This is a genomic window from Paraburkholderia agricolaris, assembly GCF_009455635.1.
Taxonomy (GTDB): Bacteria; Pseudomonadota; Gammaproteobacteria; order Burkholderiales; family Burkholderiaceae; genus Paraburkholderia; species Paraburkholderia agricolaris.
Window position 1 is genome coordinate 630,158 of the sequence record NZ_QPER01000001.1, and the last position, 115,343, is coordinate 745,500.

The following is a 115,343-nucleotide window of genomic DNA, read 5'->3' on the forward strand; positions in this document are numbered from 1 at the left end:
GAGCAATGCCAAGGGCTTCAGCTGGTAAAGCGAACGCACGTCGCCGTGCTTCTTGATGAACATGGCGGCGAGCAGCAGAGGAGGACCCGATGGACACGATACTCAAGCTCGACAACATCACCAAAAGCTTTCCCGGTGTGAAAGCGCTGCGAGGCATTCATCTGGAAATCGCACGCGGCGAGATTCACGCGTTGCTCGGTGAAAACGGCGCGGGCAAATCGACGTTGATGAAGATCCTGTGCGGTATCTACCAGCCTGACGAAGGCTCGATCACGATCGCTGGCGAGACGCGCCATTTCACGAACTATCACGATGCGGTGGCTGCGGGCGTCGGTATCGTGTTTCAGGAGTTCAGCCTGATCCCGTATCTGAATGCGGTGGAGAACATGTTTCTCGGCCGTGAGTTGAAGAACGCTTTGGGTTTGCTCGAACGCGGCAAGATGCGGTGCGCGGCTGCTGCGATTTTTCAGCGTCTGGGCGTGGCAATCGACCTATCGGTGCCGATTCGCGAGTTGTCGGTCGCGCAGCAGCAGTTTGTCGAAATCGGCAAGGCCTTGTCGTTAGAAGCACGCATTCTGATCCTGGATGAGCCGACTGCCACACTGACGCCCGCCGAAGCCGGGCATCTGTTCGCGATCATGCGCGATCTGAAGCAGCAAGGCGTCGCGATGATCTTCATCTCGCATCACCTGGAAGAGATCTTTGAAGTGTGCGACCGCATTACCGTATTGCGCGACGGTCAATACGTCGGCATGACCGAAGTTGCGCAATCCGATGTGAACCACCTTGTGGAAATGATGGTGGGGCGCCGCATCGAAAACAGTTTTCCGCCGAAGCCGCCGCTGCGCGCCGACGCGAAGATCGTGCTCGAAGTGGACAAGCTACAGTTGCTCAAAGATAGTCCGATACTGCGCTTCACGTTGCGGGAGGGCGAAATTCTCGGTTTCGCGGGACTGGTCGGCTCGGGTCGCACGGAAACCGCGCTCGCCGTGATTGGGGCCGACCCGGCTTACGTGAAGGAAATCCGTATCAACGGCACGGCCGCGAAACTGTCCGATCCCGCCGATGCGTTGCGCGCCGGCGTCGGCATTCTGCCGGAGAGCCGCAAGACCGAAGGCCTGATCACCGACTTCTCGATCAAGCAGAACATCTCGATCAACAACCTCGGCAAATACCGCTCGCTGCGTTTCTTTATCGACCAGCGCAGCGAAGCGCGTGCCACCGCCGACATCATGAAACGCGTCGGCGTGAAAGCCCCGACGATGCACACCGAAGTCGCGACGCTCTCAGGTGGTAATCAGCAGAAAGTGGTGATCGCGCGCTGGCTGAATCACCACACCAACATTCTCATCTTCGACGAACCGACGCGCGGTATCGACGTCGGCGCCAAAGCCGAAATCTATCTGCTGATGCGCGAACTCACCGCGCGCGGCTACTCGATCATCATGATCTCGTCCGAACTGCCGGAGATCGTCGGCATGTGCGACCGCGTTGCCGTGTTCCGGCAGGGCCGCATCGAGGCGGTGCTGGAAGGCGACCAGATCGACTCGAACGCCGTGATGACCTATGCCACAGCCGGTACCCGTGGAGCAACTCATGAACATGCCTAATCGTTCTTCATCGCCGAAAACCTCGGCCGTCAGTAGCGACACACCGGGCGCACCCGTGCGTTTCACATGGGCGGCGTTGAAACGCTCGACCCTCTTCTATCCGTTTATCGGCTTGCTGGTGGTCTGCATCGTGATGGTATTCGCGAGCGACAGCTTCCTCTCCGCCGCCAATATCGAGAATGTGCTGCGCCAGGTGTCGATCAACGCGATCATCGCCGTGGGGATGACGTGCGTGATTCTGACCGGTGGCATCGACTTGTCGGTCGGCTCGGTGATGGCTTTGTCCGGCACGCTAGCCGCGGGCCTGATGGTCGCCGGGATGAACGCCGTGGCGGCGTTGGCGATCGGCATCGCGGTCGGCTTGGGCTTTGGCGCCGCGAACGGTTTCTTCGTCGCCTTCGCCGGCATGCCGCCGATCATCGTCACGCTTGCCACGATGGGTATCGCTCGCGGTCTCGCGCTGATCTACACGGGTGGATATCCGATCGACGGTCTGCCGGATTGGGTCAGTTTCTTCGGCAGCGGCAAGATTCTCGGCGTTCAGGCGCCTGTGGTGATCATGGTGGTGATCTATGCGATTGCCTGGGTGTTGCTCGAACGCATGCCGTTCGGCCGCTACGTGTATGCGATTGGTGGCAACGAACAGGCGACGCGTCTTTCGGGCGTGCGCGTGGCGCGCGTGAAACTGATCGTTTACACGCTCGCCGGGTTGACCTCCGCTTTTGCAGCGATCGTATTGACCGCGCGTTTGATGAGCGGCCAGCCGAACGCGGGCGTCGGTTTCGAACTCGATGCGATTGCCGCGGTGGTGATGGGCGGTACATCGATCTCCGGCGGACGCGGTTCGATCATCGGCACCCTGATCGGTGCATTGTTGCTCGGCGTCCTGAACAACGGACTGAATATGGTTGGCGTGAATCCGTATGTGCAGAACGTGATCAAGGGCGGAATTATTTTGCTGGCGATCTACATCAGCCGCGACCGTAGAAAGTAACTTTCCACTGACCCATTTTTTCCAGCAGGACCATGCAATGACTCAAACTACGCAATCCGATATGCACGACATGACGGCGATCGTCTGCCACGCACCGAAAGACTATCGCGTCGAACAGGTAGCCAAACCCAAGGCACGCGCGCATGAACTGGTGATCCGCATCGCCGCGTGTGGCATCTGCGCGAGCGACTGCAAATGCCATTCGGGCGCGAAGATGTTTTGGGGCGGCCCGAACCCGTGGGTCAAGGCGCCGGTGATTCCGGGGCATGAGTTCTTCGGTTTCGTCGAGGAAATTGGCGAGGGCGCAGCCGATCATTTTGGCGTGAAGCTGGGCGACCGCGTAATCGCCGAACAGATCGTACCGTGCGGCAAGTGCCGCTATTGCAAATCCGGCCAGTACTGGATGTGCGAAGTGCACAACATCTTCGGCTTCCAGCGCGAAGTCGCGGACGGCGGCATGGCCGAGTACATGCGTATTCCGCCGACCGCGATCGTCCACAAGATTCCCGACGGCATTTCGCTTGAAGACGCCGCGATCATCGAACCGCTCGCGTGCGCGATCCACACGGTGAACCGCGGCGACCTGCAACTCGACGATGTGGTGGTGATTGCGGGCGCGGGTCCGCTTGGTTTGATGATGACGCAAGTTGCGCATCTGAAGACACCGAAGAAGCTGGTCGTGATCGATCTGGTTGAGGAGCGCCTGGCACTCGCACGTGAATATGGCGCGGACGTAACCATCAATCCGAAACAGGACGATGCACTGGCGATCATTCATTCGTTGACCGACGGTTATGGTTGCGACGTGTACATCGAAACGACCGGCGCGCCGATCGGTGTCAATCAGGGCATGGAGATGATCCGCAAGCTGGGGCGTTTCGTCGAGTTTTCCGTGTTCGGCGCGGATACCACGCTGGACTGGTCGGTGATCGGCGACCGCAAGGAGCTCGATGTACGTGGCGCGCATCTCGGCCCATACTGTTATCCAATTGCGATCGATTTGCTGGCGCGTGGGCTCGTGACGTCGAAGGGCATTGTCACGCATGGCTTTTCGCTGGAAGAATGGGACGAAGCGATCAAGGTCGCCAACTCGCTCGATTCGATCAAGGTGTTGATGAAACCGCGCGCCTGAGGGGCGAGCGCAGCGCGGGCCATGGACGAACGGCACATAAACGGAGACTGTATGGATTACGTCATCGGCGTCGATATCGGCACGCAGAGCACCAAGGCGCTGCTGGTCGATCAGCACGGCGCGATCGTCGCGCAGCATGCGTCGAGCTATCAGCCGGATACGCCCAAGCCGCTATGGGCTGAACAATGGCCGGCAGTGTGGTTGAACGCGGTGATGGAGTGCGTTGCCGCGTGTGTCGGCAAGGCGAAAGCGGCGGGTGTCGCGGCGAAGTCGATTAAGGCCGTATGTGTGAGCAGCCTGTACGGCGGTTCGGGGATTCCTGTCGATAGCGAGATGCGGCCGCTTTATCCGTGTTTGATCTGGATGGATCGGCGCGCAACCGACCAGGTCGAGTGGGTGCGTGCGAACATCGACCTCGAACGCCTGTATGCGGTCACCGGCAATGGCGTGGACAGCTACTACGGTTACACGAAGATGCTGTGGCTGCGCGACCATGAGCCGGATGTGTGGGCGCATACGCGTTACTTCCTGCCGCCTAATGCTTATGTGATTTACATGCTGACCGGCGAGGTCGCCATCGACCATAGCTCGGCGGGCAATATCGGCGGTGTTTACGACATAGCGAAGCGTGACTGGTCGGATGAGGCGCTCGACATGCTCGGCATTCCCGCGACGATGATGCCGGAGCGGCTGGTGGAATCGTCGGACGTGGTGGGCGGATTGCTGTCGCAGTGGACCGGACAGCTTGGCCTGGAACCGGGCACCGCGATCGTTGCGGGCGGTGTAGATGCGGCGGTGGCGACATTTGCCGCCGGCGTCACGCGCGCCGGGCAGCACGTTGCGATGATTGGCACGAGCATGTGCTGGGGATATATCAATCAGAACGTCGATGCGCGGCATGGTTTGATCAGCATGCCGCATGTGTTCAACGGTCAGCGCGATATCTATGTGTTCGGCGGCGCGATTACGGCGGGCGCTTCGGTGACGTGGTATCGCGAGCAGTTCTGTCACGCGGAGACCGAGGCCGCGCGCGCGCTACCGAATGGGGACCCGCATCGCTTGCTGGAAGAGAACGCGTCACAGATCCCGGCGGGGTCGGACGGCGTGATGTTCCTGCCGTATCTGATGGGCGAACGAAGCCCTGTTTGGGATGCGAAGGCGAGTGGGGCGTTTGTCGGCTTGAGTCTGTTTCATACCCGGGCGCATCTTTATCGGGCGGTGTTGGAGGGCGTGTCGTTCGCGCTGAAGCACAACATCGAGGCAGGGCGTAAAGGCGCGCAGTCGTTGGATGACAAGTTGATTGTCGTGGGCGGCGCCGCGCACTCTGATCTATGGATGCAGATCATCGCGGATGTCACCGGCTATCCGGTCTACACGATCGAGCAGGACGTCGAGGCGGCGATGGGTGCAGCGTTGCTGGCCGGCGTCGGCGTAGGTCTGGTTTCGCGTGAGGAGGCGCAGAAAGGATGGGTCACGCTGGTTGAACGCGCGGAGCCGAACGCGCAACGGATGGCGCTGTACGAGCAGCGGTTTGGTGTTTATACGGATTTGTATCCGGCGTTGAAATCGGTCATGCATCGGTTGCAGACATCATGAATGCTACTTTCGATTTTTCTGGCCGCTCGATTCTGGTGACAGGCGCATCGAGCGGCATTGGGCGAGCGACGGTGGAAGCGTTGTGCGCTTCCGGCGCGAATGTGGTCGCTGCGGCGCGGAATGCGAATGAGCTTGCGCGTTTGGCTAAGGAGACGGGCTGCGAGCCGTTGATGCTTGATGTGAGCGATGAATCGGCCATAGACGAGGCATTGGGCTCGCTCGAAGCGTTCGATGGGTTGGTGAACTGTGCGGGGATTGCTTTGCTTGAGCGTGCCGTGGATACGACCGGTGCGAGTTTCGATCGTGTGATGGGAGTGAATGCGCGCGGGGCGGTGCTGGTGGCCAAGCACGTGGCTCGCGGAATGATCGAGGCGAAGCGTGCCGGCAGTATTGTGAATGTCTCCAGTCAGGCTGCGCTCGTGGCGCTTGACGATCACTTGAGTTATTCGGCTTCGAAGGCGGCGCTCGATGCGGTTACGCGGGCTTTGTGTGTCGAGTTGGGGCCTTTTGGTATTCGGGTGAATAGTGTCAATCCGACGGTGACGTTGACGCCGATGGCTGTGCAGGCGTGGAGCGATCCTGTGAAACGCGATCCTGCTTTGAAGGCGATTCCTTTGGGGCGGTTTGCCGAGTCCGCTGAAGTCGCTGCGCCGATTATGTTTTTGTTGAGCGACGCGGCTTCGATGATTAGTGGGGTTTGTCTGCCGATCGATGGGGGGTATACGGCGAGGTAAGGGTTATGTGCGAGAGGTTGACGATTTGCGTATCTAAATGAAACGCTCAACCGTTTCGCATGCTCAGGATGTTGCCGGACGGCTTGACTAGAGAATGAAAGGGACTTCCTCGTCCCGAGGCTGCGGCGGAAGCCGCGAGTCTGCATCGACGTGCCATGATGAAGTTTCGAACGTTCATCAACACCAGCGCGAGAGGAAGTCCCTTTCATTCTCTAATTATGCGAGCATGTCGCTCGACTCCACTCGCATAGCGCGTTGCGCACGTCTTCAATCACGGCGGTCCAGTCGCCCAACTCGCGCTGGCGGAACAAGCGCATCGATGGATACCAGGGACTATCAGTTCGGTCCGTGAGCCATCGCCATTCAGTGTAGGCGGGAACGAGTGTCCATACCGGTAGTCCAGCAGCCCCCGCAAGATGTGCAACGGAAGTATCTACCGTAATGAGAAGATCGAGCGAATGCAGGATTGCGAGCGTATCCGTGAAGTTTTCGATTTCCGGCCCTAGCGTATGAATATTGAAGTTATCGGAAAGACTTTCACTCTCCTGCTCGCTTTCGCCTTTCTGAACCGAAAACCAGCTTACGCCAGGGACCGAAAAAAGCGGCTCCATGCCGGCAAGTCCAACGCTGCGGAACCGGTCGTGAACATGATACGGTCCCCCGGACCATACTATGCCGACGCGTCGCTGATTACACCGCTCGCCGGATGAAATTACGTTGATGCGATCGCGCCAATGGCCTACTTTTTCCGGCAATGCAAAGATGTATGGAACAGGACCTGGAAGAGTGGAAAGATTCACTTTCAAATGCTCGGGGATCCGCATCATATGACACCAGTAGTCGTAAGGACCGGCGGGCACTTGGGTTAGAACCTTCCGCACACCCGTCATGCTCCGGGCGATTTCAACGATGGGTTTGCTGACCAGTACATCGACAATTCCACCTCGCTGCTTGAGCCATTCAGCGAAACGCATGAACTGAATTTCGTCGCCGCGTCCTTGCTCACCAACGAGCAGGAAGCTGCGCCCAGCCACCGGTTCGCCAAGCCACAGGCGAAAATTCGGGTGCACACGTGTGCGTCGCGCAAGCGGCGTCGAATAGTACGTATTGCGCCGTGCCCAGCCGTTCTCGAACTCACCAATGCTTAGTTCGAGGCATCCAAGCTGATATTGCATAATAGGATCGTCCGGCAAAAGCTGGACGGCCGCCCTGCTGTGTGCAATTGCTTCCCTATTGTCACCGCACATGCTCAATGCGTGTGCCGCATAGTGATGGAGTGCGCCACACTTTAGATGGCTACCGATTCCCTGCCGTGCAACGCTCAACATCTTGTCGAAGCAGTCGCTTTTGTGCAGTGCCAGGCACAGCGCGTCTAATGCGTCGACATCAGCTGCAAACCGCCTCCTGATCTGGAAGACGACCTCGTCGATCAGCGCCGCACGCCCAGCGTTTCCCAATGCGATGATCAGGTCAAGTCCGTCTTGCAGATCGGCTGGATCGATTTCCCAGGCACGAAGCCAATAGGTCGCGGCGTCTTCTATTTCACCGAGTTCACTAGAGATGCGCGCTAGTGCTCTAATCGCATGGTGAAGGTCTGGTTGTATCGCAACTGATTGCTTGTACTGCTCCTCGGCTTCGGCGGTACGCCCCGACTTTCGAAGAACGTCTGCGAGATTCCGATGGAGACTCGCTGTACCACTTCCAAAATCGAGCGCGCGACGATAGTACGCTTCGGCCTCGATATCATCATTTGTGAGTGCCGCTAGCAATCCGCACTGTTCGAGAATATCTGACCTCTCCGGCGCCACGAGGGCCGCGCGCGCCAGAATCCCACGGGCTCGTTCAATTTGGTTATCAAGTACGCAAGCTAAACCCATGCAATGAAGAGCGTGCAAGTTTTGCGGTTGACGGTCCAGTATCCGGCCGTATTCGACGATTGCCATCGTTAGTTTTCTTTCGGCAAAATATGCGTCCGCATACGAGGCGAAATCGATCACGTCTGAACACATAGGAGAAAGGTCAATCGAAGAAATGTTTGCATAAAGGACATCGATAAAGCCGGATTTTGCATTTCGATAGAAACAGAAATACATTCGCTTTGCCTACAGGTCATCCGAAAGAGGCGCTCCCATACGCCCCATGTTACTGAGCGTAAGTGCCACGAATGGTAGCCCCGCTCAGAGCGGTACTAGGGTTAACTGCGCCATAGTAAATCCCTGCTGCAGGGTCTTGTATGGTACATGTGGCGGGCTCCCCCCTTACGGCCGTAGACTCGCAAACAGCATTGCGTGTGGTAGGGGAGCCTGCCCTAAGAAAGAGCGTTCCGATGTCACTGTAATTTTTTTGCGACAGTGTGAAAGTCACGCTCTTTGCACCCGATGGAACATTCAACGCGAAATATCGCATGACGCGTATGTTCGCAGAAAAGGTTGCGGGAACGTTTGCCGTGAGATCGGTAGTTTCAGGGGCGGTGACAGTAAAGGGCCGCGTCAGTGTGCTAGAGGTGCCCATACTATCTGTGACCGTTAACGTAATGTTGTAGGTGCCAGGATATTCGTAGTCGTAGTATGGATTGACGGATTGGGTACGCATAATATTGTTCGGATCGCCAAAGCCTAAATTCCAGGCCCATGAACTGATCTGTGTGGTACCTCGTGCGGTGGAGCGATCGGAGCATGTCACTATCATGCCACCTGCACCTTGGGTGCACTTGAAGTCGGCCGCTGCCGGAATTTCGCCAGCCTTGGCAGCGGTAACCGCCGCCGCATCCAGAATACCCGAGCCCAGCGGATGGTCGAGTTTTTTCGGAAAAGACTGTGCGTGCTGCGTGATTAGGGTGCGTATCTCCGCGACGGTTAATGGCGTCGGCGCTACTGATTGTATAAGCGCGATCACACCGCTAACCATCGGTGCGGACATTGAAGTGCCGGACGCGTAAGCGTAACTCTCCATTCCCAATGACTTTGCGCCAGTGTTCGACGTGGAATAAATGTCGGTGCCTGGTGCGGCGATATCGACAATCGGTCCAAAGTTAGAGTCGCCGGCCCTGAGGCCGTCGCGCTGGGTATTGCCTACGGCGATCACGCCTCGACAATTAGCTGGCTGATAGTTTGCTGCATCAGCGTTATTGTTTGAGGCGCCAGCAACTACCACCGCTCCGCGGGTGGCAGCGTAATCAATGGCATCCTGGAAGGCTCGGGAACATTGCCCCGGACCGCTTAGACTTGCATTGATAACGCTTACCGGATGAAGGTTGGTCGGAATTCCCGACACTGAACCGCCAGCGGCCCACATGATGGCGTCAGAGGCAGCAGACGCCAAACCAGTGCCACACTCATTAAGTGCTCTGGCAGATACAATTTTCGCAGAAGGAGCGATTCCAGCGATCCCGATGCCGTTATTAGTTACAGCCGCCAAAACTCCGGCCACGAGAGTCCCGTGATACGAAACACCACAACTTCTTCCTATACCTGGATTCGATCCATCGAGGGGACCGTCTAGATAAGTAAAGTCTCGACCCTGTGGAAGGATGTTGGCGTTGAGGTCACTATGACTCGTCACACCATTATCAATCAGACCGATCGTAATACCCATGCCGGTGGTGATATCCCACGCGTTCTCCGCGCGAATTCCAGCGTCGGTCTGCCCTGGATCTTCGTTTGAAGAAAGACCCCATTGCAGGCTGTAGAAAGGATCGTTCGGCGCCGAGCTAGCTGAAAGCGGCGCATCGGGTTCTACATACTCGACGTCCGGATCCGATGCAATGGCACGCATAAACGCTTTTGCATCTCTGGTATTTAGTTTCCGGCTTGTCTGGACAACATCGGAGCCAATCCCCATACGGCGAACATGACGCGTCGTAGCGGGAAGTGCACTACCTAACTTGTCGAGCCGGGACTGTACCGCTGCGATCGACTTGCGTTCTGAAGTACCGTCCTTGTACTTGATGATAAATCGATCGACAGAACCATCCGCCGTGAGGCTACTCGCGTTTATCTTCAAAGAAAGCGCTAGCGGAACGGTCGGGTTTGCCGCTGCCATTGATGCTGTTTGTTCGAGCGTTTGCGGCTCTTTCGATTGCTGCGCGGGCGTATCGCCGCCGCCTCCACCGCACCCACCAAGTACGAGAGAAAGAAAAGCGCCGACGATGCACGTTACAACACCGCGTTGCTTTTTTATCGTGCTGGAACAATGAAATTGACAGGGTTCGGAGCGCCAGCCATGCAATCTTTTACGTGTCGTATTTCGCATGCTTTATTTTCCCGAAGTTCTTATTGTCGGACATCTTCTGCCGATGAGCGCGATGGATCCTTCAGCGTGTGCGCATTCTTCTCTGACCTGTGACGCGTTTCCGCGCAGGTTATGTAGTTGAAGCTATCGTGATCGTTTGTAATGTCTACGAGAGTAAACGGAGGAATCCAAATGAACAATCGGTCATATCCGGTTGAGGGCAGGACATTTCCGAATTGAGAGTAAGGTGTTACGAAATGGAAAAGAGCTGGTGCGATATTTCGCATCAGTTCTACTGGTTCTCTGGTTTCGCCCCTGTGGCGTGGCTAGTGTGTCAATGCTGTGGAGCGCTGTTCGCCTGGCGTGGCTGTGTTACGCATATTGTGAACGTAAGTTGCCTCTTTGTTCTGCAAACCGCTTTCGGCATTGCACGTCGTGAGTCGACGATTAGGAAAATCGCGCGCGTCGATTGCGATTACAAGGTAAAGATATTGAAAACATGTAAGCTCACGCTCGTACCCGTCAGGTCCGATCCAGGCTAATACAAAAGAAAAGGCGCGGCTTGTTCGCGCCTTTTCTTTTCGCAGCGTGGTAGCCGCCGCTTCATCTTAATGCTTTACTGTTGCGTGTTGTGCATCAGTTCGCGCACGGGCGGCAGTCTTGATGCGCTCCTGCTTGCATGTCGCAGCTTTGTCTGGTGTTGCTTCGGCTTCGGCCGCAACTTCCGCTGCTTCACGTCCCGCCTCCGCGGCATCCGAGAGGAGTTTCGCCGCATGTTTGGCGGTGATGCAACTGTGAGGAACGCCCTTCGCATCGAGCGCGATTACCTGGTAAAGCTCGCGGTCGCATTCAGCTTCCTGCTGGTATTGCTCGACGGTATCGAGCAGGTGTTCAAGCAGATTGCGCTCACGGCGTCTTTCGTCAACCGTCGTAGCCGGGCATCGTGTGATGCTGGCCGCGAGATTGATCAGTGTTTCAAGCTGCCGGATTTGCCGGTCGCATGCGCCGAATGCCGACAGTGCGAGCTTTTCGTATTGAAGCGCATCAACAGGCGGGCGTGACGCAGGTTTAGTTTTTTTGGTGTGTTTGCTCATGGCGCGGTTTCCGGTGTGTTCCTGAATTGCCCGACACTCGCTGAAATAACAGATGGGGTGAGCGGGCACGTAGCGAGTTTGAGAGACCGGGCGTAAAACCGAAACCGGCGAGCCTCGCGGCTCCCTCACCACAGCCCGCCCGTAGAAACAGACGTGCATGATGGGTTGCGCAATACCCACTTGCGCAGGTAGTGCGGGTTTACGCTGCGGGCTCTCATACCCGGCCGCTTTGTCTAACGGCGGGAACAATTTAAACCAGATATTTTTTAAGACGAGCAACCACGCAGGCTAAACGCGCGAATTATAACGAATCTTTACATTCGAGCCGGCACGCCCATGGATCTCCATGAGTCGCGCGGACGTTGCCGATTCATCGCGCATTGACGACGATGCCGATACCCTTAAAGCATCGTCCTCACATGCCAAAGCTCAGGAAACAGAACCACATCCAGCATCTTGCGCAGATAGGGCGCGCCGCTTGTACCGCCCGTACCTTGCTTGAATCCGATGATTCTCTCGACGGTCGTCACATGCCTGAAGCGCCACTGCCGAAATGCATCCTCGAGATCGACAAGCTCCTCCGCCATCTCGTACAGCTCCCAATGTTGCGAAGGATTCCGATAGACCTCCAGCCAGGCTGCCTCGACGGAAGCATCATGCGTAGTCGGCTGCGTCCAGTCTCTCTCCAACCTGGAAGGTGAAATTGCAAATCCACGCCGCGCCAGCAAGCGCACGACTTCATCGTAGAAAGAGGGTGATTCCAGCGAAGCCTTAACCTCTGCGAATACATCGGCCCGATGCGCATGCGGTTTCAGCATCTGTTCATTCTTATTGCCGAGCAAAAACTCGATCTGCCGATACTGATAAGACTGGAACCCGGAAGAGCTGCCCAGATAAGGCCGCATCGCGGTGTACTCGGACGGCGTCATCGTCGCGAGAACGCTCCATGCCTGCACCAACTGCTCCATGATCCGCGACACGCGTGCCAGCATCTTGAACGCCGGCGGCAACTCGTCGCGATGCACCGCCTTCAACGCCGCCCGCAGCTCGTACAGCGCGAGCTTCATCCACAACTCACTCGTCTGGTGCTGGATGATAAACAGCATCTCGTTGTGATCCGGCGACAGCGGATGCTGCGCCTCCAGCACCTTCCCCAGCGAAAGATAATCGCCGTAACTCATCGATTCCGAAAAATCGAGTTGCGCGTCATGCCAGCCATCGCCGGAATCTGCGGCAGCAGCGGCCGTAGCGGAGGCCGCCGCCGGGGCCGAATGGGCAGCCCCACTGCCGTGCCCAAACGGACAGCCTTGCGCCGGCTTCTCTTCCGGCAATCCCGGCGTTTGCATGTGATCGGTCATTACGTGTTCCTCAGGTCACTGCGCCGCGTGCGGCAAACTCGGGTGCTCGCCAGCTCTCTTGCGTGAGCACTTCACGCAGCGTCTCCACCGCATCCCATACATCGACAAAGCGCGTATACAGCGGTGTAAAACCAAACCGCAACACATGGGGCTCACGATAGTCGCCGATCACGCCACGCGCAATCAACGCCTGCATCACTTCATAGCCATGCGGATGCTCGAAGCTCGCATGCGAACCGCGTTGCGCATGCTCACGCGGCGTGACGAGCTTCAAAGGAAACTCGCCGCAACGCGCTTCGACCAGTTCGATAAACAGATCGGTCAACGCGAGCGACTTGGCGCGGATCGTTTGCATATCCGTTTGCAGGAACACATCGAGTCCACATTCGACGAGCGACATCGACACCATCGGCTGCGTGCCGCACAGGAAGCGGCCGATGCCGTCATCGGGCTGATAGGCCGGGTCCATCTTGAACGGCGCGCGATGACCCCACCAGCCGGACAGTGGTTGTGCAAAATCATTCTGATGGCGCTTCGGTACCCAGACGAACGCCGGTGAACCCGGGCCGCCATTCAGATATTTATACGTGCAGCCCACTGCGTAGTCGGCGCCGACGCCGTTCAGATCGACCGGCACCGCGCCCGCCGAATGCGCGAGATCCCACAGCGCGAGTGCGCCCTTGTCGTGGATGAGTCTGGTCAGCGCGGCCATGTCGTGCATGTAGCCGGTGCGGTAATTCACGTGCGTGATCATCGCGATTGCGGTGTCGTCGCCGATCGCGGCGGGCAACTCGGAGGGATCGTCGACAAGGCGCAATTCATAACCGCGGTCGAGCTGTTCGATCAGCCCTTGCGCGATGTACAGATCGGTCGGGAAATTCGAGCGCTCGGAAACAATCACGCGACGCTTCGGATCGCGCGCGTTTGCCAGCCGCACGGCCGCCGACAAAAGCTTGAACAGGTTGATCGAAATCGTGTCCGTGACGACCACTTCGTTGTCGGCCGCGCCGATCAGCGGCGCGAGCTTGTTGCCGAGACGGCGCGGCAATTCGAACCAGCCCGCAGTGTTCCAACTGCGGATCAGGCCTTCACCCCATTCGGCGCCGATCACGGTCTGCGCGCGTTGGGCGGCGGCGGCCGGCGGCACGCCGAGCGAATTGCCGTCGAGATAGATGGTGCTCGGCGAGAGTGCGAACTGGTCGCGCAGCGGCGCGAGCGGGTCGGCGTTATCGAGCGCCAGTGCTTCGTCACGAGTGTTCATGTTGGTCCAGTTAAAGGGATTGGGGAGTTCGGTGAATGTGATTCAGTTTCGCCAGGCACCTGCAACGTGTGTGGCGCCTGTATTCAGGGCGATTCGGGCAGCGCCCGCAATACGGCGCGCACAGGGCTCGCGTCGAGCGTGGTCAGCTTGAGCGGCAGCGCGATCAACTCGTAGTCCCCGGGCGCGACGGCATCCAGCACGATGCCTTCGAGGATCGCCATGCGGTGCGCGCGAATCCGGTGATGCGCGTCCATCGTCTTCGATTCCTGCGGATCGAGCGACGGCGTGTCGATGCCGATCAGCTTCGCCCCTCTCGCTGCCAGCAAGTCGATCGTTTCCGGCGCGACCGCGCAGAACGCGCTGTCCCAGACCGCGGTCGGCGCGTTTTTGTAAGTGCGTAGTAAGACTCGCGGCGGCAGGTCGTCGAGCGAGCCGCTCAGGTGTTGTGGCGTCACAACAGGCGAAGCGCCGATGCAATGAATCACGCGGCAGCGTCCAAGGTACGCATCGAGCGAGACCTGGCCGATTGCGGCGCCTTCAGCGTCGTAGTGAAGCGGGGCGTCGGTGTGGGCGCCGGTGTGCGGCGACAGTGTCAGGCGCGCGACGTTGACGGGCGAGCCCGCCTCCATGCGCCACACGCGTTCAATGCCGACCGGCGTATCGCCCGGCCAGACGGGTGTCGCCGTATCGACGGCGGGGGTGATGTCCCAGAGTGTGTCCATGTCTCCATCAACGGATTGTGTCTATCCACAAATGATAGGTGGCTTGGCGCGAAATGTGATTGCGAAAAAATCTCCTTCTGAGCCGTGTCTTGGAACATAATTTGAGTCAAATGGGAAAGGGAGACCGAATATGAACGCGATCTCGCTCGACGCCACCGATTGCCGTATCTTGACGGTGCTTCAGCAAGAAGGACGGATCAGCAATCTCGATTTAGCGGAGCGCATTTCGCTTTCGCCGTCGGCCTGTCTACGACGCCTGCGCCTGCTGGAAGAGCAGGGCGTCATTGAACATTATCGCGCGTGTCTGAACCGCGAAGTGCTGGGATTCGAACTGGAAGCGTTCGTGCAGGTGTCGATGCGCAACGACCAGGAGAACTGGCACGAGCGTTTTGCTGAAGCGGTGCGGGATTGGCCAGAGGTCGTCGGCGCATTTGTCGTGACCGGCGAAACCCATTATCTGCTGCGGGTACTCGCCCACAATCTCAAACACTATTCGGATTTCGTGCTGCAACGCCTCTATAAGGCGCCGGGCGTGATGGATATTCGTTCGAATATCGTGCTGCAGACGCTGAAGGAAGACTCCGGCGTGCCGGTGTCGCTAGTGACGAAAAGCAGCGGACACAGCGCGACGCATAGCTGAATGCCGGCGGCAGGGCCGCTTACGCCGGCCTGTATGGGCGCGCGGCAGCCGTCGATCCAAAGGCCGCCGCCCCGTCTGTTCAGAACGGCTTGAGTCCGTGAAACTGGCCGTTCTGGAACACCAGCGGCGCAATCTCCGCAGCATGCTCGTGAACGCCGCAGCGCTCCACTTCGCCGACGAAAATCACGTGGTCGCCTTCTTCGTAGCGGCTACGGTTATGGCATTCGAACCAGGCGAGCGCACCGTCGAGCACCGGCATGCCGGTGTCGCCCTCGGCATGTGACACCCCCTCGAAACGATCTCCCTTCACCGTCGCAAAGCGTTTGCACAGGTCGAGCTGCGACGCGGCCAGCACGTTGACCACGTAGTGACTGTTCGCCTGGAACACCGGCATCGAAGCCGAACGCGTGGCGAGGCTCCACAGCACCAGCGGCGGATTGAGCGAAACCGAATTGAACGAGCTGGCCGTGATACCGATCAATTGGCCGGACGCCGCGCGTGTCGTAATCACGGTGACGCCGGTGGCGAATTGACTGAGCGCCTGTTTAAAGGCGGGCTGGTCGAAGTTGGGCGGACTGGCGCGCTTCATTGGACGGAAGCCTTTGCGCCAAACCGGGTGAGCCTCGGGTTGGACCCATCGTGCATGCGCCCAGAAACAAATGATTCAAAAGTCATAGTGAAAATCGTCGATTTGTCCCAATTTTAACTGCAATCGCGGTGGACCGGCCGCGCCCCCTGCCAGTTAGTGGAAAAACCGCTAAGCTGGAAAGTCTGGGCGGTGGCACGAGCGTTGCGGTTAACTGGGACCGGCATCGGCCGGCTATGGGTATCAAGGAGCAAGCAGCATGAGTCAGACAGGCGAAGTCGCCACCCTCGGTGGCGGATGTTTCTGGTGTCTCGAAGCGGTGTATCTGGGCGTCGAAGGCGTGAACTCGGTGGAGTCCGGCTATGCGGGCGGCCAGACCCAGCGGCCGACCTATGAGCAGGTGTGCGACGGCGTGACCGGCCACGCGGAGGTCGTGAACGTCGACTTCGATCCGGCGAAGATCAGCTATCGTGAGATTCTCGATATTTTCTTTGCGATTCACGATCCGACCCAATTGAACCGGCAGGGCAACGACGTCGGCACGCAATACCGCTCGGTGATTTTTACCCACTCCGACGCGCAGCGCGAAACGGCCTTGCAGGCGATCCGCGAGATCGGCGAACAGGGCATCTACGACGGCCAGATCGTCACCCAGGTGCTGCCGCTCGACGGCAACTACTGGCCGGCCGAGGCGTATCACCAGAACTATTTCGCGCAGCATCCGAATCAGGGCTACTGCTCGTTCGTGGTGGCGCCAAAGGTCGCAAAATTCCGTCAGAAGTTCGCGCATCGGATCAAGGCGAGCTGAGCCTTTGGCGGCGGTCCGGTGGTCCGATGGCGGCTTGCTTTACCTGCGCCGGCAGATCAGTTCCGGCTGCCGGGGTCGCCGCCTTCGTGCCGCTCACTCTGATCCGGTTGCGGCTCCGCTTCAGGTGCCGCTTGCGTGTCGTCGTGCTCATGTTCATGAGCCAGCCGCGCATACGCTTCGACAATCTCCCGCGCCAGTTCCACGCAGCTTAACGGCGCCGACCCTTCCGCCTTGTTGTTGACGGCGATCACCACCGGCTGGCCGGCCAGCGCGTAGCGCGCGGCCAGTTCGGCGAGCGCGGCGCGGGTGCCCGGGTCCTGATCGACCAGCCGGTTGAACGGTTCGTACTTGGCTTTCGCCTGTTCGTATTTGAAGCCGCCGTGCAAACTCCAGCGCACGATCAGCGGGCCGGCCGGCTCGCCGTCCAGCAGCGCGAGCGCCGCCGCCTGACGTAACGGGTCCGGCATCCGCGCATGAATCCCCACGCAATAGCGCACCCCCGCCGCTTTCAGCGTGCGGATGAAGCGCGGCGTGAGCAGACTTGCATCGCGGATTTCGATCGCATAGCAGGTGCCGTCGGGCAGCTTCGGCAACGCTGCCAGGAATTCCGCGAGTCGCTCGATGAATACCGCCGGTTGCGCGAGCATCTGGTCGGGCAGCGGCGAGAGCTGGAACACCAGCGCACCGGCTTTGGCACCGAGGCCTTCAAGGCATGGCGTGACGAAGTCGTCGATCGCCATTTGCGCGTTCAGAAAGCACGGATTCAGCGAGACCGGCTCGCCGCGTTCGGCGCGCACGGTGGCGTCGGTGATCGTCATCGGGGCTTTGACGATGAAGCGGAAGTGCTCCGGCACCTGCTGCGCGTAGCGCAAGTATTCGGTGACCGTGAGCGCCTGGTAAAACGACCGGTCGATGCTGACGGTCTTTAGCAGCGGATGCGCGCCATAGGCCGTCAGGCCTTCGCGCGAGAGTTTGCTATTGCTGTACTCGTCGCCGTAGACGATGCCGTTCCAGCCCGGAAACGACCATGTCGACGTGCCGAGATGCACTTGCGGCGGCAGTTCGGCAGCGATCGCGAGGAGTTCGGGAGAGGGCGGTGCGGCGAGAACGTCGCGTGAGGAGCGGCGTTTCCTCGGCGTATCGGCCGTTGCCGGTGCGGCATTGGCTTGCGTAGTCGCACGCGGTGGTTTTGCTCCGGCGTCAGGCTTCGGTGCGGATGCTGGTGCCGATACCGGCGTCTGTTCCACCGGCATCCCGAACAGATCGAACTGCACGGCGTCGGCCTGTGCCTCATCTGCGCCGCTCACCGGCTGTTCAACTTCGCTTGTCCCGCTCTGATCCATCTATGTTCGACCTGCTGTTGTTTAAGGTTTGCGCCGCGTCGGCCTGCTCATGCAATGCCCGTAGCCCCGGCACGCGGCGACGGTAAATCGCCACGGCGCAACCGTATCACAACGTTTTGTCGTACATATAGCGACGCGACCACGGCAAGGTTTTCGCGCTGCGGCCGGCTTTGCGGCACACCACCTGGTAGATCGAGACGTCGTCGTTTTCGAATGCATACGCGCAACCGGCCAGATACACGCGCCAGATGCGGAATTTTTCGTCGTCGACGAGCTTGCGGGCTTCGTCCGCGTGCGTTTCGAAGTTATCCGCCCAGATGTCCAGCGTGTGCGCATAGTGACGGCGCAGGCTTTCGACGTCAACCGCTTCAAGCCCGCCGCGCTGCATCGATTCGAGCGCAAGGCTGATGTGCGGCAGTTCGCCGTCCGGGAACACATAACGGTCGATGAATTCGCCGCCGCCCAGCGCGGTTTCGCCACTATCCGAATCGCTCGACGTAATACCGTGATTCATGGCGACGCCGTCGTCGACGAGCAGATCGTGAATCTTCTGGAAGTAGCCCGGCAGATTCTTGCGGCCGACGTGCTCGAACATGCCGACGCTGGTGATGCGATCGAATTGCCCGTCGACGTCGCGATAATCCTGCAGACGAATCTCAATCTGGTTTTCCAGGCCCGCGGCTTTCACGCGTGCGGTCGCGAGATCGAACTGGTTCTGCGACAACGTCACGCCGACACACCTGGCGCCGAATTTCTGCGCGGCGCGCAGGACGAGCGCGCCCCAGCCGCAGCCGATATCGAGCAGGCGCTGCCCCGGTTGCAACTGGATCTTGGTGAGGATGTGATCGATTTTCTTGATCTGCGCGGTGGCGAGATCTTCATTGCCGTTTTCGAAGTACGCACACGAGTACACCATATTCTCGTCGAGCCACAACTTGTAGAACTCGTTCGAGACGTCGTAGTGATACTGAATGGCCTTCTTGTCCGACGACTTCGAGTGATTGAAATAGCGTCGCACGCGCGCCAGCTTGCTTGCGCTGGTGACAGTGTTGCGCGCCAGCTGATAGCCGACGTTGATGATGTCGGACAGCTTGCCTTCAATATCGATCTTGCCCTTCACATACGCCTCGCCCAGATTGTCGAGGCTCGGTTCGAGCAGATAAGGCAGCGCCGTGGCGCTTTTGACATGTAGCGTGACCTGAGGCGCGGCGAACTGCCCGAAGTCATGTTGCTGACCGTCCCACAGCACAAGGCGTGCTGGCAGGTTAGCCTTGGTTTTTACCTCTTCCACCCACTGCGCCAGCTTTTTCTCCCAGAACATGTGATCTCTCCGTGTCCGTTGAATTAAAGCAAAGCCTGTGTGGATTGCGGCTCCGTGCGGCGCAACTCCTATGCCGCGAGACGCAGTCCTTCCGGCGCGCGCTGCTGCGTTGGCAACGCGCGTATGGTGTCGTATTTCGATTCAAGGCGATAGGCGGGAGATTTGCCAGTCGCTGTTTTCGCTTGAACGTGTATAGAGCAAACGGTCGTGCAAACGCGACGGCCGGCCCTGCCAGAATTCGATTGCTTCGGGTACCAAACGATAGCCGCCCCAGTGCGGTGGGCGCGGCGGTTGGTCGCCGTATTGCAGGCTGATTTCGCGTTCGCGTGTTTCGAGCTGCGAACGGCTTTCAATTACCTGACTTTGATTGGATGCCCACGCACCGATACGTGAACCGAGTGGACGCGACGCAAAATACGTATCGCTTTCTTCCGCGCTGGTTTTGACAATGCGGCCTTCAATACGCACCTGGCGTTCGAGTTCGATCCAGTAAAACAGCAGGCTTGCGTACGGGTTGGCGGCCAGTTCGCGGCCCTTGCGGCTTTCGTAGTTGGTGAAGAACACAAAGCCGCGCTCGTCAACGCCCTTGATCAGCACGATGCGCGCCGACGGCCGGCCACGCGGGTCGACCGTGGCCAGCGTCATCGTATTCGGCTCGGGCAACTGGGCGTCTACCGCTTGCTGAAACCACGTGTCGAATTGACGAAACGGGTTGCGGTTGATATCGGCCACGTCCAAAGAACCCAGCGAATAGTTTTTTCGAAGTTCGGCGAGTGAGGTCATATTCTTATGCGAACGCTTCAGTCCAATCAGTATAGCCAGGGCTTGAAGTTTTTGCCCGCGACCAGATCAAGGCCCGCCGGGCTGTGTGGATATGCACGCTACAACGCTGGCCGCCATTCGTGCCTCCAGGTTGGCGTGGCCATGCGGATTGACGCGATCAGGCAAAATACGGGCTGGGAACGCTTGGGTGTGCCTGCGCGTTGTCATCACTTTGTGTTTTGCCTGCTTTGAACGAGCCTTCCACCATGTCCAGCACCACCGCGCCTTCTGATCTTACTACCAGCCTCGACGGGAGTGAAACCGCCGACCGCGCACGGCGCTTCGGCGGCGTTGCCCGGCTGTACGGCGCGCCGGCGCTCGCTGCGTTCGAAGGAGCACACGTCGCCGTGATCGGCATTGGCGGGGTGGGTTCGTGGGTGGCGGAGGCGTTGGCGCGCAGCGCGGTCGGCACGCTGACCCTGATCGATCTGGACAATGTCGCCGAGAGCAACACTAACCGCCAGATCCATGCGCTGGACGGTAACTACGGAAAACCGAAAGTCGAAGCGATGGCCGAACGCATTGCGGCAATCAATCCGTTCTGCGACGTGCGGCTGGTGGAAGACTTCGTCGAGCCGGACAATTTCGCGGCGACGCTCGGCGGCGGTTTCGACTACGTGATCGATGCGATCGACAGCGTGCGTACCAAAACCGCGTTGATCGCGTGGTGCGTCGAGAAGAAACAGCCATTGATTACGGTAGGCGGCGCGGGTGGCCAACTGGACCCAACGCGGATCCGGATCGACGATCTCGCGCTGACCATCCAGGACCCGCTGCTATCGAAAGTGCGTGGGCAACTGCGCAAACAGCATGGTTTCCCACGTGCTCCGAAGGCGAAGTTCAAGGTGAGCGCGGTGTACTCCGACGAACCGTTGATCTATCCGGAAGCCGCCGTGTGCGATATCGACGAGGAAGCGGAGCACGTCACCACGTCGCCGGGGCATACGGGGCCGGTGGGTCTGAACTGTGCGGGATTTGGATCGAGCGTGTGCGTGACCGCGAGTTTCGGCTTTGCCGCGGCAGCGCATGTGTTGCGGGCCTTGGCAAAGCAGGCAGCGGGTTGATGCGGTAGGGCGGTAGGGCGGTTTACGCCGTGTGTATGGCAGCGCGTTCAGACGCGGCTGCCGCACCGCACCTGAACGCAGTACGGACTGGAACTAGAACAGCAGCGCGCTCAGCTTGCGCCGCCATTGCGACACCAGCTCCGGCTGATGCGCGGCGAGATCGAACACCGAAAGCATCGTCTTACGGCCGATGTCTTCGCGGAACGTGCGGTCGCGTTGCACGATGGCTAGCAGATGCTCAAGTGCGCCTTCGTATTTGCGGCGGGCAATGAGCGCACTAGCCAGATCGAAGCGGGCTTCGAGATCGTCCGGATGCGCCGCGACTTTGGCTTCGAGCGCGTCCGTAGGCGGCAGATCTGCCGCTGCATCCACGGCGTCGAGCCGGGTCTTGATCGCGTTGAAGCGGGCGTCGATCCCTTGCGTGGTTTTCGGCGACAGCAGGTCGACTTCATTGCGCGCTTCGTCGATGCGGTGATCTTCGAGCAGCATCTCGATGCGGTCCATGCGCGCATCGTCGAAACCCGGGTCGTAGGCGAGCGCGGCTTGCAGCGCGTTGTAGGCATCTTCGCGGCGGCCTTCAGCCAGTGCGGCTTGCGCTTCAAGACGTGACGCGTCCGCACCTTGCGGTACGAGGCGCTCGATGAATTCGCGCAACTGGCCTTCCGGCAGCACGCCGACGAATTGATCGACCGGCTGGCCATCGGCAAACGCCATCACGTGCGGAATGCTGCGCACCTGGAAGTGCGCGGCCAGTTCCTGATTCTCGTCCACGTTCACCTTGACGAGCTTCCATTTGCCGGCGGCTTCGGCTTCGAGCTTCTCCAGCATTGGGCCGAGCGTCTTGCAGGGACCGCACCACGGTGCCCAGAAATCGACCAGCACAGGGGCCAGTGTCGACGCCGTGATGACGTCCCGTTCGAAAGTGGCCAGCGTGGTATCCATTACGTCCTCGTCGATAAAACAGTTGATGGTTAGGTGGGGGCGTGTGCAGCGAATTCAATGACTCGGCGCGGCGAATGCAGGCCGCCGCCACGCTGGCTTATTTTTTCAGCGGCAGCGGAATCCACTCGGTTTCACCCGGCACCTTGCCCATCTCCTGATTGGTCCACGCCAGCTTCGCGGCTTCGATCTTCTCGCGCGAACTGGCGACGAAATTCCATTCGATAAAGCGCTCGCCATCCAGTTTTTCACCACCGAGCAGCATGACACGCGCGCCGTGGGTGCTGGCAAGCGTGACGGTTTCGTCGAGCGCGAGCACGGCCATCTGACCTGCTTCGAGCGGTGTGCCGTCGATCTCCAGATCGCCTTCTGCCAGATAGACGCCGCGCTCCTCGTGTTCCGGTTCGAGCGCGAAGGCGCCACCCGGGGCGAACTCCGCAGCCACATACAGCGTGCCGGAAAAGGTCGCGACCGGCGAGGTCGCGCCGAACGCGGTGCCCGCGATCACGCGCAGTGTGACGCCGTTGCGTTCGACCACCGGCAGCGTGTCGGCCGTGTGATGAGAGAAGGACGGCTCGATATCTTCGTCTTCGAGCGGTAGCGCGACCCAGGTCTGGATGCCGTGCATGGTCTGGCCGCTCGCGCGCTCTTCGGCGGGCGTGCGTTCGGAATGGACGATGCCGCGGCCCGACGTCATCCAGTTGACGTCGCCCGGGACGATCTTCTGCTCGGAGCCGAGGCTGTCGCGATGCATGATCGAACCTTCGAACAGATACGTGACGGTTGCGAGGCCGATATGCGGGTGGGGACGTACGTCGAGTCCGACGCCGGGATCGAGCGTGGCAGGGCCCATGTGGTCGAAAAAGATGAACGGACCGATCAGGCGCGCCGCCATGGCCGGCAGCACGCGCCGCACGGTGAGGTTGCCGACGTCGCGTAAATGCGGTTTGAGAACGGCTTTGATCGAGGAAGACATGGGCGGGCTCGGCTGAAAGGGGGGAGTCGGTTTTTTTGCTCGATAGACGATTCTACTGCGGAGGGCGGAATGCCGACGGTTTGCGCCGCATGGCGACTTCGGGATTCCGTAATGCGCGCGGCTCCCCTGGCGCGGCGGGCTCCGCTAAACTGCCAGATCGAACAACCAAATGGAGACTGGGATGTCGCCCAGGGACTTACTGCTCGCGCTGGTCGTCGTGGTGGCGTGGGGCGTCAATTTCGTGGTGATCAAGGTGGGTCTGCACGGCGTGCCGCCCATGCTGCTCGGCGCGCTGCGCTTCACGCTCGCCGCGGTGCCCGCTGTGTTCTTCGTCAAACGGCCGCAGATGCCCTGGCGCTGGCTGTTTGCTTACGGCGCGACGATTTCATTCGGGCAATTCGCTTTCCTGTTCTCGGCCATGTACGTCGGCATGCCGGCGGGGCTCGCTTCGCTTGTCTTGCAGGCACAGGCGTTCTTCACGCTGATTTTCGCGGCCCTCTTTCTGCATGAGCGCTTTCGCGTGCCGAACGTGGTCGGGTTGTTGATCGCGGCGGGCGGTCTCGCGATCATCGGCATGCAAGGCGGCCATGCGATGACGCTCGCCGGTTTCGTCCTCACGTTGTGCGCTGCATGTTCGTGGGCGCTCGGCAACATCGTCACCAAGAAGGTCGGCAAGGTCGATCTGGTCGGGCTGGTGGTGTGGGGCAGCCTGATTCCGCCGTTGCCGTTCCTCGCGCTGTCGTACGCATTCGAAGGGCCGCAGCGGATCGTCGCGGCGTTGTCCGGGATCAGCGCGATGTCGATTTTCGCCATCGTGTACCTCGCGTTTATCGCGACGTTGATCGGCTATGGTCTGTGGAGCCGGCTTTTGTCGCGCTATCCGGCCAGCCAGGTGGCGCCGTTCTCGCTGCTGGTGCCGATTGTCGGACTGGCGTCGGCTTCCCTGTTTCTCGACGAGCACTTGTCCACGGTGCAGATCGTGGGCGCCTTGCTGGTGATGGCGGGTTTGGCGGTGAATGTGTTCGGCGGTTGGGTCGTGCAACGTTTTTCACCGGCGCGTTGAATAGCGCTCAAGCGTGACGCAGAAAAAAACGGCCGCATCGAGCGGCCGTTTTCTTGTTGGCTGCGTGCCACGCCGCATCAAGTCATGCGGTTCTTGGCCAAGGGCGGATTCGCCGCGAAATAGCGCTTGATGCCGGTCATGATCGCATCGGCCATCTTGTCGCGATATGCGTCGTCGTTCAGGCGGCGCTCCTCGTCCGGGTTGCTGATGAACGCGGTCTCCACCAGGATCGACGGAATGTCCGGCGCCTTCAGCACGGCGAATCCGGCCTGCTCGACCGAACCCTTGTGCAGCTTGTTGATACCGCCGATCTCCTTCAGCACGAAGTTGCCGTAGCGCATCGAATCGCGAATCTGCGCGGTGGTCGACATATCGAACAGCGCGCGGTTGACGGTGGCGTCGGCGGACTTGATGTTGATACCGCCGATCTGATCCGACGAGTTCTCCTTGTTTGCCATCCAGCGCGCCGCGGCGCTCGACGCGCCGTGCTCCGACAAGGCGAACACGGACGAGCCCTTCGCTTCGGGCGTGGTGAACGCGTCGGCGTGGATCGACACGAACAGGTCCGCGCCTACGCGACGCGCCTTCTGCACGCGCACGTTGAGCGGCACGAAGAAATCGGCGTCGCGCGTCATCATGGAACGCATGTTCGGTTGTGCGTCGATTTTCGCGCGCAGCTTCTTCGCGATGTCGAGGGCAACGTGCTTCTCGTAGGTCCCTCCGCCGCCAATCGCGCCCGGATCTTCGCCGCCGTGACCCGGATCGATTGCGACCGTGAGCAAACGCACGGTGTTGCTCTTGCCGGTCTTCGGGTTGGTGAAGGCGTAGTTATCGCTGCTGTCGCTGTCGTCGCCGCCCAGATTGCTGCCGCTCGTGCCGCCCTTGTTGCGGGCGATCGCGGTGGGCGGCGCGACGGGCGCCGTCGGTGTGGCAGGTTTGCCGAGGATGGGCGGAACGGGCGTCGGCGCGATATGTGCCGGCGGGCGTGGCACGCCCGAGCCGTTCCCGCTACTGCCGTTCTGCGCATAACGCTCGAAGAAGGCTTCGCTGTTGTCGGCGGTGGGCGGCGTGGTGCCCGGGCCGCTTAGCGTGGCGGGCGGCGCGTTGTTTTCTTCCAGCGTTTGCTGCTTGCGCTCGGTCTGTGCGAGCAGATCCATCAGCGGATCGGGTGCGACCGCGGGGTACAGGTCGAACACCAGCCGGTATTTGTACGCGCCGACGGGCGGCAGCGTGAACACCTGCGGCTTCACCGAGCCCTTCAGATCGAACACCATGCGCACGACGTGCGGCTGATATTGACCGACGCGCACCGACTGGATCTGCGGGTCGTTCGGCGTAATCTTCGATACCAGATCCTTCAGCGCCTGATCCAGGTCGAGGCCGCTCAGATCGACCACCAGCCGGTCCGGACCCTGCAGCAACTGCTGCGTGTTCTGCAAAGGCTGATCCGACTCGATCGTTACGCGTGTGTAATCGCGCGCCGGCCAGACCCGCACACCCAGCACCGAACTCGCCCACGCGAGGCGCGGAGCGACCAGGCCGAGTACCAGCGTGGAAGCGCCTGCGCGCAGAATCTGCCGGCGCCGCCAGTTATGCGTTGCGGTGGCCGCCGATTCGATCGAGCGGAACGGTTTGATTAACATCTTTCGAGACATGCCTTTCCTGATTCGCTGTATGCCCGTGCAACGAGTACCCGGCCCTCGCCCTCCTGGTCCAGGTCGAGCGCGAAGACGAGATCCGGTACGCCAAGCAGACGCCCGGCGCGCTGCGGCCATTCGACGAGGCAAATAGCGCCGCTGTCGAAGTACTCGCGAAAGCCGGCGTCGGCCCATTCGGCCGGGTCGGTGAATCTGTACAGATCGAAGTGATAGAGCGCGAGTTCCCCAACGGGCCGCTCGAGCACGTAGGGTTCGACAAGCGTGTAAGTGGGACTGCGCACGCGGCCTGTGTGGCCGAGGCCGCGCAAGGTCGCGCGCACGAGTGTGGTTTTGCCGGCGCCGAGGTCGCCGACGAGTTGTACTTGCAGGCCCTGGAATGCCTGATGAGTTTCCGTGCCCGGCGTGGCTTGCTGCGGGTTTTGCCGCGGGTTTTGCTGCAATTCGCGCACGCTTTCGATTGCCCGTGCAAAGCGCTCGCCGAATGCATTGCTGGCGGCCTCGTCCGCGAGCGCGAAGGAGCGTTCGAGCAGGATATCGGCGGGCGGTTGGATCGCGAGATCGGGATTGACGGGCATTCTCGTAAAATGGCGTGATGAACCGAAGTCCGGAGTCCCCTGTTTCCTGCACGTCCGCGTCTGACGACGATGCGCATGCTGAGCGTCATTTCGATGAAACGGCGCTGAATGCGCTCGCGCTCAACATCAAAACGTGGGGCCGTGAACTGGGTTTCGGGGCAATCGGTATCAGCGACACCGATCTCTCCGCTGCCGAAGCGCCGCTTGCAGCATGGCTGGACGCGGGTTGCCACGGCGAGATGGATTATATGGCGAAACACGGTATGAAACGCGCGCGGCCCGCCGAGCTTGTGGCCGGCACGCGACGTGTGATTACCGCGCGCATTGCCTATTTGCCCGCTCAGACATTGAGTGGAAAGGCGCGCGAAAGCGCTTTGCAGGACTCGCCGCGGATACCGCAAGACTGGCGCGCAGCCGAGCATGCGCGGCTTGCGGACCCATCGGCGGCGGTGGTCTCGATCTATGCGCGGGGTCGCGATTATCACAAGGTGATGCGTAACCGTCTGCAACAACTAGCCGAGAAAATCGAGGCGGCGATCGGTGCATTCGGCTACCGCGTATTTACCGATTCGGCGCCGGTGCTCGAAGTTGAACTTGCGCAGAAGGCTGGGATCGGCTGGCGCGGCAAGCACACGCTGCTGCTGCAGCGGGATGCGGGGTCGCTGTTTTTTCTCGGCGAGATCTACGTCGACGTGCCCTTGCCTACCGATGCCGAGACCTCGCCTGACGATGCGCCTGAAACGCCGGGCGCGCATTGCGGCAGTTGCACGCGCTGCATCGGCGCTTGCCCGACGGGTGCGATTGTTGCGCCGTACAAGGTCGATGCGCGCCTCTGTATTTCGTATCTGACGATCGAATTGAAGGGCAATATTCCCCTGGAAATGCGGCCGCTGATCGGTAATCGTGTGTATGGCTGCGACGATTGCCAGCTCGTCTGTCCGTGGAACAAGTTTGCGCAGGCCGCACCGGTCGCCGATTTCGATGTGCGGCACGGGCTCGATCGCGCGACGCTGGTTGAACTGTTTGCATGGAGCGCGGAAGACTTCGATACGCGCATGCAGGGGAGTGCGATTCGCCGTATCGGCTATGAGAGCTGGCTGCGCAATCTGGCGGTGGGGATGGGTAATGCGCTGCGGGCCTCTTCGGAGCATCTGGACGCGGATGCGCGCGCGGCGATTGTCCACGCGCTTGAATTGCGCGTCGGAGACCCTTCTGCCGTTGTGCGAGAGCATGTGGAATGGGCGTTGGAAGCGGCGTAAAGTAGCGGCAATCCGGCGGCGGGTGGCATGCCTGCAACCCATGCAGGTACGCTACCGTGAGGTTTAAAAGGCACCGGTTCAGTCATGAGGCAAGCACCATGTTCAACGCAGTGATCGATGCACCGTTCGGCAAGGTCGGCATTCGTCTCGAAGGCGAGGCCGTGCGCGAGATCGTCTACTTGCCGGAGTCGGTGCAGAGCGTTGCACCGGACACGCTATTGGCCAGACAGGCCGCCGGGCAGATCGAGCGTTATTTCGAGCGTGCGTCCGCGAAGTTCGAATTGCCACTGGCGGAGGTCGGCACCGCGTTCCAGCGCCGCGTGTGGCAAGCGATCAGCGACATTCCGCCTGGCGTCGTGCTGACCTATGGACAACTGGCACGGCAGGTCGGCAGCGTCCCGCGCGCGGTCGGCCAGGCGTGCGGCTCCAACTATTTCCCGATTGTGGTTCCATGTCATCGGGTGGTGAGTTCGAGCGGTATCGGCGGATTCGCGCATACGGGTGGAGACGGCTTCTTTCGCAACGTCAAGCGTTGGCTTCTGGCGCATGAAGGCATTCCCTACGCATGAGCGACACCGTGACTGAAGACGCGCTCGTCGCGTCGCCTTTGTTTGTGGCGAGCTCGGCCTCGATCGATGCATTCTGCGACGCGCTGTGGCTCGAACACGGCTTGTCGCGCAACACGCTCGACGCGTACCGGCGCGATCTGCGGCTGTTCTGCGAATGGCTCGCACAAACCCGCAACACGTCGCTCGACACCGCCAGCGAGGCCGATCTCAACGCCTACAGCGCGGCGCGCCAGAAAGACAAATCGACCTCGGCGAACCGGCGGCTCTCGGTGTTTCGCCGCTACTACGGCTGGGCGGTGCGCGAACATCGCGCAAAGGTCGATCCGACGGTACGCATCCGTTCGGCCAAGCAGCCGCCGCGTTTTCCGTCGACGCTCACTGAAGCACAGGTTGAGGCGCTGCTCGGTGCGCCGGATATCGATACGCCCTTGGGCCTGCGCGACCGCACCATGCTGGAGTTGATGTACGCGAGCGGTTTGCGTGTAACCGAACTCGTCACGTTGAAGACCGTGGAAGTGGGCCTGAACGAAGGCGTCGTGCGTGTGATGGGCAAGGGTTCGAAAGAGCGCCTGATTCCATTCGGCGAAGAGGCTCACGGCTGGATCGAACGCTATCTGCGCGAAGCGCGCCCCGCGTTGCTGGGGGCGCGCGCGACGGATGCGCTGTTCGTCACGAGCCGCGCGGAGGGCATGACCCGTCAGCAGTTCTGGAACATCATCAAGCGTCACGCGGCAGCGGCCGATGTGCACGCGCCGCTCTCGCCGCATACGCTGCGGCACGCGTTCGCGACGCACCTGCTGAACCATGGCGCCGACTTGCGCGTCGTGCAGCTGCTGCTCGGTCATACGGATATCTCGACCACGCAGATCTATACGCACGTGGCCCGCGAACGGCTGAAGTCGTTGCATGCGCAGCATCATCCGCGCGGATGATCCACACAAGGTGCGCTACTTGCGTTTAGCCGCGCCGTTAGATGAACTCGCGCAACCGGTGCTTGAGAATCTTGCCCGTCGACGCCGCCGGCAGCGCGGCGAGCACCTTCACTTCAGCAGGGCGCTTGTAGGGCGCGAGACGCTCGCCGCACCACGCGATCAGTTCCGCTGGCGACACCGTTGCTCCCGCGATCAATTCGACGAACGCGACCACTTCCTCGTTGCCCTCTACCGCGCGCCCGATCACGGCCGATTGCACCACCTGCGGATGCGCGTTCAACACATGCTCGACTTCCGACGGGTACACGTTGAAGCCCGAGCGGATGATCAACTCCTTGCTGCGCCCGACGATATGCAATGCACCGTCTGCGTCCTGGCGGGCGAGGTCGCCGGTTTTGAGCCAGCCCTCTTCGGTGACGGCAGTACGGGTTTGCTCAGGGTTCCGGTAATAGCCGAGCATCACATTCGGGCCGCGCACCCATAGTTCGCCGATTTCGCCCGCCGCGGCATCCACGCCATCGGGTCGGACGAATCGCACGTCGACGCCGGGAATGACTTCGCCGACCGAGCAATCGCTGCGCGGTGCGTCGAGCATGGTGTGCGCGACGGTCGGGCTGCTTTCGGTCATACCGTAGCCGTTGTGCAGCGTAAGGCCGTAGACGCTTTCGACGTGCGCCTTTAGTGCAGCATCGAGCGGCGAGCCGCCCGAATAGGCGAAGCGCAGATGTGGCGCGGACCAGGTGTGGCCATGCGTGTGCAAATGTTCGAGCAGTTTGGCGTGCATGGCCGGAACGCCCTGGAAGATCGATACGCGTTCTTCGGCGAGCGCGCGCCGCACCGCTTCCGGCGCGAAACGCGGCGCGAGACGCAAGGTTGCACCGGCGTGCAGGCTGCCGAGGCAAACCGAGGCGAAACCGTACACGTGCGAGATCGGCAGAACGGCGTACACCACATCGTCCGGCCCGACTTTGCGCAAGCGGCTCGACACGGCCGCGATGAAGAGCAGATTGCGATGCGACAGCATCACACCCTTAGGCGCACCGGTGGTTCCCGTGGTGTAGATCAGCGCGGCGCATTGGCGGTGATTGGCGGCTTCGACCGGCTCGGTTTTCGCGTTGGCGTCGATCGCGTACGACCAGCCGCCGATATCCGGCGTGATGGCAGGCGCCTTGACGGCTTGATGCCGCTCGGCATGCTGTTGGGCATCCACGGAGCTTTCGACCGCGTAGGCGACCACGCGAGGCTGCGCATGCGCACGGATTGCGTCGAGTTCCGCAGCCGACAGGCGTGCGTTCGACACCAGCGCCCACGCGTCGAGTTTCGCGGTCGCGAACAGCAGCACGATCTGCGCGATGCTGTTCTCGGCCACGATCATCACGCGATCGCCGCCACGCACCCCCCATGCGCGCAGCAGCGCGGTGGCGGCGTCGACGGCTTCCAGAAGCTGTGCATTGGTCAAGCGGCGCGCGTCCTCGATCAAGGCGACGTGCTGCGGATCGCGCGCGGCCGCAAGCACCGGGATTTCGGCGATGCGCGCGGGCAGGCCGGCCAGTAACGCGGGGATGTCGATAGTGGAACGGGTGGCGGAATCGAGGTTCAACGCTGTCTCCAGGAGGCAATCCGGTACCCGGCATGCGGTGCGCCGGAACATTTGCGAACGATCGTGCCACAATCGCCGGGCCCGCACAATTGGCCGTTCGGCAAATAGCCGTTGTGCAAACTCGCTATTACAATGCGCCGATGAGCAAATCCAGACACGTCTCCGAAACGCCCGCGACGCAGTTTCTGCGCCGCCATGGCGTCACTTTCGGCGAGCATCCTTACGATTATGTCGAGCATGGCGGCACTGAAGAGTCGGCGCGCCAGCTTGGCGTGGACGAACATCATGTCGTGAAGACTTTGGTGATGGAAGACGAGCACGCCAAGCCGCTGATCGTGCTGATGCACGGCGACCGCACCGTCAGCACCAAGAATCTGGCGCGGCAGATTGGCGCGAAACGCGTCGAGCCGTGCAAGCCCGAGGTAGCGAACCGGCATTCGGGTTATCTGATCGGCGGGACGTCGCCGTTCGGGACGCGCAAGCAGATGCCGGTGTATGTGGAGTCCAGCATTCTCGAGATGGACAAAATCTGGCTGAACGGCGGCCGGCGAGGTTTTCTGGTCAGCATCGAGCCCGGGATCTTGACCGGTTTGCTGGCGGCGCAGCCGGTTCAGTGCGCGAGCGTCGATTGACGTTTGCCTGAATGTTGGCCGGGCAGGCGGGTTCGGTAGAATGTGCGCCGCCTTGTTCCCTGTTGCGGTTGGAGTATCGAGTTTCAGACCGCCGATCCTTATAAGAGTCCCCAGATGCAAAACCTGATCGTTGCTGTCGTTGCCTACCTGATCGGCTCGGTGTCGTTTGCCGTGATCGTGAGCGCCGCGATGGGGCTAGACGACCCGCGCTCGTATGGTTCGGGCAATCCGGGCGCCACTAACGTGCTACGCAGCGGCAGCAAGAAGGCCGCGATTCTCACGCTGATCGGCGACGCCTTCAAAGGCTGGTTGCCGGTGTGGTGCGTGGTGCACTTCGGCGCGCGCTACGGCCTCGACGATACGTCGGTTGCGATTGCGTGCATCGCCGTGTTTCTCGGCCACCTGTATCCGGTCTTCTTCCGCTTCAAAGGCGGCAAGGGCGTGGCGACCGCCGCGGGTGTGCTGCTCGCGATCAATCCGATCCTCGGTATTGCTACTTTGCTGACGTGGCTGATCGTGGCGTTCTTCACGCGCTATTCCTCGCTGGCGGCTTTAGCCGCGGCCGTATTCGCACCGCTCTTCGACGGTTTTCTGTTCGGGCCGCATATCATCGCGCTGGCGATTGTCGTGATGAGTTCGCTGCTGGTATGGCGTCACCGCGGCAATATCGCCAAGCTGATGCGCGGCCAGGAAAGCCGCATCGGCGACAAGAAGAAAGCCGACGCGGCGGGGAGCGCGGCGGGCGGTAACGAGTCTTGAGTGTGGGCCCGCTGGCGGGCCTCAACGGGGCCTCAACGCACGCCCACTACCAGGCGTCAACGCGCGCCTGGTTTTAAGCGTCACGCGCGTTCAGTCACGGAAGTTGTTGAAGTCGAGCGGCGTGTCAGTCACGTCCTTGCGCAGCATCGCGATCACACTTTGCAGATCGTCGCGCTTGCCGCCGGTGATGCGCACCGCGTCGCCCTGAATGCTCGCCTGGACCTTGATCTTGCTGTCCTTCACGAGACGCACGATTTTCTTCGACAGATCGCCGGACACGCCTTTCTTGATCTTGATGACCTGCTTGACCTTGTCGCCGCCGATCTTCTCGATCTTGCCGTAGTCGAGAAAGCGCACGTCCACATTGCGCTTGGCCATTTTCGACAGCAGGACGTCTTTGACCTGGCCGAGCTTGAAATCGTCGTCGGCGTAGGCCGTGATTTCACTTTCCTTGTGCTCGACACGCGCGTCCGACCCTTTGAAGTCGAAGCGGGTTGAAATTTCCTTGTTGGACTGCTCGATCGCGTTCTTGACTTCGATCATGTCCGCTTCGCAGACGACGTCAAACGATGGCATTGTTTTCTCCCAATGGTGCTGCGGTGCGTGGCGCAACCGGTCGGCTGCTCACGGGGCACTCGCTATAATCACGAACCTGGTGTCATTTTACCGATGCCACTCCCTTTTGCCTAAGGCCGCCGCGCATTGTCGCGCGGCTGGGGCCAGATGCCGTTTCGTTCGCCGTCCCATTCTTCCTATTCCGATGTCTCTATTCGACTCCGCCGCGTTCGTTGCCGGCTATCCGCTGAAGGCGCATAACACCTTCGGTTTCGATGTTCGCGCGCACTTCGCGTGCCGGATCGAGCACGAAGCGCAACTGATGGCTGCCGTGCGCGATCCGCGCGGCGCCGGCTTGCCGCGGCTGGTGCTGGGCGGCGGCAGCAATGTCGTGCTGACGAACGACTTCGCCGGACTGGTGCTGCTGGTGGCGCTGCGAGGCCGCCGCGTCGTGCGTGAGGACGATGACGCCTGGTACGTCGAGGCGGCCGCCGGCGAGCCGTGGCACGAGTTTGTCGCATGGACTTTGTCGCAAGGGCTGCCTGGATTGGAGAACCTCGCGCTGATTCCCGGGACGGTGGGCGCGGCGCCGATTCAGAACATCGGCGCGTACGGGCTGGAAATGTGCGAGCGGTTTGCGTCGCTGCGAGCGGTTGAGCTGGAAACGGGCGCCGTGGTCGAACTCGATGCCGCCGCTTGCCGATTCGGCTACCGTGACAGTTTTTTCAAGCGGGAAGGGCGCGACCGTTTTGTGATTACTTCGGTCACGTTCCGTTTGCCGAAGGTTTGGCAGCCGCGCGCCGGCTATGCGGATATCGCGCGCGAACTGGCTGCGGGCGGCCATGCCGCGGCCGCGCCGAGTGCGCAGGCGATTTTCGACGCTGTAGTCGCAGTGCGGCGCGCCAAGCTGCCCGACCCGCTTCAGCTTGGTAACGCGGGGAGTTTCTTCAAGAATCCGGTCGTGGAGGCGGCGCAGTTCGAGGCGCTGAAGCTCAAGGAGCCGGAGGTCGTGTCTTACCTTCAACCGGACGGCCGGGTGAAGCTCGCCGCGGGCTGGTTGATCGATCGATGTGGCTGGAAAGGCCGTGCGATGGGCGCGGCGGCGGTGCATCAGCGGCAGGCGCTGGTGCTGGTGAATCTCGGCGGCGCGAGCGGGGCGGAGGTATTGGCGCTTGCAAAGGCGGTGCAGCGGGACGTGCTGGCACGGTTTGGGGTGGAGTTGGAGGCGGAACCGGTTTGTTTGTGATGGCGTAAGTGGCTTGCGGCAAGGAAAAAAGGCGCCGGGAGAAAACTCCCGGCGCCTTTTTTTGCGTCTGTGATTCAGTGCCGGCCGCGCCTCGCGGCGCTTAACTTCGCTTACGCGAAGTTAGCCTTCACCGAAACGCCCGTGCTCAGCCGCGCTGACGACGTGCGTTTTCAGCAATCCGCATACGCAGCGCGTTCAGCTTGATGAAGCCGCCAGCATCGGCCTGGTTGTAAGCGCCGCCGTCGTCGTCGAACGTGGCAATGGTCTTGTCGAACAGCGTTTCTTTCGAATCGCGCGCGACAACCGAGACGCTGCCCTTGTACAGCTTCACACGCACCCAGCCATTGACCTTCTCTTGCGTATGGTCGATCAGCACCTGGATTGCGCGGCGCTCCGGGCTCCACCAGTAGCCGTTATAAATCAGCGACGCGTAACGGGCCATCAGATCGTCTTTCAGATGAGCCACTTCACGGTCGAGCGTGATCGACTCGATACCGCGGTGCGCCTTCAGCATGATCGTGCCGCCCGGCGTTTCATAGCAGCCGCGCGACTTCATGCCGACGTAACGGTTTTCGACCAGATCCAGACGGCCGATGCCGTGCTTGCCGCCCAGGCGGTTCAGCTCGGTCAGCATCTCAGCCGGCGACAAACGCTTGCCGTTGATCGCGACCGGGTCGCCGTGCTCATACTCGATGTCGAGGTACTCAGCCTGATCCGGCGCCTGTTCCGGCGACACCGTCCAACGCCACATATCGGCTTCGGCCTCGGCCTTCGGGTCTTCCAGGTGACGGCCTTCGAACGAGATGTGCAGCAGGTTCGCGTCCATCGAATACGGCGCGCCGCCTTGCTTGTGCTTCATTTCGATCGGAATACCGGCCTTTTCGGCGTACGCGAGCAGCTTTTCGCGCGACAGCAGATCCCATTCACGCCACGGCGCGATCACCTTGATGCCCGGTTCCAGCGCGTAGTAACCGAGTTCGAAACGAACCTGGTCGTTGCCCTTGCCGGTTGCGCCGTGCGAGACCGCTTGCGCGCCGGTGGCACGAGCGATTTCGATCTGACGCTTGGCGATCAGCGGACGCGCGATCGACGTACCCAGCAGGTACTCGCCTTCGTAGATCGTGTTGGCGCGGAACATCGGGAACACGTAGTCGCGCACGAATTCTTCGCGCAGGTCTTCAATGAAGATGTTGTCCTGCTTGATGCCGAGTTGCAGGGCTTTTTTGCGCGCCGGTTCCAGCTCTTCGCCCTGGCCGATGTCGGCCGTAAACGTGACGACTTCGGCGTCGTAGTTGTCCTGCAACCACTTCAGGATGACGGAGGTGTCGAGGCCGCCCGAATAGGCGAGCACGACTTTCTTGATATCGCTCATGGTGAACTCGTAGCTGGAGAAAGCTGGAAAACAAGGCGCACCGGCGGTTCCGGAGCGCGGAAAACCACTATTTTGACACTAAACCGCCGCTTGCCCGCGTTTTTGGAGCAAGGCGGCGGATAAGCCGGGTCCGCTTACAACCGTGGACAACCCGTGGACGCCGGCCTGATGCGTGGCGCTAAACGTGGATGCCTTGCCTCGTATTCAAGGCCCCGTCGCGCTTCACGCAGGTGCTGCGTAGCGGCTCGCTCAATGATTGAGCTTGCCGAGCAGCAGATATTCCATCAACGCCTTTTGCACGTGCAGACGATTTTCCGCTTCGTCCCACACGACGCTTTGCGGGCCGTCGATCACTTCCGCGCTGACTTCCTCGCCGCGATGGGCGGGCAGGCAGTGCATGAACAATGCGTCGGAATTGGCGCGCGCCATCATGTCAGCGTCTACGCACCAGTCCGCGAAGGCTTTCTTGCGGGCTTCGTTTTCGGCCTCGAAGCCCATGCTGGTCCACACGTCGGTGGTGACCAGATCGGCACCCGTGCAAGCCTCGTTCGGATCGTCGAATTCCTGATAGAACGGGGCGCTTTCAGGCGCGACCATCGCGTGGTCGAGTTTGTAGCCCGGCGGCGTGGATAGGCGCAGCTTGAAGCCGAGAATCTGGGCGGCTTCGATCCACGTGTACAGCATGTTGTTGGCGTCGCCGACCCATGCGACCGTCTTGCCGCGAATCGGACCGCGATGCTCGAAATACGTGAAGATGTCCGCCAGCACCTGGCACGGGTGATATTCATTGGTCAGCCCATTGATCACCGGCACGCGCGAATTCTCGGCGAAGCGCTGAAGAATGTCCTGGCCGAACGTACGGATCATGATGATGTCGACCATGCGCGAGATCACCTGCGCCGCGTCTTCAATCGGTTCGCCGCGGCCGAGTTGCGTGTCGCGCGTGCTCATGAAGACGGCGTGGCCGCCTAGCTGGAAGATGCCGGCTTCGAACGACAGGCGCGTGCGCGTCGAATTTTTTTCGAAGATCATCGCCAGCGTGCGGTCGTGCAGCGGGTGGTAGGTCTCGTAGTTCTTGAACTTGCGTTTCAGAATGCGCGCGCGTTCCAGCACGTACTCGTAGTCGTCCAGCGAGAAATCCTTGAACTGCAGGTAGTGGCGAATTTTCTTGGCGGTCATGAAACAAATACGGCGGTCTCACCCGGCAGGATTGCCGGACGGCGCCGCCGTCGTTTGTGGTAACTCAATGCAGCATAAAGGATTTCGCCCCGTTTGACGAGTCGGCTAAAAGGTCGGGCAAGCCGGCTGAAAGCCTTTCGCAACCCTCAAACGGGGCTTGTGTGCGCTGCGGAAAAAGGTCCGCTGCGCTATAATCTACCGGTTATCCCTAAGCCCAGCAGGCCGGTATTGAGCTTGCGGGACACGGCTCGCGCGCTCCGGAAAGTTTCCTCGCGGTGCGCCGTCATGATGAGCGCCGCGGCGGCTTGTCCGGCCCTTCGCGGTATCTGGCGGCGCAGCTCGCCAATCAGGCGTGGTCACGTGTTCAGGCATCCCAAAGCCGCTTTGCAGTCAGCTTTGCCGTCATTCCGCTGGGCAGTCACACAGGTATTCCTACATGGCCGAAGCAGCTCCAACCGAATATTTCATTCAGGGCATCACGTCGACCGGGAAAAAGTTTCGGCCGAGCGACTGGTCGGAGCGGCTCGCAGGCGTCATGGCATGCTTTGGCCCCAGCCCGGGCGGCAAGGGGCCGAACGCTTATCTGCAATACTCGCTGTACGTGCGGCCCACCATGATCGGCGACCTCAAGTGCGTGATTCTCGATTCGCGCTTGCGCGATATCGAACCGATGGCGTTCGACTTCGTTCTGAACTTCGCGAAAGACAACGATCTTCTCGTGACGGAGGCTTGCGAGTTGCAACTCGAGCAGCATGCCGCGCCGAAAGAGAAGCGGCATGTGATTTAGCGGCAGCCTCTGCCGGATCGGCAAAAAAACAAAAACCCGCAGCTAGCGGGTTTTTTTGTGCCTGAAGCAGTGGCTTCGGGGCGGGCGGCTCCGGTGCGGTGGCTTCGATGGGCCGCCAACTGAGTCGCGAACAGGCGAGAGTCAGTATCCGGTTCCGTCAGTGCCAGGCAAAACCCAGGCAAACCCAAGCAAAAAAGCCCGCCGAAGCGAGCCTTTCCGTTGCAGCGGAAACAGGAGGTAGCCCACCGAAGCGGGCTGACCGAATTTACTGCGCTGCAGGCGCTTGCAGACCCTTGAGGGCTGCAGCCAGACGGCTCTTGTTACGAGCTGCCTTGTTCTTGTGAACGATTTTCTTGTCGGCGATGATGTCGATGGTCTTCGACGATGCCTGGAAGATCTCAACGGCCTTAGCCTTGTCGCCGGCTTCGATTGCCTTGCGAACAGCCTTGATAGCCGTGCGGAACTTCGAGCGCAGTGCCGAGTTGTGCGAGTTTGCCTTGGCGGCCTGGCGGGCGCGCTTACGTGCTTGTGCGGAGTTAGCCATGACGGTTCCTTATCCTGTTCCTGTTTCCAGTACCTGACCTTCAAGTGGGTGAGGTGCTGCTTTTAGATCGAACTCTTGGAAGCGATTGCCCAAGAGCGCAAAAAGTGTCGAAAAAAATCGATCGGACTACGCGAAGGCGCGCCCGTGTTCGGAGTATTTCGAGGATAAAGGTGACCGTTTGATGCCGACCTGAACCCCGTCCGAAAATTGAGCGAGCTTCGAAACCGGCGATTATAGCAACAAAATTAGGCACGTGGCAACGGGGAATCGTCAAACCCGGCGTGCCGGCTGCCGCGCGAGATCCGGGATTCTGCCAGCCCTGACTGGGGCGGGATCGCCTGCGGGCGTGCCGGCGACTGTGCGGCAACAGGTGAGCGGATGGCAGGCCCGGCACGCAAGTGGTACGGCGGGCAGCAAAAAAAACAAACAAAAAACGGCCCGATTCGCTCGTCTGAACGAACGTCTGCGGCGCAAATCGGTCCGATTCGCGTTCTGGCTCGTCGTTCGCCCCTGTGGCACCCGTATAATAAGCGCCCCATGAATCTATTCCGAGCCCTGCTGACGGTCAGCGGCTTCACGCTGCTGTCGCGCGTGACCGGACTGGCCCGCGAAACGCTGATCGCCCGCGCGTTTGGTGCCAGTCAATACACTGACGCGTTTTACGTCGCCTTCCGCATCCCGAACCTGTTGCGTCGCATTTCCGCCGAGGGTGCGTTCTCACAGGCCTTCGTGCCGATTCTCGCCGAGTTCAAGAACCAGCAAGGACACGACGCCACCAAGGCGCTGGTCGACGCTACCTCGACGGTGCTGGCCTGGGCGCTCGCGATTCTCTCGGTGATCGGCGTGGTGGGAGCCTCGGGCGTGGTGTTCATCGTCGCGTCGGGGCTCGCGCATGAAGGCCAGGCCTATGCGCTCGCGGTCACGATGACGCGCATCATGTTCCCGTACATCATTTTCATCTCGCTGACGTCGCTGGCGTCGGGCGTGCTGAATACGTACAAGAATTTTTCGCTGCCCGCGTTCGCCCCGGTCCTGCTGAACGTGGCGTTCATCTTCGCGGCGGTGTTCGTCGCGCCGCGCCTGCAAACGCCGGTGTATGCGCTTGCGTGGGCGGTGATCGCCGGCGGTGTGCTGCAGTTCATCGTGCAGCTGCCAGGTCTGAAGAAGATCGACATGCTGCCGCGCATCGGCCTGAATCCGCTGAAAGCGCTCGCGCATCGCGGTGTGAAGCGGGTCCTGTCGAAGATGGTGCCGGCAATGTTCGCCGTATCGGTCGCGCAGATTAGTCTGATCATCAACACCAACATTGCGTCGCGGATCGGCCCGGGTGCTGTTTCCTGGATCAATTACGCCGACCGGCTGATGGAGTTTCCGACCGCGCTGCTCGGTGTCGCACTTGGCACGATCCTGCTGCCGAGCCTGTCGAAGGCGCACGTGGATGCCGATTCGCACGAGTATTCGTCGCTGCTCGACTGGGGGCTGCGCGTCACCTTCCTGCTGGCCGCGCCGAGCGCCATCGCGCTGTTTTTCTTCGCTCAGCCGCTCACCGCGACGCTGTTCCACTACGGTAAGTTCGACGGCAACTCCGTGGTGATGGTCGGTCGCGCGCTGTCTGCCTATGGCATCGGCCTGATCGGCCTGATTCTCATCAAGATCCTTGCGCCCGGCTTTTACGCCAAGCAGGACATCAAGACGCCGGTGAAGATCGGCGTCGGCGTGCTGATTGCCACACAAGTGAGCAACTATCTGTTCGTGCCGATTTTCGCGCATGCGGGCCTCACGCTGAGCGTCGGGCTCGGTGCTTGCGTCAACGCGCTGTTCCTGTTCCTCGGTTTGCGCAAGCGCGGCATCTATACACCGTCGAAAGGCTGGTTGAAGTTCTTCGTGCAATTGTTCGGCGCCTGCCTGGTGCTGGCCGGCGTGATGCATTGGTTCGCGATCAGCTTCGACTGGATCGGCATGCACAGCCGGCCGGTCGATCGCATCGTGTTGCTGGGGGCGTGCCTCGTTCTGTTCGCCGCGCTATATTTCGGTATGCTTTGGCTGATGGGCTTCAAGTACGCGTATTTCAAAAGGCGAGTGAAGTGATCACGATGACGCGAGTTCTCGACTATTTCAGTACGCTGGTTGCCGAAGATGACAGCCTGCCGCTGACCGAGGCGGCGCTCTCGCTCGCGCAGGACGCTTATCCCGATCTCGATTTGCAAGGCACGCTGGCCGAGATCGACGAGCTGGTTTTGCGTTTGCAGCGCCGCATGCCGGACGACGCCGACATCAGGCAGAAGGTCGGCATTCTGAACCGGTTCTTCTTTCGCGAGCTGGGTTTCGCCAGCAACCTCAACGATTATTACGACCCCGACAACAGTCATCTGAACGCAGTGCTGAAGCGCCGCCGCGGCATTCCGATTTCGCTGGCGGTGCTGTATCTGGAGATGGCCGAGCAGATCGGCATTCCGGCACGCGGCGTGTCGTTTCCGGGTCACTTCCTGTTGCGCGTGACAACGCCGGATGGCGACGTGATGCTCGATCCGACTACCGGGCATTCGCTGTCCGAGTCGCAGATGGTGGATATGCTGGAGCCCTATGTGGCGTCGGCGGGCGACTCGGTGAGCCGGGCATTGCGCATGTTGCTGCAGCCGGCTACGCGCCGCGAAATCATCGCTCGTATGCTGCGGAATCTGAAGTCGACTTATCTTCAGACAGAACGCTGGCAGCGTCTGTTGGCGGTGCAGCAGCGTCTTGTGATCCTGCTGCCGGACAGCATCGAGGAAGTGCGCGACCGCGGGTTCGCCTATGCGCGGCTCGATTACCTGCGCCCGGCGCTCGAAGATCTCGAGCGCTATCTCGGCGACCGGCCGGACGCGGAAGACGCGACGGTGGTGGAATCGCAGTTGCATGAACTGCGCCAACGCACCCAATACGACGACCGCGACTGAGAGCGGTTCAACGGCGCAAAACAGAACGCCTGCCAGCGAGTCATGCTGATTCACTGGCAGGCGTTTTTCATTGGCACAGCCGCGCAATACTGCACGCCGGATGCATTGTTACTTCGGCTGCATCCGGATCGCGCCGTCCAGACGAATCACTTCGCCGTTGAGCATCGGATTGTCGAAGATCTGCTTGGCCAGCATTGCGTACTCCGCCGGTTTGCCCAGGCGCGGCGGGAACGGCACCATTGCGCCGAGCGCGTCCTGCACTTCCTGCGGCATGCCGAGCAGCATGGGCGTTTCGAAGATGCCCGGCGCAATCGTCATCACACGAATCGCGTTGCGCGACAGATCACGGGCGATCGGCAGCGTCATGCCGACCACGCCGCTCTTGGACGCCGCATACGCGGCCTGGCCGATCTGGCCGTCAAATGCCGCCACCGAGGCCGTGTTGATGATCACGCCACGCTCGCCATTCGCATTCGGTTCGTTCTTCGACATGGCCGCGGCGGCGAGCCGGATCATGTTAAAGGTGCCGATCAGATTGATGGAGATGGTGCGGGAAAACGATTCGAGCGGATGCGGGCCGTCTTTGCCGACCGTCTTGATGGCGGGCGCAACACCCGCGCAATTGACGAGGCCGCGCAGCGTGCCGAGTTTTGTGGCGGCTTCGACGGCTTGCGTGGCGTCGTCTTCCCGGCTCACGTCGCATTTGACGAATACGCCGCCGAGTTCTTTCGCGAGCGCGTCACCCGCGTCCTGATTCAGATCGGCCAGCACTACCTTGCCGCCGTTCTCGACGAGAAGGCGCGCTGTGGCCGCGCCGAGTCCCGATGCACCGCCGGTGATCAGGAATACGTTGTCACGAATCTCCATGTCTTCTCCTTTGCTTCGGTTCAGTAATGTCTTGATCGAATATTTTTTCGATGATCGATTGTAACGGCTATGCTGCAATGCGGAAAGTGAGGCTGGCTCCGACCGCCGTGCGCCTTCGCGGGCAGCCTGCAGCACCGCCAGGCTGATACGGATGGCTAATTAATATCGGGCAGGGTGGGCGCCGCCGGCGCATGGCGATGCATGCCGTGCGATATAGCACGCAATAAAAAAACCCGCCGGCATGGGCGGGTTTTTCATACGGCAGGCAAGCACAGACGCGAGCTTATTTCAACGCGTCGAACGCGCGGCCGCGAATTTCTTCGACCGTGCCGAGGCCCGAAATGCGGCGATATTGCGGTGCCTTCAACGAGGTCGCCGGGTCGCCGTTCTGCGCCCAGTTGTTGTAGTACTCGATCAGCGGCTTGGTTTGCGCAACGTACACGTCGAGGCGCTTCTTGACCGTTTCTTCCTTGTCGTCGTCGCGCTGGATCAGCGGTTCGCCGGTCACGTCGTCCACACCTTCGACCTTCGGCGGGTTGAACTTGACGTGGTACGTACGGCCCGACGCGGCGTGCGAGCGGCGGCCGCTCATCCGCACGATGATCTCGTCGAACGGCACGTCGATTTCCAGCACGTAGTCGATCGCGACGCCCGCCTGCTTCATCGCTTCGGCTTGCGGAATAGTGCGCGGAAAACCGTCGAACAGATAGCCGTTCACGCAATCCGGCTGTTGCAGACGTTCCTTCACCAGGTTGATGATCAACTCGTCTGTTACCAGCTCGCCGGCGTCCATGAAGCGCTTTGCCTCAATGCCGAGCGGCGTGCCTGCCTTAACGGCGGCACGCAGCATGTCACCGGTGGAAATTTGCGGAATGCCGAACTTTTCCTTGATGAAGTTTGCCTGAGTGCCCTTGCCCGCGCCGGGCGCACCCAAAAGGATCAAACGCATGTGATATCTCCAGATCTATGTGAATTCTTTGGTAGCGCTGCAGTCATCCCACGATTCGTCGAGGGACCCGCGTCGGCAGCCGTTTCGAGTCTCGCGCTGCACGTCGATAACGACGGCGCTGCAAGGCGGTAACGGCGCGACCGGGGCAAACCCTGACTCTCGCATTTAACGGGAGGCGCGCACAACCGTCCGATTATGCCATGGGTTTTTACGCTCACGCCCCGAATAAAGCCTGCACGCGCGCGAGATCGGCGGGCGTGTCGACGCCGGGCAGCGGCGCATTCTCCGTGACCAGCACCGCGATTCGCTCGCCGTGCCACATCGCGCGCAGTTGTTCGAGCGCTTCGACCTGCTCGATCGGCGAAATCGCGAGGCTCGGATAGGTGCGCAGGAACTGGGCGCGATACGCGTACAGGCCGATATGGCGATAGACGACCGCGGGTGCCGGCGGCGTAGGCATCGACGCCACATCGGGCCAATGCGGTTGATACGCGTCGCGTGCCCACGGAATCGGTGCGCGCGAGAAATACAGCGCGACGGCGCGCGCGTCGAGCACGACCTTGACGACGTTCGGATTGAAAATTTCCGCGGCATCGGTGATCGGATGCGCGGCGGTGGCGATCGCGCATCCGTGGCTCGACGCCAGGTGCGACGCGACGCCGCACACGAGCGCCGGATCGATCAACGGCTCGTCGCCTTGCACGTTCACCACGATCGTGTCGTCGCTCCAGCCGAACTGTGCCGCCACTTCCGCGAGACGGTCGGTGCCCGACGGATGATCGGCGCGCGTCAGCACGGCGTCGAAGCCGTGCTCGCGGGCCACATCCAGCACCGCTTGCGCGTCGGAGGCGATCAGCACCTGTTGCGCGCCCGATTCGCGTGCACGTTCGGCGACCCGCACCACCATCGGCTTGCCGCCAATGTCGGCGAGCGGTTTGTTGGGCAGGCGCGACGAGGCGAGCCGGGCCGGTACGACGGCGACAAACGGAGGAGTGGTGACGTTAGCGTTGGTCATCGGAAGGACGGGCGGCGATTAAGCCGGAAGAAAGCGCTCGCAAGTCGTGCACTGCGCGCGCCAATGAGAAAGAGGGCAAATACGACGGTGAATTGCGGCGGATCGGAGAGCCAGGGCGCGCCGAATCTCGCCACCCCGCATCTTGCCCGCACCGGGCACAACCCCGATTCAGGCGACCGAGCCCGGATTCAGGTCGACCGGTGTGCCTTCGACGGTCTGGCGCGCTTCGTCGACCAGCATCACGGGAATACCGTCGCGGATGGGATAGGCAAGCTTGTCCGCGTTGCAGATCAGTTCCTGCGCAGAACGGTCGTAGCTGAGCGGGCCCTTGCAGATCGGGCAGACGAGAATTTCAAGCAGGCGAGCGTCCACGGACTTTCTCCACAACTAATGCAATGAGGCGATGATCGAGCGCGGCTTCGACAGGAACAACCCAGATGCGCGCGTCGCGCCAGGACCCTAATTTTACCGCATCCTTTTCGGTTATCAGGATGGTGTCCGCGTCGACGTCCGTAAAAGGATTGCGCTCGAACGCGTAGTGATCCGGCAAAGCGCGGGTGGTCGGCGTGAGACCGGCCGCGCGCAGCGTCGCGAAAAAGCGTTCGGGTGAGCCGATGCCGGCCGCCGCCAGCACGCGCTCGCCGCTGAATTGCACGAGCGGGCGGCGCAGACCGGGGTTGTCGAGATGCCAGGCGTCGCCGGGCGCAAGTTGCAGCGCGAACGTATTCGGCCAGGGGGGCAGCGTGCGGGCGTATGGATCGTTGACCAGCGTCGCGTCGCGGCGGCGCGACAGCGGCTCGCGCAGCGGACCGGCCGGCAGCAGAAAACCGTTGCCGCCGAGCCGGTGATCGAAGACCACCAGTTCGGCGTCGCGCTCGAGGCGGTAGTGCTGCAAGCCGTCGTCGCTGACAATCACGTCGACTTCGCGATGCGCGGCGCACAATGCCTGCGCGGCCGCGACGCGATCCGGGCAGACCCACACCGGTGCGCCGGTGCGGCGCGCGATCAGCAACGGTTCGTCGCCGCCGACGTTTGCCGCCGAGGCCGCGAGAACCGGCGTCGGTTCTTTGACGCGCGCGCCATAGCCGCGCGACACCACGCCGGGCTTGAAGCCGGCGGCGCGCAAGGCTTCGACCAGCGCGATGACGGTCGGTGTCTTGCCGGTGCCGCCGACGGTCACGTTGCCGACCACCACCACCGGCACGCCAATGCGCACGGATTTCAGCCAGCCGAACGAGAAGGCGGCGCGGCGCGCGGCGGCAATCGCGCCGAATACACACGCGAAGGGTGTCAGCGCCCACGCAAGCGGGCCACGCTGCTGCCATTCGCGCGCAAGGCGTGCTTCGAGACGGTTGTTCAGGCCGCTCATTGGCGAGCCGCAAGGACGGGCGATGCACCGCGCGCCCGAAGGAGGCGGGGCGGCATGGAAGTGCCAGGTGCGATACGCGGGGCAAGCATCAACGCGGTTCTCCGGACAATCGAAAAGGGCAGCAAAAAGGTGCAGCGGGATGAAGCAGCGGCCGCAGCCGATGCGCTCGCGCAGCGTGGCGTCAGTGTGCCGTAATGGCGAGCGCCGCGGGGCTTTCGGCATGCTGTCGAACCCGCCACTCTAGCGCGCGGGCGTCCCGCCCGGCAAGTCGCGCGTCCCGCATCGCGTGGCAGGCAGCGGCGCCGGACGATGCCCACAGCCTGTGGATAACTTTGTGGAGAACCTGCCTGTCAATCGGCTGGGAGGGCCGCGCCGAGCGCTCCGTATCGGCAATCGTTCTCTTTAATGAGATGCAAATGCCATATAAATCAACGACATGCTTCCAATTCACACGGTCTGGCGGGCGATCTGGACGGTATTTGTCTAATGGGTCCCGGCATGTGGACACTTTTAACAATTTGGCCGCCGCGCTGGACGCCGCTGGCCACTCGGTCTATCGTCTGTCCGGCCAGTCACAGATATTCCTCGCATGAATTCCGAAAGCCCTTTTGCTTCGTCGGCTACGCCCGGCGGTGAAGTCGTCGTCCCCGTTTCCGCGCTCAACCGGGCGATCGGCACGATGCTCGAACGCTCGTTTCCGCTCGTCTGGGTGGCGGGAGAAGTGTCGAACTTCACCCGTGCCGCGAGCGGCCACTGGTATTTCTCGATCAAGGACGCCCAGGCGCAGATGCGCTGCGTGATGTTCCGCGGCCGCGCGCAATACGCCGAGTTCACGCCGCGCGAAGGCGACCGCATCGAAGTACGCGCGTTGGTGACCATGTATGAGCCGCGCGGCGAGTTGCAACTCAATGTGGAAGCGGTGCGCCGCACCGGGCAAGGGCGTCTTTACGAAGCCTTTCTCAAGCTGAAGGCGCAGCTCGAAGCCGAGGGTCTCTTTGCCGCCGAGCGCAAACGCCCGTTGCCGGCCCATCCACGTGCGATCGGCATCGTGACATCGCTCCAGGCGGCGGCATTGCGCGACGTCCTGACCACCTTGTCGCGCCGCGCGCCGCATATTCCGGTGATCGTCTATCCGGCGCCGGTGCAGGGTGTGGGCGTGAGCGCCAAGCTGGCCGACATGGTCGACGCGGCCAACGCGCGGCGCGAAGTCGAGGTGCTGATCGTGTGCCGCGGCGGCGGTTCGATTGAAGACCTGTGGGCGTTCAACGAAGAAGTGCTGGCGCGTGCAATCGCCGAAAGCGCCATTCCGGTGGTGAGTGGCGTGGGGCACGAAACCGATTTCACGATCGCCGACTTTGCCGCCGATGTGCGCGCGCCGACGCCCACCGGCGCCGCCGAACTCGTCAGCCCGCAGCGTGTGCTGTTGCTGCGCGAACTCGATCATCGGCATGCGACGCTCGCCCGCGGTTTTGGCCGCATGATGGAGCGGCGCGCCCAGCAACTCGACTGGCTCGCGCGGCGGCTCGTGTCGCCGGCCGAGCGGCTCACGCGGCAGCGCACCCATTTGCAGCAATTGAGCGTGCGGCTGGCATCGGCGGGGGCGCGCCCGGTGCGTGACGCCCGAGCGCGGTTTTCTCTGCTGCAGATGCGCTGGCAGCGCTGGCGTCCCGATCTCGCCGCGCATCAGGCGAAACTCGGCAACCTCTCGCAACGTCTGGACGCGGCATTGTTACGCCAGCATGAACGTCAGTCCGCGCGGATCGACACGCTGGCCGCGCGGCTCGAAGTGTTGAGTCCGAAGCGCACGCTGGAGCGCGGCTATGCCGCCGTGCTCGACGCGCAGAGCGGCCGCGCGGTGCGCGCGCCGTCGTCGCTGAAACCGGGGCGGCGCCTGACGGTGCATCTCGCCGAAGGGGCCGCGGACATTGCGCTCGCCGATGTGCAGCCGCGTCTGACCGACGCTTTCTGACAGTTCGCCGGCAGCCGCCCGAGGCGTCTTTTCGACATCCGCATGGGGCAGGCACAACTCATGCGAAAGCACTAATTACGCTATGTGTGCGGCAAGTTCGCCGATGCCGGACATAAAGTCCGTTGGTTTGCGGGGTTATTCCAACTCGCCTACAATCGAGTGCTCAATAGCGTTATCCCGCAGACTCCCCCACAACAGATACAGACTGAAGGAAAGCACCATGGAACATACGCTCCCGCCGCTGCCGTTCGCCAGAAACGCACTCGTTCCGAACATGTCGGAAGAGACGCTCGATTATCACTACGGCAAGCACCATCAGGCCTATGTGACTAACCTGAACAATCTGATCAAGGGCACGGAGTTCGAGAACCTCTCGCTCGAAGAGATCGTCAAGAAGGCATCGGGCGGCATCTTCAACAACGCTGCTCAAGTGTGGAACCACACGTTCTTCTGGAACAGCCTGTCGCCGCAAGGTGGCGGCGCCCCGACCGGCGCACTGGCTGACGCGATCAACGCCAAGTGGGGTTCGTTCGACAAGTTCAAGGAAGAATTCGCCAAGACCGCAGTCGGCACGTTCGGCTCGGGTTGGGCATGGCTGGTGAAGAAGGCTGACGGTTCGCTCGACCTGGTGTCGACGAGCAACGCCGCAACGCCGCTGACCACGGACGCGAAGGCGCTCCTGACGATCGACGTGTGGGAACACGCGTACTACATCGACTACCGCAATCTGCGTCCGAAGTTCGTTGAAGCGTACTGGAACATCGTCAACTGGGAATTCGCGTCGAAGAACTTCGCGTGAGATTGCCGGTTGCAGCGTGACGAGATAGTTCGGATTTCCAGGTAAATTGAAAATCCGAATCGATCGCTGCGATTAAGTCTGAAAAAGGTAGTAAAACAGAAAGCCCTCCTTCGCGAGGGCTTTTTGCTTTTTGGGCGCTTCGCAAGTGGGCGCAGCCAGTCGCCGGTTGAATCATCGGCCACGCAAATACATTAAATCTGAATTCACGATTTCTTTTATCGATCAGATATCCCTAGACTTGGCAAACGTCAATACGGTTGCTGCCATGCCGATTGAATCACTCATGCACGCGCATTTTCGCGGCATCGGCCGTTCGAACAACAACAAGGAGAGACAGGCATGACTAACCCGACTACGCGCCGCAACGCGTTAAAGACGTTTGGCTTCGCCGCCGGTACGGCGCTGCTGGGCGCCACCGGGCAATCGCAGGCAATGGCCGCTGAGACGGCCTCGCTGCTGCCTGGCGGGGCAAACAATCTGACCGGATTGGCTCAGCGGCTGGCTGCGGCGCCAAGGCGGCGTGACTTCAAAACAGTGCCCATGATTCTCGATCATCCTGAGCAATGGGATCATGAGGCGCTGTCTACTGTCATCGGGTATCGGGGTGGTCCAAAACAGGTTTGGGACAATACCGAGCTTGGCGGACCGTGGCTGAACCTGATGCGCAATTCCCTCAATGCGCAGATCTGGTCGTACAGGCATCCGGATTTCCTCGTGGTATCGGCGACGCATGGGTCGGCCCATCTGGCCTTGTTCGACCAGGCAGCGTGGGACAAGTACGGTCTGGCGAAAATAAGCGGCAACAAACTCGCGGCCAACACGCTGCTCGACAGCAAGCCGGCCGAGGCGATAGGTAACGGCGACCATGAAAGCGCCGAAGGTGCCTTTTCTTCGCACGACAACAGCATTCCGGCATTGCTGAAACGAGGGGCGGTCTTTCTGTCATGTCACAACGCGATCTGGGAGCTGGCGGAGCGATTGCTCGTTGCCAACGTGAACCCGGACAAGTTGCAGCTGGACGCGCTTGCAGCCGATCTGACCAACCATGTCATCCCGAGTGCGATCGTGACACCGGGCGCGGTGGCGACTCTCGTCGAACTCCAGCAGGTCGGTTTTCACTACGCAAGTTAAGGATCCCCATGGCATTCACGCGCGCTCATCATCCGTTGCACGGGGCCCGACGGTTCTTGCGGTTAACGCTTGCGGCCTCGCTGTGTTCGCTCTGCTGCACAGCCGGAATTGCGTCTGCGTCGCCGGCTTCGCCGGAGACCGACGTTTTCCCGCCGTGGCAGCATGGCGAAAATAACGACTCGCTTGATCGGGGACTCGAGTTCACTGTCCCGCAGGTCGACGTACTGGCCGATTTCCACGGCAACCTCTCTTCGCCGAAGCTTGTGCTGTTCGTGGGCGGCAACTATTTCTTCGCGATGGCGCCACTTGTCGCGCAGTTCGAGAAAGACAACCCTGAATATCGCGGGCGGATTTTCTGGGAAACGATTCCGCCTGGTTTACTGGTCAAGCAGATGAAAGCCGGCGGTACGATCACGGTCGGCAATATGACGTGGACGGTCAAACCCGATGCCTATTTCGCCGGTCTGGCGAAGGTGAAAGAGCTCATTGCGGACGGTACGCTAACGGCTCCAGCCGTTCCCTACGTGACGAATCAATTGACGATCATGGTTCGTCGCGACAACCCTCAGCACGTCACGTCGCTCAAGGATCTGGCGAGACCCGGGTTGCGACTTGCCATGCCCAATCCGGAATTTGAAGGCGTGTCGCGACAGATCAAGGCATCGCTGGTGAAAGCGGGCGGCGACGCACTCGAGAAGGTCGTCTACGAGGATAAGGTGCGCGACGGATCGACCGTACTGACGCAGATACATCATCGGCAAACCGCGCTGTTTCTGATGCAGGATCGCGCCGACGCCGGTGTGCTCTGGAAGTCCGAAGCCTTGTTCCAGGAGCAGATCGGACATCCTCTTGCCCACGTCGATATTCCGGCCGATGAAAACACGACCGCGATCTATGCCGGCGCGCTGGTCAACGGCGCACCGCACCGGCAAGCGGCTCGCCAATGGCTCAGCTTCATTCAGTCTCCTGCCGCGTTTCAGATCTTCCAGCGATACGGCTTCGGCAAGTACGAACCGGCGTCGGGTCCGAGCATGCAATGATGCGTCGTGTCGATTCGACGAGAACAGTCGAACGCTGGTTGGCTGAAGACCAATACAAGAGCCAGAGCGGGTTACAACTCGCGACAATTTGAAGGAGACGAAGTGGACTATTCGGTCATGGGAGCGCGGCGCAGATACCTGAGCGTGCATCTGGCGTTGGCGAGCACGGTATTAGCAATGTCCGGTGCTCACGCTGAGGAGGTGGGCGCGGGACAAACCATCGCGATGCACGGCACAGCAAAGGGTGTCGCCGCCTGCATCAGTTGTCATGGGGCGAAGGGCGAGGGCAACGCCGCGGCGGGCTTTCCGCGTCTTGCGGGCATTAGTGCGGCCTATCTCGCGGCCCAGTTGACGGCGTTCGCCGACGGGAGCCGCCAGAACCCGATCATGCAGCCAATGGCGAAATTGCTGTCGGCGCGCGAGCGTGATGCGGTTGCGCAGTACTTCGCCGGACTGGCGCCACCTACTGGTATAAAAGCGGGCGACAGCGAGTCAGCCAGGCCTTCGGACGTGGGCGCATGGATCGCCACGCGCGGACGCTGGGATGTGGGTTTGCCGGCCTGTGTGCAATGCCATGGACCGGGTGGAATCGGTGTGGGCGCCACGTTTCCGCCATTAGCCGGCCAGCCGGCGTCTTACATAGCGAGTCAGCTGAACGGCTGGAAGAGCGGCACCCGGCCGCCTGGGCCCATGGCGTTGATGCCGGCCGTCGCGAGCAAGCTCTCCAGTACGGATATCACCGCCGTCGCCGCCTACTACGGCGCAGCTGATGCGCCGGCCGAAGGAATCTCTGCGAACGGGAGCAAGCAATGATCGATCGAACCTGGTTGGTTTGCTGTGTGCTTACCGGCATGTTGAGCGTGGTTGCCGGTTCGTGCCTCGCTGCCGGCGGTGAGATGCCGGCGTTGCCCGCTTCTTCTGCGCAAGCCCCGGCGTCGTCACCGATGACATCGTTCACGCCGCCGGCAGAATCGAGCATGCCGACGGACGGCTTCGGCAAGTCGGTCAGGCTGGGCGAGCAAATCTTTACGCAGACCAAAACGTTCGCCGGGAAGTACGTCGGTAATACCCTGAACTGCGCCAGTTGCCACCTCGATGCCGGCCGCAAGGCCAATTCGAGTCCGCTATGGGGCGCCTATCCGTTGTATCCGGCCTATCGGGCCAAGAACGGCCACGTGAACTCGTTCGCCGAGCGTCTCCAGGGATGTTTCATGTACAGCATGAACGGCAAGGCGCCACCGCTTGGCGATCCCGTGCTGGTGGCTTTGGAATCGTACGCGTACTGGCTCGCGAAAGGCGCGCCTATCGGTGAAAAGCTGCCCGGACAAGGCTATCCAAAACTTCCCGCACCCGCGCAAAAGGCGGACTACGCGAGAGGGAGTGCTGTCTATGCGCAGCACTGTGCGCTATGTCACGGCGCCGATGGGCGAGGTCAGTCGAGCGGCGGTCAAACCGTCTTCCCGCCATTATGGGGGGCTCATTCGTTCAATTGGGGTGCCGGCATGGGCGACATTCAGAACGCAGCCGGTTTCATCAAGGCGAATATGCCCCTGGGTCTGGCCGGTACGCTGACGGACCAGCAGGCGTGGGACGTGGCAACGTTTATGGACAGCCAGGAGCGCCCGCAAGATCCGCGCTTCAAGGACTCAGTTGCCGCGACGCGCGCCAGGTTCCATGACTCGCCGTACTCGATGTACGGTCAAAGCGTGAATGGCCAGGTGCTAGGCGCGTCCGGACCGCGATAACGGAATGCGTTGCCGCCGCGGCACAAGCTTGTGCGCGGCGGCTGATAGACCGCGCTTGCACATCCCCATGCTGTCGTATTCGCGCATCACATCTTTGCCGATTTATATCCATTGTTACTGACGGATTACTGAATATTTCTTTCGGCTGGCAAGCTTCGTCGGCATTCCGAATTGGGCATACGGTCTTGCCGAAAGCTCCCGGTCTCAGCATCGAAAGATTCGTCTTCTCCGTCCCCATCCTTTGAGCATAGTGCGCGCCGTACTGGGTATGCCCAGTACGGCCGCCATGCATGCTTACAGCCTCGCACCGCCAAGGTTTCCACGATGTTCCGCCACCCGGTCGGGGGCGGCGTCAATGCATTGCAACATGTTTCAGACGGTGGGCACCGGTAAACATCGGTAAGAACTGGCTCGTTATCGTTCGCTGGCGTTTATCCCCTTCGCGTAGCCAGCAGCCTGTCTCGCGCGATGGCATCACATCGACGTGATGCGGACCAGCGGTCCGGGTCGACGTGAGATCGACGACGAAATAGCAGTTCACCCGCGGGGCATGATGGAAACCACTCAGATTCTGGAACGCGCGACGGCACATCATCTCGCGGGTGAGTTCGGTCATGCGCGCGCGCTGTACGAAGCTGCGCTCGCGATTGCGCCCGACGACGCGAACGTGATGTTCCGTCTCGGTGTGCTCGACATGCAAGGCGGCGCGTACGACGCCGCGCTCGCCTGGCTCGATAGGGCGCTGACGCGCGCGCCTGACAACGCGCGATATCACTTCGTTCGCGGACAAGTCTTTGCCGCGGCCCAGCGGTTCGCTGAGGCGATCGACGCCTATCTGCAAGCGTTGTCATTCGACGCCAATTCCACCGACATACTGTTCGCGCTCGCCGCGGCGTTGCAATCGGCCGGTGAAGATGCGGCTGCGATCGAGACCTACGGATCGTTGCTGGCGCTCGAGCCGAACCACATCGACGCGCTTAACAACCTAGGCAACTGCTACCGGCAGCAGGGCGACGCGAAGGCGGCCGAAGCTGCATACCGCCGCGCGATCGCGGCGCAACCCGGCGATGCCAACGCCCTGACGAATCTCGGCACGCTGCTCGAGGCGGCCGGTCGTCTGGACGAAGCCGTGACTTTGCTCGAAGCGGCGGTGCGCGTGGCGCCCGATTCGCCGTGCGGCCTCGTGAACCTTGGTGTCGCGCTGCACCAGCGCGGCGAATTCGAGTCGAGTGCCATGTTGCTGGCGCGCGCGTTCGCGTTGGACCCCGCGTTCCCCGAAGCCGCCTACAACCTGGCCAACGCGCTGCATGCGCTAGGCCGGCGGCGCGAAGCGGTGGTTGCCTATCGGCGCGCCATTGAGCAGGCGCCCGCCCACGCGGATGCGTACAACAATCTGGGTATCGTCTATCAGGAGTCGGGCGAGCGCGAAGAGGCGGCGCAGGCGTTCGACGCGGCGATTCGCCTGCGCCCCGGCTTTGTGGCCGCGCTCAACAACGCCGCTACGCTGATGCGCACGCTTGGCCGCTTTGCCGAAGCGGAATCTCATTTGCACGAGGCGCTTGCCGTCGACCCGCACTACGCCGTCACGCAAAACAACCTGGGCAACGTGCTCAAGGACCAAGGGCGCCTCGACGACGGCATCGACTGCTATCGCCGCGCGCTCGCGTGCGATCCGTCGAACGTCGTTGCGCACAGCAACCTCGCTTATGCATTGACTTTTCAGGCAGAGCAATCCCAGCCGCTGCTGAACGAATGCCGCCGATGGTCCGCACAGCACGAGGCGCCTTATCGCGACACGCATGAACCGCATTCGAACGATGCGACACCGTCGCGCCGCTTGCATATCGGCTACGTGTCGCCGGACTTTCGTGAACACTGTCAGTCGCTGTTCACGCTGCCGCTTCTGTCGCATCACGACCACGCGCAGTTCGAGGTGTTCTGTTATGCGAGCGTCACGCGGCCGGACGATCAGACGCAGCGCGTGGCCCGTCATGCCGACGTATGGCGCGACGTACGCGACCTCGACGACGAGCGGCTTGCACAGGTGATTCGTGACGACCGCATCGACATTCTGGTCGACCTGACCATGCACATGGCGGACGGCCGCCCGCTGCTGTTCGCGCGCAAACCAGCGCCAGTGCAGATTGCGTGGCTGGCTTATCCGGGGACCACCGGCATCGAGGCGATCGACTACCGGCTGACCGATCCATGGCTCGACCCAGCCGGCACGGATGCACAGTACAGCGAACAGTCGATCCGTCTGCCGGATTCGTTCTGGTGCTACGACCCCTTGACCGATACGCCGGAGGTCAACGCGTTGCCCGCGTTATCGAAGGGCTATCCGACCTTCGGTTGCCTGAATAACCCGTGCAAGCTGAGCGACGCGACGTTCAGACTGTGGGGCGGCGTGATGCGCGAGGTGACGGAGGCCCGGCTCCTGCTGATGGCCCCGGATGGCGCGGCCCGTGCGAGTCTGCTCGACCGGCTCGGGTGCCATGGGATAAGCGCGGAGCGGGTTTCTTTTACGCCGTTCCGGCCGCGCGCGGACTATCTGCGCACGTATCACCAGATCGATGTCGGGCTCGATACGTTTCCGTACAACGGCCATACGACGAGCCTTGACTCGTACTGGATGGGCGTTCCTGTCGTTACGCGGGTCGGCGGCACGTCGGTGGGCCGCGCGGGGCTGAGCCAGCTGGAGAATCTGGGTCTGCGCGAACTCGCGGCGGACAGCGACGCACGGTTTGTCGAGGCCGCGGTTCAGTTGGTGCGCGATCTGCCGCGGCTGCGCGAGATGCGGGAAAACCTGCGGGCACGGCTCGCTGCTTCGCCGTTGATGGACGGCGCGCGTTTTGCGCACCACGTCGAGGCCGTTTATCGCGGCGTCTGGCTGGCGTGGTGCGAGCAGGTTCATCGTAGAGCGTCCGTTGGAGGCGAGCGCGCTACCGCTGTGCACTGATGCGCGAACGTCCGCCCGCCGCGCCCAATCTCAGGCGCAAACGGTCCACGTAAAGATAGATCACCGGTGTCGTGTAAAGCGTCAGTAACTGACTCACGATCAATCCCCCCACGATCGAAATTCCCAGCGGCCGGCGCAGATCCGCGCCTTCGCCGCTGCCGAGCGCCAGCGGCAGCGCGCCGAGCAACGCCGCGCAGGTCGTCATCATGATCGGCCGGAAGCGCATCAGGCTCGCCGTGTAAATGGCGTCGCGCGAGGACATGCCTTCACGCGATGCCACGATGGCAAAGTCCACCATCATGATTGCGTTTTTCTTCACGATACCGATCAGCAGGATCACGCCGATCAGAGCCATCACGGTGAATTCGACGTGAAATAGCATCAGCGCGAGCAGTGCACCGACGCCGGCCGAGGGCAGCGTCGACAGAATCGTCAACGGATGCGCGTAACTCTCGTAAAGCACTCCGAGCACGATATATACCGCGATCAGGGCGGCGAGGATCAGCAACGGTTCGTCTCGCAGCGATTGCTGATAAGTCCGTGCCGTGCCCTCGAAACTGCCGTGAATCGAGGGCGGCATACCGAGTTCGGCCATGGTCCGGTCGATAGCCGCCACGGCGGTCGAGAGCGGCTCGCCTGGCGGCAGATTGAACGAGATCGTGGTGGCGACGAAGTTGCCCTGGTGATTGACGCCGAGCGGGGTATGCCCCGGGTCGAAGCGTGCGAACGCGCTGAACGGGATCATCGTTTCGATCGAGGTACTGACCGACGCGCCAGCGGAAGCACTCGAATGACCGCTCGCTGCGATCGAGTTGATCGCGAGATTGCGGGCGGAATCGGCAGCAACCGATGCCGCGGTTGTAGCCGTCGTGCTTGAGGCGGTCCCCGCGCTGCCGCCGGACGATCCTATCGTCGCAAACGGCATTGCGCCGATGGCGGCTGTTGATGTCGTTGCCGTAGCGGTTGCGGTAGCGCTCGTGCTGCTTGCCGCCGACGCATCCAGCACGCTCGCTGTGCTACTGGTCGATGTGACGGTGGACACCGGCGGTTGCGTGGGGATCGCCGTTCCGCCTGCGCTCACCACCGCGCCCGCGCCGGTCGGCGGCATGGCGGGGTTCGACGGACCGCCTGTGCCCGCGTTCAGGTTCGCCGCACTCGCCACGATCACGGTGCCTGCCACTGCGTTGGTGGATTGCGTGCCGCTCGGATTGCCGGCGGACGTGCTCACGTACAGATCGTTGAGGGTTTGCGGTTGCTGCCAGTAACGCGGCGCGACCTCCATCACGACGTAGTACTGATTGAGCGGGTTGTAGATGGTCGAGACCAGCCGCTGTCCGTAGGCGTCGTAGAGCGTGTTGTCGAGCTGGGCCGGGGTGACGCCGAGCCTCGCGGCCGTCGCCCGGTCGATATCGATGTCTGCTTCCAGTCCACCCTGCTGCTGGTCGGAGTTGACGTCTTCCAGTTCCGGCAGCCCTTGCAGCGCCCGTGTCAGCCGCGGCGCCCACGCATACAGCTCTTTGCTCGAATCGCCGAGCAAGGTGAACTGGTATTGCGCGTTGCTTTGCCGTCCGCCGACGCGAATATCCTGCACCGATTGAAGATAGAGCCGTCCTCCCGGCACTGCGTTGAGTTGCGGACGCAAACGCGCAATCACCTGGTCCGCCGTTTCGTGACGCTCGGACAGCGGCTTGAGCGCGACGTACACCGAACCGGTATTGGTCTGCCGTCCGCCGGTGAAGCCGACTACGCTATCCACCGCCGGGTCGCCGCCGATGATCTTCATGATCTGTCTGAGCTTCGGCTCCATTGCCTGGAAGGAGATGCTTTGATCGGCCTGAATGCCGCCGATCAGGCGTCCCGTGTCTTCCTGCGGAAAGAAACCTTTCGGGATCACGATGTACAGATAGATGTTCAGACCAATCGTGGCGACGAGAATGGCGAGCAACAGTAATGGATGACGCAAAGACCATTCAAGCGAGCGCGCGTAGCCATCGTGCAGCGCTTGCAGCGGGCGGCCCAGGAAGCGCTGCCAGCCCTTGAGTCTGTTGCTGTTGCTTTGATCGCCGTGACCGTCTGCTGCATCCGCGCGCGTGCGCAGCAGACGCGAGCACATGACGGGCGTGGTGGTGAGCGAGACCACCAGCGATACGAGAATCGCCAGCGACAACGTGATCGCGAACTCGCGAAACAGCCGTCCGACAATGCCGCTCATCAGCAGAATCGGCGTGAACACGGCGATCAGCGAGATCGAGATCGACAGCACGGTAAAGCCGACTTCACGTGCGCCGACCAGCGCGGCCTGCATCCGCGTCATGCCGTTTTCCATATGCCGCGAGATGTTTTCCAGCACGACGATCGCATCGTCGACCACGAAACCGGTCGCGATGGTGAGTGCCATCAGCGAGAGGTTGTCGATCGAATAACCGAGCAGGTACATGAAGCCGAATGTGCCGATGATCGAAACCGGCACGGCCGCGGTCGGGATCAACGCCGCGCGGCCGCTGCCGAGAAACGCGAACACCACCAGGATCACCAGGACGACCGCGATCAGCAGCGTGGCCTCGGTATCGTGCAGCGAGGCCCGGATGGTGGTCGAGCGGTCGGAGGCTTCGAGCACGTCGACATCGGCGGGTAACGCCGGCTTCAGTTGCCTGATCAGCGCGCGCACGCTGTCCACGGTGCGAAGAATATTGGCGCCCGGTTGCCGGTACAGCATGACCAGCACGGACGGCTGATTGTCGCGCGAGAGGCCGAGATTGCGCAGGTCTTCGACGGAGTCGTCGATCTCCGCGACGTCGGAGAGTTTGACGCCGGCGCCGTTACGGTACGCGATGATCAGATCCTTGTACTGGTCGGCAGCGCGCGCCTGATCGTTGGCATAAAGCTGGTAGCGCGCGCCTTCGCTTTCGATGACGCCTTTCGGGCTGTTGGCGTTGGCGGACGCCAGCGCGGCACGCACGTCTTCAAGGCCGATGCCGTAGTGATAGAGCGCGGTGGGATTGAGCTCGACCCGCACGGCCGGGTTCGCCGACCCATTCACGTCGACTTCGCCGATTCCGGGCAACTGCGAGAGCGCCTGCGAGAGGATGGTCGAGGCGAGATCGTAGAGTTTGGCGCGCGGCAAGGTGTGCGAGGTCAGCGCCAGAATCAGGATCGGGGCGTCGGCGGGATTGACCTTGTGATAGGTCGGATTGCTTTTCAGACTGGCCGGCAAGTCGGCGCGCGCCGCGTTGATGGCCGCCTGGACGTCGCGCGCCGCCCCGTTGATGTCCCGATCGAGGCCGAACTGCAAGGTCACACGGGCCGAGCCGACGGAGCTTTGCGAGGTCATTTCGGTCACGTCGGCAATCGTCCCCAGGTGCCGTTCCAACGGACTCGCCACGCTGTTGGCGACGGTCTCCGGACTGGCACCGGGCAGGCTCGCCTGCACGGAGATGGTGGGAAAGTCCACCTGAGGCAGCGGCGCGACCGGCAAGCGGACGAAAGCGAACATGCCGGCGAGCGCAAGACCGAGCGACAGCAGGGTGGTGGCGACGGGGCGGTCGATAAAGGGACGCGAAGGGTTCATCAGCGATCGTCAGCGCGACAACAGGCGGGGGTGTGACGATGCTAGGGAAGGGCTTCGGTTGACGGGTTACGGATGTTTTTCCGGCGGTTACCCGGTAATGGGGTGGGAAACAATTGTCAGGTCGGAGCCTGCCGGGCTGGCGCCGAGTGCAAGCTTTGTCACAGTTGGTAACTGCGGCGAGCCCGGAGGACCCATGTCCGGCGCAGATTCAGACCGTGCGGACATCCAATCAAGGTTGCGTGGAAGCGGCCCCGGTCGAATCGGAATCCGTCGACATCTGCCGATGCCGGTGACCGCGGCCGCCGCCGGTGGATGCAACCGTGCTTGCCGGCGCGGGCGGTGGCGGTGGGTGATTCATGTACTGAAAATTCTGCGCGATCGAGGCACTGGGAAATGTCGTTGTCGGCGCGACGAGCACGCTGCTCGTCAGCGGCGCGTCCGACTGCGCGAAGGCGGGCGATATGCTGCCGGCGCAAGCCGCGGCCACTACGAAAACAAGCCGGTTCATCGAGTGATCCTCTTTCTCTCATGCATGGATTGACGCGGCACGAGCCATGGGTGAGCGCATGTTTGGCGGCGTTGCCGTGCGGTTCGCGATTGCATGCTTCGCCGGTCCGATAGCGCGACGCAGGTGCCATGCTGGTGTCGGCCAGTTTAGGCCGGATGGTGTGAAATCAGATTGCCGTCACGCTTACAAGCGTTACCTCATATGACGTCGCCGGACCGGCGAGCGAGGCATCATTCCCGCACGGTGAGGACAGTGCGCAGGCCACGCCGCGGGTCGCAGTCCGGGTCGAAGTCCGGGTCGAAGTCCGAATGTAAGCGAAAAACTTTCTGTAACGATCTGGTAACCAAGGACGGTAGCGATTGGCCTAACGTTTAAATTCCAATGTCCTTGAAGCGTACCAACATGATCTCCAGCACCAAGTCGATAAGCATCGCCATACCTGCTGCGGCCGTCGCGCTCGCGCTCGGTGGTTGCGCGGTGATGCCGCCGAGCGGTCCGAGCGTGGTTGCCCTGCCGCGCAGTGGCGAGCCGCTCGGCCAGTTCCAGCAGGACGACTATGCATGCCGCGACTACGCGAATCGCTCGACGGATCCGAACGGCACCGCGTCGCAGGCAGCAACCACGAACAGCGTGAACAGCGCGGCGATCGGCACGCTCGGCGGCGCGGCGGTTGGCGCACTGATCGGCGCGGCGGCGGGCAATGCCGGCGCGGGCGCGGCGATCGGCGCGGGCAGCGGGCTGTTGCTCGGCGGCGCGAACGGCGCGAATGGCGCCCAGTATTCGGCCGCGGGTTTGCAGGCCCGCTACGACGCCTCCTACGCGCAGTGCATGACCTCGAAGGGCAACACGATCTCGCAGCCGCCACAGCCGGCCTATTACGCGCCGCAGCCAGCCTACTACGCACCGCAGCCGTACTACTACGCGCCGCCGCCGAGGTATGTCGCGCCGCCCCCGGTGATGTACGCGCCTTATCCTTACTACTGAGGTCGGCTGCCTCGCTTAACTGGGGCGAAGCGTTTGCGCCGGGTACCAGGCAAGCTTGTTGCTGTAAAGCTTTTGTCATGTCTGGCGGAAAGACACGAAACCATGGCGGCTAAGCGCCCGGCAAACGGCGTACGTTTGGATCGAGGGCTGGGGCCGCCGCCTGTCTGGCGGTGCCGCGCAGCCCGCGAACGCCACTCCGCCCCTGCCGACACACGCCGTTTCTGACTTCGCCGCGCGACGTAGCCCGAACGTAGGGAGTCGGCCGGGCATCGTGCAAGCGAGGCGACCATGCAGCGACGGCGAACCGGCACGTTCAGTCCGAGTGTAGTGTCCCGGGTGTGTGAGTGGCTGGCGGTTGCATTCGTTGCCGTCTTCTTCCTTTCTTGCGGTGGTGGTTCGGGAAGCGGGTCGGGTCCGCTCTCGGGTTCGGCCGCCGGTGGCACCAACAGCGGCGGCGGCTCGACAACGGGTGGCAGCACGAGCGGGACCGGCTCAACCGGTTCAGGCGGCATGGCCACAGCCACGACGGCCTACGCGACCGACGTGCTGATGCATCACAACGATCTCGCTCGCACTGGCCAGATGCTTGCCGAGACGACCCTCACGCTCGCGAACGTCAATTCGGCGAGCTTCGGCAAAGTCGCGTCTCTTCCCGCGGACGGCAAGGTTGACGCACAGCCGCTGTTCGTCACCAGTCTGTCGCTCGGCGGAACGCCCCACGACGTGGTCTACGTGGCGACCGAACACGACAGCGTGTACGCCTACGACGCTACGACCTTCGCGCAATTGTGGAAAGTTTCGTTGATCGGCAACGGCGAAACACCCAGCGATGACTTTAGTTGTCCCGACTTCACACCGGAAATCGGCATTACGTCGACACCGGTGATCGACCGCAATCGCGGCCCGAACGGCGTCCTTTATGCCATAGCGATGACCAAAGACAGCAGCGGTGCGTACCATCACCGTCTGCATGCGCTCGATCTGACGACCGGTGCCGACACACTGGGCGGCCCGACCGAGATCGCGGCGACCTACCCGGGCAACGGCGCGGGCAGCGTCAACGGTGTGATTACTTTCAATCCAGCGCTGCATACCGAGCGCGCGGCGCTCACGCTGGTTGGCGGCAACCTCTATATGGGCTGGACCGCGCATTGCATGGCGGGTGCGTATACCGGCTGGCTGATGGCCTACAGCGCCGACACGCTGCAACAGACCAGCGCCCTTAACATCACGCCGAACGGCAGCCAGGGATCGATCTGGATGGCCGGCTCGGGGATGGCGTCGGACGGCACCTCGATTTACGTCGTGGACGGCAACGGCACGTTCGGCACCACGCTCAACGCGCAGGGTTTCCCGGTCGACGGCGATTTCGGCAACTCGCTGATGAAGCTGTCGCTGGGAAACCTGCAGGTCACCGATTACTTCGCGATGGATAACGTCGTGGCCGAGGCAAACGCCGACAACGATTTCGGTTCGGGCGGCGTGATGCTACTACCGGATCAGACGACCGCAAGCGGCGTCGTCAAGCATCTGGCGGTGGCGGCGGGCAAGGACAATCTGATCTATGTCGTCGATCGCGACTCGATGGGTAAATTCAGTCCGACGGCGAACAATATCTGGCAGGTGTTGACCGGCACGCTCGCCGGCGGCATCTGGGGATCGCCGGCTTACTACGCGGGTGTGGTGTACTACGGCGGCTTGAACGACAACCTGAAGGCGTTGCCGGTATCGGGTGCGTATCTCGCGACCACCGCCGCATCGAAGAGTCCCACAACGTTTGCCTATCCCGGCGCGACACCGGCCGTGTCGGCCAACGGCAGCAGCAACGGCATCGTCTGGGCGGCGGAAAACGGCACGACGGGTGCCTTGCACGCGTACGATGCCAGCAACCTCGCGAGCGAGCTATACAACAGCAATCAGGCCGGCACGCGCGATCAATGGGGGGCTGGCAACAAGTTCATCACACCGATGATCGCGCGCGGCAAGGTGTATGTCGGCGCGACCAATGGGGTGGCGGTGTTTGGTTTGCTGTAGGCGGAGCTGCCGCACTCACATTGCGTTAGTGTCAGTACATGTCACGCAATGTGGGGGGCTTATTCCGCGTCGCTCGTTGCCGCTGTCTTGCGTGGACGGCGACTGCGTGGAGCCGCTTTGCGCGCTGCCTTTTTAGCGGCCACAGGCGGTTTTTCTTCGGCGACAGACGCGGCCGGCGCTTCAGCAGGCGCCGCGATTTCCGGCACCTCGTCGATCTTTCGCGGGCTTGCCTTCTTCGTTTTTTTCGCGGCTGTCTTGCGCGGTGCGCGTTCCTTGCGGCGCTTCGGTTGAGTGCCGTTCGCTTCCTGCGCTTCTTCGACGGCCGGCGCGGCGGGTTCCGCTGCAAAGGCCTCCGGTTCTGCCCAAGCCGCTTCTGGCCGTTCGAAAACGGACTCACCGGCCGACGGCGTAGGCGCGTGCACGGCTTCCGCTTCTGCGGGACCCCGCGCGTGGCTGCCGCGCTCGAGCGCCGCGCGTTCTTCGTGCGCCGTTTCCTGCTGGCCACGACCCGGCTTGCGATTGCCACGGCTTCTGCGGCGCGACTCGTGCTTGTTGCCCGATTCGGCCACTACGGTGTCGGCAAATTGCGCCTCAACGACCTGTTCCACCGATTCGCCCGATTCACCCGCTCCGGACGGCTCGGTCACGTTCTCGGCGACCACATTCGCAGCCGTGCCCCGGTAAACATACGCACCCGACTTCTCGTCGCGGCCGAACTCGAGCAGTCCGCGCGCCTGCGCCTCTTCCAGCAGATTGCCGAAAGCGCGAAAACCGTAGTACGTCTCGTTGAAATCCGGCTTGCGGCGCTTGATCGCGTTCTTTAGCACCGAGGCCCAGATCTTGCCGCCGTCGCCACGTTCGGACGCGAGCGCGTCGAACGTTTGCACCGCGATCTCGACCGCTTTGGTGCGGCGCTTCTCGAGGTCTTCCTTGTTGCGCGACTTTTCTTCGTCGGGCGCGCGTTTGGCTGTCTGCTGCGCGGCCTGTTGCGGGCGTGACGATTCCCGTTTGGCGACCGTGCGCTGACTTTCGCGCACGAGGTCGTCGTAAAAGAAGAACTCGTCGCAGTTGGCGATCAGCAGATCGGAGGTGGATTGCTGCACGCCGACGCCGATCACCTGTTTGTTGTTTTCGCGCAGCTTCGACACCAGCGGCGAAAAGTCCGAGTCGCCGCTGATGATGACGAAGGTGTTGACATGCGATTTCGTATAGCAGAGGTCGAGCGCGTCGACCACGAGCCGGATGTCGGCCGAATTCTTGCCTGACTGGCGCACGTGCGGAATCTCGATCAACTCGAAATTAGCCTCGTGCATCGCGCCTTTGAAACTCTTGTAGCGGTCCCAGTCGCAATACGCTTTCTTCACGACAATGCTGCCTTTGAGCAGCAGACGTTCGAGCACCAGCTTGATGTCGAACTTGTCGTACTTCGCGTCGCGCACACCGAGCGCCACGTTTTCGAAGTCGCAAAATAGCGCCATGCTGACGGTTTCGTTGGATGACGCCATGAATATCTCCATTGAAGCGATCGTCAAATTCGACGAATCGCGACCATGATAGCGATTCCGGCGCCGGCGATCAGCTTTTGTGTTGCGCGCGTGTTTCCAGCACCTCGTCGACGAGGCCATACGCCTTGGCGTCGTGGGCCGACATGAAGTTGTCGCGATCGGTGTCGCGGACGATATCTTCGATGCTGCGCCCAGTGCACTCGGCCATCATCGCGTTGAGGCGTTGGCGTTGGTAGAGCACTTCTCTTGCCTGGATTTCGACGTCCGCAGCCGTGCCCTGGCTGCCGCCGGACGGCTGGTGAATCATGATGCGCGCGTTCGGCAGCGCGAAGCGTTTGCCGTGTTGTCCGGCGGTCAGCAAAAACGTTCCCATGCTGGCGGCAAAGCCGGTGCACAAGGTGGACACCTCGGGCTTGATGAATTGCATCGTGTCGTAGATGGCAAGGCCGTCGTACACTGAGCCGCCCGGCGAATTGATGTAAAAAGAAATATCCTTGTCGGGATTCTCGGATTCCAGAAACAGCAATTGGGCGACGATCAGACTCGCCGACTGTTCATTCACCGGGCCGACCAGAAAAACGATCCGCTCGCGTAGCAGGCGCGAATAAATGTCATAGGCGCGCTCGCCGCGGCCGGACTGTTCGATCACGGTGGGCACAAGGCCGAGGCCGGTGATGGCAGGATAGCTGGAATGCATGTTTACCTCGTTTGGGACGGTAAGTAAGTTGCCGGCAGCAGCGAGCGGCACGGTGCGGTGACCGATTCGAACCGCCGCGCGCCGTTTGCGCGGGTTGTTGTCCGTATGACGAGGGGGAAGGCGGCCGTGTGACGGGAATATTTTTTCGCCGGCCTGTCACATCGGCGAGGGCTCGGGCGTCAAGCTGGAAAGGATGCAGATCTGGAGGTGTACGCATGACAGAACAGGCAATCGACAAGGCATCCCGCTTCGAGGCCGTGCGCGCCCGCCTGGTCGCGCTGGCGTACCGGATGCTCGGCAGCCGCGCCGAGGCGGAAGACGTGGTGCAGGACGTCTGGCTCAAATGGCATCTCGCCGATACGCGCGAGGTGCGGGCACCGGCTGCCTGGCTCACCACGATCACCACGCGCGCGGCCATCGACCGGTTGCGCCACGTGCAGCGCGAACGCGCGTCACAGGCCGCCGGCTGGTTGCCGGAGCCCTGGCTCGACGAGGTGGCGCCCTCGGCGGAGGACCTCGCGTTGCGCGCGGCGGAGATGTCGTACGGCGTGATGCTGCTGCTCGAGCGGCTGAAGCCCGACGAGCGGGCAGCATTCGTGCTGCACGAGGCTTTCGATTGCGACTACGCGGAGATTGCAAAAATCCTCGACCGCACGCCGGCCGGTTGCCGTCAGATGGTCCACCGGGCCAAAGCGCGTTTGCAGCGTGAGGGCGCGCCGCTCGAACGGCCCGATCCCGCCGCGCATGCACGGGTCGTCGAGCGCTTGCGCGCCGCGCTGGAGGCGCAGGATCGGGTGAGTTTGCTGCGTCTCTTTAGCGACGCACCGGAAGTCGTCAGCGACGCGCCGGTGTGCACGCAGGAACGGGCACCTGTGGCCTGGGGGGATACGGTGACAGCGCTCGCGCAGCAGGCGAGCCATGCAGAGACGGTGTCAGTGGAAGGCGCAATGGGTATTGCGCTGCTCTTCGAAGGCGAGGTCGTCGGGGTCATCGACGTGTCCACGCAGATTCTTGCGGACGGCTCGGTCAAAATCGTCGCGTTGCGCGCTGTCACCCGCGCGGCGCGGTTGCAGGCAGTCAATCGCGTGCTGGGGCGCGCGGCCATCGTGAAGCTGCTCGCGCGAATCCAGCACCACGCTGCCGTGTCAATTACGATGCGCAGCGACTTCCCAGTTAATGTCGACGCATAGCACCTGGGTGCCGTGCGGCGTATGCGCGGCGATCGAAGCTGTCACGCACAGGTGCGCTTCGTTGATCGACAGGTAAGGCGGCGTGAGGTGCACCTGATCGGGCACGCGCATGGCCTGAATGAAATACGGCCGGCGTTCCCAACTCGCGCCTTCCGAATGCAGCAAGGGCCGGAAGCGCTTCGCACGTTGCGAAGTGCGGCCCGGCGGCAGTACGTTGTCGCCGATTTGCCGCCCCGAACCGTCGAGCACGAAGCAGCGTGCCGTTTCACCGAGCGCAAGCAATGGCGCGCTCGCCTCGGTAACCGATTCGCCGGCCACGAGTTGGGCGGCCGCCGTTTCCAGCGCCGTGACGTAGGGTGCAAGCCGCGTGGACTGTGCGCGTTCGCGCGCGGCAACCCGTTCGCGCAGCGCCGCGGATAGGGAGTCCATCAGGCCGGCCGCCGCTTGCGGTTTCACCGGCTCGACGCTCGGGCCCGCGAAGAACGCGCCCTGTACGAAATCGACGTTGCATTCGAGCGCAATCAGCGCATCGCGCTCGGTGCTCAGCCCGCCCATCAGCACAAGTTGACCGGATTCGTGCAGCAGCGAGACGAGGCCCGGCAGCACGCGCTCGATATGCGAGTGTTCGCTTGCCTGCGCCAGGATGCAGCGGTCGAGCGTGACGATGTCCGGACGCAGATTCCACACGCGATCGATGTTCGAATGCTTCGCGCCGAAGCCGTCCAGCGCGATCAGGAAGCCGGATTTGCGCAACGCGTCGATGATCTCGGCGAAGCGCGTGGTTTCGCCACCTGCCTGCTCGGACACTTCCAGCACCACCCGTTGCGGCGGCAAGCCCAGCGCCTTGAGGCCGGCGAGCAGCGCGTCGCCGTAACTGGTGTCCATCAGCGCCGCCGGGTGCAGGCTGAGGAAAAGCCATTCGTCGTGACTGTCGAATGCGTTGAAATTGCCCAGATGCAGCGATTCGGCGAGCCGTCCGAGTTCCAGCAGGTCGCCGCGCCGTGCCGCCTGCGTGAAAACCTCGTGCGAAGGCACTTGCAGCGCATGTTCGTCGTGGGCGCGCAATGAAGCGTGATAACCGATCGCGCGCCGGTGCGACACCGAGAAAACCGGCTGGAACACGCTGAAGACGGTGTAGCCGCCGTACAGAACGGTGCGCCGGGAGCCTTCGTCGCCGGCCATCGGGCGCGGTGGCTGGAAACCGGGAGGATCGAGTTCGATCATGCTCATCATGTCAGTCGTGTCTGGAGGTGGCGGCGCGCCTGCATGCTCGGCACGAGTCCGCACGCGCAAATTGTGAGTTTACAGGATAGGCGAGCAAGAACTATGCGCGAGCGGAAACACGCTGCGCGCGCCCGGTTACCACGGTCAGTACGCCGATTGTGCGCCAGCGCGGCCGCGAAAGCGACGGTTCGCACATTGGTGGTGCGGTCCGCGCCCCGTTGCGGGTCGGTGGCGGCTAACGGTGAATCGCGGTAGCGCTATCGCGGCAACGCTGCCGCCCGTCGCAAAATTTAGGTCCGCTCTGAAGGATCGGTCTTTTTCGCGGGTGTGCGGATGTCCGGCGACAGTTGCGCGAAGATCCACGACGAGCCCGCGGTGATGATGCCGACACACAGGAACGTCGCATGGAACGCCGGCAGCGAGTTGGCGGCCGTCACGCGCGGCAGGAGGCCGGTGAAGGTCGCGAGCAAGGCGCCGGCGACCGTTACGCCGAGACTCATCGACAGCATTTGCACCAGCGAGAACAGGCTGTTGCCGCTGCTCGCGCCGCCGGTGCCGAGATCCTTGAGCGTTAGCGTGTTCATTGCGGTGAACTGCATCGAATTGACGCCGCCGAAGAACGCCAGTTGCACGAGCCGCAGCCACAGCGGCTGGCCGGCGCTGGTCAGCGCGAAGCTCGCCATGGTCAGGCCCACTAGCACCGTGTTGACGATCAGCACGCGCCGGTAGCTGTATCTGACGATCAGCGTCGTGACGAGGCGCTTGGCCGCCATGCCCGCGGCCGCCACCGGCAGCATCATCATGCCGGCTTCGAAAGCGCTATAACCGAGACTCACCTGCAATAGCAGCGGGATCAGATACGGCATCGCGCCGCTGCCGATCCGCGCGAACAGATTGCCGAGCAGCCCGACGCTGAAGGTGTGGATCCGGAACAGGTCGAGCGGGAAGATCGGCGCGGGTTCGCGCACCGCGTGCAAACCATAGGCGACGAAGCAGGCGAGGCTCAGGATCAGCAGCACCAGCACGGTGGCGTGCTGGATGCCGAACTCCGTGCGGCCGTCGAGCGCGAACGAAATCGCCACCATGCCGAAGATCAGCAGCAGATAGCCTTTCAGATCGAACTTGCCGGTGTGCTCGTTGCGGCTATCCGGCATGAAGATGAACGTGGCGATGCAACCCACGATCCCCACCGGCACGTTGATCAGAAAAATCCAGTGCCACGAAGCGATCTTCACGAGCCAGCCGCCGAGCGTCGGCCCGATCAGCGGCCCGATCAACCCCGGGATCGCCACGAACGACAACGCCGGCAAATAGCGTTCCGCCGGGAAGGTGCGCAGCACCGCGAGCCGGCCAACCGGCAGCAGCATCGCCCCACCCACGCCTTGCACAATGCGGTAGATCACCAGTTGATTCAGGGTATGCGCGTTCGCGCACAGCAGCGAGCCGACCGCGAAGACGAGGATCGCGCTGAAGAACACGCGCCGCGTGCCGAGTTTGTCGGCGAGCCAGCCGGACACCGGGATCATCACCGCCATGGTCAACGAATACGCGATCACCACCGATTGCATGCGCAGCGGCAACTCGCCCAAGCTCGTCGCCATCGCGGGGAGCGCGGTGTTGACGATGGTCGAATCGAGCGTCTGCATGAAGAAGCCGGTGGCGACCAGCCACAGCATCACCGTGAGCGAGCGGGCCGAAGGTGCCGGCGTGGCCGGGGCGGGAGAGGAGGCGGGCAGGGTCGGCGGCGTGGACATGGAGGGCGGCAGGGCGCGCAGGGACGGACTGGGGACTCGCTATTCTAGGGAAAAGCGGGACCCGGCGCAGCGAACAAGCGCCGGCCGCGATAACGACTCAAGCCGCTCGTGCCGCAGCCGGCAACGCCACGGCAGCATGGAAAAATGCCTGCGCGCGCGGCTCATTGCCGAACGCCGCGTGAATTCTGATCCACGGGCTGACTGCGGTGTTCGGCCGGAAATAGCTGCCGGGAATCACTGTCACGCCGAGCGGCGCGGCACATGCCACGAACCGTTCGGAGTTGTCGACGTGCGGTACACGCGCCCATACAAATTTGCCGCCGACGGGTTTGTCGAACAGCTCCCAGCCGGCATCTTCGAGTGTCTGGATGGTCGATCCGAGTGCGTCGCGCATGCGGCGGCGCAGACGCTCCAGATACTTGCGGTACGCGCCGCGCTCCAGCAGCGACACCGCGACCGCCTCGGCAAAACGCGACCCGCCAATGCTCGTCAGCATCTTGATGTCGACCAGATCCTTGATGATCGTGTGGCTTGCCACCACACAGCCGATGCGCAGCGAAGACGACAGCGTCTTCGACAGGCCGCCCACGTAGATCACGTGCTCGAGCTGGTCGAGGGTTGCGAGGCGGTCGGTGACGTCGCTCTGGAAGTCGGCGTAGATGTCGTCTTCGATGATCTTGAAGCCGTGTTCGCGCGCCAGTTGCAGCAGCCGGAACGCGACCGGCGGCGCGACCGTGGTGCCGGTCGGATTGTGGAACACCGTGTTGATGAACATCAGCTTGGGCCGGTGCAGTTGCAACTGTGCCTGCAATACGTCGAGATCGGGGCCGTTGCGGGTGCGTGGAATGCCGATCAGCTTCACGCCGTGCAGCTTCAGCAGACCGTACAGATTGTAGTAACCGGGGTCCTCGACGAACATCGTGTCACCGGCTTTGAGCATGTAGCGCATCAGCAGATCGAGCGCCTGGCTCGCGCCGTTCGTGATCAGAATCTGCGAGGCGTCTGCCTGAATCCCCAACTGACCGATGCGGCTTTGCAGATGCTCGCGCAAGGTCAGATTGCCGAGCGGGGTCGCGTAGTCGACCATGCTTGCGGCGTCGGTGCGCGATACGTGGCGGATCGCCTGCGCGAGGCTATCCATGTCGCGCCACGCGTCCGGAATGAAGCCGCTGCAGAGCTTGAGCGTTTCACCCGGGTGGTTGAACTGCTGGAGAAGGTGCCCCGATTCGTCCTCGGCGCGGCGCGGGTCCGAGGTGCCCTGGCACTGCGTGCTGGCCGGCTGGCGCTCGGAGACATAGAAGCCCGAGCCGTGGCGCGAGTCGACGTAACCGAGCGACACCAGCCGGTCGTAAGCCTCGATCACGGGGAAACGGCTCACCTCGTAGTCGGCGGCAAACTGGCGGATCGACGGCAGCTTGGCGCCCGGGTGAACCGTACGCGACCGAATCCAGGTGGTGACGCTAGCGACGATCTGTTCGGTGAGCGGCACACCGCTATCCCGATCGAGTTGGATTTCGAGTTTCATGGTTCTTTCCTTCAACGGATAGCGGGTCCGCCGCACGCTCTTCTGAAGCGTGTTTACCCCAACTGTCCGTTTTTTCGACTGAACAGTTCCGATGAAAGTGTTCGGAACTGTGCATGGGTATCTGATGATCGCACGTCAATAATCCATACAACAGGAAAGTTCTTCGAAGGAGAAAAGCGATGCGTGAAGTCCGTATTTTCGAAATGGAACATGACGAGCCCGCGGCGGCCTGGCGTGTCGCGCGTCCGTCCACCTTCAAGGCGATCTCGGGCGAGATCTGGCTGACTGTTGAGGGTGAGCATGACGATCACTGGCTGGCAACGGGGCAATCGATCGAGTTGCCGCGCGGCGCGGTGGCGTGGGTCAGCGCCGGGCGGGCCGGTGCGCGGTTCGCGCTGGCTAGCGGGTCGGAACACCTGGCCATGCGGTCACTGCGCGGGTTGCCGGGCTTGAACTGGCTGCCGCGTTGGCTGGGTGTGGCGTAAGGTGGAGCCACGGCTGCGTGTACTGCCGCGGCTGAGGTAAGCACGGATTACGTGCGGCATCCGCTCAAGGCCGCGCCTCAGCCGGCCGCATCAACCTCCCCGATATAGCGCGCGCGTGGCCGGATCAACCGGCCGTCGCGCGTCTGTTCGATTGCATGGGCAATCCAGCCGACCACGCGGCCGAGCGCAAACAGCGTGAATGCGGCGCCGGTCGGCAGACCGAGTACCCGTTCGATCGCGGCCAGGGCAAAGTCGACGTTCGGCCCCACGCCGGTCGTGTCGCGCACCGCGCGCGCGAGCTTTTCCACTTCGGCTAGCGGCGAGCGGGCCGGCGCGCAGTCGGCAAGCATCCCGAGCAGCAGACGTGCGCGCGGATCGCCTTGCGGATACAGCAGATGACCGAAGCCCGACAGCACGGGCCGATGCATGCTCTGTTCGTGGTGCGCAAGCCGGTTCGCCAGATAGCGATCCAGATCGGGCGCGCGCGACGCTTCGTCGAAAAGCGCGGCAATCCTCACTGTCTCGCCACCATGCCGCGGGCCGGCCAACGCGGCCAGACCGCCGGCCACCGCGCCGAACAGGTGCGTTCCCGTCGACGTGATGCAGCGAACCGTGAAGGTCGACGCGTTCAGTTCATGATCGGCGCATGCCACCAGCGCAGCGCGTAGCAGCCCGGCCTGCTGACGGTTGCGCACGTTCCACGCCGAAGCCAATTGCCGGTGCAGCGGTTCGTTCGACGGCGCCGCCGAGACCATCGCCGCCGCCAGCAAACGCATGACCGAGCACGCGGTATCGAGTTGCGCATCGCGGCCGAGCGCCCATACCCGCGGCATTTGCGCCGCGGCGGCCGGCAGCAGCACGAGCGCGCGGTCGAGCGGCGTGCTGTCGCTCCAGAGCTTGAGCCACGCCGCCCACTGAGCGGTGGCGAACGGTACGGCCGGCGCCTCGGCGATACGTCTCGCACTGCATTCCCACAACAGCGCCGCGACCTCTTCCAGTGACGCCGTGCGCGCCAGTTCCATCGCGTCATGTCCGCGATAGAGCAGGCGCCCCTCGGCCACCAGCGTGATAGACGATTCGAGCACCGGCACGCCCCAGTCCAGCACCTTTTGCGCGACCTTGCCGGCACGCTTGCCGTCTTCCTTGCGCCGCGCGAGCCGCCGCACTTCGCCGGCATCGTAGAGCCGGCGCTTGCCTTGCGCATCGGGCGACGAACTTAGCATGCCGCGGCTGACATACGCGTACAGGGTAGGCAGGCTGATGCCGAGTTCGGCGGCGGCTTCGGCAGCGGTCAGAGTAGGGGCGAGTGGCATGGAAACGCGTGGAAACCGAAGAAATCAATATATATTGATTATCATAATCAAGATTGATTGCGGCAAGGCGGAATTCTAGACTCGGTTCACTTTCTTTCTGTTCCAACCTGAACGAGATGAACGCCATGACGCCTGAACTCGCGCTCAAACATATCTGGACGACGGCGGGATGCGACCCGACTGCGTTGAAGTCCGTGTCGCTTGCCGGTGCTGATCCGGGGCTGCCGTCGGTCTATCGGGTCGGCACGCTGGCCTCGGCGACCATCGCCGCCGCGGGTCTTGCCGCGGCCGAATACCAGCGCTTGCGCACGGGGCATCGGCAACACGTTACGGTTGAGATGCGGCGCGCGCTGGCCTCGTTTCGCAGCGAGCGCTATCTGCGCATCGACGAGGGGCCGCCGCCTGCCTTGCGCGATCCGGTGATGGGTTTCTATGCGACGCGTGACGGCCGCTGGATTCAACTGCATACCAACTTTCCGCATCATCTTGCCGGGGTATTGCAGGTGCTCGGCTGCGCGAACGATCGCGCGGCAGTGGCCGAGGCCATTCGCGGCTGGGATGGCGCGACGCTCGACCAAACGCTCGCCGACGCCGGCTTGTGCGCCGCCTTGATTCGCTCACCCGACGAATGGGCCGCGCTCGATCAGGCAAAAGCGATTGCGAGGCTGCCGCTGTTCGAGATCGAGCGCATTGGCGACGCACCGGTCGAACCGCCGCGCCGGGACGGTGCGCAGCGGCCGCTGGCGGACGTGCGGGTGCTGGATCTGTCGCGGATCATTGCCGGGCCGGTGGCGGGGCGCGCGCTCGCGCAACATGGCGCGGACGTGTTGATGATCAACGGTCCGCACTTGCCGAACATTGCGCCGCTGGTGATCGACAACGGACGCGGCAAGCGTTCGGCTGTCGTCGATCTGCGCGATGACGCCGGGCGGGAAACGTTGCGTGGCCTCGCCGGCGGCGCCGACGTGTTTTTGCAGGCGTATCGGCCAGGCGCCCTGACGGCGCACGGGTTTGGTCCCGAGGAACTGGCGCGGGTGCGGCCGGGGATCGTCTATGTTTCGGTTTGCGCTTATGGGCACACGGGACCGTGGGCCGGGCGGCGCGGCTTCGATAGCCTGGTGCAGTCGGCAAGTGGGATTGCCGTGACTGAGCGCGACGCGGCGGGATGGACTGAGCCGAAGCATTTGCCTTGTCAGGCACTGGATCACGCGACGGGCTATCTGGCCGCTTTCGGCGCGATGGCCGCATTGGCGCGGCGCGCCACCGAAGGCGGGAGCTGGCACGTGCGGGTGTCGCTCGCGCAGACCGGACGATGGCTGCAGTCGTTTGGATTGTTGCCGGACGGCTGGAAGACGCCCGATGTTTCGATCGACGACGTGCGGGATTGCCTTGCGGCTGTTGAGTCCGAGTTTGGGCGTGTGCTCGGCGTGCTGCCGGCCGAGCGGCTGGATGAGACGCCCGCCGGTTTCGCGTTGCCGCCGGCCAGGATCGGGGCGCACGAGGCGAAGTGGGCGTGAAGACGGTTTGCCGGCCACGCGCCGGCTTTTACCCGCATGGCGCCTGGCCGCAGGCGCCGCGAAAAATCGCCGCCTGAGCGGAAAACTACTTCCTCAACTCCGCCACGAAATCATAGTAATCGTTGCGGCAGTAGGTATCGGTCAGCTCGATCGCGCGCTGATCCGCCGTGTACCCGACGCGAGTAATCAGCAACAGCGCTTCGTTATTCGCAATGCTCATTTGCTGCGCGATCTCTTCATTCGCGTTCACCGCGCGAAAATGCTGCAGCGCGCGCACGATCGTCAGTCCGCGACTTTCCAGGTACGAGTACAACGACTCGCCAATTGCCTGAGGATCGGGAATCACCGCAGCCGGGAACGTGGAGTTTTCCACGGCCATCACGATGCCGTCGGCGAGGCGCAAGCGGCGCAGGCGCGTCACGGCTGCTGCCGGGGACAAGCCCAGTTGAATCACTTCATCGCGGTTGGCCGGCGAAATTTCCCGCGACAGCCACTTCGAACTCGGTGTAAAACCGCGCCGCCGCAGCATTTCGCTGAAACTCGACAGACGCGACAGTGGATCTTCGTAGCGTGGCGTGATGAAGCTGCCGGCGCCCTGGGTGCGCCGGATCAATCCCTGTTCGACCAGCAGGGCAATGGCTTTGCGCGACGTGATCCGCGACACACCGAGCGCTTCGGACAGCACGCGCTCGGAGGGCAGCGCCTCGCCCGCGTTCCAACGGTTTTCGTGAATCGCAGTGCCGAGCTTGCGCGCGAGTTGCAGATACAGCGGCGTGTCGTTTTCCGGGTCCGGGCGCAGATCGCGCCAGCGGTCTTCCGAGGCAGAGGTCATGGGGCTCACGCAAGAAGGGCAAGCGGCAATTCTATGACATCGGCGCGCTCCGTTATAGCGGGCTTTTGCCGGAAGCCCGATCCGCTGCCCGGGCAACCGCTAAACTCGTCCCTATGATTTCCGTAGCGTCCGCCTGCGTCACCGCGGCGGCGGCCACGCGTTACTCCCCATCCGCTTGACCATTTTCTGCCACTTTAGCCACATCGAGGAGAAAGCATGACGACCGATATCGCAAGCGTAAGCCTGCCCGACGGCGAGCGTATTCCGAAACTGGGGCAGGGCACCTGGGAGATGGGCGAACAGCCGGCACGCCGCGCTGCGGAAATCGCCGCGCTGCGCTGCGGCATCGAATTGGGCATGACGCTGATCGATACGGCGGAGATGTATGGCGACGGCGCGACCGAATCGCTCCTGAGTGAGGCGCTGGCGGGGCTGCGCGACCGGGTATTTCTCGTCAGCAAGGTGTATCCGCATAACGCCAGCCGGCGCGGTGTGATCGCGGCCTGCGAGCAGAGCCTGAAGCGGTTGAAGACGGATCGGCTCGATCTGTATCTGTTGCACTGGCGCGGCTCGGTGCCGCTCGCGGAAACCGTCGAAGCATTCGAAGCGTTGCGCCGCGCGGGCAAGATTCGCCACTGGGGCGTCAGCAATTTCGACACCGACGACATGGAAGAACTCGTCGCCACGCCTGGCGGCGACGCATGCGCGACCAATCAGATTCTCTACAACGTCGCGCGCCGCGGAGCCGAATTCGACCTGTTGCCGTGGCTCGCCGCGCGTAGCATGCCGGCGATGGCATACAGCCCGGTCGATCACGCGCGTCTGCCGAAGCGCTCGCCGCTCGACGACATTGCCGACACACGCGGTGTTTCGATATTTCAGGTGGCGCTAGCGTGGGCATTGCAAAACCCCGGCGTGTTCGCCATTCCTAAAGCAGGCCGCGTCGAGCATGTGCGCGACAACCATCGGGCTTCGCAACTGCAACTCCACGCTGACGAACTCGCCGCCATCGACACGTACTTCAAACCGCCACGCAGCAAGCGACCGCTCGAAATGCTGTAAGGGCCGCTGCGGACCGTGGTAGCCCGCGCGCGGCCAGCGGTGAAGTTGCTGCGCGCGGCGCCTCGCAGTGGCTCGCTGCGCCGGCCTTACGCCGGCTAATTGCAGCTGTGATGCAGGTGCACGGAACCCAGAACAGCGACTTCAGCGGGCGTGTGCCTGAGCGAATCTTCGTTGACCTGGGCGGCGTCGGCGATGAATTCGTCGACGATCGACGACACCGGCGTATTGTTCAAACACAGCGATACCCGCTGCGTTTCGTTGGGGGGCAGCGACGCGCGCTGGCCGAGGAACAGCACCCCGTATTGATAGCCGTGGATGATGCCGCGGATCGCGCCGACGCATTGGCCTTGCGCGACGTTGTCGTTTTTTCCGTTTGCAGGTTTGTGCGAGTGAATAGGCGGAGAAGCTTGGGTCGACCGGCGGGGCGGCTTGCGACAGGGTTTGTGGTTGCGGCCCGGCCGACGTGGCGGCGGCTTGCGCCGGGGTTTGAGCCGGGGTTTGAGCATAAGCGAGCGATGCGAGGCCGAGAGCGGTGATCATCAGCAGGCCGGCGGCCGTGCGCGCCATCGCGTGGGGGACGTTTCGTTGCATGTTGTGGTGCCCTCATATCGAACGTTGAATCTGATATGAGGCAATCGCTTCGGTTTGGTTCCGGTCATGCGCGACGCGATCGATTGGCTGGGCTTTCAACGCGTGCAGGAGCACGCTGGTCAGCTTGCCGGAGGTGCGCCACGGTTCGTGCCGTGGCCCCGCTTGCCCACGAACGTTGTCGATTCAAACCGGCCTCGGGCGGTGACGCTCGACCGGGGGATCGAGACATCACCGCCGTTGCCGGGGGACTGCGGGCGGGATACGGAGGGTTGTCGTTAGCGACGGGTAGGGCGCGGGGGCCCCCTACCCGGGAATCAGGCGACTGCTAATGCCCGTTTCCTCCGCCATTGCCACCGCCGTTGCCACCGTTACCGCCACTACCCTTGCCTCCGTGGCCGCCGCCGAAGCCTCCGCCAAAGCCGCCGCCGAAACCGCCACCGAAGCCACCACCGGGGCCGCCACCGCAACCGCAGCCGCCGCTCCCGCTGCTGCCGCCACTGCTACCACCGCCACTGCTGCCACCGCCACTGCTGCCACCGCCACTGCTGCCACCGCCGCTGCTGCCACCGCCGCTGCTTCCGCCGCCGCTGCTGCCACCGCCGCTGCTGCCACCGCCGCTGCTGCCGCCGCCACTGCTGCCACCGCCACTGCTGCCACCGCCGCTGCTTCCGCCGCCACTGCTGCCACCGCCACTGCTGCCACCGCCGCTGCTTCCGCCGCCGCTGCTTCCGCCGCCGCTGCTGCCACCACCGCTGCTTCCGCCACCACTGCTACCACCGCCGTTACCTCTACCTCCGCCGCCGGCCGCTCCCGAGCCTGCTGCGCCACCGGCGCCACCGGCACCATTGCCGCTCGCACCACTGCTACTGCTGCCGGCACTCGCAGCACCACTGCTGCTACCGTTGCCGGCATAACGCAAGCACCCTCCAACACTGGTGCTTATGCAATTGCGCGGACTGAACACCACGGCCGCATCATCGGCAGCCGTTGGTTCGTCGGGCGGCGTACCGGTGGTTGCTGCACCCGCCGCGCCCGCTGCCGCGCCGTCGTCCTGCGCGAGTTGTGTCGCGCTGTGCACGCTGCTGGCAGGCAGTGGCGCGTTGGCGGACGCCGTCCACTTGGGGACCGGATCCGTCGACGCTGAATACGCGACCTGGGTGACGAGCAAAGCTACACCTGCCACGATCGCCGCACTTCGCAGAACCCCGCAGTAGTACTGATTGAATTTTCTGGTTTTCATCACGTCTCTCCCGAGGGAATGCCGACACCTCGCTGCCGCCAATTCCCACGCTGACTCCTCGACGACTGGCCTGTCTGAACGCGGGCCGCATCGTCCCCCCGGACTCTGGCTTGCGGATGCAAGTCAAGCACCATCACTGCCTTCCCGGCTGCGTAGCCGGTGCGGCTGACAAGCGCCTTTACGCGCTTCAGCCGATACCGTCCGGGCACGCTTTTCGTCACGTATCGCTTCTTGCCATGGCGATTCGCAAAAGCGGCGCTTCAGACGTTTTCTCGATCTCTTTGGTCCTGAGTGTCTGGACAGTACTTAGCGATATCCATGCCATTGCCCGCAAAGCCTTGCGGTGACGGGTGTCGAATAGGGGGCTGTGATGCCGGCGAGGAAAAAATGCATGAAAACGTTTCGGCGATGAAACGCACCCCCGGAAAGCCGCGTTATTGCGCGTTATTCGTTGCGCGCGGCGTCTTCCGGGGTGTTTTCCGAACCATTGCCGGTGGCCTTGCCGGTACCGTCGCGCGAGGCGGTCTGGAGCGCGCGCAGTTCGTCGACGGGGATATGGCAGCGGATGCGATGCGCGGACGCTTGGGCAGACTCGCCGCTGCCGGCTTCAAGGAAGGGCGGATCTTGCTGCTCGCAGATCGCACCGAGCTTGCGCGGGCAGCGCGTATGGAACACGCACCCGGAAGGCGGCGTGGCGGCGCTCGGCAGATCGCCCGACAGGCGGATGCGGGCGTGGCTGTCGTGGGCGTCGAGTGTCGGCACTGAGGACAGAAGCGCTTCCGTATAAGGATGATGCGGCCCACCGAAGACCGCGGCCGCCGGTCCGATCTCCAGTAGCCGGCCGAGGTACAGCACCGCGATGCGATCCGACAGATAGCGCACTACGTGCAGATCGTGTGAAATGAACACGTAGCTCACGCCGCGCTCGCGTTGCAGATCGGCGAGTAGATTGAGAATCGCGGCCTGCACGGAGACGTCGAGCGCGGAGGTGGGTTCGTCGCAGACCACCACGCGCGGCTCACCGGCAAACGCGCGCGCGATCGCCACGCGCTGCTTGAGTCCACCGGACAACTGGCGCGTGCGCGAGCCGAGATAGCGCTCGGGCAAGCGCACAGCGGCCGTCAAGGTGGCGAGCCGTTCGTCGATCGCGGCGCCGCGCAAGGCGGTGAGGCGCGACAACGCGCGGCCGATCAGGCGCTTCACCGAATGCGCGCGATTGAGTGCCGAGTCCGGATTCTGAAACACGATCTGCAAGGACTTGACCTGCTCGTCGTTGCGTCGCGTGACGCGCGCGGCGAGTGGCGTGCCGTCGAGTTCGAGCACGCTGCCCGGGTCCGGTGTCAGCAGGCCCAGCATCAGTTTCGCGAGCGTCGTCTTGCCGCTGCCGGATTCGCCGACAAGACCGAGCGTTTCGCCACTGGCGAGGTCGATCGAGACATCGTCGACGGCGCGCAGCGGGGCGCCGGACACGTGGAACGTCTTCGAGAGTTTTTCCGCGCGCAGCACGAGAGAAGGGCGTTCGCCGTCGCGCGACGCGCCAACATGCAGCGGCAATCCCTCCACGGCCGCACGCGGCAATTCGGTTGCGCGCTCGTGATAATGGCAGCGCGACATCTGATCGCCGTGCGCGGCGCTCACCCGGTATGGCGGTGGTGCTTCACGACGGCAGCGGTCGTCTGCGAGGCGGCAACGGTCCGCGTAAATGCAGCCTTGTGTGACCGAACCCGGCGAGGGCAGATGGCCCGCGATGGTGTCGAGCCGCTCGGTATCCTTGCTGCGCCCCGCGCCGGGCAAACAGCGCAGCAGTCCAACCGTATAGGGATGACGTGGCCGGGCGAACACGTCCTGGGTCGCGCCTTCCTCGACCAGCTTGCCCGCATACAGCACGCCGACACGCTCGCACATGCGCCCGATCACCGCGAGATTGTGGCTGATGAACAGCACGGCGGTGCCGAGTTCCGCGCGCAGTTGCGCCACGAGGTCGAGCACTTCCGCTTCGACGGTGGCGTCGAGCCCGGTGGTCGGTTCGTCGAGAATCAGCAGCGCCGGGTCCGAGGCGAGCGCCATCGCGATCACCACGCGCTGCTGCATGCCGCCCGACAACTGATGCGGGTAGCTGTCCATCACGCGCTCGGGTGAGGCGATGCGCACACGCTGCAGAATCTCGACCGTGCGCTGCACCGCTTCTTCACGTGAGACTCCGGCCGCTTCGAAGGCTTCCGTGACTTGCCGCGCAATCGTCAGTGACGGATTCAATGCGCGCCCAGGGTCCTGATAGACCATCGAAATCGCGTTCGCGCGCATCGTGCGCAAGGCGTCGGCGTCGAGCTTCTGTACGTCCTGACCGGCGATGACGATCTTGCCCGCCTTCACCTTGCCGTTGCGCGGCAAATAGCGCAGCGCTGCCATTGCGACCGTCGATTTACCGCAACCCGATTCGCCGACGAGACCATACGCTTCACCGCGCCGCACGCGAAACGAGATGTCCTGCAACACTTCGCGATCGCGTCCGCGCATCCGGTACGTGACCGTCAGGCCCACCACGGTCAGCGCATCTGTACGATCGCTCTTCGACACGTCGAAAGCCGGGAACGAGGCGGGCGGCGGGCCGTTCATCGGTCGAGCACTCCTTGCACGCTATCGGCGATCAGATTCACGCCGACCACCAGCGAGGCGATGGCGCCGGCCGCGAACACGACGGTCCACCACGCACCGCCCGCCATCAGCGTGTACGACTCGGACAGCGCGAGCCCCCAGTCGGCGGAAGGCGGTTGAATGCCGAAGCCGAGAAACGACAGCGTCGCGACCGCAAAAATGGCATAGCCGAGCCGCACGGTCGCCTCGACGATGATCGGCGGCAACACGTTCGGCAGAATCTCCGCGAACATGATGTACGGCGCGCGCTCGCCGCGTAGTTGCGCGGCGGCGACGTAGTCCAGATGCCGTTCGGCAAACACGGCGGCGCGTACCGTGCGCGCGGTGATCGGCGTGAAGGTGATGCCGATCACGAGAATCACGGTGAAGTTCGATGCGCCGACCGCGGCGAGCGCGAGCAACGCGACGATCACGAGCGGCAGCGCGAGCACGGCGTCGATCGCGCGGCCCACGATATTGTCGACCCAGCCCTCGAAGTAGCCGACGATCAAACCGAGGGCGGTTCCGGCAACCGTGCCAAGCAGGGTCGCCAAGGGCGCGATGGTCAGAATGTCGCGCGCGCCGACGATCACGCGCGAGAACACGTCGCGGCCGAGCTGATCGGTGCCGAACCAATGCGTGCTGTCAGGCGGCATCAGCGAGTTGAGCGGATCGGAGGCGTAGGGATCGATCCGTACGATCCATTGCCCGGCGATCGCGCATACGATCCACCATCCGACGATCAACACGCCGATCACGAACGTAGGTGAGCGCAGCAGCACGCGCAACTGGTCGAAGCGCGGTTCGCCGGCCGGACGTGGCGTGGGTGGCGCGGCCGGTGGAACGATGGTGCTCATTCGGCGCTCCTCACTCGCAACCGCGGATTGAGCAGCACATGCAGCGCATCGGCGACGAGATTGGCGACGGTGTAGACCACACCGATCGTCAGCACGCCTGCTTCGAGCATGGGGAAGTCTTTGGCCTTGGCGGCGTTGTAGATCAACGAGCCGATGCCTTGGTAGTGGAACAGCGTCTCGACCACCACGAGACCACCGATCATGTAGCCGAGCTGCGTTGCGGCCACGGTGATGGTCGGCAGCAATGCATTGCGCAATACATGCCGCCAGATCACGGTGCGGCGCGGCAGGCCTTTGAGGATCGCGGTGCGGGTGTAGTCCGCATCGAGTGCTTCGACGGTGCCCGCACGCGCCATCCGCGCGATGTAGCCGAAAAACACCAGCACCAGCGGCAGCACCGGCAAAATCAGATGCCGCAGTTGTTCGAGCGCGCCCGCTTCCGGCGGATACGACGCTTCGATCGGCAGCCAGCGCAGCCACACGCCGAACACCAGAATCAGCACGATCGACGAGACGAACTCCGGCACCACGGTGGCCGACAAACCGGCGATGCTGATGGTGCGATCGAGCCAGCGGCCGGCATGCATGGCCGACCACACACCGCCCGCAATGCCGAGCGGAACGACGACGATAAACGCGAGCAGGCCAAGCTTGGCCGAATGCGCCAGCGCGTCGGCGATAAACGGCCCAACCGGCTCGCGGTACGCATAGGAGAGCCCCATGTCGCCGCGCACGAAATGCGAGATCCACTCCACGTATTGCGTCATGAGCGGACGGTCCGCGCCGAGCTGGTGATTGAGCGCGGCGACCGCGCGCGCATCGGCGAGTGGCCCGAGCACCGCACGGCCGATATCGCCCGGCAGCAGCTGGCCGCCCGCGAACACGATCACCGACAGCAGCCACAACGTGATCAACGACAAACCAAGCCGCGTTGCCAGAAATCGCACGACGCGGCCGGCGTTGCCGCTCGACACCGGGGAGGCGGAAGGGGTCACCGTGGTCGACATCGTGCGCTCCCGTCAAAGAAGTGCCGTGCGCTCAACATTACGCGCTCAACACCGCGCGATCGAAATAGAGTTGCGCGAGCGCGGTGAAGCGTACGCCGTTCACGCCCTTGCGCATGGCGATCAGTTGATCGTAAAAGAACGGGATGATCACGGGCGTTTCGTCGAGCAACAAGGTCTGGATCTGTCCGGAAATCTTCCGCTGCGAGCTCAGATCGATCGCCGCGACGAATTGCGCAACCAGTTGATCGTACTGCGGGTTCCGGAAGTGCGCGGCGTTCCATGTGCCGGTGCTGGTGAGCGGCGCGTTCAGGAACACATTCGGCACGCCGCGATGGCCGTAATCGGTGATGCCGAGCGGCGAGTCGAGCCAATCCGATTTGCCCGGCGTGCCCGCGCCGTAGTACAGCGACTGGCTTTCCACTTTCAGATTGATGCGCACGCCGATCGCCTTCGCCGCGTTCTGCACGACCACCGCGAGATCGGGAATCTCCATGTACTTTTCGGTGGTCAGCGTGACGTCGAAACCGTTCGGCACACCCGCTTGCGCGAGCAGTTGCTTTGCTTTCGCGATGTCGATCCTGCGTTGTGCGACGCCGGCGTCGGAAGACGGAAACACCGGTGCGAACGGGCTGTCGTTGCCGAGTTGCGCGCGGCCCTTGAACAGACCCCGCACGAGCACGTCGCGATCGAGCGACAACGCCATTGCCTGGCGCACACGCTTGTCCTTGAACAACGGGCTGTCGTTGCGCATGTGAATCTGGCGATGCGCGCTCGACTTCACACCGACTGCCTTGTAGTCCGGATTGTTCAGAATGCCGGCGCCACCCTGCACGGTGAAGGTGCCCATCACGTCGGCCTGATGACCTTGCAGTGCAAGCAATTGAGCCTGTTCGTCGGCATAGAAGGAGAACTGTACGCGTTGCGGTAACGCTTTGTCGCCCCAGTAATCCGGATTGCGCACGAACGATGCACCGACCTTCGCCTGATACTTTTCGAGCTTGAACGGGCCGGTGCCGATGAAGCTCTTTTCATAACCACCCGCATAGTTCGCGGGCAGGATCACTGCGTTGTAATTGTCGGAGGAAACGTAGTACGGGAAGTTGCCGTTCGGAGCATCGAGGTGGAAGGCGACCGTGTGCTCGTCGACCACTTTCGCGCCGCCTTTCGACAACACGCCCTTGAGCACCGACAGCGCCGCCGAACCGCTGGCCGGATCGGCGAGACGATCGAAAGTGGCGACGACATCTTTGGCGGTGAATGCCTGGCCGTCGTGGAATTTGACGTTCGGCCGCAGCTTGAAAGTCCACACGTCGCCTTTGTCGTTCGGCTTCCACGACAAGGCGAGCGCGGGCTTCAGCACGAGCTTTTCGCCGTCGTCGTCGATCAGGAATTCGCCGGTCTGGTTCAGCAGCGCGAGACTCGCGGCATCGGTCACGGTGAGCGGATCGACCGCACCGGCCGGCGTCAGGTGGGCCACGCGGATCGTCTGGTTAGACGGGCCCGGCGCGCCTTGTGCGCGTGCCAGCGGCGCATTCAGCACGCCGCCGCCGGCCAGCGATAAACCGATCACGCCGGCATAGCGCAGCAGATCGCGGCGCGTGATGCGGCCGGCGATGAATTCGTCGATAGCGTGGTTGCCGTAGGCGTCGGCGGTGTGGCGGGCCAGGTCGAGTCCGGAAAGTCGATCCGCGGGAGTCTTCATCGATGGAGTATCCAGTCCGTTCTGTTGTCGGTTCTGAAGGGCCGCGCCGGATGCGCGCGGCAGGGTAGCGGGTTTGCGATGACGCAACGCGGTTTCAGTGTAAGCGATTGCCTGCGGATTCGGCGCGCCTGCAAGGGCGCGGGGGGCCGGTTTCGCGGATAAAAGAGCCCCCGTGTATCGTCGGGACAACGCTCGATGCATGCTGCGCAGCGCCCGGCCACGGATCGTATGGCGCGCTTCCTGCGCGAGGCCGATGCCGTAGCGCAGGAAGCGCTGCTGCGATGGCATCCTTACCGATCAGGCCGGTACCGGCGAGTTGGATTTACCGCGCGCCGGGGGCGGGCCACTGGCACGACACGCGAGACGGCGCGGACAAGAGATTCAATGTTCGTGCGGATGTTTGTGAATCGGATCGACCCAGAAGACCGTTTCCGGTGCTTCCACCGCGTCGATGTTCAGATTTACCACCACGGCCTCATTGTCGCTGCGTACCAGCACGCATTCGAGCGGCTCGTCGGTACTCGCGTTGATTTCCTGATGCGGCACATAGGGCGGCACGAAGATGAAATCGCCCGGGCCGGCCTCGGCTGTGAACTCCAGATGTTCGCCCCAGCGCATGCGGGCCTGGCCTCGCACGACGTAAATCACGCTTTCGAGCGCGCCGTGATGGTGCGCGCCGGTCTTTGCATTCGGATGGATCGTCACGGTGCCGGCCCAGATTTTCTGCGCCCCGACCCGTGCCGCATTGATCGCCGCCGCCCGATTCATACCGGGCGTTTGCGCGGTATTGCTGTCGAGCTGGTCGGCCTTGATGACCTTCACGCCGTGCTCGCGCCAGTCGACCGGTGCCGACGGGTGCTCGTCCTTGTAATGCGGGTGTTCGTGATCCTGGCTCATGGTGTGTCTCCTCGTGGGCGGCCGTCCGGGTGCTGGGCACGTCGCCTTGCGGCATTTTTGCACGTTCAGAAACAGGCGTGTGGCTCGCCGATGCGTGCGTTCGCATTTTCCGAACCCGCCCGGAACCCTTGTCGTTTGTCTCGTGCGGGCTGCTTTTACGAGTAGTCCGATAGCGCCGCCGCATGCGCTAACGCAGGCTGGCGCTCTGTCAATTTTCAAGGGTTTAACCACCATGAAGCAGATTAAACGATTGTCCGGTGGCGTGTTGCTATGCATGGCCTTTGCCGCGTCCAGCGCCTGGGCCGAACCCGGCCACGAATGGGGCTACAGTGGCGACCACGGCCCTGCTCACTGGGGGGCAATCAGCAAAGACTTTCATGCTTGCGAAAGCGGCCGCGCTGAATCGCCGATCAATATCGAAAGTGCGAAGAAGGCGCCCGCCGATATGCCCAGGCTGAAAATCAACTACCAGCCGCTGCCCATCGACATTTCCAACACCGGGCACTCCGTACAGTTCAACGCGGCACCGGGCACGGATAGCATTTCGCTTGGTGGCCGTGCCTACCAACTGGTCCAGTTCCACTTTCACGCACCGGGTGAAGAGCGCTTCGCCGGCAACGCAAGCGTGATGGATGCTCACTTCGTTCACCGTGCCGACGATGGCAAACTGCTCGTACTCGCGGTTCAGTTCAAACTCGGGGCGCAAGCCAATCCGGTTATTCAGGCCTTGCTGGATCGTATCCCTCATGAGAAGGGCGCTGAGCTGGTGGCGAGTGGCGTCGCGATCAACCCGCTCGACCTGCTGCCGGGGAATCCCGGTTACTACACCTATAGCGGCTCGCTGACCACGCCGCCTTGCTCGGAAGGGGTGACCTGGATCGAGTTCAAGGAACCCGTCACGATCACGCCGCAGCAACTGCACGCGATGGAGGCGTTCTATCACGGCAATCAACGCCCTGTGCAAGCGCTTAACGGTCGCGATATCTGGGACGTCGAGTGATTCGCCGGCACGTGAAGCGTGCCGGTATTCACGATCCCCGCGCCACGGTGAAAAAAAAGCCCGTCCAAAAAAAGACGGGCTTTTTTGCTTCAGTCTGGGTGGCCGCACATTGCGTGCAGCTACCTCGTGCTTACTTCTGCTTCGAGCTGATCACGGCTTCCGCGACGTTGTTCGGCGTTTCCGCGTAGTGCTTGAACTCCATCGTGTAGGTCGCGCGGCCTTGCGTGGCTGAACGCAGCGACGTCGAATAGCCGAACATCTCCGCGAGCGGCACTTCGGCGCGCACCAGCTTGCCGCCACCGCCGGCGATGTCTTCCATGCCCTGCACCATGCCGCGACGGCTCGACAGATCGCCCATCACGTTGCCCATGAAGTCTTCCGGCGTTTCCACTTCGACGGCCATCATCGGTTCGAGCAACACGGGCCTTGCCTTGCGCATCGCATCCTTGAAGGCCATCGAACCGGCCATGCGGAAGGCGTTTTCGTTCGAGTCGACGTCGTGGTACGAACCGAAGGTCAGTGTCACTTTCACGTCGACCACCGGATAGCCCGCCAGCACGCCGGCCTTCAGCGTTTCCTGAATGCCCTTGTCGACCGCCGGAATGTATTCACGTGGAATCACGCCACCCTTGATCGCGTCGACGAACTCGTAGCCTTTGCCTTGCGCCGACGGCTCGAGCGTAATCACCGCGTGGCCGTACTGGCCACGGCCGCCCGACTGCTTGACGAACTTGCCTTCGACATCTTCGACCTTGTTGCGCACCGTTTCGCGGTAAGCCACCTGCGGCTTGCCGACGGTCGCCTCGACGCCGAACTCGCGCTTCATCCGGTCGACCAGAATTTCCAGGTGCAACTCGCCCATCCCGGAGATGATCGTCTGGCCGGATTCTTCATCCGTCTGCACGCGGAACGACGGGTCTTCCTGCGCGAGACGATTGAGCGCGATGCCCATCTTCTCCTGATCGACCTTGGTCTTCGGCTCGACGGCCTGCGAAATCACCGGTTCCGGGAAGATCATCCGTTCGAGAATGATCACGTGCTGCGGATCGCACAGCGTGTCGCCGGTGGTCGCTTCCTTCAGGCCGACTGCCGCGGCGATGTCGCCTGCGTAGACTTCCTTGATTTCCTTGCGCTCGTTCGCATGCATCTGCAGGATCCGGCCAAGGCGCTCCTTCTTCTCCTTGACCGCGTTGTAGACGGTGTCGCCCGAATTCACCACGCCCGAATACACGCGGAAGAAGATCAGCTGGCCGACGAACGGGTCGGTCATGATCTTGAAGGCGAGCGCCGAGAACGGATCGTCGTCGCGCGGATGACGCTCGATTTCCCTGTCGTGTTCGTCGTGGCCTGTGATGGCGGGCACATCGACCGGCGACGGCAGATAGTCGATCACCGCGTCGAGCATGGCCTGCACGCCCTTGTTCTTGAACGCGCTGCCACACAGCATCGGCACGATCTCGTTGGCGATGGTGCGCACACGGATGCCGTGCTTGATTTCCTCTTCGGTCAGCGTTCCGCCGTGCAGGTATTTGTCGAGCAGTTCCTCGTTCGCTTCAGCGGCGGCCTCGACCATCTTGTCGTGCCATTCCTTCGCGGTATCCGCGAGTTCCGCCGGGATGTCGCGATACTCGAACTTGATCCCCTGGTTCTCTTCGTCCCAGTAGATCGCCTTCATCTTGACGAGGTCGACCACACCCTGGAAATGGTCTTCCGCGCCGACCGGAATCTGGATCGGCACCGCGACGCCCTTCAGGCGATCGCCGATCTGCCGCTGCACGCGAAAGAAGTCCGCGCCAACCCGGTCCATCTTGTTGACGAACGCGATGCGCGGCACCTTGTACTTGTTCGCCTGGCGCCACACGGTTTCGGATTGCGGCTGCACGCCGCCGACCGAGTCGTACACCATGCACGCGCCGTCGAGCACGCGCATCGAGCGTTCCACTTCAATCGTGAAGTCGACGTGGCCCGGGGTGTCGATGATGTTGATCCGGTGTTCGGGATAGTTGCCGGCCATGCCCTTCCAGAAGGCGGTGGTAGCCGCCGACGTGATGGTGATGCCGCGCTCCTGCTCCTGTTCCATCCAGTCCATCGTCGCAGCACCGTCGTGAACCTCGCCGATCTTGTGGGTCACGCCTGTGTAGAACAGGATGCGTTCGGTGGTGGTGGTTTTGCCGGCGTCGATGTGAGCGCTAATGCCGATATTCCGGTAGCGCTCGATGGGAGTCTTGCGGGGCACGTGAACCTCCTTGAAATGGCGCGCCTGAAACGCTTGCCGGGCGACACGCTGTGCCGCCCGGGGAGCCTGTGTGCTGCTTTACTGAGAATACTAGGATAGCGCGTCGGCCCGTCTTTTGCAGGAATCTTGCCAGCCGCGTGTGATGGCCTGCTGGCATGGCTCTCCGCCCGGCGCCAGGCATGGCCTGCTCCGCGTGGAACGCAAAAAAAGCCGGCACCTCGTGAAAGGCACCGGCTTTTCCGGACAGCGGCCGCTCGAGGAACGGCGGGGTGACGCCGTGGCGGCGCGCGTTTAGTGCGTTTATTGCGCGGCCGGCAACCCCTGGATTTTCATCCCCGGTTTGATGCCCTTCGACGAGAACCAGCCCTTGCTCATTTCCAGCGCATACACGCCGTTGTTCTTCGGGCAGTGATTGTTGGTCGTCTCGGCCTGCATTTCGTCGATATCGGTGACCGTGCCGTCGGCGCGCATGAAGGCGATCGACAACGGGATCAACGTGTTCTTCATCCAGAAGCAATGCACGGCGTTTTCATTGAAAACGAACAACATGCCTTCATTCGGCGCGAGGGTCGTGCGATACATCAGGCCTTGTTCGCGGTCGGCGTCATTCGCGGCGACGGCTGCGTCGATCACGAACATGCCCGCGGTCAGCTTTGCGCGCGGAAAGTCGCCGGGCTGCTTCGCGCCGGCCGGCATCTGTTGCGCGTGAGCGGGGGCAGCGGTGGTCGCGGCGAACGAGATCGCGGCGAGCGGCAGTGCAACGGCAACAGCGAAACGCGCAATCAACGAGCGCATGGGAAATCGCACGGCATGACTCCTTGCTGGAAATTAACCCGCGAATGTTACGCGAGCGCGTCAAAAACAAAAAGGCAGATCGCCTTGCGGTGATCTGCCTTTCAACGCCGTAAGAACGGCAATGAAGCGAGTTCTTGACTGCGTTTTTACAACAAACTTACTCCGATGCGCCCGAAGCTGCAGCTGCTGCTGCTGCCTTCTTGTGCGACTTCTTGTGCGACTTCTTGTGTTCAGCCTTCTTTGCCGACGAAGCTGCTGCTGCCGGAGCTGCCGAAGCTGCTGCCGGTGCCGAAGCTTGTGCGAATGCTGCCGTTGCGAAGAGGCCAGCGACCAGAGCGGCGATCAGTTTGTTCATTTTGTAAATCCTCAGCTTGAGTTAATTAACCAAATGACCCGGTTATATGTAGAGTCATGTCGGTAAACGTGCCATCCACCTTTCGGTTGACAGCCGCATCGACATTTTTTTCGACGCGTCTGTTTAGCGTTCAGACTCCCTGTACTCGCCGCGTGAGCGGCTTGTGCAAAGGCCCTTAAGGCTGAATGCCGGATAGCTTCGGGCGGCATCTGCGTCGAATAACGCGTGAGCTCGCGCACCGGTTGACGTGTTTTTTGTGGAAAATTTATATGCTGATGTGCTGATGCAAATGAATAGCCGCGCAGTGGTCACGGACGCAATTGTTTCACGCGTTTTCAGCTTGGTTTCACGCGCTATTTTTGTTTGCGGATACAACGAGTTAGCTTTTTTCTCGCCGGTCAGAATACAAACTTGATGCCGGTTCGGCGCAGACATGGCGTGCAGGTGAACCGTTTCAAACCCTGCCTTCCCATGGCGCCTTCAGCGGCAATTCGACACTCTCTCCGGGCTGCAGTCCGAGCGAAAAAATATCGAGTGCGCCGATGCCCGCGCGTACGAGACGCAACGTCGGAAACCCGACCGCGGCAGTCATGCGACGTACCTGGCGGTTCTTGCCTTCGGTGATCGACAACTCGATCCATGTGGTGGGAATCGCGGCGCGGTAGCGGATCGGCGGTGTGCGTGCCCAGAGCGACCCGCCTGGCTCGACATAGTCGGCGCGACAGGGCTGCGTGACGTAATCGCCGAGATCGACGCCGCGCGCGAGTTTCTTCAACGCGGCATCGTCGACTGCGCCTTCCACTTGTGCCCAATAGCGTTTGACCAGTTTGTGGCGCGGTTCGGCGATGCGCGCTTGCAGCGCACCGTCGTCGGTGAGGAGCAGCAGCCCTTCGCTATCGGAGTCGAGCCGGCCCGCGGGATAAACGCCGGGCACTTTTACCCAGTCGGCTAGCGACGCCCGCGTTTCGTGCGGCGAAAACTGGCAAATGGTGCCGAACGGTTTGTTCAGGGCGATAAGTCGCATAAGGGAATCGATGAAGGTCGGCTGGCGCCGGCTGCGGCGGTGGCGTGCCACTCAAGCCGGGAGAGGTGCTGGCCCAATAGTAAATCGCGGAATAGTAATGCATAATCGCTTGCTGTAAGTCTTGTATCTTATATAAGACATAAGAATAAACCGCCTTGCGGATCTGATTTTCGACAATGTTGGAAAACCCCGAGCCGCTACGGCCTCGTTGCTGCGTCGGCGTGGGCTAGAATAGGCGACCAGGCCGCTCGCGGGCGTCCGGCATTGCGCGCAGCGAGGAGCACCCAGTTTCCGCAGTCTCCCCATCAGCTTTCAGCACAGCCTTCACTGGAGTCGATCATGCCGTATCAGCACATCAAGGTTCCGACCGGTGGTGACAAGATCACTGTCAACGCAGATTTCTCGCTCAACGTTTCCGACCAGCCGATCATTCCGTATATCGAAGGCGATGGAACAGGCCTCGACATCACGCCGGTGATGTTGAAAGTGGTGGATGCCGCAGTAGAAAAAGCCTATGCGGGCAAGAAGAAAATCCACTGGATGGAAATCTATGCCGGCGAGAAATCGACCAAGGTGTACGGCCCGGATGTGTGGCTGCCGGAAGAAACGCTGCAGGTGCTGAAGGAATACGTTGTCTCGATCAAGGGTCCGCTTACCACGCCGGTTGGCGGCGGCATCCGTTCGCTGAACGTTGCGCTACGTCAGGAACTCGATCTGTATGTTTGCCTGCGCCCGGTACAGTACTTCAAGGGTGTGCCTTCGCCGGTGCGTGAGCCTGAGAAGATCGACATGGTGATCTTCCGCGAGAACTCGGAAGACATTTACGCCGGCATCGAATGGCCTGCCGGGTCGGAAGACGCGAAGAAGGTCATCAAGTTCCTGCGCGAGGAAATGGGCGTGAAGAAGATCCGCTTCCCGGAAACCTCGGGGATCGGTGTCAAGCCCGTGTCGCGCGAAGGCACGGAGCGTCTGGTGCGCAAGGCGATCCAGTACGCGATCGACAACGAGCGCCGCTCGGTCACGCTTGTGCACAAGGGCAACATCATGAAGTTCACGGAAGGCGCATTCCGCGACTACGGCTATGCGCTGGCGCAGAAGGAATTCGCGGCGGAGCTGATCGACGGCGGTCCGTGGATGAAGATCAAGAACCCGAAAACGGGTGGCGACATCGTGGTGAAAGATGTGATTGCCGACGCGTTCCTCCAGCAGATCCTGCTGCGCCCGGCCGAATACGACGTGATCGCCACGCTGAATCTGAACGGCGACTATGTTTCGGACGCGCTGGCTGCGCAAGTCGGCGGTATCGGGATTGCGCCGGGTGCAAATATGTCGGATTCGGTCGCCATGTTCGAAGCCACGCACGGCACGGCGCCGAAATATGCCGGCAAAGACTATGTGAATCCGGGTTCGGAAATTCTCTCGGCCGAGATGATGCTGCGTCACCTGGGCTGGACTGAAGCGGCGGATCTGATCATCAAATCGATGGAAAAGTCGATTCTGCAAAAACGGGTCACATATGACTTCGCGCGCCTGATGGAAGGTGCGACGCAAGTGTCCTGTTCAGGCTTCGGTCAGGTGTTGATCGAAAACATGTAAGCGATTCGCGCCGGTTTGTCCGGCTGAATTCAAAACCCCGGCGCCGTGAGGTGGCCGGGGTTTTTTTGTATGTTCGTTATCAGGTGGGTATCGAAAGCGTTCGGAAAGGAAGTTCGGTGTCCAGTATTTGAGATATTCGATCAACCCACATCCCGAGCCGCAATACCGACTCGCTTCAAGATGCGCCTCAAACTGGAAGGCGCCGCCCAAAAAAGAAACCCGGCACGAAGCCGGGTTTCAAAGGACGGGTAACGAACAGTTTCAGGCAGGTGCCTGGATGTTCGATGCCTGTTTGCCTTTCGGGCCTTGCACGACCTCGAAGGTTACTTTTTGACCTTCCTTGAGGGTCTTGAACCCATTCATCTGGATGGCCGAGAAGTGTGCAAACAGATCCTCACCACCTTCGTCAGGCGTGATGAATCCGAAACCTTTTGCGTCATTGAACCATTTGACCGTACCAGTTGCCATTCCAACTTCCCCTGTAACTCATGTCACTACCACGAGCCCTCGAAAAGCTCGACGACCGCATGATGCAGCCGCTCCCTCCTCACAAGCTCACCAACGGCATTTTTTCGAAATTATGGCGCAGTGAAAAAAGTGCCAGCTTGATTGTTGAGGCTCTTTATTCGAGTGTCAAGAAAATTTTGAGACGCCGTTGTCGTGTTGCAAACAGGCGTTTCCAGGGTTTTTCCCGCTTTTGTTTTCTTATGTGCGGTTGCCCGAGCGTGGTGTCTTGAAAAGTCGCATAATCGACTCACATGCTGTTCTGCGGGTGGCAGAACCTACCGATGCGGCGGCGCGAGCGCCTTCAGCCAGTACCGGCAGGTTGTGCGATACTCGATCCGACTGCGGCGCAGCACGACTGCGACGCTTCACAGGATAGGGGCCGGCTCCGCAATCGGCTCGTCGAATGACGCAACGCCGTGGGGGTAATTACCCATAGGCGGTAGCGAACGGGCTCACCGGCCGGTTGGCCGGGTTTTGACAGGATTGCGGGCCTGTCCTAGTTGTTTAGAATGGGTGTATGGCGATTATCCCGGACAAGCAGGACAGCACCGTACTGGAGCGGCAGGAGAAAAAGCTCAAGCCGCCATCCATGTACAAGGTGGTGCTGCTGAATGACGACTTCACGCCAATGGAATTTGTCGTGATGATCGTGCAGGAGTATTTCAATAAAGATCGTGAAACCGCAACGCAGGTGATGTTGAAGGTGCATCGCGAGGGCAGGGGAGTTTGTGGGGTCTATACGCGGGACATCGCGTCGACCAAAGTCGAGCAAGTCGTTACCCACGCACGGCAGGCCGGGCATCCGCTGCAGTGTGTGATGGAGGAAGCATGATTGCCCAGGAACTGGAAGTCAGCCTGCACATGGCGTTCATGGAAGCACGCCAGGCGCGGCACGAGTTCATAACGGTCGAACATCTTTTGCTGGCACTGTTGGACAATCCAACGGCCGCGGAGGTGTTGCGTGCATGCGCGGCCAATATCGAGGATCTGCGCCAGAACCTGCGCAATTTCATTCATGACAACACGCCAACCGTGCCCGGCACGGACGACGTCGACACGCAGCCCACACTGGGTTTCCAGCGTGTGATTCAGCGCGCGATCATGCATGTGCAGTCCACCTCGAATGGCAAGAAGGAAGTGACCGGCGCGAACGTGCTGGTGGCGATCTTCGGCGAGAAGGACTCGCATGCGGTGTACTACCTGCAGCAGCAGGGCGTGACGCGTCTGGATGTGGTGAATTTCATTTCGCATGGCATCGCGAAGACCAGCAGCACGGACGCCGCGAAAGCGAGCGACGCGAATGCCGAGTCCGACGAAGCCGCCGCGCAGAAAGAAACGCCGCTCGCCCAGTTCACGCAGAACCTGAACCAGATGGCGAAAGACGGCCGCATCGATCCGCTGATCGGGCGTGAGTCGGAAGTCGAGCGCGTGGTGCAGGTGTTGTGCCGCAGGCGCAAAAACAATCCGCTACTGGTCGGTGAGGCCGGTGTGGGTAAGACCGCGATTGCCGAAGGGCTCGCGTGGCGCATTACGCGCGGCGAAGTGCCGGACATTCTGGCGGATGCGCAGGTGTATTCGCTCGATATGGGCGCGCTGCTCGCCGGCACCAAGTATCGCGGCGACTTTGAGCAACGCCTGAAGACCGTCCTCAAGGAATTGAAGGAACGTCCGCACGCCATTCTGTTCATCGACGAAATTCATACGCTGATCGGCGCGGGTGCTGCGTCGGGCGGCACGCTGGATGCATCGAATCTGCTGAAGCCGGCGTTGTCGTCGGGTACGCTCAAGTGCATCGGTGCGACCACGTTCACCGAATATCGCGGCATCTTCGAAAAAGACGCGGCTTTGTCGCGCCGTTTCCAGAAGGTCGACGTGACCGAGCCGACCGTCGAACAGACGGTGGCGATCCTGCGCGGGCTGAAGTCGCGCTTCGAAGAGCATCACGGCGTGAAGTACTCGTCGGGTGCGCTGTCGGCGGCGGCTGAGTTGTCGGCACGCTTCATTACGGATCGTCATTTGCCGGACAAGGCGATCGACGTGATCGACGAAGCCGGCGCAGCGCAACGCATCCTGCCGAAGTCGAAGCAGAAGAAGACCATCGGCAAGAACGAGATCGAAGAAATCATCTCGAAGATTGCCCGCGTCCCGCCGCAAAGCGTGTCGCAAGACGATCGCAGCAAGCTGCAAACGCTCGATCGCGATCTGAAGAGCGTGGTGTTCGGGCAAGACCCGGCCATCGACGCGCTGTCGGCCGCGATCAAGATGGCGCGTGCGGGTCTCGGCAAGCTGGACAAGCCGATCGGCGCGTTCCTGTTTTCCGGCCCCACGGGCGTCGGCAAGACGGAAGTGGCGAAGCAACTGGCGTTCACGCTGGGGATCGAGTTGATCCGCTTCGACATGTCGGAGTATATGGAGCGTCATGCGGTGAGCCGGTTGATCGGCGCGCCGCCGGGCTATGTCGGTTTCGATCAGGGCGGTCTGCTGACCGAAGCGGTTACGAAGAAGCCGCATTGCGTGCTGCTGCTCGACGAAATCGAGAAGGCGCATCCGGACATCTACAACGTGCTGCTGCAGGTGATGGACCACGGCACGCTGACGGACAACAACGGCCGAAAGGCGGATTTCCGCAACGTCATCATCATCATGACGACGAATGCGGGCGCCGAGGCCATGGGCAAGTCGGTGATCGGCTTCACGAATCGTCGGGAAACCGGCGACGAAATGGTCGACATCAAGCGCATGTTCACGCCGGAGTTCCGTAACCGTCTGGACGCAACGATCAGCTTCCGCTCGCTCGATGAAGAAATCATCATGCGTGTGGTCGACAAGTTCCTGATGCAGCTGGAAGATCAGCTGCACGAGAAGAAGGTCGACGCGCTCTTTACCGACGCGCTGCGCAAGCATCTCGCCAAGCACGGTTTCGATCCGTTGATGGGCGCGCGGCCGATGCAGCGTCTGATTCAGGACACGATCCGTCGTGCGCTGGCCGACGAACTGCTGTTCGGCAAGCTGATGAACGGCGGCCGCGTGACGGTCGACGTGGATGCGGAAGACAAGGTGCAGCTGACCTTCGACGAACATCCGGCGCCGCGCAATCCGAATCCGGAAGCGGTCGAAGTCGAGTAAGTTTCAGGCGTTACGCCAGACAAAAAAACGGCGCGGGTTTAAACCCGCGCCGTTTTTTATGGGTATTTCGCTTGACTTCGATCAGTGCTTGCCCGTGCTGCCGAATCCACCCGCACCACGCTCGCTGCTTTCGAAATCGTCGACGATATTGAACTCGGCCTGGACCACCGGCACGATCACGAGTTGCGCGAGGCGCTCCATCGGATTCAGCACGAACGTGGTCTCGCCGCGGTTCCACGTCGAGATCATCAGTTGACCCTGGTAATCCGAATCGATCAGGCCGACCAGATTTCCCAGTACGATCCCATGCTTATGACCCAGGCCCGAACGCGGCAGAATCAACGCTGCGTAACCCGGATCGCCGACGTGAATCGCCAGACCTGTCGGCACCAGCGCGGTTTCGCCCGGCTTCAGCGTCAACGGTTCGTCGAGGCAGGCACGCAGGTCGAGGCCCGCGCTGCCGGTGGTTGCGTAGGCCGGGAGTTGGTCGCGCATGCGCGCATCGAGAATCTTCAGGTCGAGTTTCATGCAGGTTCGAAGGTTAGGGAGTGGAGGCCGGGCGTCCGAGCTGGAACGCGTCGGCGAGAAGTTCATAGGAGCGCAGCCGGGCGCGATAGCTGCCGGCTACGGTGAGCACAATCAGTTCGTCGGCCTGGAACTGCTCCTGCAAGTCATGCAGCCGCTCAGTGACGGTTTCCGGCGTGCCGATGATACTGCGTGGTTTCTCGCGGTCGATCACGAGACGCTCGCGTTCGCCGTATTCCTGAGCGATGCCTTGTTCGACGGTGGGAATCGGTGCGTTCAGACCATAGGCCATTTGCACGCGGCGCAGGTCGACGGCTTTTTCCAGATCGGCTGCTTCCTGCTCGGTGTCCGCGCAGATCACGAATACGGCGGCGGCCAGATACGGCTGCTGCGTCTCCAGGCTGGGTTTGAAACGATCGCGATAGGCATGCGCCACCTGGTGCCCGAAATGCGCGTTGATGAAATGCGCGAACGCAAAGCGGATCCCGAGTTGTGCCGCCAGCAAGCCGCCGAATTCACTCGAACCGAGCATCCACAGTTGCGGGCGCGTGGCGATCTGCGGTTGCAGCAGCACGCCGTGCGCGAGATGATCTTCGGGCAACGTGCCGTGCATCAGGCCGACCAGATCGGCAACTTGCTGCGTGAAAATGTCGCCGCGATTGTAGGCGTCGGCCGCGACTGCCTGAGCGGTGCGCATGTCGCCACCGGGCGCGCGCCCTACGCCGAGATCGATGCGGTTGGGAAACAGCGCCTCGAGCATCATGAATTGCTCGGCGACCTTGAACGGACTGTAGTACGGCAGCATCACGCCGCCGGAGCCCACGCGTATGCGTTTGGTGACGCTGCCGAGGCGCGCCAGCATCACCTCCGGGCATGGGTTCGACACGCCGCGCAAGCCGTGATGCTCGGCGCACCAGTAGCGCGTGTAGCCGAGATCGTCAGCCAGTTGCGCGAGTTCGACGGTGGCGGCGATGGCGTCCGCCACTGAGTGCCCGTCGATCACGGGCGTTTGATCGAGCACGGAAAGTAGCGTCATGTCAGTACTGCTCCAGATACAGATAACTTGGTGCGCGGGAGGCGCTCGCGGTGAAGCCGGCGTGCGCCACCCGCGAGCGGCCTTAGCGGATCAGACTTGTGTCGGGCAGACGTCTGGCAATTTCCACGATCAAGGCGCGCGCGAGCGTCTGCTTGTCGGCGCGCGGCAGCTTCGTTGCACCCCCTGCTTCGAACAGGATGACCTCGTTGTCGTCGAGACCGAACGTCAGCGGGCCGAGATTGCCGATCAGCAGCGGTACGTTCTTGCGTACGCGCTTTTCTTCGCCATGCACTTCGAGATCGCCGCTTTCCGCTGCAAAGCCGACGGCGAAAGGCGGATGCGGCAGTTTGGCCACCGACGCCAGAATGTCCGGATTCTCGACGAACGTGAACGTGGGCAGTGCGCGATCGGCGGTTTTCTTGATCTTCTGTTCGCTGGCGTGATCGACGCGCCAGTCGGCCACCGCGGCCACGCCGATAAAGATGTCGGCGTCCGCGACCGCGCGCATCACCGCGTCGTGCATTTGCTGCGCGGTTTGCACGTCTTCGCGGAACACGCCCCACGGCGTTTCCAGCGCGACGGGGCCGGCGATCAGATGCACCTCGGCGCCCGCTTGCTGTGCGGCGCGCGCCAGTGCAAAGCCCATTTTGCCGCTCGAACGATTGGTGATGCCGCGCACCGGATCGAGTGGCTCGAAGGTCGGGCCGGCGGTCAGCAATACGCGACGGCCGGACAGGATCTTGGGCGAGAAGAACGACGCGATCGCTTCAAACGTGGCCGCTGCTTCCAGCATGCGCCCGTCGCCGATTTCGCCGCACGCTTGCGGACCCGAATCGGGGCCGAGCACTTCGATGCCGTCCGCGCGCAGTTGCGCAACGTTGCGCTGGGTCGCCGGGTTTTGCCACATCTGCCGGTTCATCGCCGGCACGACGAGCAGCGGACAATCTCGCGCGACACAGAGTGTCGAGAGCAGATCGTCGGCCATGCCGTGCGCGAGTTTGGCGAGGAAGTCAGTCGAGGCGGGCGCAATGACGATGGCGTCGGCTTCACGCGACAGATCGATGTGCGCCATGTTGTTCGGCACGCGCCCGTCCCACTGGCTCGAGTAGACCGGCCGGCCGGACAGCGCCTGCATCGTGACGGGGGTAATGAATTGCGTGGCCGCTTCGGTCATGACGACCTGGACGGTCGCGCCGGCCTTGGTCAGCAGACGCGTGAGTTCGGCGATCTTGTAGCAGGCAATGCCGCCCGTCATGCCGAGGACGAGGTGTTTTCCTGCGAGTTCTGCGGTTGCCAACGAAAGCCTCCGACAAAGCGTGGTGGCGGGCAGCGGTGCGGGTGCCGCGCCGTTGGCCGCCTACGAATCGGCGCGTAAGCGCTCATCTGAGCACAAACCCAAGCCTCGGACGCAAGCGCCACATGAGCGTGGCTCAGGCCCCCAAGGCGGCGCTGATACGCGCCGTTTAGCGCGAGCCGCGTACGCGCCGCAACTCGTCGAGCACGAGCAGGATCGCGCCGATCGTGATCGCGCTGTCGGCGAGATTGAACGCCGGCCAATGCCATGCCCGTACGTGGAAATCGAGAAAGTCGATCACGTGGCCGTACGCGAGCCGGTCGATCACGTTGCCGAGCGCACCGCCGAGAATCAGCGAGAGCGCCGTGCAGAACATCTTCTGTCCGCCATGACGCTTGAGCAGATAGCAGATCACGAGCGCCGCAACCACGCCGAGCGCGGTGAACGCCCAGCGCTGCCAGCCGCCCGCCATCGCGAGGAAGCTGAAGGCGGCGCCACGGTTGTACACGAGGATCAGGTTGAAAAACGGCGTGACCTCGTGCGGAACACCGTAGGCGAACACCTTCTGGATCGCGATCTTGGTGAGCTGATCGAACAGAATCACGATCAGCGCCACGCCAAGCCAGGGCGCCAGCGAGCTGTTTCCGGACGACGCTTTCGACACGGTTCTTGCCATTATGCCGCGCTCCTCGTTTCGCCGTTGCCGAACAGATTGCTGAAGCAGCGGCCGCACAGGGTGGGGTGCTCGGCGTTGGCGCCGACGTCCGCGCGATAGTGCCAGCAGCGCTCGCACTTCAGATACTTCGAGGCGATCACTTCGACGCTTTCGTCCGCTTCGCTGTCGACTTTCACGACGCTTGCCGCCGACGTGATCAGCACAAACTTGAGGTCGTCGCCGAGGCTCGTGAGCGCGTCATAACGCGCGCCGCTCGCCCGGATTTCGACTTCCGCCTGCAGCGACGAGCCGATCAGGTTGGCGACGCGTGCTTCTTCCAACGCCTTGGTCACGTCGCTGCGCGCGGCGCGCAGCAGCGTCCACTTGTCGAGCAGCTCACCGGCTTGCGGCACTGCCGGGAACGCGTGATACGTCTCGGTGAAGATCGTTTCGCTGTTCGGCTGGAACACCTTCCACGCTTCTTCCGCGGTGAACGACATGAACGGCGCCATCAGACGCAGCAGGCCGTGCGCGATGTGATACAGCGCGGTCTGCGCCGAGCGGCGTGCGACGGAGTCGGCCGCCGTGGTGTACAGGCGGTCTTTCAGCACGTCGAGATAGAAACCGCCCAGGTCTTCCGAGCAGAACGTCTGCAGCTTGGCGACCACCGGGTGGAACTCGTACTTGTCGTAGTGCGAGAGGATGTCGTTCTGCAGATTCGCCGACAGCGCCACTGCGTAACGATCGATCTCGAGCCAGTCTTCGACCGGACGCGCGTGTTGCGCGAAGTCGAAGTCCGACAGGTTCGCGAGCAGGAAGCGCAGCGTGTTGCGGATGCGGCGATAACTTTCCGTCACCCGCTTCAGGATTTCCTCGGAGATCGCCAGTTCGCCCGAGTAATCGGTCGAGGCGATCCACAGACGAATGATTTCCGCGCCGAGGCGGTTCGCCACCTCATGCGGGTCGATCCCGTTGCCGAGCGACTTGCTCATCTTGCGGCCTTCGCCGTCGACGGTGAAGCCGTGCGTGAGCAGCGCGTTATACGGCGGACGGCCGTCGAGCATCGACGCGGTCAGCAGCGACGAGTGGAACCAGCCGCGATGCTGGTCCGAGCCTTCCAGATACAGGTCGGCCGGGAATTGCAGTTCGTCTTTATGCGAGCCGCGCAGCACGTGCCAATGCGTGGTGCCCGAATCGAACCAGACGTCGAGCGTGTCGCGGTTCTTTTCGTACATGTTGGCGTCGTCGCCGAGCAGTTCGCGCGGGTCGAGCGTTTGCCATGCTTCAATGCCGGCCTTCTCGACGCGTTGCGCGACTTCTTCGAGCAGCTCCAGCGTACGCGGATGCAGTTCGCCGGTTTCCTTGTGCACGAAGAACGCCATCGGCACGCCCCATTGGCGCTGGCGTGACAGTGTCCAGTCCGGGCGATTTGCGATCATGCTGAACAGGCGCTGTTTGCCCCACGACGGATAGAAGGCGGTGTTCTCGATGCCTTCGAGCGCGGTTTCGCGCAGCGTCTTGTCGGAGTCGTTCGGCTTCACATCCATGCCGGCAAACCATTGCGAGGTCGCGCGGTAGATGATCGGCGTCTTGTGGCGCCAGCAATGCATGTAGCTGTGCCGGTAGTTCTCGGTGCGCAGCAGCGAGCCTGCGGCCCGCAGGGCTTCGACGATCTGCGGGTTGGCCGCCCAGATCGACAGGCCGCCGAACAGCGCGAGCGATTCGATGTAACGGCCGTCGCCCATCACGGGGTTGATGATGTCGGAATCGGCCATGCCGTGCGCCTTGCACGACACAAAGTCTTCCACGCCGTAGGCCGGCGACGAGTGGACGACACCCGTACCCGATTCAGTCGTCACGTAGTCGCCGAGATAAACCGGCGCCGTGCGCTTGTAGGCCGGATGCGCGGCTGCGAGCGGATGATTGAAGCGCAGGTTGACGAGTTTCGCGCCCGGCGCGGTCGCGATGACCGTGCCTTCCAGTTCGTACTGTTTCAGGCACGCTTCAACACGCTCTTCGGCGAGGATCAGCAAGCCGCGCGGCGTATCGACCAGCGCGTAAACGATTTCCGGATGCAGGTTCAGCGCCTGGTTGGCGGGGATGGTCCACGGCGTGGTGGTCCAGATCACGATGCCGCCTTCGTTGCGCGGCAGTGCTTTCAGGCCGAAGGCCTGCGCGGTCTTTTCCGGTTCGGCGAAGCTGAACAGCACGTCGATGGTCGGGTCGGTCTTGTCCGCGTATTCGACTTCCGCTTCGGCCAGCGCCGAGCCGCAGTCGAAACACCAGTTGACCGGCTTCAGGCCGCGATACACATAGCCCTTTTCCATGATCTTCGCGAGCGCGCGGATTTCGCCGGCTTCGTTCGTGAAGTTCATCGTCTTATACGGGTTGTCCCAGTCACCGAGCACGCCGAGACGGCGGAAACCAACCTTCTGCTTCTCGATCTGCTCGGTCGCGTAGGCGCGCGCTTTCTGCATCACCTCAGCGGCCGGCAGCGATTTGCCGAATTGTTTTTCGATCTGGATTTCGATCGGCATGCCGTGGCAATCCCAGCCCGGCACGTAGACCGCGTCGAAGCCCGCCAGATTGCGTGCCTTGACGATCATGTCCTTGAGAATCTTGTTCACCGCGTGGCCGAGGTGGATGTCGCCGTTCGCATACGGCGGCCCGTCGTGCAGGATGAACTTCTTGCGGCCCTTGGAAGCGGCGCGGATCTTCTCGTAGATCTTGCGTTCCTGCCATTCCTTGACCCATTGCGGTTCGCGCTTGGGCAGGTCGCCACGCATCGGAAACGGCGTGTCGAGCAGGTTGACCGGGTAGCGTGACTGCGGTTTCGAATCGGCTTTCTTGTTGCTCATGATGAGGTCGCGGTGAATTCTTTCTAAGCGCAGCGAAGCTGCGGTATGCGCACGAAGCGCAGGGCGTGGGGCGCGCCCGGCAGGCATGTCGCGTAATCCACGGACGCCCTTCGATGCGCGCAGCAGTGGGTACATGCAGCGCTTAAACGCGCTCGCATGTACCGCGGCGGCTATCTAATTCGGTCGGTGGCCGAGGTGGCGAATCCGGTGGAACGGCTGCCCGGCGTGCCGGCACCGACAGCCGCGAACCACGCGCGCGCATTGGCGACGTCGCGCGCGATGGCGGCGGTCAGGGTTTCGAGGTCGACGTACTTCTCCTCGTCACGCAGCTTTTTCAGGAATTCGACGCGCACGAGTTTGCCATACGCGTCGCCGTGCCAGTCGAGCAGGTGTACTTCGAGCAGCACACGGCCGGAATCGTCGACGGTGGGGCGCAGGCCGAGGCTGGCGACGCCGGGCAACGGTTGATCAGCCACGCCATGCACGCGCACCACGAAAATACCGGCGAGCGCCGGACGCTTGTGCGCGATCGGCAGATTGAGCGTGGGGAAACCGAGGTCGCGGCCGAGCTTCATGCCGTGCACGACGTGGCCGCTGATCAGGTAATCACGGCCCAGCGCGGCGCGCGCGGAGTCGAGATCACCCGCCACCAGTGCCGCGCGCACGCCCGAGCTGGAAATGCGCGCGCCGGACGGATCGGCCACGGTGGCCATCTGCTCGACTTCGAAGCCGTGCTGTTGGCCCGCGGCCTTGAGCGACGAAAAATCGCCCGCGCGTTTGGCGCCGTAGCGGAAGTCGTCGCCGATCATGACCCAGCGGGCATGCAGCCCGTTGACGATGATCCGCTCGACAAACGCATCCGGCGACTGGCTCGCGAAGGTGTGATTGAAATGTTCGACCACCACCCGGTCGACGCCGTTGGTGCGCAGCGCCTCGAGCTTGTCGCGCAGCATGGCGATCCGGGGCGGCGCGCCGGCCGGGTTGAAGAACTCGCGCGGGTGCGGCTCGAAGGTCATCACGCAGACGGGCAGGCCGCGTGCATCGGCTGCGGCCCGGACGTGGGCGAGCAAAGCCTGATGGCCGCGGTGGACACCGTCGAAGTTGCCGATGGTCAGTGCGCAGGGCGCACGGCTTTCAGCATTGGGAAGACCGCGGAAGACTCTCACGATAGCGGGTTTGAGGTAGGGCGGCCGAGGTGCCGCAAAACAAACGATTATAAACGCTCAGCGCACGAGACGGCGGCGCGTCGCCGTTTCAGTGTCCCCCGAATGATAAAATCCGCGGATGAAAAAACTCGTCATCCTGATTTCCGGACGGGGCAGCAACATGGAAGCGATCGTTCGCGCTTGCGCGGACGAGGGCTGGCCGGCGCAAGTCGCCGCCGTGATTGCCAACCGTCCTGACGCCGCGGGCCTTGCGTTCGCGGCGTCGCACGGCATTGCCACGGCGGTGGTCGACCACCGCCAGTTTCACGATCGCGAGAGCTTCGACGCCGCGCTGGCGCGCGAAATCGACAGCTTTGCGCCCGACCTGGTGGTGCTCGCCGGCTTTATGCGAGTGCTCACAGCCGGTTTTGTCGACCGCTACGCCGGACGCATGCTGAACGTGCATCCGTCGCTGCTGCCGAGCTTTCCCGGCCTGAAAACCCATCAACAGGCGCTGGACGCCGGCGTGCGGCTGCACGGCGCGTCGGTGCATTTTGTCACGTCGCAGCTGGATCACGGGCCGATCGTCGCGCAGGCGGCAGTCCCCGTTGAGGCTGGCGACACTCCCGCCATGCTCGCAGAACGCGTGCTGGCAACCGAACACATTATCTATCCACGCGCGGTGCGCTGGTTCGTCGAAGGGCGCCTTGCCCTTGACGGCTTGCGCGTCACGCTTACGCCGCCGGAGCCGCAATGGCTCTTTGCCGGTCACACCGCCGGAGAGGGCGCATGAGATTACATGGTTTTTTGATTGGACAAACTGAGACTTTGCTGGCTGAAGTCCTGAAACTGAACGGCCCGGCCGACGCCACGACGAGCCGCTTTTTCCGCGCGCATCCGAAGCTCGGGCACGGCGAGCGCGGCGTGATTGCCGAGGCGGTTTTCGCCGTGCTGCGTCGCCGGATGGAGTTCGCTCACCTGGCCGAAGGCGGCGCGGGCAACCCGGCGCGCCGCATGGCCTTGCTGGGATTGATGCAGACGGCCGGCCGCACGGCCCTCAAGCCGTTCTTGTCGGACACCGAATCGCATTGGCTCGAACACGTCGCGAAGATCGACCCGGAAAGCCTGCCGCTGCGGATTCGCCTGAATCTGCCCGACTGGATCTACCAGGCGCTCTCCAAGCGTTTCGAACCCGCGGAACTGGCGCAACTTGCCGCCGCGCTGAATTACCCGGCGCCGCTGGACCTGCGCGCGAACCCGATCAAGGCAAGCCGCGACGACGTGCTGAACGCGCTGTCGAAGGCCGGCATCGAGGGTGGCGCGACGCCTTTCGCGCCGTTTGGCGTGCGGGTGGTCGGCAAGCCGCCGCTCACCAAGCTCGACGCGTTCCAGCACGGCTGGGTTGAGGTTCAGGACGAAGGCAGCCAGTTGCTGTGCTCGCTGGTTGCGCCCAAGCGTGGCGAGATGATCGTCGACTTCTGTGCGGGCGCGGGCGGCAAGACGCTGGCGCTGGGCGCGGCGATGCGCTCTACCGGGCGTCTGTACGCCTTCGACATTTCCGAGCGGCGTTTGGCCAAACTCAAGCCGCGCCTTGCGCGCAGCGGGTTGTCGAACGTGAATCCGGTGCTGATCGACAGTGAGCACGACAGCAAGATCAAGCGTCTGGCCGGCAAGATCGACCGCGTGCTGGTCGATGCGCCTTGCAGCGGCCTCGGTACGTTGCGTCGCAACCCTGACCTGAAGTGGCGCCAGTCGCCGGAATCGGTCGCTGAACTGGCGCCGAAGCAACTGTCGATCCTGACCAGTGCCTCGCGTCTGGTGAAGAAGGGCGGCCGTCTCGTCTACGCGACCTGCTCGATTCTGGAAGCGGAAAACGAAGCCATCGTGCAGCAGTTCCTCGCTGACCACCCCGACTTCGCGCTGGTGCCGGCGCGCGATGTGCTCGCTGAGCAGCGTATCGAGCTGGAAATGGGCGATTACCTGTCGCTGTGGCCGCACCGTCACGCAACCGACGGCTTCTTCGCCGCCGTGCTGGAACGTCAGAGCTAAACGCAGCAGGCTATCTGCCGGCGCGGCCGGATTCTTTTCCTGAACCCGGCCGCGCCGGCGATTTCGGCGACATCATGCTAAATCGCATTTTTCCTCACATGTTCGGCGACCTCGCGCGTGACTTCGGACAGCCGGTCATGCTGTGGCAGGTCGGCGTGCTGCTGGGGACGCTCGCCGTCGCGTGGCTGCTCGCGCGCTTCGTGCGCCGCACGCTCGACCTGCGGCGCCAGACGCGCTACCAGACCCTGCGGTTCGGCGCGGAAAGCCTGAACCGTGCATTCTTTCCGCTGATCGGTGCGGGGCTCGTCTGGCTCGCGCAGGCGATCACCGGACAGTTCATGCACACCTCGCTGCTTGATCTGGCGCTGGTGCCGCTGTTCGGTATCGGACTGATTTACATCGTATTTTTCTTCGCGCGGCGAGTTTTCAGCCAGGACGGCGCGAATCATCCGTGGCTGTTCCTGGTCGAGAAGATCGTCTCGCTGGTGGTTTGGGTCGGCATGATCCTCACCGTGATGGGCATTCAGGACGACGTGATCGCCTGGATGGGCAGCGTGCGCTTCAGGGTTGCGAATGCGCACATGACGCTGCTCTCGCTCACCACGGGCCTCCTGTGGGTGTGCGTGACGATGATCGTCGCGATGTGGCTCGGCGCCACGTTCGAAGATCGCCTGATGCGCTCAAAGACGCTCGACGCCAACCTCAAGGTGGTAGTGGCGCGCGTCGGCCGTGCGGCGTTCGTGCTGGCGGCAATCCTGATCAGCCTGTCGCTGGTCGGTATCGACATCACCGTGCTAGGGGTATTTGGCGGCGCGCTGGGTGTGGGGCTTGGGTTCGGGCTGCAGAAGATCGCCAGCAATTACGTCTCGGGTTTCATCATCCTGATCGACCGCTCGCTGCGCATCGGCGACACGATTAACGTCAGCGGCCTGCAGGGCATGGTCACGCAGATCCGTACGCGCTATACGGTGGTGCGAGGTCTCGACGGCATTGAAACGCTGATTCCGAACGAAAAGCTGATTACGGACGTGGTGCAGAACCAGTCCTCTTATCTGACGCGCGGCCATGCCAAGGTGGCGGTGCAGGTTGCCTATTCCTGCGACGTGGAGCAGGCGATGACGTTACTCGCCGAGGCCGCGCAGGGCGTCCCGCGCGTGTTGCAGGAACCGGCGCCCACGCCTTACCTGGTGGGCTTCGGCGCCGACGGCATCAATCTCGAATTGGGTTTCTGGATCGAAGATGCGGCGACCGGTACATCAGGCGTGCGCTCGTCCGTAAATCGCAATATCTGGCGTCTGTTCTCCGAACACGACATCTCGATTCCCTTCGCGCAACGCGAAGTACGAATCGTCGGCAACGTAAGCGATGCAATGCCGCAAGTGGTAAAAATGACCGCTGCGGCGGCCAATCAGCCCGACAGCGCCCATTGACGGGCACTTCGAACGCGCCGGCGGGTGAAAAAAACATCGCCGGCGCGTTCCATCCGTTGATACCGCACAAAAAATCCCTATTTGTTACAAACACTTGGAACGCTTCAAGTAGAATATCGTCCAATCCCGTTGTATGCTTTCACTTTCTTGACACACGTATTTTGCGTGTGTCCGGCGTCTCTTGTTCCACAGGTAAATTGCCTTGTTGAATTCCTTGCTCGATTTTCTTGCCCACGGCCTGCTGCACTTCTCGTGGTGGCAACTTGTGCTGTACACGCTGGTCGCGACGCATATCACGATCATTGGCGTGACGGTCTATCTGCATCGCTGCCAGGCGCACCGCGCATTGGAGCTGCATCCGATCGTCAGTCATTTTTTCCGTTTCTGGCTGTGGATGACCACCGGTATGCTGACCGGCCAATGGGCCGCGATTCACCGTAAGCACCACGCCAAGTGCGAGACCGAAGAGGATCCGCACAGCCCGCAAACGCGCGGCATCTGGAAGGTGCTGCTCGAAGGCGCGGAGCTGTATCGCACCGAAGCCAAGAATGAAGAAACCATGCGCAAATTCAGTCACGGCACGCCGAACGACTGGATGGAGCGCAACGTCTATACCAAGTACCCGATTCTCGGCGTGAGCCTGATGATGGTGCTGAACGTCGCGCTGTTCGGCGTCGTCGGTTTGACCATCTGGGCTGTGCAGATGGTATGGATTCCGTTCTGGGCGGCCGGTGTGGTGAACGGTCTTGCGCACTGGTGGGGTTACCGCAACTTCAACTCGTCGGACGCCAGCACGAACATCTTCCCGTGGGGCATCATCATCGGCGGTGAAGAGCTGCATAACAATCACCACACGTATGCCACGTCCGCCAAGCTGTCGAACAAGTGGTACGAGTTCGATATCGGCTGGATGTACATCCGCATCATGTCGGCGTTCCGTCTGGCCAAAGTGAAGAAGATTGCGCCTACGCCGCGTCTGACCACCGGCAAGCTGGTGCTCGATCAGGACACGCTGCAAGCTGTGCTGGCAAACCGCTATGAAGTGATGGCGCGTTACGGCAAAGCGCTCAAGCGTGCCTATCGCCAGGAATTGGCGCATCTGAAGGAAGTGGGCGCGCGCGAGAAATATCAGGTCATGCGCGGCGCGCGTAGCTGGTTCCACAAGGAAGAGGCGGGTCTCGACGAGCCGCAGAAGCGTCAGTTGCCGCAGATTTTCGCGAATAGCCAGAAGCTCAAGACCTACATCGACATGCGCAATGAACTCGCGGCAATGTGGGAACGTTCCAATGCGTCGCGCGATCAACTGCTGATCCAGTTGCAAGACTGGTGTCATCGCGCTGAGCAGAGCGGTATTAAAGCGCTGCAGGAATTCGCGATGCGTCTGCGTCGCTATGCTTGATCGTATGCCTGGCCGCGAAATCCATTAAAATTTCGTTACGTCACAAAACCCCGCGTTGGCGGGGTTTTGCTTTTTGGGCCGCGGTAATTTCAACGACACGCGATTGAAAGGCTGCGGCGGCAGAGCGAGGGCAGAGGAGATCATGGATCAGCAGGCGATCAGGGCCGTCGAATACGATCGGCCACAGGCGCAGGGCATGACCTGCGGGATCGGGCAGGCGTGGGCGAAGGTGCCCGATACGCCGTCGGCGGAGCAAAGGGTGGCGCTGAAGGAGCGCATCCGCGCGTTGCTTAAGCGCGAAAAGGCCGTGCTCGTCGCACATTACTATGTCGACGCGGAACTGCAGGAACTCGCCGACGAGACCGGCGGGTGCGTAGCCGATTCGCTGGAGATGGCGCGTTTCGGCCGCGATCATGACGCGCAAACGCTGGTGGTCGCAGGCGTGCGCTTCATGGGTGAGACCGCGAAAATCCTGAGTCCGGACAAGCGCATTCTGATGCCCGATCTCGACGCGACCTGTTCGCTCGACCTGGGCTGTCCAGTCGATGAATTCTCGGCTTTCTGTGACGCTCACCCGGATCGCACAGTGGTCGTGTACGCGAACACCAGCGCGGCGGTTAAGGCGCGTGCGGACTGGATGGTGACGTCGTCGATCGGGCTGGAGATCGTTGCCGATCTGCACGCACGCGGCGAGAAGATCATCTGGGCGCCGGATCGGCATCTTGGCGGCTATATCCAAAGTAAGACCGGCGCCGACATGCTGTTGTGGCAGGGCTCGTGTCTCGTGCACGACGAATTCAAGGGCATCGAACTCGATCTGTTGCGCGCCGAATATCCGGGCGCGAAAGTGCTGGTGCACCCGGAGTCGCCGGCTAACGTGGTCGCGCAGGCGGACGTGGTGGGTTCGACAACCCAGCTGATCGACGCCGCCCAGAAACTCGACGCAACGCATTTCATCGTGGCGACCGATCTCGGCATTCTGCACAAGATGCAGCTTGCCGCACCTGGCAAGACCTTGATTGCCGCGCCCACGGCCGGCAACAGCGCGACCTGCAAGAGTTGCGCGCATTGCCCGTGGATGGCGATGAACGGCCTGGCCAATCTGGCCGACGTGCTCGAGCGCGGCCACAACGAGATCTTCGTCGACCGGGCTATCGGCGAGCGTGCGCGTTTGCCAATCGACCGGATGCTCGACTTCGCGGCGCGTCACAAGAAGCGCGTGCAGGCCAGCGGCGATCTCGCGCGCGACGGGCAACTGTATTCAAACGTGGGAGCGGCGTAATGGGGGCGGTGGAACACAATCAGATCGAGGCGGTGTCGCCGCTGTTCGCGGAGATTCAGGCGCAGTACGGCGCCGCATTCGATGCTGCGTTGGCACGCAACGTCGCTGATGCGCTGGCCGAAGATGTTGGCGCTGGTGATCAGACCGGCCGTCTTGTCCCCGCGGACGACATGCGTGACGCGCGCATCATCGTGCGCGAAGATGCCGTGCTGTGTGGCGTGCCCTGGTTCAACGCGGTGATGCGTCAGGTCGATCCGCGCATCGACTTGCGGTGGCGTTATCGCGAGGGCGATCGGATGACCGCGGATACGCCGGTCTGCGAACTACATGGTCCTGTCCGTGCGTTACTGACCGCCGAACGCAATGCGCTGAATTTCCTGCAATTGCTGTCGGGCGTGGCGAGCGCGACGCGCCGCTATGTCGACGCCATTGCTCACACTCAGACGCGTGTTCTTGATACACGTAAGACTTTGCCGGGCTTGCGGCTCGCGCAGAAGTACGCAGTGCGCGTGGGCGGCGGTGCGAATCAGCGGCTTGCGTTGTACGACGGCATTCTGATCAAGGAAAACCACATCGCCGCAGCGGGCGGCGTTGGTGCCGCGATGGATGCGGCGCTGGCGCTGAACGCCGGCGTATCGATTCAGATCGAAGTCGAAACACTGGCGCAATTGGAAATCGCGTTGGCGCACCGCGCGCAATCCATTCTGCTGGACAACTTTTCGTTCGATGCAATGCGTGACGCCGTGCGCATCACCGCAGGGCGGGCGGTGCTGGAAGTGTCTGGCGGGGTGAACTTCGACACAGTGCGGACCATCGCTGAAACTGGCGTTGATCGCGTGTCGATTGGTGCGCTGACCAAAGATGTGCGCGCAACGGATTACTCGATGCGGATTGTTTGAGCCGCGCGCACTTAAACGTTCGCGATTCATGAAAAGGCCATCGCCGGAAAACTGGCGATGGCCTTTTCACTACCGCTTCAGAAATCACACGTTGCGGTTACGCACATGCTCTGGTGATAGCACCGTCGGCAGCGCTTTAGGCAACGTGGCCGGCCAATCGCGGCTGAAGTGCAAGCCGCGGCTCTCCCGTCGCGAGCGAGCGCCTTCAACAATCAGCGACGCCACGTCGACCAGATTGCGCAGTTCAAGCAAATCGCGGCTCACCTTGAAATTCGCGTAGTACTCGTGGATCTCGTCGCGCAGCAGCGCAAGCCGATGCTTGGCCCGCATGAGCCGCTTGTCCGTGCGCACGATGCCCACGTAGTTCCACATCAGGCGGCGCAGTTCGTCCCAGTTGTGCGCGACTACCACTTCTTCGTCCGGATCGGACACGCGGCTTTCGTCCCAGTCCGGCAGCGGCGCGTGAACAGCGGCGCTGAAGCCTTCTTCCTCGATAGCCTGCGCGGCGGAACGTCCGATCACGAGGCATTCGAGTAAGGAGTTGCTGGCAAGTCGGTTTGCGCCGTGCAGGCCGGTGCAGGACGTTTCACCCACTGCGTAGAGACCCGCGAGATCGGTGCGGCCAGCCAGATCGGTCACGACGCCGCCGCACGTGTAGTGCGCGGCGGGCACAACCGGAATCGGCTCCTTGGTGATGTCGATGCCGAATTCGAGGCAGCGGGCCAAAATCGTCGGGAAGTGTTCGCGCAGGAATTCGGGCGATTGATGGCTGATGTCGAGATACACGCAATCAATGCCGCGTTTCTTGATCTCGAAGTCGATCGCACGCGCGACGATGTCGCGCGGCGCGAGTTCGGCGCGTTCGTCGTGGTTAGGCATGAAGCGCGTGCCGTCGGGCAGCTTCAGGATGCCGCCTTCGCCGCGCACCGCTTCCGAGATCAGGAAGGACTTTGCATAAGGATGGAACAGGCAGGTCGGATGGAACTGAATGAATTCCATGTTCGACACGCGGCAGCCCGCGCGCCAGGCCATTGCGATACCGTCGCCGGTCGCGGTGTCGGGGTTGGTGGTGTACAGGTAGACCTTGCCGGCGCCGCCGGTGGCGAGCACGGTATGCGGCGCTTCGATGGTCACGGTGCGGCCGCTTTGCAGATCGAGCGCGTACAAACCGTGGCAGCGACGCCCAGGCAACCCGAGACGGTCGGACGTGATCAGGTCGATCGCGTAGTGGTCTTCGAGCAACGTGATGTTGGGGTGGCGCCGCACGCGCTCGCTGAGCGTGGCGACCACGGCATGGCCCGTTGCATCGGCGGCATGAATGATCCGGCGATGGCTGTGGCCGCCTTCGCGTGTCAGGTGAAAGCCAAGTTCGGCGGCGTCGTCTTTGGTGAATGGCACGCCTTGCTCGATCAGCCATTCGATCGCGGCGCGCCCATGTTCGACGATAAAGCGGGTTGCCGTCTCATCGCACAAACCGCCCCCGGCGATCAGCGTGTCGCTCACGTGGTTTTCGATGCTGTCCGCCGAATCCAGTACGGCGGCGATCCCGCCTTGCGCCCAATCGCTTGCGCCTTCGGTCATCGATCGCTTGGCGACCACCGCAACCCGCCGGGTCTGCGCGAGATTGAGCGCGACGCTCAAACCTGCCAGACCGCTACCGACAATTGCTACATCGAATTCCATCGCCCGCATCTCCGCTCTCGTTTTTGCCATGACAGCATGCCTTTCGCATGCCGCTAAAACGAGAAAGGATACGCGCCGCAGCGAATGAGGGAAAGCTGGCCGAACGGGATAAGACTGTCCTAGTGGGTATTGGACAGTTAAATCGCGCGAAAGTGGGGTGTGGAAAACAAAAAAGCCCCGCACGAATGCGAGGCTTTTTTGCAAATCTGTTTGCCTTCGTCAGGCAGGAACCAAGATTTATTTAATCTTGGTTTCCTTGTACTCAACGTGCTTACGGACGACCGGATCAAATTTCTTGATCAGCATCTTTTCCGGCATGTTGCGTTTGTTCTTCGTCGTCGTGTAGAAGTGACCCGTGCCTGCGGTCGATTCCAGCTTGATCTTGTCGCGTGCGCCTTTCGCCATGATTTACTCCTTAGGCTTCACCGCGTGCGCGCAGATCTGCGAGCACAGCGTCGATACCGTTCTTGTCGATCAGGCGCAGGCCGGCGTTCGAAACGCGCAGACGCACCCAACGGTTTTCGCTTTCCACCCAAATACGGCGGTTTTGCAGGTTCGGCAGGAACCGGCGCTTGGTTTTGTTGTTCGCGTGGGAAACGTTGTTGCCGCTCATCGGCGCTTTCCCAGTTACTTGGCATACGCGTGCCATGAGAGCACTCCTAATACGCTAATTCTGAGTTCGAACGCCGTGAAAGTTTCCCGAAAAGAGCCGCGCTTGAGAGTTTATGGAAACTCGAGGCACGTTTCCTTTCCGGAACGCCTTGGTGGCTTCGGAACAGGGGGTTGGAAATAGGCAAACCGGAATTCTAGCAGAAAAAAAGCCGCAAAATCAAACCTTATTTGCGATGCCGAACACGGCGCGACGTTGCCGGGACCCAGGTTCAGGCCATTTCAGGGCCAGCCGGCGTGGGCAAACGAGTAGGTATTGTCGGCGCCAATTACCAGATGATCGATCAGCCGCACGTCGATCAGCGCAAGCGCGTCGCGCAGCGTATGCGTCAGGCGGCAGTCGCTCGCACTCGGCTGGACGGCGCCGGAAGGGTGATTATGCGCGACGATCAGACTGGCGGCATTCAGACTCAGCGCGCGCCGGACGATCTCGCGTGGGTAGACCGCCATGCGCGTCAGCGTGCCGCGTGCGCTTTCTTCGCAACGGATCAGCCGATGCCGGGCGTCGAGAAAGAGCGACACGAAGACCTCTTGCGCCTTGCCGCCTATATAGAGGCGCAGATAGTCTTTCACGGCCTCAGGCGAGTTCATCAGCACACGGTCACGCATTTTATCGACCAGCGAGCGCCGCGCCATCTCCATGATGGCGAGCAACTGCGCTTTTTTGGCCGGCCCGATGCCGCGCAGGCCGTCGAAGTCCGAATAGGTCGCGTCGAGCATGGCGCGCAGCGAGCCGAACCGGTCGAGCAGAGTGCGCGCGACATTGAATACATCGTGGCCAGGCAGGCCTGAGCCGAGCACCAGCACGATCATTTCGGTGTCGGACAGCACGCCCGGCCCGTGCTCGATCAGCCGTTCGCGTGGCATGTCGTGTTTAAGCCATTTGCCGCGTACGAGCCGCCGGGGCGCGGGTATGCCGACGTTCGCCGCGGCCTTGGCGATGCGAGCGCCAGGACCGGCGGCGGTACTGGCGGTACTATCAGCTGCGGCGCAAGCGCGCGGTGACGCCCGCGCCGGCGCCGCGGCGGTGGGCGCAGCCGGCTCCGGCAGGCTTGCCTCGGGTATCGCTTCGTCTATTGTGCAGGCGTAATCAGCCATATTAGGTACGCATCCTCCAGTTCGGTTTGGGGCGGCGCGCGGTGCCCAGCCGTGCCGCGATGCGTGCGACGGACCCAAGCCGCCGCACGCTATGTGGCTTACAATAGGCGCTTTGCGCACGGCACCCCGACGGTTTGCCACACGCGTCGACTGCGCCCGCGGCGCACGCGTGCAGCGCGCTTCGACTGAGCGAGCATTGCATGAGCATCATCGACATTTCCGAAGTGAAACCCGGTTCACATGTGACGCTTCACTACCGGCTTTCCCTTGCCGATGGCGCCGAAGTCATCAATACGTTTACCGACAGGCCAGCCACGCTGCTGCTCGGCGCAGGTCAACTGGCGCCGCCGCTGGAAGATATTCTGCTGGGTTTGAAGGTGGGCCACCACTCGACCTTTCAGCTAACGCCGGAGCAGGCATTCGGCCCGCGCAATCCGGAGCTGATCCAGCGGGTCTCACTGGCCACGCTGCGTGAAAACAGCATGATCGGCGAGGATTTTTCGCCGGGTGATCTGGTCGAATTCAACGCGCCGGGCGGCGGCCGCTATGCCGGCGTCCTGAAAGAAGTGGGCGAAACGTCGGCGCTGTTCGATTTCAACCATCCGCTTGCCGGCCAGACGCTGGCGTTTGAAGTGAAAATCATCGGGATTCTGTAAACATGAGCATCACGGATACGACTCTTGCCGAAGCCGAGATCCTGCTGGCGCAGCCGCGCGGGTTCTGTGCCGGCGTCGATCGGGCCATTGAAATCGTTGAGCGGGCTATCAAGCTGCACGGCTCGCCGATCTACGTGCGCCACGAAATCGTCCATAACGCCTATGTCGTCGAGGATTTGCGCAAGAAGGGCGCGATTTTCATCGAACAGCTGGAAGAGGTGCCGGCCGGCAATACCGTCATTTTCAGCGCGCATGGCGTGTCGAAAGCGGTGCGCTCGGAAGCCGAATCGCGCGGCCTGCGGGTGTACGACGCCACCTGTCCGCTCGTCACCAAGGTGCATATCGAAGTCGCGAAAATGCGCCAGGACGGCTTCGATATCGTGATGATCGGCCATAAGGGCCACCCGGAAGTCGAGGGCACGATGGGCCAGGCGGGCGAGGGCATGCATCTGGTGGAAGACATCAAGGATGTACAGGCGCTGCAACTGGCCGACCCCGAGCGGATCGCGTTCGTGACGCAAACCACCCTGTCGGTCGACGATGCGGCTGAGATCATCGGTGCCCTGAAGTCGAAGTACCCGGCGATCCGCGAACCGAAGAAGCAGGACATCTGCTACGCCACGCAGAACCGTCAGGACGCGGTCAAGTTTATGGCGCCGCAATGCGACGTCGTGATCGTAGTCGGCAGCCCGAATAGTTCGAACTCGAACCGCTTGCGCGAACTGGCCGAAAAGCTCGGCGTGCCTTCTTATATGGTGGACTCGCCGGATCAGATCGATCCGGTCTGGGTCGAAGGCAAGCGCCGGATCGGCGTGACGGCGGGCGCTTCGGCGCCGGAAGCGCTGGCGCAAGCAGTGATTGGCCGCTTGCATGAACTCGGCGTGCGCAACGTGCGCGCGCTTGAAGGTATCGAAGAAAACATCGCGTTTCCGCTGCCGCGCGGGCTGGGTTTGCCTGCCTGACGATTAGCCGACGTTTCTGAAAGAAAGGCGCGCCCAAGGGCGCGCTTTTTTTTCGTTCGCAGATTCGTGAGGTTGTGGAAATAAAGTGCCAGAACACTGGTCCGAGCCTTTTTACGTGTGTTTCCACACGAATTCTTTTGAATTGTGATTTGGCATTTAATCGTTTTCCGATCGATATGGCCCTGTTTAAATCTTCCCAAACGCGTTGCATTGATTTTTGACGCACTAAAATAGTGCGCACATCCTGGTATCAATGGAAACGTAATACTTAACGCGAACCACGGTGTAACCGGGGATCGGGCCAATTCGCTGCAACACTTGATGCCATTGGGCGCGACGGTGGTGCAACTGGTGCACGAAAATTAGTCGCAACCCGGTTGCGCCTGTCGCGGGATTTCTCTCTCAAAATAAGGTTGCAATGCAGGAAAACCCCACCGTTTCAACAATATTGCGCGTCGCATAATTGGAGTTACAATGCGCGCGTTCTCAAGGCCTCCGGGTCCCGAACAACGGATTTTGCAAGGCGCGGGAGACCTACTTAATGCGAGTCAAATTTGCTTACACCGTGTCCATCGTGACCGCGGTTGCGATGTTGACCGCGTGCGGCAAGAAGCAGGATGGTGAGGTTGGAGCCGGTGCATCGGCTGCCACGGTGGCAGCGGCCCCGGCGAGCGAAGCGATTGTCGTGAAGATCGGCCATGCGGCCCCATTGACGGGTCCCATTGCGCATCTCGGTAAAGACAATGAAAACGGTGCGCGTCTGGCAGTCGAGGAAATCAACACGCAGGGTTTAACGATCGACGGTCACAAGATCCAGTTGGAGCTCGACGCCGAGGACGATGCGGCGGACCCGAAAACGGGAACGGCGGTTGCCGAGAAGCTCGTCGAGGATCACGTCGTCGCGGTGGTTGGGGATCTGAATTCAGGCGTCTCGATTCCGGCCTCGAAGATCTATAGCGATGCCGGCATCGTGCAGATCTCGCCCTCGTCGACAAACCCGGGATATACGCAGCAAGGTTTCAAGACGACTTATCGGGTGGTCGCGACCGATGCCCAGCAAGGGCCGGCGCTGGCCAACTACGCGACGAAGGTGCTCGGCGCGAAACGCATCGCAATCGTCGACGACTCGACTGTATACGGTAAGGGACTGGCCGACGAGTTCGCGAAGACGGTACAGGCGAGCGGCGCGAAGATCGTCG

At 62.0% G+C, this 115,343-nt stretch carries 99 protein-coding genes and 1 pseudogene (2 of these 100 running past the window's edge); 45 read left to right on the forward strand and 55 right to left on the reverse strand.

Features of this window, described 5'->3' with window-relative positions; genetic code table 11:
• The 6 genes from GH665_RS02820 to GH665_RS02845 form a co-directional block, all read left to right on the forward strand.
• On the forward strand, positions 1-28 hold the end of the coding sequence (locus tag GH665_RS02820) for an ABC transporter substrate-binding protein (RefSeq protein WP_153134578.1). The gene continues 926 nt to the left of window position 1, outside the view; only the last 28 of its 954 coding nucleotides appear in the window; its start codon lies off the left edge, out of view; the stop codon is at positions 26-28.
• A 61-nt stretch (positions 29-89) separates the two neighbouring features.
• A complete protein-coding gene (locus GH665_RS02825) occupies positions 90-1,610 on the forward strand; it encodes a sugar ABC transporter ATP-binding protein (RefSeq protein WP_153134579.1) in 1,521 nt (506 codons plus the stop codon).
• A complete protein-coding gene (locus GH665_RS02830) occupies positions 1,597-2,604 on the forward strand; it encodes an ABC transporter permease (RefSeq protein ID WP_153134580.1) in 1,008 nt (335 codons plus the stop codon). The genes GH665_RS02825 and GH665_RS02830 overlap by 14 nt, the downstream gene beginning before the upstream one ends.
• 37 nt (positions 2,605-2,641) lie before the next feature.
• Positions 2,642-3,736, forward strand: a complete 1,095-nt coding sequence (locus GH665_RS02835; RefSeq protein WP_153134581.1) for an alcohol dehydrogenase catalytic domain-containing protein — start codon at positions 2,642-2,644, stop codon at positions 3,734-3,736.
• 51 nt (positions 3,737-3,787) lie between these two features.
• The gene (locus GH665_RS02840) at positions 3,788-5,332 is read left to right on the forward strand and encodes an FGGY-family carbohydrate kinase (RefSeq protein ID WP_153134582.1); all 1,545 of its coding nucleotides are present in this window, start codon (positions 3,788-3,790) and stop codon (positions 5,330-5,332) included.
• A complete protein-coding gene (locus GH665_RS02845; protein WP_153134583.1) occupies positions 5,329-6,066 on the forward strand; it encodes an SDR family oxidoreductase in 738 nt (245 codons plus the stop codon). Before GH665_RS02840 ends, GH665_RS02845 begins: the two co-directional genes overlap by 4 nt.
• 212 nt (positions 6,067-6,278) lie before the next feature.
• Here GH665_RS02845 and GH665_RS02850 read toward each other — a convergent pair whose 3' ends face one another.
• From GH665_RS02850 to kynB, 6 genes are all read right to left on the reverse strand, one after another.
• Positions 6,279-8,159 carry a tetratricopeptide repeat-containing glycosyltransferase family protein gene (locus GH665_RS02850; RefSeq protein ID WP_153134584.1) on the reverse strand — a complete coding sequence of 627 codons (1,881 nt, stop codon included), beginning with the start codon at positions 8,157-8,159 and terminating at the stop codon, positions 6,279-6,281.
• 49 nt (positions 8,160-8,208) lie between these two features.
• On the reverse strand, positions 8,209-10,317 hold the full coding sequence (locus GH665_RS02855) for a S8 family serine peptidase (protein WP_153134585.1): 2,109 nt from the start codon (positions 10,315-10,317) through the stop codon (positions 8,209-8,211).
• A gap of 587 nt (positions 10,318-10,904) precedes the next feature.
• Positions 10,905-11,390, reverse strand: a complete 486-nt coding sequence (locus GH665_RS02860; protein ID WP_153134586.1) for a hypothetical protein — start codon at positions 11,388-11,390, stop codon at positions 10,905-10,907.
• 401 nt (positions 11,391-11,791) lie between these two features.
• Positions 11,792-12,748 (reverse strand): tryptophan 2,3-dioxygenase, encoded by a 957-nt coding sequence (gene kynA, locus GH665_RS02865; RefSeq protein ID WP_153134587.1) that lies wholly within the window; start codon positions 12,746-12,748, stop codon positions 11,792-11,794.
• Positions 12,749-12,758: 10 nt separating this feature from the next.
• Positions 12,759-14,009: a kynureninase gene (gene kynU, locus GH665_RS02870; protein ID WP_046567892.1), complete on the reverse strand. Its 1,251-nt coding sequence runs from the start codon at positions 14,007-14,009 to the stop codon at positions 12,759-12,761.
• Between the two features lie 83 nt (positions 14,010-14,092).
• On the reverse strand, positions 14,093-14,731 hold the full coding sequence (kynB, locus tag GH665_RS02875) for an arylformamidase (protein ID WP_153134588.1): 639 nt from the start codon (positions 14,729-14,731) through the stop codon (positions 14,093-14,095).
• Between the two features lie 130 nt (positions 14,732-14,861).
• Here kynB and GH665_RS02880 point away from each other — a divergent pair, with 130 nt between their 5' ends.
• On the forward strand, positions 14,862-15,371 hold the full coding sequence (locus tag GH665_RS02880) for an Lrp/AsnC family transcriptional regulator (RefSeq protein ID WP_028197961.1): 510 nt from the start codon (positions 14,862-14,864) through the stop codon (positions 15,369-15,371).
• A 79-nt stretch (positions 15,372-15,450) separates the two neighbouring features.
• Here GH665_RS02880 and GH665_RS02885 read toward each other — a convergent pair whose 3' ends face one another.
• Entirely contained in the window at positions 15,451-15,960 is a 510-nt protein-coding gene (locus tag GH665_RS02885) for a flavin reductase family protein (protein ID WP_153134589.1), read from the reverse strand.
• Positions 15,961-16,216: 256 nt separating this feature from the next.
• Here GH665_RS02885 and msrA point away from each other — a divergent pair, with 256 nt between their 5' ends.
• A complete protein-coding gene (gene msrA, locus GH665_RS02890; protein ID WP_153134590.1) occupies positions 16,217-16,765 on the forward strand; it encodes a peptide-methionine (S)-S-oxide reductase MsrA in 549 nt (182 codons plus the stop codon).
• A 56-nt stretch (positions 16,766-16,821) separates the two neighbouring features.
• Here the strand turns inward: msrA and GH665_RS02895 are convergent, their stop codons facing one another.
• The 3 genes from GH665_RS02895 to pdxH form a co-directional block, all read right to left on the reverse strand.
• Entirely contained in the window at positions 16,822-18,108 is a 1,287-nt protein-coding gene (locus tag GH665_RS02895; RefSeq protein ID WP_153134591.1) for a DUF72 domain-containing protein, read from the reverse strand.
• Between the two features lie 106 nt (positions 18,109-18,214).
• On the reverse strand, positions 18,215-19,429 hold the full coding sequence (locus GH665_RS02900) for an SAM-dependent methyltransferase (RefSeq protein WP_153134592.1): 1,215 nt from the start codon (positions 19,427-19,429) through the stop codon (positions 18,215-18,217).
• 141 nt (positions 19,430-19,570) lie between these two features.
• Positions 19,571-20,212 carry a pyridoxamine 5'-phosphate oxidase gene (pdxH, locus tag GH665_RS02905; protein WP_153134593.1) on the reverse strand — a complete coding sequence of 214 codons (642 nt, stop codon included), beginning with the start codon at positions 20,210-20,212 and terminating at the stop codon, positions 19,571-19,573.
• Between the two features lie 245 nt (positions 20,213-20,457).
• Between pdxH and tcdA the strand changes: the two genes are divergently transcribed.
• Positions 20,458-21,315, forward strand: coding sequence for a tRNA cyclic N6-threonylcarbamoyladenosine(37) synthase TcdA (gene tcdA / locus GH665_RS02910; protein WP_153134594.1), 858 nt, complete (start codon positions 20,458-20,460; stop codon positions 21,313-21,315).
• A 93-nt stretch (positions 21,316-21,408) separates the two neighbouring features.
• On the opposite strand, the gene trxA is transcribed toward tcdA, so the two are convergent.
• Together trxA and GH665_RS02920 are read right to left on the reverse strand one after the other, a co-directional pair.
• On the reverse strand, positions 21,409-22,257 hold the full coding sequence (gene trxA / locus GH665_RS02915; RefSeq protein ID WP_153134595.1) for a thioredoxin: 849 nt from the start codon (positions 22,255-22,257) through the stop codon (positions 21,409-21,411).
• 97 nt (positions 22,258-22,354) lie between these two features.
• The gene (locus GH665_RS02920; RefSeq protein ID WP_153134596.1) at positions 22,355-23,230 is read right to left on the reverse strand and encodes a pirin family protein; all 876 of its coding nucleotides are present in this window, start codon (positions 23,228-23,230) and stop codon (positions 22,355-22,357) included.
• 181 nt (positions 23,231-23,411) lie between these two features.
• On the opposite strand from GH665_RS02920, the gene GH665_RS02925 reads away from it, so the two are divergent.
• Positions 23,412-24,293 (forward strand): EamA family transporter, encoded by an 882-nt coding sequence (locus GH665_RS02925; protein WP_153134597.1) that lies wholly within the window; start codon positions 23,412-23,414, stop codon positions 24,291-24,293.
• A gap of 77 nt (positions 24,294-24,370) precedes the next feature.
• Here the strand turns inward: GH665_RS02925 and GH665_RS02930 are convergent, their stop codons facing one another.
• Together GH665_RS02930 and tsaE are read right to left on the reverse strand one after the other, a co-directional pair.
• Positions 24,371-25,948 carry an N-acetylmuramoyl-L-alanine amidase gene (locus GH665_RS02930; protein ID WP_153134598.1) on the reverse strand — a complete coding sequence of 526 codons (1,578 nt, stop codon included), beginning with the start codon at positions 25,946-25,948 and terminating at the stop codon, positions 24,371-24,373.
• A complete protein-coding gene (gene tsaE, locus GH665_RS02935) occupies positions 25,930-26,526 on the reverse strand; it encodes a tRNA (adenosine(37)-N6)-threonylcarbamoyltransferase complex ATPase subunit type 1 TsaE (protein WP_153134599.1) in 597 nt (198 codons plus the stop codon). Before tsaE ends, GH665_RS02930 begins: the two co-directional genes overlap by 19 nt.
• A 17-nt stretch (positions 26,527-26,543) precedes the next feature.
• Between tsaE and queG the strand changes: the two genes are divergently transcribed.
• From queG to xerD, 3 genes are all read left to right on the forward strand, one after another.
• The gene (queG, locus tag GH665_RS02940) at positions 26,544-27,785 is read left to right on the forward strand and encodes a tRNA epoxyqueuosine(34) reductase QueG (RefSeq protein ID WP_153134600.1); all 1,242 of its coding nucleotides are present in this window, start codon (positions 26,544-26,546) and stop codon (positions 27,783-27,785) included.
• Between the two features lie 98 nt (positions 27,786-27,883).
• Positions 27,884-28,354: a methylated-DNA--[protein]-cysteine S-methyltransferase gene (locus tag GH665_RS02945; RefSeq protein ID WP_153134601.1), complete on the forward strand. Its 471-nt coding sequence runs from the start codon at positions 27,884-27,886 to the stop codon at positions 28,352-28,354.
• Positions 28,351-29,286, forward strand: coding sequence for a site-specific tyrosine recombinase XerD (xerD, locus tag GH665_RS02950; protein ID WP_028197947.1), 936 nt, complete (start codon positions 28,351-28,353; stop codon positions 29,284-29,286). Before GH665_RS02945 ends, xerD begins: the two co-directional genes overlap by 4 nt.
• 37 nt (positions 29,287-29,323) lie before the next feature.
• Here the strand turns inward: xerD and GH665_RS02955 are convergent, their stop codons facing one another.
• The gene (locus tag GH665_RS02955; RefSeq protein ID WP_153134602.1) at positions 29,324-30,886 is read right to left on the reverse strand and encodes a class I adenylate-forming enzyme family protein; all 1,563 of its coding nucleotides are present in this window, start codon (positions 30,884-30,886) and stop codon (positions 29,324-29,326) included.
• Positions 30,887-31,026: 140 nt separating this feature from the next.
• On the opposite strand from GH665_RS02955, the gene ybaK reads away from it, so the two are divergent.
• Both ybaK and plsY read left to right on the forward strand, forming a co-directional pair.
• Entirely contained in the window at positions 31,027-31,518 is a 492-nt protein-coding gene (gene ybaK, locus GH665_RS02960; protein WP_153134603.1) for a Cys-tRNA(Pro) deacylase, read from the forward strand.
• 114 nt (positions 31,519-31,632) lie between these two features.
• On the forward strand, positions 31,633-32,277 hold the full coding sequence (gene plsY, locus GH665_RS02965) for a glycerol-3-phosphate 1-O-acyltransferase PlsY (RefSeq protein WP_153134604.1): 645 nt from the start codon (positions 31,633-31,635) through the stop codon (positions 32,275-32,277).
• Positions 32,278-32,367: 90 nt separating this feature from the next.
• On the opposite strand, the gene GH665_RS02970 is transcribed toward plsY, so the two are convergent.
• Positions 32,368-32,853: a YajQ family cyclic di-GMP-binding protein gene (locus GH665_RS02970; protein ID WP_028197943.1), complete on the reverse strand. Its 486-nt coding sequence runs from the start codon at positions 32,851-32,853 to the stop codon at positions 32,368-32,370.
• Positions 32,854-33,037: 184 nt separating this feature from the next.
• On the opposite strand from GH665_RS02970, the gene murB reads away from it, so the two are divergent.
• A complete protein-coding gene (gene murB, locus GH665_RS02975) occupies positions 33,038-34,078 on the forward strand; it encodes a UDP-N-acetylmuramate dehydrogenase (RefSeq protein WP_153134605.1) in 1,041 nt (346 codons plus the stop codon).
• Positions 34,079-34,223: 145 nt separating this feature from the next.
• On the opposite strand, the gene GH665_RS02980 is transcribed toward murB, so the two are convergent.
• Complete coding sequence (locus tag GH665_RS02980; protein ID WP_153134606.1) at positions 34,224-35,450, reverse strand: argininosuccinate synthase; 1,227 nt, start codon at positions 35,448-35,450, stop codon at positions 34,224-34,226.
• Positions 35,451-35,699: 249 nt separating this feature from the next.
• On the reverse strand, positions 35,700-36,629 hold the full coding sequence (gene argF, locus GH665_RS02985; protein ID WP_028197940.1) for an ornithine carbamoyltransferase: 930 nt from the start codon (positions 36,627-36,629) through the stop codon (positions 35,700-35,702).
• A 436-nt stretch (positions 36,630-37,065) separates the two neighbouring features.
• On the opposite strand from argF, the gene GH665_RS02990 reads away from it, so the two are divergent.
• Complete coding sequence (locus tag GH665_RS02990; RefSeq protein WP_153134607.1) at positions 37,066-37,416, forward strand: DUF3579 domain-containing protein; 351 nt, start codon at positions 37,066-37,068, stop codon at positions 37,414-37,416.
• Positions 37,417-37,681: 265 nt separating this feature from the next.
• Here GH665_RS02990 and rpsT read toward each other — a convergent pair whose 3' ends face one another.
• Positions 37,682-37,960, reverse strand: a complete 279-nt coding sequence (gene rpsT / locus GH665_RS02995) for a 30S ribosomal protein S20 (protein WP_054034306.1) — start codon at positions 37,958-37,960, stop codon at positions 37,682-37,684.
• A gap of 537 nt (positions 37,961-38,497) precedes the next feature.
• Here rpsT and murJ point away from each other — a divergent pair.
• Complete coding sequence (gene murJ / locus GH665_RS03000) at positions 38,498-40,048, forward strand: murein biosynthesis integral membrane protein MurJ (protein WP_153134608.1); 1,551 nt, start codon at positions 38,498-38,500, stop codon at positions 40,046-40,048.
• A 5-nt stretch (positions 40,049-40,053) separates the two neighbouring features.
• Positions 40,054-40,896 carry a SirB1 family protein gene (locus tag GH665_RS03005; protein WP_153138195.1) on the forward strand — a complete coding sequence of 281 codons (843 nt, stop codon included), beginning with the start codon at positions 40,054-40,056 and terminating at the stop codon, positions 40,894-40,896.
• Between the two features lie 108 nt (positions 40,897-41,004).
• On the opposite strand, the gene GH665_RS03010 is transcribed toward GH665_RS03005, so the two are convergent.
• From GH665_RS03010 to lpxK, 5 genes are all read right to left on the reverse strand, one after another.
• The gene (locus tag GH665_RS03010; protein WP_153134609.1) at positions 41,005-41,763 is read right to left on the reverse strand and encodes a 3-hydroxyacyl-CoA dehydrogenase; all 759 of its coding nucleotides are present in this window, start codon (positions 41,761-41,763) and stop codon (positions 41,005-41,007) included.
• A gap of 283 nt (positions 41,764-42,046) precedes the next feature.
• Positions 42,047-42,712, reverse strand: a complete 666-nt coding sequence (gene adk, locus GH665_RS03015) for an adenylate kinase (RefSeq protein ID WP_153134610.1) — start codon at positions 42,710-42,712, stop codon at positions 42,047-42,049.
• Positions 42,713-42,926: 214 nt separating this feature from the next.
• Positions 42,927-43,727: a 3-deoxy-manno-octulosonate cytidylyltransferase gene (kdsB, locus tag GH665_RS03020; protein WP_153134611.1), complete on the reverse strand. Its 801-nt coding sequence runs from the start codon at positions 43,725-43,727 to the stop codon at positions 42,927-42,929.
• Positions 43,728-43,895: 168 nt separating this feature from the next.
• Positions 43,896-44,099 (reverse strand): Trm112 family protein, encoded by a 204-nt coding sequence (locus GH665_RS03025; protein ID WP_006050060.1) that lies wholly within the window; start codon positions 44,097-44,099, stop codon positions 43,896-43,898.
• The gene (gene lpxK / locus GH665_RS03030) at positions 44,080-45,096 is read right to left on the reverse strand and encodes a tetraacyldisaccharide 4'-kinase (protein WP_153134612.1); all 1,017 of its coding nucleotides are present in this window, start codon (positions 45,094-45,096) and stop codon (positions 44,080-44,082) included. The genes GH665_RS03025 and lpxK overlap by 20 nt, the downstream gene beginning before the upstream one ends.
• A gap of 589 nt (positions 45,097-45,685) precedes the next feature.
• Here lpxK and xseA point away from each other — a divergent pair.
• From xseA to GH665_RS03070, 7 genes are all read left to right on the forward strand, one after another.
• Positions 45,686-47,065, forward strand: a complete 1,380-nt coding sequence (gene xseA, locus GH665_RS03040; protein WP_153134614.1) for an exodeoxyribonuclease VII large subunit — start codon at positions 45,686-45,688, stop codon at positions 47,063-47,065.
• Positions 47,066-47,285: 220 nt separating this feature from the next.
• A complete protein-coding gene (locus GH665_RS03045; protein ID WP_153134615.1) occupies positions 47,286-47,864 on the forward strand; it encodes a superoxide dismutase in 579 nt (192 codons plus the stop codon).
• 339 nt (positions 47,865-48,203) lie between these two features.
• Positions 48,204-48,995: a thiosulfate dehydrogenase gene (gene tetH / locus GH665_RS03050; protein WP_153134616.1), complete on the forward strand. Its 792-nt coding sequence runs from the start codon at positions 48,204-48,206 to the stop codon at positions 48,993-48,995.
• 8 nt (positions 48,996-49,003) lie between these two features.
• Positions 49,004-50,035: a molybdate ABC transporter substrate-binding protein gene (locus GH665_RS03055; protein ID WP_153134617.1), complete on the forward strand. Its 1,032-nt coding sequence runs from the start codon at positions 49,004-49,006 to the stop codon at positions 50,033-50,035.
• A gap of 117 nt (positions 50,036-50,152) precedes the next feature.
• Complete coding sequence (locus GH665_RS03060) at positions 50,153-50,848, forward strand: c-type cytochrome (protein ID WP_153138197.1); 696 nt, start codon at positions 50,153-50,155, stop codon at positions 50,846-50,848.
• A gap of 83 nt (positions 50,849-50,931) precedes the next feature.
• Positions 50,932-51,780 carry a c-type cytochrome gene (locus GH665_RS03065; protein ID WP_246216264.1) on the forward strand — a complete coding sequence of 283 codons (849 nt, stop codon included), beginning with the start codon at positions 50,932-50,934 and terminating at the stop codon, positions 51,778-51,780.
• A 550-nt stretch (positions 51,781-52,330) separates the two neighbouring features.
• On the forward strand, positions 52,331-54,739 hold the full coding sequence (locus GH665_RS03070; RefSeq protein WP_246216128.1) for a tetratricopeptide repeat protein: 2,409 nt from the start codon (positions 52,331-52,333) through the stop codon (positions 54,737-54,739).
• On the opposite strand, the gene GH665_RS03075 is transcribed toward GH665_RS03070, so the two are convergent.
• On the reverse strand, positions 54,723-58,307 hold the full coding sequence (locus GH665_RS03075) for an efflux RND transporter permease subunit (RefSeq protein WP_153134619.1): 3,585 nt from the start codon (positions 58,305-58,307) through the stop codon (positions 54,723-54,725). The two genes, GH665_RS03070 and GH665_RS03075, sit on opposite strands and share 17 nt — an antisense overlap.
• 229 nt (positions 58,308-58,536) lie before the next feature.
• Positions 58,537-58,815 (reverse strand): hypothetical protein, encoded by a 279-nt coding sequence (locus GH665_RS03080; RefSeq protein WP_153134620.1) that lies wholly within the window; start codon positions 58,813-58,815, stop codon positions 58,537-58,539.
• Between the two features lie 402 nt (positions 58,816-59,217).
• Here GH665_RS03080 and GH665_RS03085 point away from each other — a divergent pair, with 402 nt between their 5' ends.
• The gene (locus tag GH665_RS03085; protein WP_153134621.1) at positions 59,218-59,799 is read left to right on the forward strand and encodes a glycine zipper family protein; all 582 of its coding nucleotides are present in this window, start codon (positions 59,218-59,220) and stop codon (positions 59,797-59,799) included.
• A gap of 288 nt (positions 59,800-60,087) precedes the next feature.
• Positions 60,088-61,833 (forward strand): PQQ-binding-like beta-propeller repeat protein, encoded by a 1,746-nt coding sequence (locus tag GH665_RS03090; protein WP_153134622.1) that lies wholly within the window; start codon positions 60,088-60,090, stop codon positions 61,831-61,833.
• 59 nt (positions 61,834-61,892) lie between these two features.
• On the opposite strand, the gene GH665_RS03095 is transcribed toward GH665_RS03090, so the two are convergent.
• Positions 61,893-63,338 carry an NYN domain-containing protein gene (locus GH665_RS03095; protein WP_153134623.1) on the reverse strand — a complete coding sequence of 482 codons (1,446 nt, stop codon included), beginning with the start codon at positions 63,336-63,338 and terminating at the stop codon, positions 61,893-61,895.
• Positions 63,339-63,408: 70 nt separating this feature from the next.
• Positions 63,409-64,035 (reverse strand): ATP-dependent Clp endopeptidase proteolytic subunit ClpP, encoded by a 627-nt coding sequence (gene clpP / locus GH665_RS03100; RefSeq protein WP_153134624.1) that lies wholly within the window; start codon positions 64,033-64,035, stop codon positions 63,409-63,411.
• A gap of 215 nt (positions 64,036-64,250) precedes the next feature.
• Here clpP and GH665_RS03105 point away from each other — a divergent pair, with 215 nt between their 5' ends.
• On the forward strand, positions 64,251-65,225 hold the full coding sequence (locus GH665_RS03105) for a sigma-70 family RNA polymerase sigma factor (RefSeq protein WP_153134625.1): 975 nt from the start codon (positions 64,251-64,253) through the stop codon (positions 65,223-65,225).
• Here GH665_RS03105 and GH665_RS03110 read toward each other — a convergent pair.
• From GH665_RS03110 to GH665_RS03120, 3 genes are all read right to left on the reverse strand, one after another.
• On the reverse strand, positions 65,181-66,455 hold the full coding sequence (locus GH665_RS03110; protein ID WP_153138201.1) for an EAL domain-containing protein: 1,275 nt from the start codon (positions 66,453-66,455) through the stop codon (positions 65,181-65,183). The genes GH665_RS03105 and GH665_RS03110 overlap by 45 nt on opposite strands.
• Before the next feature lie 284 nt (positions 66,456-66,739).
• Entirely contained in the window at positions 66,740-68,203 is a 1,464-nt protein-coding gene (mdtD, locus tag GH665_RS03115) for a multidrug transporter subunit MdtD (RefSeq protein ID WP_153134626.1), read from the reverse strand.
• A 97-nt stretch (positions 68,204-68,300) separates the two neighbouring features.
• A complete protein-coding gene (locus GH665_RS03120; RefSeq protein ID WP_153134627.1) occupies positions 68,301-69,728 on the reverse strand; it encodes an aminotransferase-like domain-containing protein in 1,428 nt (475 codons plus the stop codon).
• Between the two features lie 179 nt (positions 69,729-69,907).
• Here GH665_RS03120 and GH665_RS03125 point away from each other — a divergent pair, with 179 nt between their 5' ends.
• Complete coding sequence (locus tag GH665_RS03125; RefSeq protein WP_030101128.1) at positions 69,908-70,213, forward strand: DUF2917 domain-containing protein; 306 nt, start codon at positions 69,908-69,910, stop codon at positions 70,211-70,213.
• Between the two features lie 77 nt (positions 70,214-70,290).
• On the opposite strand, the gene GH665_RS03130 is transcribed toward GH665_RS03125, so the two are convergent.
• Complete coding sequence (locus GH665_RS03130; RefSeq protein ID WP_153134628.1) at positions 70,291-71,526, reverse strand: citrate synthase; 1,236 nt, start codon at positions 71,524-71,526, stop codon at positions 70,291-70,293.
• 125 nt (positions 71,527-71,651) lie between these two features.
• On the opposite strand from GH665_RS03130, the gene GH665_RS03135 reads away from it, so the two are divergent.
• Entirely contained in the window at positions 71,652-73,043 is a 1,392-nt protein-coding gene (locus GH665_RS03135) for a CoA transferase (protein ID WP_153134629.1), read from the forward strand.
• A gap of 85 nt (positions 73,044-73,128) precedes the next feature.
• Here GH665_RS03135 and GH665_RS03140 read toward each other — a convergent pair whose 3' ends face one another.
• Entirely contained in the window at positions 73,129-73,875 is a 747-nt protein-coding gene (locus GH665_RS03140; protein WP_028197916.1) for a GntR family transcriptional regulator, read from the reverse strand.
• A gap of 216 nt (positions 73,876-74,091) precedes the next feature.
• Here GH665_RS03140 and GH665_RS03145 point away from each other — a divergent pair, with 216 nt between their 5' ends.
• Positions 74,092-74,937 (forward strand): aldo/keto reductase, encoded by an 846-nt coding sequence (locus GH665_RS03145; protein WP_153134630.1) that lies wholly within the window; start codon positions 74,092-74,094, stop codon positions 74,935-74,937.
• Between the two features lie 95 nt (positions 74,938-75,032).
• On the opposite strand, the pseudogene GH665_RS03150 reads toward GH665_RS03145, so the two are convergent.
• The 7 genes and pseudogenes from GH665_RS03150 to GH665_RS03180 all read right to left on the reverse strand — a co-directional run bounded on the left by GH665_RS03150 (position 75,033) and on the right by GH665_RS03180 (position 83,865).
• Positions 75,033-75,528, reverse strand: a pseudogene (locus tag GH665_RS03150) (hypothetical protein).
• A 303-nt stretch (positions 75,529-75,831) separates the two neighbouring features.
• On the reverse strand, positions 75,832-76,440 hold the full coding sequence (locus GH665_RS03155; protein WP_153134631.1) for a hypothetical protein: 609 nt from the start codon (positions 76,438-76,440) through the stop codon (positions 75,832-75,834).
• A 772-nt stretch (positions 76,441-77,212) separates the two neighbouring features.
• Positions 77,213-79,384, reverse strand: a complete 2,172-nt coding sequence (locus tag GH665_RS03160; RefSeq protein ID WP_153134632.1) for an ABC transporter ATP-binding protein — start codon at positions 79,382-79,384, stop codon at positions 77,213-77,215.
• The gene (locus GH665_RS03165) at positions 79,381-80,259 is read right to left on the reverse strand and encodes an ABC transporter permease (RefSeq protein WP_153134633.1); all 879 of its coding nucleotides are present in this window, start codon (positions 80,257-80,259) and stop codon (positions 79,381-79,383) included. Before GH665_RS03165 ends, GH665_RS03160 begins: the two co-directional genes overlap by 4 nt.
• A complete protein-coding gene (locus GH665_RS03170) occupies positions 80,256-81,266 on the reverse strand; it encodes an ABC transporter permease (protein ID WP_153134634.1) in 1,011 nt (336 codons plus the stop codon). The genes GH665_RS03165 and GH665_RS03170 overlap by 4 nt, the downstream gene beginning before the upstream one ends.
• A gap of 37 nt (positions 81,267-81,303) precedes the next feature.
• Positions 81,304-82,968 (reverse strand): ABC transporter substrate-binding protein, encoded by a 1,665-nt coding sequence (locus GH665_RS03175; protein WP_153134635.1) that lies wholly within the window; start codon positions 82,966-82,968, stop codon positions 81,304-81,306.
• 381 nt (positions 82,969-83,349) lie between these two features.
• Positions 83,350-83,865 (reverse strand): cupin domain-containing protein, encoded by a 516-nt coding sequence (locus GH665_RS03180; RefSeq protein ID WP_028197908.1) that lies wholly within the window; start codon positions 83,863-83,865, stop codon positions 83,350-83,352.
• A 232-nt stretch (positions 83,866-84,097) separates the two neighbouring features.
• On the opposite strand from GH665_RS03180, the gene GH665_RS03185 reads away from it, so the two are divergent.
• On the forward strand, positions 84,098-84,865 hold the full coding sequence (locus GH665_RS03185) for a carbonic anhydrase (protein ID WP_167530896.1): 768 nt from the start codon (positions 84,098-84,100) through the stop codon (positions 84,863-84,865).
• A 130-nt stretch (positions 84,866-84,995) separates the two neighbouring features.
• Here the strand turns inward: GH665_RS03185 and fusA are convergent, their stop codons facing one another.
• The 4 genes from fusA to GH665_RS03205 form a co-directional block, all read right to left on the reverse strand.
• Complete coding sequence (fusA, locus tag GH665_RS03190; protein WP_153134637.1) at positions 84,996-87,101, reverse strand: elongation factor G; 2,106 nt, start codon at positions 87,099-87,101, stop codon at positions 84,996-84,998.
• 300 nt (positions 87,102-87,401) lie between these two features.
• Positions 87,402-87,908, reverse strand: coding sequence for a DUF192 domain-containing protein (locus GH665_RS03195; RefSeq protein ID WP_028197905.1), 507 nt, complete (start codon positions 87,906-87,908; stop codon positions 87,402-87,404).
• Between the two features lie 145 nt (positions 87,909-88,053).
• Positions 88,054-88,251: a hypothetical protein gene (locus tag GH665_RS03200; protein WP_120343585.1), complete on the reverse strand. Its 198-nt coding sequence runs from the start codon at positions 88,249-88,251 to the stop codon at positions 88,054-88,056.
• A 454-nt stretch (positions 88,252-88,705) separates the two neighbouring features.
• Positions 88,706-89,275: a pseudouridine synthase gene (locus tag GH665_RS03205; protein ID WP_153134638.1), complete on the reverse strand. Its 570-nt coding sequence runs from the start codon at positions 89,273-89,275 to the stop codon at positions 88,706-88,708.
• A 339-nt stretch (positions 89,276-89,614) separates the two neighbouring features.
• Here GH665_RS03205 and icd point away from each other — a divergent pair, with 339 nt between their 5' ends.
• Positions 89,615-90,871, forward strand: a complete 1,257-nt coding sequence (gene icd, locus GH665_RS03210) for an NADP-dependent isocitrate dehydrogenase (RefSeq protein ID WP_028197903.1) — start codon at positions 89,615-89,617, stop codon at positions 90,869-90,871.
• Between the two features lie 261 nt (positions 90,872-91,132).
• Here icd and GH665_RS03215 read toward each other — a convergent pair whose 3' ends face one another.
• A complete protein-coding gene (locus GH665_RS03215; RefSeq protein ID WP_007180614.1) occupies positions 91,133-91,339 on the reverse strand; it encodes a cold-shock protein in 207 nt (68 codons plus the stop codon).
• A gap of 556 nt (positions 91,340-91,895) precedes the next feature.
• On the opposite strand from GH665_RS03215, the gene clpS reads away from it, so the two are divergent.
• Positions 91,896-92,210 (forward strand): ATP-dependent Clp protease adapter ClpS, encoded by a 315-nt coding sequence (gene clpS / locus GH665_RS03220; protein ID WP_028197902.1) that lies wholly within the window; start codon positions 91,896-91,898, stop codon positions 92,208-92,210.
• A complete protein-coding gene (clpA, locus tag GH665_RS03225) occupies positions 92,207-94,504 on the forward strand; it encodes an ATP-dependent Clp protease ATP-binding subunit ClpA (RefSeq protein ID WP_074765373.1) in 2,298 nt (765 codons plus the stop codon). Before clpS ends, clpA begins: the two co-directional genes overlap by 4 nt.
• Positions 94,505-94,585: 81 nt before the next feature.
• Here clpA and dut read toward each other — a convergent pair whose 3' ends face one another.
• The 6 genes from dut to GH665_RS03255 all read right to left on the reverse strand — a co-directional run bounded on the left by dut (position 94,586) and on the right by GH665_RS03255 (position 102,038).
• Complete coding sequence (dut, locus tag GH665_RS03230; protein ID WP_028197901.1) at positions 94,586-95,032, reverse strand: dUTP diphosphatase; 447 nt, start codon at positions 95,030-95,032, stop codon at positions 94,586-94,588.
• Positions 95,033-95,045: 13 nt separating this feature from the next.
• Positions 95,046-96,065: an LLM class flavin-dependent oxidoreductase gene (locus GH665_RS03235; protein WP_153134639.1), complete on the reverse strand. Its 1,020-nt coding sequence runs from the start codon at positions 96,063-96,065 to the stop codon at positions 95,046-95,048.
• An 82-nt stretch (positions 96,066-96,147) separates the two neighbouring features.
• Complete coding sequence (coaBC, locus tag GH665_RS03240) at positions 96,148-97,362, reverse strand: bifunctional phosphopantothenoylcysteine decarboxylase/phosphopantothenate--cysteine ligase CoaBC (RefSeq protein WP_153134640.1); 1,215 nt, start codon at positions 97,360-97,362, stop codon at positions 96,148-96,150.
• Between the two features lie 166 nt (positions 97,363-97,528).
• Entirely contained in the window at positions 97,529-98,035 is a 507-nt protein-coding gene (gene lspA, locus GH665_RS03245) for a signal peptidase II (protein WP_028197898.1), read from the reverse strand.
• The gene (ileS, locus tag GH665_RS03250; RefSeq protein WP_153134641.1) at positions 98,035-100,872 is read right to left on the reverse strand and encodes an isoleucine--tRNA ligase; all 2,838 of its coding nucleotides are present in this window, start codon (positions 100,870-100,872) and stop codon (positions 98,035-98,037) included. Before ileS ends, lspA begins: the two co-directional genes overlap by 1 nt.
• Before the next feature lie 170 nt (positions 100,873-101,042).
• Positions 101,043-102,038, reverse strand: coding sequence for a bifunctional riboflavin kinase/FAD synthetase (locus tag GH665_RS03255; protein WP_153134642.1), 996 nt, complete (start codon positions 102,036-102,038; stop codon positions 101,043-101,045).
• A 118-nt stretch (positions 102,039-102,156) separates the two neighbouring features.
• On the opposite strand from GH665_RS03255, the gene purN reads away from it, so the two are divergent.
• The 6 genes from purN (at position 102,157) to nadC (ending at position 109,076) form a co-directional block, all read left to right on the forward strand.
• Positions 102,157-102,810, forward strand: coding sequence for a phosphoribosylglycinamide formyltransferase (gene purN / locus GH665_RS03260; RefSeq protein WP_153134643.1), 654 nt, complete (start codon positions 102,157-102,159; stop codon positions 102,808-102,810).
• Positions 102,807-104,066, forward strand: a complete 1,260-nt coding sequence (locus tag GH665_RS03265) for an RsmB/NOP family class I SAM-dependent RNA methyltransferase (RefSeq protein WP_153134644.1) — start codon at positions 102,807-102,809, stop codon at positions 104,064-104,066. Before purN ends, GH665_RS03265 begins: the two co-directional genes overlap by 4 nt.
• A gap of 74 nt (positions 104,067-104,140) precedes the next feature.
• Complete coding sequence (locus tag GH665_RS03270) at positions 104,141-105,496, forward strand: mechanosensitive ion channel family protein (RefSeq protein ID WP_153134645.1); 1,356 nt, start codon at positions 104,141-104,143, stop codon at positions 105,494-105,496.
• Between the two features lie 202 nt (positions 105,497-105,698).
• Positions 105,699-106,895 carry a DesA family fatty acid desaturase gene (locus GH665_RS03275; RefSeq protein WP_153134646.1) on the forward strand — a complete coding sequence of 399 codons (1,197 nt, stop codon included), beginning with the start codon at positions 105,699-105,701 and terminating at the stop codon, positions 106,893-106,895.
• 142 nt (positions 106,896-107,037) lie between these two features.
• A complete protein-coding gene (nadA, locus tag GH665_RS03280; protein WP_153134647.1) occupies positions 107,038-108,177 on the forward strand; it encodes a quinolinate synthase NadA in 1,140 nt (379 codons plus the stop codon).
• Entirely contained in the window at positions 108,177-109,076 is a 900-nt protein-coding gene (gene nadC / locus GH665_RS03285; RefSeq protein WP_153134648.1) for a carboxylating nicotinate-nucleotide diphosphorylase, read from the forward strand. The genes nadA and nadC overlap by 1 nt, the downstream gene beginning before the upstream one ends.
• 84 nt (positions 109,077-109,160) lie before the next feature.
• Here the strand turns inward: nadC and nadB are convergent, their stop codons facing one another.
• The 4 genes from nadB to radC form a co-directional block, all read right to left on the reverse strand.
• A complete protein-coding gene (gene nadB, locus GH665_RS03290; protein WP_153138204.1) occupies positions 109,161-110,759 on the reverse strand; it encodes an L-aspartate oxidase in 1,599 nt (532 codons plus the stop codon).
• Between the two features lie 237 nt (positions 110,760-110,996).
• Entirely contained in the window at positions 110,997-111,164 is a 168-nt protein-coding gene (gene rpmG / locus GH665_RS03295) for a 50S ribosomal protein L33 (RefSeq protein ID WP_007180630.1), read from the reverse strand.
• A 10-nt stretch (positions 111,165-111,174) separates the two neighbouring features.
• Positions 111,175-111,408 (reverse strand): 50S ribosomal protein L28, encoded by a 234-nt coding sequence (gene rpmB, locus GH665_RS03300; RefSeq protein WP_007180631.1) that lies wholly within the window; start codon positions 111,406-111,408, stop codon positions 111,175-111,177.
• 242 nt (positions 111,409-111,650) lie between these two features.
• Positions 111,651-112,526 carry a RadC family protein gene (gene radC, locus GH665_RS03305; protein WP_246216129.1) on the reverse strand — a complete coding sequence of 292 codons (876 nt, stop codon included), beginning with the start codon at positions 112,524-112,526 and terminating at the stop codon, positions 111,651-111,653.
• Between the two features lie 200 nt (positions 112,527-112,726).
• On the opposite strand from radC, the gene GH665_RS03310 reads away from it, so the two are divergent.
• The 3 genes from GH665_RS03310 to GH665_RS03320 form a co-directional block, all read left to right on the forward strand.
• Positions 112,727-113,182 (forward strand): FKBP-type peptidyl-prolyl cis-trans isomerase, encoded by a 456-nt coding sequence (locus tag GH665_RS03310; protein ID WP_030101148.1) that lies wholly within the window; start codon positions 112,727-112,729, stop codon positions 113,180-113,182.
• Between the two features lie 2 nt (positions 113,183-113,184).
• Positions 113,185-114,144, forward strand: coding sequence for a 4-hydroxy-3-methylbut-2-enyl diphosphate reductase (gene ispH / locus GH665_RS03315; RefSeq protein ID WP_028197886.1), 960 nt, complete (start codon positions 113,185-113,187; stop codon positions 114,142-114,144).
• Between the two features lie 541 nt (positions 114,145-114,685).
• A protein-coding gene (locus GH665_RS03320) for a branched-chain amino acid ABC transporter substrate-binding protein (protein WP_153134649.1) crosses the window boundary here: on the forward strand, positions 114,686-115,343 show its 5' portion. The gene runs 542 nt beyond the window's last position; 658 of the gene's 1,200 nt are visible here — the first part of the coding sequence; the start codon lies at positions 114,686-114,688; its stop codon lies off the right edge, out of view.

Excerpts from the sequence above, each read along its gene's own strand:
- GH665_RS03075 (WP_153134619.1), bottom strand. The coding sequence starts at position 58,307 with ATGAACCCTTCGCGTCCCTTTATCGACCGCCCCGTCGCCACCACCCTG.
- kynB (WP_153134588.1), bottom strand. The coding sequence starts at position 14,731 with ATGGACACACTCTGGGACATCACCCCCGCCGTCGATACGGCGACACCC.
- GH665_RS02840 (WP_153134582.1), top strand. The coding sequence starts at position 3,788 with ATGGATTACGTCATCGGCGTCGATATCGGCACGCAGAGCACCAAGGCG.
- GH665_RS03180 (WP_028197908.1), bottom strand. The coding sequence starts at position 83,865 with ATGAGCCAGGATCACGAACACCCGCATTACAAGGACGAGCACCCGTCG.
- ileS (WP_153134641.1), bottom strand. The coding sequence starts at position 100,872 with ATGAGCAACAAGAAAGCCGATTCGAAACCGCAGTCACGCTACCCGGTC.
- tsaE (WP_153134599.1), bottom strand. The coding sequence starts at position 26,526 with ATGCCCGTCAATCCCGATCTCGCGATCCAACCGCCCGCCGATATCCTG.
- GH665_RS03175 (WP_153134635.1), bottom strand. The coding sequence starts at position 82,968 with ATGAAGACTCCCGCGGATCGACTTTCCGGACTCGACCTGGCCCGCCAC.
- kynA (WP_153134587.1), bottom strand. The coding sequence starts at position 12,748 with ATGACCGATCACATGCAAACGCCGGGATTGCCGGAAGAGAAGCCGGCG.
- GH665_RS03135 (WP_153134629.1), top strand. The coding sequence starts at position 71,652 with ATGACGCCTGAACTCGCGCTCAAACATATCTGGACGACGGCGGGATGC.
- lpxK (WP_153134612.1), bottom strand. The coding sequence starts at position 45,096 with ATGAGCGGCCTGAACAACCGTCTCGAAGCACGCCTTGCGCGCGAATGG.
- GH665_RS03125 (WP_030101128.1), top strand. The coding sequence starts at position 69,908 with ATGCGTGAAGTCCGTATTTTCGAAATGGAACATGACGAGCCCGCGGCG.
- lspA (WP_028197898.1), bottom strand. The coding sequence starts at position 98,035 with ATGGCAAGAACCGTGTCGAAAGCGTCGTCCGGAAACAGCTCGCTGGCG.
- rpmG (WP_007180630.1), bottom strand. The coding sequence starts at position 111,164 with ATGGCGAAAGGCGCACGCGACAAGATCAAGCTGGAATCGACCGCAGGC.
- GH665_RS03045 (WP_153134615.1), top strand. The coding sequence starts at position 47,286 with ATGGAACATACGCTCCCGCCGCTGCCGTTCGCCAGAAACGCACTCGTT.
- GH665_RS03165 (WP_153134633.1), bottom strand. The coding sequence starts at position 80,259 with ATGAGCACCATCGTTCCACCGGCCGCGCCACCCACGCCACGTCCGGCC.
- GH665_RS03170 (WP_153134634.1), bottom strand. The coding sequence starts at position 81,266 with ATGTCGACCACGGTGACCCCTTCCGCCTCCCCGGTGTCGAGCGGCAAC.
- GH665_RS02825 (WP_153134579.1), top strand. The coding sequence starts at position 90 with ATGGACACGATACTCAAGCTCGACAACATCACCAAAAGCTTTCCCGGT.
- GH665_RS02830 (WP_153134580.1), top strand. The coding sequence starts at position 1,597 with ATGAACATGCCTAATCGTTCTTCATCGCCGAAAACCTCGGCCGTCAGT.
- nadA (WP_153134647.1), top strand. The coding sequence starts at position 107,038 with ATGGATCAGCAGGCGATCAGGGCCGTCGAATACGATCGGCCACAGGCG.
- GH665_RS03070 (WP_246216128.1), top strand. The coding sequence starts at position 52,331 with ATGATGGAAACCACTCAGATTCTGGAACGCGCGACGGCACATCATCTC.
- dut (WP_028197901.1), bottom strand. The coding sequence starts at position 95,032 with ATGAAACTCGACCTGAAGATTCTCGATGCGCGCATGCGCGACCAACTC.
- GH665_RS03065 (WP_246216264.1), top strand. The coding sequence starts at position 50,932 with ATGCCGGCGTTGCCCGCTTCTTCTGCGCAAGCCCCGGCGTCGTCACCG.
- GH665_RS03010 (WP_153134609.1), bottom strand. The coding sequence starts at position 41,763 with ATGGAGATTCGTGACAACGTATTCCTGATCACCGGCGGTGCATCGGGA.
- GH665_RS03095 (WP_153134623.1), bottom strand. The coding sequence starts at position 63,338 with ATGGCGTCATCCAACGAAACCGTCAGCATGGCGCTATTTTGCGACTTC.
- clpP (WP_153134624.1), bottom strand. The coding sequence starts at position 64,035 with ATGCATTCCAGCTATCCTGCCATCACCGGCCTCGGCCTTGTGCCCACC.
- GH665_RS03055 (WP_153134617.1), top strand. The coding sequence starts at position 49,004 with ATGGCATTCACGCGCGCTCATCATCCGTTGCACGGGGCCCGACGGTTC.
- GH665_RS02885 (WP_153134589.1), bottom strand. The coding sequence starts at position 15,960 with ATGAAGCGCGCCAGTCCGCCCAACTTCGACCAGCCCGCCTTTAAACAG.
- clpS (WP_028197902.1), top strand. The coding sequence starts at position 91,896 with ATGGCGATTATCCCGGACAAGCAGGACAGCACCGTACTGGAGCGGCAG.
- GH665_RS02990 (WP_153134607.1), top strand. The coding sequence starts at position 37,066 with ATGGCCGAAGCAGCTCCAACCGAATATTTCATTCAGGGCATCACGTCG.
- GH665_RS03270 (WP_153134645.1), top strand. The coding sequence starts at position 104,141 with ATGCTAAATCGCATTTTTCCTCACATGTTCGGCGACCTCGCGCGTGAC.
- GH665_RS02855 (WP_153134585.1), bottom strand. The coding sequence starts at position 10,317 with ATGCGAAATACGACACGTAAAAGATTGCATGGCTGGCGCTCCGAACCC.
- xseA (WP_153134614.1), top strand. The coding sequence starts at position 45,686 with ATGAATTCCGAAAGCCCTTTTGCTTCGTCGGCTACGCCCGGCGGTGAA.
- GH665_RS02970 (WP_028197943.1), bottom strand. The coding sequence starts at position 32,853 with ATGCCATCGTTTGACGTCGTCTGCGAAGCGGACATGATCGAAGTCAAG.
- GH665_RS02920 (WP_153134596.1), bottom strand. The coding sequence starts at position 23,230 with ATGTCTTCCTCGATCAAAGCCGTTCTCAAACCGCATTTACGCGACGTC.
- plsY (WP_153134604.1), top strand. The coding sequence starts at position 31,633 with ATGCAAAACCTGATCGTTGCTGTCGTTGCCTACCTGATCGGCTCGGTG.
- GH665_RS03085 (WP_153134621.1), top strand. The coding sequence starts at position 59,218 with ATGATCTCCAGCACCAAGTCGATAAGCATCGCCATACCTGCTGCGGCC.
- ybaK (WP_153134603.1), top strand. The coding sequence starts at position 31,027 with ATGAGCAAATCCAGACACGTCTCCGAAACGCCCGCGACGCAGTTTCTG.
- ispH (WP_028197886.1), top strand. The coding sequence starts at position 113,185 with ATGAGCATCACGGATACGACTCTTGCCGAAGCCGAGATCCTGCTGGCG.
- murB (WP_153134605.1), top strand. The coding sequence starts at position 33,038 with ATGTCTCTATTCGACTCCGCCGCGTTCGTTGCCGGCTATCCGCTGAAG.
- argF (WP_028197940.1), bottom strand. The coding sequence starts at position 36,629 with ATGACCGCCAAGAAAATTCGCCACTACCTGCAGTTCAAGGATTTCTCG.
- GH665_RS02895 (WP_153134591.1), bottom strand. The coding sequence starts at position 18,108 with ATGGATCAGAGCGGGACAAGCGAAGTTGAACAGCCGGTGAGCGGCGCA.
- murJ (WP_153134608.1), top strand. The coding sequence starts at position 38,498 with ATGAATCTATTCCGAGCCCTGCTGACGGTCAGCGGCTTCACGCTGCTG.
- kynU (WP_046567892.1), bottom strand. The coding sequence starts at position 14,009 with ATGAACACTCGTGACGAAGCACTGGCGCTCGATAACGCCGACCCGCTC.
- xerD (WP_028197947.1), top strand. The coding sequence starts at position 28,351 with ATGAGCGACACCGTGACTGAAGACGCGCTCGTCGCGTCGCCTTTGTTT.
- GH665_RS03120 (WP_153134627.1), bottom strand. The coding sequence starts at position 69,728 with ATGAAACTCGAAATCCAACTCGATCGGGATAGCGGTGTGCCGCTCACC.
- GH665_RS03310 (WP_030101148.1), top strand. The coding sequence starts at position 112,727 with ATGAGCATCATCGACATTTCCGAAGTGAAACCCGGTTCACATGTGACG.
- GH665_RS03235 (WP_153134639.1), bottom strand. The coding sequence starts at position 96,065 with ATGACGCTACTTTCCGTGCTCGATCAAACGCCCGTGATCGACGGGCAC.
- GH665_RS02880 (WP_028197961.1), top strand. The coding sequence starts at position 14,862 with ATGAACGCGATCTCGCTCGACGCCACCGATTGCCGTATCTTGACGGTG.
- GH665_RS03090 (WP_153134622.1), top strand. The coding sequence starts at position 60,088 with ATGCAGCGACGGCGAACCGGCACGTTCAGTCCGAGTGTAGTGTCCCGG.
- GH665_RS02860 (WP_153134586.1), bottom strand. The coding sequence starts at position 11,390 with ATGAGCAAACACACCAAAAAAACTAAACCTGCGTCACGCCCGCCTGTT.
- msrA (WP_153134590.1), top strand. The coding sequence starts at position 16,217 with ATGAGTCAGACAGGCGAAGTCGCCACCCTCGGTGGCGGATGTTTCTGG.
- GH665_RS03060 (WP_153138197.1), top strand. The coding sequence starts at position 50,153 with ATGGGAGCGCGGCGCAGATACCTGAGCGTGCATCTGGCGTTGGCGAGC.
- tcdA (WP_153134594.1), top strand. The coding sequence starts at position 20,458 with ATGTCCAGCACCACCGCGCCTTCTGATCTTACTACCAGCCTCGACGGG.
- GH665_RS02835 (WP_153134581.1), top strand. The coding sequence starts at position 2,642 with ATGACTCAAACTACGCAATCCGATATGCACGACATGACGGCGATCGTC.
- GH665_RS03080 (WP_153134620.1), bottom strand. The coding sequence starts at position 58,815 with ATGAACCGGCTTGTTTTCGTAGTGGCCGCGGCTTGCGCCGGCAGCATA.
- GH665_RS03110 (WP_153138201.1), bottom strand. The coding sequence starts at position 66,455 with ATGAGCATGATCGAACTCGATCCTCCCGGTTTCCAGCCACCGCGCCCG.
- GH665_RS03185 (WP_167530896.1), top strand. The coding sequence starts at position 84,098 with ATGAAGCAGATTAAACGATTGTCCGGTGGCGTGTTGCTATGCATGGCC.
- GH665_RS02945 (WP_153134601.1), top strand. The coding sequence starts at position 27,884 with ATGTTCAACGCAGTGATCGATGCACCGTTCGGCAAGGTCGGCATTCGT.
- icd (WP_028197903.1), top strand. The coding sequence starts at position 89,615 with ATGCCGTATCAGCACATCAAGGTTCCGACCGGTGGTGACAAGATCACT.
- GH665_RS03105 (WP_153134625.1), top strand. The coding sequence starts at position 64,251 with ATGACAGAACAGGCAATCGACAAGGCATCCCGCTTCGAGGCCGTGCGC.
- GH665_RS02845 (WP_153134583.1), top strand. The coding sequence starts at position 5,329 with ATGAATGCTACTTTCGATTTTTCTGGCCGCTCGATTCTGGTGACAGGC.
- trxA (WP_153134595.1), bottom strand. The coding sequence starts at position 22,257 with ATGGATACCACGCTGGCCACTTTCGAACGGGACGTCATCACGGCGTCG.
- GH665_RS03215 (WP_007180614.1), bottom strand. The coding sequence starts at position 91,339 with ATGGCAACTGGTACGGTCAAATGGTTCAATGACGCAAAAGGTTTCGGA.
- GH665_RS03160 (WP_153134632.1), bottom strand. The coding sequence starts at position 79,384 with ATGAACGGCCCGCCGCCCGCCTCGTTCCCGGCTTTCGACGTGTCGAAG.
- GH665_RS02850 (WP_153134584.1), bottom strand. The coding sequence starts at position 8,159 with ATGTATTTCTGTTTCTATCGAAATGCAAAATCCGGCTTTATCGATGTC.
- GH665_RS03005 (WP_153138195.1), top strand. The coding sequence starts at position 40,054 with ATGACGCGAGTTCTCGACTATTTCAGTACGCTGGTTGCCGAAGATGAC.
- GH665_RS03140 (WP_028197916.1), bottom strand. The coding sequence starts at position 73,875 with ATGACCTCTGCCTCGGAAGACCGCTGGCGCGATCTGCGCCCGGACCCG.
- GH665_RS02930 (WP_153134598.1), bottom strand. The coding sequence starts at position 25,948 with ATGTCTCGAAAGATGTTAATCAAACCGTTCCGCTCGATCGAATCGGCG.
- mdtD (WP_153134626.1), bottom strand. The coding sequence starts at position 68,203 with ATGTCCACGCCGCCGACCCTGCCCGCCTCCTCTCCCGCCCCGGCCACG.
- tetH (WP_153134616.1), top strand. The coding sequence starts at position 48,204 with ATGACTAACCCGACTACGCGCCGCAACGCGTTAAAGACGTTTGGCTTC.
- GH665_RS03130 (WP_153134628.1), bottom strand. The coding sequence starts at position 71,526 with ATGCCACTCGCCCCTACTCTGACCGCTGCCGAAGCCGCCGCCGAACTC.
- rpmB (WP_007180631.1), bottom strand. The coding sequence starts at position 111,408 with ATGGCACGCGTATGCCAAGTAACTGGGAAAGCGCCGATGAGCGGCAAC.
- nadC (WP_153134648.1), top strand. The coding sequence starts at position 108,177 with ATGGGGGCGGTGGAACACAATCAGATCGAGGCGGTGTCGCCGCTGTTC.
- pdxH (WP_153134593.1), bottom strand. The coding sequence starts at position 20,212 with ATGACCTCACTCGCCGAACTTCGAAAAAACTATTCGCTGGGTTCTTTG.
- GH665_RS03205 (WP_153134638.1), bottom strand. The coding sequence starts at position 89,275 with ATGCGACTTATCGCCCTGAACAAACCGTTCGGCACCATTTGCCAGTTT.
- nadB (WP_153138204.1), bottom strand. The coding sequence starts at position 110,759 with ATGGAATTCGATGTAGCAATTGTCGGTAGCGGTCTGGCAGGTTTGAGC.
- GH665_RS03265 (WP_153134644.1), top strand. The coding sequence starts at position 102,807 with ATGAGATTACATGGTTTTTTGATTGGACAAACTGAGACTTTGCTGGCT.
- GH665_RS03145 (WP_153134630.1), top strand. The coding sequence starts at position 74,092 with ATGACGACCGATATCGCAAGCGTAAGCCTGCCCGACGGCGAGCGTATT.
- GH665_RS02925 (WP_153134597.1), top strand. The coding sequence starts at position 23,412 with ATGTCGCCCAGGGACTTACTGCTCGCGCTGGTCGTCGTGGTGGCGTGG.
- GH665_RS03200 (WP_120343585.1), bottom strand. The coding sequence starts at position 88,251 with ATGAACAAACTGATCGCCGCTCTGGTCGCTGGCCTCTTCGCAACGGCA.
- kdsB (WP_153134611.1), bottom strand. The coding sequence starts at position 43,727 with ATGACCAACGCTAACGTCACCACTCCTCCGTTTGTCGCCGTCGTACCG.
- rpsT (WP_054034306.1), bottom strand. The coding sequence starts at position 37,960 with ATGGCTAACTCCGCACAAGCACGTAAGCGCGCCCGCCAGGCCGCCAAG.
- GH665_RS02900 (WP_153134592.1), bottom strand. The coding sequence starts at position 19,429 with ATGTTCTGGGAGAAAAAGCTGGCGCAGTGGGTGGAAGAGGTAAAAACC.
- GH665_RS03155 (WP_153134631.1), bottom strand. The coding sequence starts at position 76,440 with ATGCCGGCAACGGTAGCAGCAGTGGTGCTGCGAGTGCCGGCAGCAGTA.
- adk (WP_153134610.1), bottom strand. The coding sequence starts at position 42,712 with ATGCGTTTGATCCTTTTGGGTGCGCCCGGCGCGGGCAAGGGCACTCAG.
- clpA (WP_074765373.1), top strand. The coding sequence starts at position 92,207 with ATGATTGCCCAGGAACTGGAAGTCAGCCTGCACATGGCGTTCATGGAA.
- queG (WP_153134600.1), top strand. The coding sequence starts at position 26,544 with ATGAACCGAAGTCCGGAGTCCCCTGTTTCCTGCACGTCCGCGTCTGAC.
- purN (WP_153134643.1), top strand. The coding sequence starts at position 102,157 with ATGAAAAAACTCGTCATCCTGATTTCCGGACGGGGCAGCAACATGGAA.
- radC (WP_246216129.1), bottom strand. The coding sequence starts at position 112,526 with ATGGCTGATTACGCCTGCACAATAGACGAAGCGATACCCGAGGCAAGC.
- GH665_RS02980 (WP_153134606.1), bottom strand. The coding sequence starts at position 35,450 with ATGAGCGATATCAAGAAAGTCGTGCTCGCCTATTCGGGCGGCCTCGAC.